Origin of the sequence: Nocardia sp. NPDC059236, assembly GCF_042754085.1 — a bacterium.
Classification (GTDB): domain Bacteria; phylum Actinomycetota; class Actinomycetes; order Mycobacteriales; family Mycobacteriaceae; genus Nocardia.
This window is the reverse complement of the sequence record NZ_JBHZAF010000002.1, coordinates 437,083-549,107: the sequence shown is the minus strand read 5'-3', so window position 1 is coordinate 549,107 and position 112,025 is coordinate 437,083. Positions and strand designations below refer to the sequence as shown.

At 68.0% G+C, this 112,025-nt stretch carries 108 protein-coding genes, 2 tRNA genes, 2 pseudogenes and 1 riboswitch (1 of these 113 running past the window's edge); of the genes and pseudogenes, 70 read left to right on the top strand and 42 right to left on the bottom strand.

Features of this window, described 5'->3' with window-relative positions:
- Positions 1–66: 66 nt before the first annotated feature.
- Positions 67–1,599, top strand: a complete 1,533-nt coding sequence (locus tag ACFXIV_RS07690) for an MFS transporter (RefSeq protein WP_379393350.1) — start codon at positions 67–69, stop codon at positions 1,597–1,599.
- 101 nt (positions 1,600–1,700) lie between these two features.
- Here the strand turns inward: ACFXIV_RS07690 and ACFXIV_RS07685 are convergent, their stop codons facing one another.
- Both ACFXIV_RS07685 and ACFXIV_RS07680 read right to left on the bottom strand, forming a co-directional pair.
- Entirely contained in the window at positions 1,701–2,726 is a 1,026-nt protein-coding gene (locus tag ACFXIV_RS07685; RefSeq protein WP_379393352.1) for a phosphotransferase family protein, read from the bottom strand.
- A 2-nt stretch (positions 2,727–2,728) separates the two neighbouring features.
- Positions 2,729–3,844, bottom strand: a complete 1,116-nt coding sequence (locus tag ACFXIV_RS07680; RefSeq protein WP_379393354.1) for a hypothetical protein — start codon at positions 3,842–3,844, stop codon at positions 2,729–2,731.
- 103 nt (positions 3,845–3,947) lie between these two features.
- On the opposite strand from ACFXIV_RS07680, the gene ACFXIV_RS07675 reads away from it, so the two are divergent.
- The gene (locus ACFXIV_RS07675; RefSeq protein WP_379393356.1) at positions 3,948–4,556 is read left to right on the top strand and encodes a TetR/AcrR family transcriptional regulator; all 609 of its coding nucleotides are present in this window, start codon (positions 3,948–3,950) and stop codon (positions 4,554–4,556) included.
- Positions 4,557–5,021: 465 nt separating this feature from the next.
- Here the strand turns inward: ACFXIV_RS07675 and ACFXIV_RS07670 are convergent, their stop codons facing one another.
- Both ACFXIV_RS07670 and ACFXIV_RS07665 read right to left on the bottom strand, forming a co-directional pair.
- Positions 5,022–6,017 carry a TIGR03617 family F420-dependent LLM class oxidoreductase gene (locus ACFXIV_RS07670; RefSeq protein ID WP_379393624.1) on the bottom strand — a complete coding sequence of 332 codons (996 nt, stop codon included), beginning with the start codon at positions 6,015–6,017 and terminating at the stop codon, positions 5,022–5,024.
- 153 nt (positions 6,018–6,170) lie between these two features.
- Positions 6,171–7,796: a GMC family oxidoreductase gene (locus ACFXIV_RS07665; protein ID WP_379393358.1), complete on the bottom strand. Its 1,626-nt coding sequence runs from the start codon at positions 7,794–7,796 to the stop codon at positions 6,171–6,173.
- A 307-nt stretch (positions 7,797–8,103) separates the two neighbouring features.
- Here ACFXIV_RS07665 and ACFXIV_RS07660 point away from each other — a divergent pair, with 307 nt between their 5' ends.
- Both ACFXIV_RS07660 and ACFXIV_RS07655 read left to right on the top strand, forming a co-directional pair.
- On the top strand, positions 8,104–9,336 hold the full coding sequence (locus ACFXIV_RS07660; protein WP_379393360.1) for a cytochrome P450: 1,233 nt from the start codon (positions 8,104–8,106) through the stop codon (positions 9,334–9,336).
- A 63-nt stretch (positions 9,337–9,399) separates the two neighbouring features.
- Positions 9,400–9,864 carry a glutathione peroxidase gene (locus ACFXIV_RS07655; protein WP_379393626.1) on the top strand — a complete coding sequence of 155 codons (465 nt, stop codon included), beginning with the start codon at positions 9,400–9,402 and terminating at the stop codon, positions 9,862–9,864.
- A 20-nt stretch (positions 9,865–9,884) separates the two neighbouring features.
- Here the strand turns inward: ACFXIV_RS07655 and ACFXIV_RS07650 are convergent.
- Positions 9,885–10,637, bottom strand: a pseudogene (locus tag ACFXIV_RS07650) (cytochrome P450); the annotation flags it as partial.
- Positions 10,607–11,170, bottom strand: coding sequence for a helix-turn-helix domain-containing protein (locus ACFXIV_RS07645; RefSeq protein ID WP_364621588.1), 564 nt, complete (start codon positions 11,168–11,170; stop codon positions 10,607–10,609). The pseudogene ACFXIV_RS07650 and the gene ACFXIV_RS07645, both read right to left, overlap by 31 nt.
- A gap of 119 nt (positions 11,171–11,289) precedes the next feature.
- Here ACFXIV_RS07645 and ACFXIV_RS07640 point away from each other — a divergent pair, with 119 nt between their 5' ends.
- On the top strand, positions 11,290–11,733 hold the full coding sequence (locus ACFXIV_RS07640; protein ID WP_379393362.1) for a hypothetical protein: 444 nt from the start codon (positions 11,290–11,292) through the stop codon (positions 11,731–11,733).
- 100 nt (positions 11,734–11,833) lie between these two features.
- Positions 11,834–13,291: a DUF222 domain-containing protein gene (locus ACFXIV_RS07635; RefSeq protein ID WP_379393364.1), complete on the top strand. Its 1,458-nt coding sequence runs from the start codon at positions 11,834–11,836 to the stop codon at positions 13,289–13,291.
- Positions 13,292–13,595: 304 nt separating this feature from the next.
- Here ACFXIV_RS07635 and ACFXIV_RS07630 read toward each other — a convergent pair whose 3' ends face one another.
- The 6 genes from ACFXIV_RS07630 to ACFXIV_RS07605 are packed head-to-tail and all read right to left on the bottom strand — an operon-like array spanning position 13,596 to position 19,472.
- On the bottom strand, positions 13,596–14,462 hold the full coding sequence (locus ACFXIV_RS07630; protein WP_379393366.1) for an LLM class F420-dependent oxidoreductase: 867 nt from the start codon (positions 14,460–14,462) through the stop codon (positions 13,596–13,598).
- Positions 14,463–14,477: 15 nt separating this feature from the next.
- Positions 14,478–15,950: an FAD-dependent oxidoreductase gene (locus ACFXIV_RS07625; RefSeq protein WP_379393368.1), complete on the bottom strand. Its 1,473-nt coding sequence runs from the start codon at positions 15,948–15,950 to the stop codon at positions 14,478–14,480.
- 30 nt (positions 15,951–15,980) lie between these two features.
- A complete protein-coding gene (locus ACFXIV_RS07620) occupies positions 15,981–16,358 on the bottom strand; it encodes a carboxymuconolactone decarboxylase family protein (RefSeq protein WP_379393370.1) in 378 nt (125 codons plus the stop codon).
- Complete coding sequence (locus ACFXIV_RS07615) at positions 16,355–17,239, bottom strand: NAD(P)-dependent oxidoreductase (RefSeq protein ID WP_379393372.1); 885 nt, start codon at positions 17,237–17,239, stop codon at positions 16,355–16,357. The genes ACFXIV_RS07620 and ACFXIV_RS07615 overlap by 4 nt, the downstream gene beginning before the upstream one ends.
- Positions 17,236–17,988, bottom strand: coding sequence for an SDR family oxidoreductase (locus ACFXIV_RS07610; protein ID WP_379393374.1), 753 nt, complete (start codon positions 17,986–17,988; stop codon positions 17,236–17,238). Before ACFXIV_RS07610 ends, ACFXIV_RS07615 begins: the two co-directional genes overlap by 4 nt.
- An 11-nt stretch (positions 17,989–17,999) precedes the next feature.
- On the bottom strand, positions 18,000–19,472 hold the full coding sequence (locus tag ACFXIV_RS07605) for an aldehyde dehydrogenase (protein WP_379393376.1): 1,473 nt from the start codon (positions 19,470–19,472) through the stop codon (positions 18,000–18,002).
- Between the two features lie 233 nt (positions 19,473–19,705).
- On the opposite strand from ACFXIV_RS07605, the gene ACFXIV_RS07600 reads away from it, so the two are divergent.
- The 9 genes from ACFXIV_RS07600 (at position 19,706) to ACFXIV_RS07560 (ending at position 28,890) form a co-directional block, all read left to right on the top strand.
- Positions 19,706–20,914, top strand: coding sequence for a cytochrome P450 (locus tag ACFXIV_RS07600; protein WP_379393378.1), 1,209 nt, complete (start codon positions 19,706–19,708; stop codon positions 20,912–20,914).
- Positions 20,911–21,702: an SDR family oxidoreductase gene (locus ACFXIV_RS07595; protein WP_379393380.1), complete on the top strand. Its 792-nt coding sequence runs from the start codon at positions 20,911–20,913 to the stop codon at positions 21,700–21,702. Before ACFXIV_RS07600 ends, ACFXIV_RS07595 begins: the two co-directional genes overlap by 4 nt.
- Positions 21,702–21,905 (top strand): ferredoxin, encoded by a 204-nt coding sequence (locus ACFXIV_RS07590; protein ID WP_379393382.1) that lies wholly within the window; start codon positions 21,702–21,704, stop codon positions 21,903–21,905. Before ACFXIV_RS07595 ends, ACFXIV_RS07590 begins: the two co-directional genes overlap by 1 nt.
- A gap of 56 nt (positions 21,906–21,961) precedes the next feature.
- Complete coding sequence (locus ACFXIV_RS07585; RefSeq protein WP_379393628.1) at positions 21,962–22,480, top strand: nuclear transport factor 2 family protein; 519 nt, start codon at positions 21,962–21,964, stop codon at positions 22,478–22,480.
- The gene (locus ACFXIV_RS07580; RefSeq protein ID WP_379393384.1) at positions 22,477–23,730 is read left to right on the top strand and encodes a hypothetical protein; all 1,254 of its coding nucleotides are present in this window, start codon (positions 22,477–22,479) and stop codon (positions 23,728–23,730) included. Before ACFXIV_RS07585 ends, ACFXIV_RS07580 begins: the two co-directional genes overlap by 4 nt.
- A 25-nt stretch (positions 23,731–23,755) precedes the next feature.
- Complete coding sequence (locus ACFXIV_RS07575; protein WP_379393386.1) at positions 23,756–25,366, top strand: acyl-CoA synthetase; 1,611 nt, start codon at positions 23,756–23,758, stop codon at positions 25,364–25,366.
- Positions 25,367–25,420: 54 nt separating this feature from the next.
- Positions 25,421–26,131 carry an acetoacetate decarboxylase family protein gene (locus ACFXIV_RS07570; protein WP_379393388.1) on the top strand — a complete coding sequence of 237 codons (711 nt, stop codon included), beginning with the start codon at positions 25,421–25,423 and terminating at the stop codon, positions 26,129–26,131.
- Entirely contained in the window at positions 26,128–26,898 is a 771-nt protein-coding gene (locus ACFXIV_RS07565; protein WP_379393390.1) for an SDR family NAD(P)-dependent oxidoreductase, read from the top strand. The genes ACFXIV_RS07570 and ACFXIV_RS07565 overlap by 4 nt, the downstream gene beginning before the upstream one ends.
- A 210-nt stretch (positions 26,899–27,108) precedes the next feature.
- A complete protein-coding gene (locus ACFXIV_RS07560; protein WP_379393392.1) occupies positions 27,109–28,890 on the top strand; it encodes an ABC transporter ATP-binding protein in 1,782 nt (593 codons plus the stop codon).
- Positions 28,891–28,954: 64 nt separating this feature from the next.
- On the opposite strand, the gene ACFXIV_RS07555 is transcribed toward ACFXIV_RS07560, so the two are convergent.
- Positions 28,955–29,776, bottom strand: a complete 822-nt coding sequence (locus tag ACFXIV_RS07555) for a crotonase/enoyl-CoA hydratase family protein (RefSeq protein WP_379387676.1) — start codon at positions 29,774–29,776, stop codon at positions 28,955–28,957.
- A gap of 137 nt (positions 29,777–29,913) precedes the next feature.
- Here ACFXIV_RS07555 and ACFXIV_RS07550 point away from each other — a divergent pair, with 137 nt between their 5' ends.
- Positions 29,914–31,503, top strand: coding sequence for a succinic semialdehyde dehydrogenase (locus ACFXIV_RS07550; RefSeq protein ID WP_379393394.1), 1,590 nt, complete (start codon positions 29,914–29,916; stop codon positions 31,501–31,503).
- Positions 31,504–31,561: 58 nt separating this feature from the next.
- Here the strand turns inward: ACFXIV_RS07550 and ACFXIV_RS07545 are convergent, their stop codons facing one another.
- On the bottom strand, positions 31,562–32,182 hold the full coding sequence (locus tag ACFXIV_RS07545) for a YbhB/YbcL family Raf kinase inhibitor-like protein (RefSeq protein WP_379393396.1): 621 nt from the start codon (positions 32,180–32,182) through the stop codon (positions 31,562–31,564).
- A 164-nt stretch (positions 32,183–32,346) separates the two neighbouring features.
- Between ACFXIV_RS07545 and ACFXIV_RS07540 the strand changes: the two genes are divergently transcribed.
- The gene (locus tag ACFXIV_RS07540) at positions 32,347–33,207 is read left to right on the top strand and encodes a helix-turn-helix transcriptional regulator (RefSeq protein WP_379393397.1); all 861 of its coding nucleotides are present in this window, start codon (positions 32,347–32,349) and stop codon (positions 33,205–33,207) included.
- A 115-nt stretch (positions 33,208–33,322) separates the two neighbouring features.
- Here ACFXIV_RS07540 and ACFXIV_RS07535 read toward each other — a convergent pair.
- The 4 genes from ACFXIV_RS07535 to ACFXIV_RS07520 form a co-directional block, all read right to left on the bottom strand.
- Positions 33,323–33,396, bottom strand: a tRNA-Pro gene (locus ACFXIV_RS07535).
- A 65-nt stretch (positions 33,397–33,461) separates the two neighbouring features.
- Positions 33,462–34,526 carry a hypothetical protein gene (locus ACFXIV_RS07530; RefSeq protein ID WP_379393399.1) on the bottom strand — a complete coding sequence of 355 codons (1,065 nt, stop codon included), beginning with the start codon at positions 34,524–34,526 and terminating at the stop codon, positions 33,462–33,464.
- A gap of 30 nt (positions 34,527–34,556) precedes the next feature.
- A complete protein-coding gene (locus tag ACFXIV_RS07525) occupies positions 34,557–35,648 on the bottom strand; it encodes a hypothetical protein (RefSeq protein WP_379393401.1) in 1,092 nt (363 codons plus the stop codon).
- Between the two features lie 52 nt (positions 35,649–35,700).
- On the bottom strand, positions 35,701–36,666 hold the full coding sequence (locus ACFXIV_RS07520; RefSeq protein WP_364621542.1) for a metallophosphoesterase: 966 nt from the start codon (positions 36,664–36,666) through the stop codon (positions 35,701–35,703).
- A gap of 83 nt (positions 36,667–36,749) precedes the next feature.
- Here ACFXIV_RS07520 and ACFXIV_RS07515 point away from each other — a divergent pair, with 83 nt between their 5' ends.
- Positions 36,750–37,214, top strand: coding sequence for a GatB/YqeY domain-containing protein (locus ACFXIV_RS07515; RefSeq protein WP_379393403.1), 465 nt, complete (start codon positions 36,750–36,752; stop codon positions 37,212–37,214).
- 75 nt (positions 37,215–37,289) lie between these two features.
- Here ACFXIV_RS07515 and ACFXIV_RS07510 read toward each other — a convergent pair whose 3' ends face one another.
- The gene (locus ACFXIV_RS07510; RefSeq protein ID WP_379393405.1) at positions 37,290–39,653 is read right to left on the bottom strand and encodes a penicillin-binding protein; all 2,364 of its coding nucleotides are present in this window, start codon (positions 39,651–39,653) and stop codon (positions 37,290–37,292) included.
- 300 nt (positions 39,654–39,953) lie between these two features.
- On the opposite strand from ACFXIV_RS07510, the gene ACFXIV_RS07505 reads away from it, so the two are divergent.
- Positions 39,954–40,277 (top strand): WhiB family transcriptional regulator, encoded by a 324-nt coding sequence (locus tag ACFXIV_RS07505; protein WP_033089817.1) that lies wholly within the window; start codon positions 39,954–39,956, stop codon positions 40,275–40,277.
- A gap of 124 nt (positions 40,278–40,401) precedes the next feature.
- Here the strand turns inward: ACFXIV_RS07505 and ACFXIV_RS07500 are convergent, their stop codons facing one another.
- Entirely contained in the window at positions 40,402–41,580 is a 1,179-nt protein-coding gene (locus tag ACFXIV_RS07500; RefSeq protein ID WP_379393407.1) for an ArsA family ATPase, read from the bottom strand.
- Positions 41,581–41,582: 2 nt separating this feature from the next.
- Entirely contained in the window at positions 41,583–42,602 is a 1,020-nt protein-coding gene (locus ACFXIV_RS07495) for an ArsA-related P-loop ATPase (RefSeq protein ID WP_379387685.1), read from the bottom strand.
- 169 nt (positions 42,603–42,771) lie between these two features.
- On the opposite strand from ACFXIV_RS07495, the gene ACFXIV_RS07490 reads away from it, so the two are divergent.
- The 3 genes from ACFXIV_RS07490 (at position 42,772) to ACFXIV_RS07480 (ending at position 44,279) form a co-directional block, all read left to right on the top strand.
- Positions 42,772–42,936: a DUF4177 domain-containing protein gene (locus ACFXIV_RS07490; protein ID WP_085996654.1), complete on the top strand. Its 165-nt coding sequence runs from the start codon at positions 42,772–42,774 to the stop codon at positions 42,934–42,936.
- Positions 42,936–43,391: a RidA family protein gene (locus ACFXIV_RS07485; protein ID WP_379393409.1), complete on the top strand. Its 456-nt coding sequence runs from the start codon at positions 42,936–42,938 to the stop codon at positions 43,389–43,391. The genes ACFXIV_RS07490 and ACFXIV_RS07485 overlap by 1 nt, the downstream gene beginning before the upstream one ends.
- Before the next feature lie 81 nt (positions 43,392–43,472).
- Positions 43,473–44,279, top strand: a complete 807-nt coding sequence (locus ACFXIV_RS07480; RefSeq protein WP_379393410.1) for an MBL fold metallo-hydrolase — start codon at positions 43,473–43,475, stop codon at positions 44,277–44,279.
- Positions 44,280–44,393: 114 nt separating this feature from the next.
- Here the strand turns inward: ACFXIV_RS07480 and ACFXIV_RS07475 are convergent, their stop codons facing one another.
- Both ACFXIV_RS07475 and ACFXIV_RS07470 read right to left on the bottom strand, forming a co-directional pair.
- The gene (locus tag ACFXIV_RS07475; RefSeq protein WP_019044571.1) at positions 44,394–45,068 is read right to left on the bottom strand and encodes a Crp/Fnr family transcriptional regulator; all 675 of its coding nucleotides are present in this window, start codon (positions 45,066–45,068) and stop codon (positions 44,394–44,396) included.
- A 273-nt stretch (positions 45,069–45,341) separates the two neighbouring features.
- A complete protein-coding gene (locus ACFXIV_RS07470) occupies positions 45,342–45,569 on the bottom strand; it encodes a hypothetical protein (RefSeq protein WP_081986109.1) in 228 nt (75 codons plus the stop codon).
- A 286-nt stretch (positions 45,570–45,855) separates the two neighbouring features.
- On the opposite strand from ACFXIV_RS07470, the gene nth reads away from it, so the two are divergent.
- From nth to ACFXIV_RS07450, 4 genes are read left to right on the top strand one after another with little or no spacing between them, the layout of a single operon-like run.
- Positions 45,856–46,536 carry an endonuclease III gene (nth, locus tag ACFXIV_RS07465; RefSeq protein WP_379393630.1) on the top strand — a complete coding sequence of 227 codons (681 nt, stop codon included), beginning with the start codon at positions 45,856–45,858 and terminating at the stop codon, positions 46,534–46,536.
- Complete coding sequence (locus ACFXIV_RS07460) at positions 46,533–47,195, top strand: TlpA family protein disulfide reductase (RefSeq protein WP_379393412.1); 663 nt, start codon at positions 46,533–46,535, stop codon at positions 47,193–47,195. The genes nth and ACFXIV_RS07460 overlap by 4 nt, the downstream gene beginning before the upstream one ends.
- 37 nt (positions 47,196–47,232) lie before the next feature.
- Positions 47,233–47,961, top strand: a complete 729-nt coding sequence (locus tag ACFXIV_RS07455; RefSeq protein ID WP_379393414.1) for an NUDIX hydrolase — start codon at positions 47,233–47,235, stop codon at positions 47,959–47,961.
- Positions 47,958–49,151, top strand: coding sequence for a MarP family serine protease (locus tag ACFXIV_RS07450; RefSeq protein ID WP_379393416.1), 1,194 nt, complete (start codon positions 47,958–47,960; stop codon positions 49,149–49,151). Before ACFXIV_RS07455 ends, ACFXIV_RS07450 begins: the two co-directional genes overlap by 4 nt.
- Positions 49,152–49,222: 71 nt before the next feature.
- Here the strand turns inward: ACFXIV_RS07450 and ACFXIV_RS07445 are convergent, their stop codons facing one another.
- From ACFXIV_RS07445 to acs, 4 genes are all read right to left on the bottom strand, one after another.
- Positions 49,223–50,173 carry an alpha/beta fold hydrolase gene (locus ACFXIV_RS07445; protein ID WP_379393418.1) on the bottom strand — a complete coding sequence of 317 codons (951 nt, stop codon included), beginning with the start codon at positions 50,171–50,173 and terminating at the stop codon, positions 49,223–49,225.
- 23 nt (positions 50,174–50,196) lie between these two features.
- Complete coding sequence (locus ACFXIV_RS07440; RefSeq protein WP_379393420.1) at positions 50,197–50,712, bottom strand: phage holin family protein; 516 nt, start codon at positions 50,710–50,712, stop codon at positions 50,197–50,199.
- Positions 50,709–51,977, bottom strand: a complete 1,269-nt coding sequence (gene nhaA / locus ACFXIV_RS07435; RefSeq protein ID WP_379393632.1) for a Na+/H+ antiporter NhaA — start codon at positions 51,975–51,977, stop codon at positions 50,709–50,711. Before nhaA ends, ACFXIV_RS07440 begins: the two co-directional genes overlap by 4 nt.
- A 202-nt stretch (positions 51,978–52,179) precedes the next feature.
- Positions 52,180–54,126: an acetate--CoA ligase gene (gene acs, locus ACFXIV_RS07430; protein ID WP_379393422.1), complete on the bottom strand. Its 1,947-nt coding sequence runs from the start codon at positions 54,124–54,126 to the stop codon at positions 52,180–52,182.
- A gap of 327 nt (positions 54,127–54,453) precedes the next feature.
- Between acs and ACFXIV_RS07425 the strand changes: the two genes are divergently transcribed.
- Genes ACFXIV_RS07425 through ACFXIV_RS07405 form a run of 5 tightly spaced genes read left to right on the top strand, consistent with a single transcriptional unit; the run spans position 54,454 to position 60,453 of the window.
- Positions 54,454–56,058 (top strand): ABC transporter substrate-binding protein, encoded by a 1,605-nt coding sequence (locus ACFXIV_RS07425; protein WP_379393424.1) that lies wholly within the window; start codon positions 54,454–54,456, stop codon positions 56,056–56,058.
- A gap of 6 nt (positions 56,059–56,064) precedes the next feature.
- A complete protein-coding gene (locus ACFXIV_RS07420) occupies positions 56,065–56,991 on the top strand; it encodes an ABC transporter permease (protein WP_379393425.1) in 927 nt (308 codons plus the stop codon).
- A complete protein-coding gene (locus tag ACFXIV_RS07415; RefSeq protein WP_379393427.1) occupies positions 56,984–57,961 on the top strand; it encodes an ABC transporter permease in 978 nt (325 codons plus the stop codon). Before ACFXIV_RS07420 ends, ACFXIV_RS07415 begins: the two co-directional genes overlap by 8 nt.
- 5 nt (positions 57,962–57,966) lie before the next feature.
- A complete protein-coding gene (locus ACFXIV_RS07410) occupies positions 57,967–59,655 on the top strand; it encodes a dipeptide ABC transporter ATP-binding protein (RefSeq protein ID WP_379393429.1) in 1,689 nt (562 codons plus the stop codon).
- 51 nt (positions 59,656–59,706) lie between these two features.
- Complete coding sequence (locus ACFXIV_RS07405; protein WP_379393431.1) at positions 59,707–60,453, top strand: oxidoreductase; 747 nt, start codon at positions 59,707–59,709, stop codon at positions 60,451–60,453.
- 466 nt (positions 60,454–60,919) lie between these two features.
- Here ACFXIV_RS07405 and ACFXIV_RS07400 read toward each other — a convergent pair whose 3' ends face one another.
- Entirely contained in the window at positions 60,920–61,720 is an 801-nt protein-coding gene (locus ACFXIV_RS07400) for an HAD family hydrolase (protein WP_379391106.1), read from the bottom strand.
- 391 nt (positions 61,721–62,111) lie between these two features.
- On the opposite strand from ACFXIV_RS07400, the gene ssd reads away from it, so the two are divergent.
- From ssd to ACFXIV_RS07365, 7 genes and pseudogenes are all read left to right on the top strand, one after another.
- Positions 62,112–63,560: a septum site-determining protein Ssd gene (ssd, locus tag ACFXIV_RS07395; protein ID WP_379393433.1), complete on the top strand. Its 1,449-nt coding sequence runs from the start codon at positions 62,112–62,114 to the stop codon at positions 63,558–63,560.
- Positions 63,557–64,754, top strand: a pseudogene (locus ACFXIV_RS07390) (TadA family conjugal transfer-associated ATPase). The gene ssd and the pseudogene ACFXIV_RS07390 overlap by 4 nt, the downstream one beginning before the upstream one ends.
- Before the next feature lie 234 nt (positions 64,755–64,988).
- Positions 64,989–65,795: a type II secretion system F family protein gene (locus tag ACFXIV_RS07385; protein ID WP_379393435.1), complete on the top strand. Its 807-nt coding sequence runs from the start codon at positions 64,989–64,991 to the stop codon at positions 65,793–65,795.
- Positions 65,792–66,391 (top strand): type II secretion system F family protein, encoded by a 600-nt coding sequence (locus ACFXIV_RS07380; RefSeq protein ID WP_379393437.1) that lies wholly within the window; start codon positions 65,792–65,794, stop codon positions 66,389–66,391. The genes ACFXIV_RS07385 and ACFXIV_RS07380 overlap by 4 nt, the downstream gene beginning before the upstream one ends.
- A 72-nt stretch (positions 66,392–66,463) precedes the next feature.
- Positions 66,464–66,679, top strand: coding sequence for a DUF4244 domain-containing protein (locus tag ACFXIV_RS07375; protein WP_379393439.1), 216 nt, complete (start codon positions 66,464–66,466; stop codon positions 66,677–66,679).
- Positions 66,680–66,714: 35 nt separating this feature from the next.
- Positions 66,715–67,029: a TadE family type IV pilus minor pilin gene (locus tag ACFXIV_RS07370; protein ID WP_379393634.1), complete on the top strand. Its 315-nt coding sequence runs from the start codon at positions 66,715–66,717 to the stop codon at positions 67,027–67,029.
- A complete protein-coding gene (locus ACFXIV_RS07365; RefSeq protein WP_379393441.1) occupies positions 67,026–67,403 on the top strand; it encodes an Rv3654c family TadE-like protein in 378 nt (125 codons plus the stop codon). Before ACFXIV_RS07370 ends, ACFXIV_RS07365 begins: the two co-directional genes overlap by 4 nt.
- Before the next feature lie 353 nt (positions 67,404–67,756).
- On the opposite strand, the gene ACFXIV_RS07360 is transcribed toward ACFXIV_RS07365, so the two are convergent.
- The gene (locus ACFXIV_RS07360) at positions 67,757–70,153 is read right to left on the bottom strand and encodes a DEAD/DEAH box helicase (RefSeq protein WP_379393443.1); all 2,397 of its coding nucleotides are present in this window, start codon (positions 70,151–70,153) and stop codon (positions 67,757–67,759) included.
- A 435-nt stretch (positions 70,154–70,588) separates the two neighbouring features.
- Between ACFXIV_RS07360 and ACFXIV_RS07355 the strand changes: the two genes are divergently transcribed.
- The 5 genes from ACFXIV_RS07355 to ACFXIV_RS07335 all read left to right on the top strand — a co-directional run bounded on the left by ACFXIV_RS07355 (position 70,589) and on the right by ACFXIV_RS07335 (position 76,024).
- Entirely contained in the window at positions 70,589–70,795 is a 207-nt protein-coding gene (locus ACFXIV_RS07355) for a cold-shock protein (RefSeq protein WP_011206895.1), read from the top strand.
- Positions 70,796–71,110: 315 nt separating this feature from the next.
- Complete coding sequence (topA, locus tag ACFXIV_RS07350; protein WP_379393636.1) at positions 71,111–73,993, top strand: type I DNA topoisomerase; 2,883 nt, start codon at positions 71,111–71,113, stop codon at positions 73,991–73,993.
- 112 nt (positions 73,994–74,105) lie between these two features.
- The gene (locus tag ACFXIV_RS07345) at positions 74,106–74,612 is read left to right on the top strand and encodes a DinB family protein (RefSeq protein ID WP_379393445.1); all 507 of its coding nucleotides are present in this window, start codon (positions 74,106–74,108) and stop codon (positions 74,610–74,612) included.
- A 42-nt stretch (positions 74,613–74,654) separates the two neighbouring features.
- Positions 74,655–75,869, top strand: a complete 1,215-nt coding sequence (locus tag ACFXIV_RS07340) for a DNA polymerase III subunit delta' (protein ID WP_379393447.1) — start codon at positions 74,655–74,657, stop codon at positions 75,867–75,869.
- Between the two features lie 82 nt (positions 75,870–75,951).
- A tRNA-Thr gene (locus ACFXIV_RS07335) sits at positions 75,952–76,024 on the top strand.
- Between the two features lie 114 nt (positions 76,025–76,138).
- Here the strand turns inward: ACFXIV_RS07335 and ACFXIV_RS07330 are convergent.
- Positions 76,139–77,413: a tyrosine-type recombinase/integrase gene (locus tag ACFXIV_RS07330; protein WP_379393449.1), complete on the bottom strand. Its 1,275-nt coding sequence runs from the start codon at positions 77,411–77,413 to the stop codon at positions 76,139–76,141.
- Between the two features lie 314 nt (positions 77,414–77,727).
- On the opposite strand from ACFXIV_RS07330, the gene ACFXIV_RS07325 reads away from it, so the two are divergent.
- The 11 genes from ACFXIV_RS07325 (at position 77,728) to ACFXIV_RS07275 (ending at position 84,725) form a co-directional block, all read left to right on the top strand.
- Positions 77,728–77,922: a helix-turn-helix transcriptional regulator gene (locus ACFXIV_RS07325; RefSeq protein ID WP_379393451.1), complete on the top strand. Its 195-nt coding sequence runs from the start codon at positions 77,728–77,730 to the stop codon at positions 77,920–77,922.
- A 396-nt stretch (positions 77,923–78,318) separates the two neighbouring features.
- The gene (locus tag ACFXIV_RS07320) at positions 78,319–79,722 is read left to right on the top strand and encodes a hypothetical protein (RefSeq protein ID WP_379393453.1); all 1,404 of its coding nucleotides are present in this window, start codon (positions 78,319–78,321) and stop codon (positions 79,720–79,722) included.
- Positions 79,723–80,051: 329 nt separating this feature from the next.
- On the top strand, positions 80,052–80,285 hold the full coding sequence (locus ACFXIV_RS07315) for a hypothetical protein (RefSeq protein WP_379393455.1): 234 nt from the start codon (positions 80,052–80,054) through the stop codon (positions 80,283–80,285).
- Between the two features lie 131 nt (positions 80,286–80,416).
- Positions 80,417–80,749 (top strand): hypothetical protein, encoded by a 333-nt coding sequence (locus ACFXIV_RS07310; protein WP_379393457.1) that lies wholly within the window; start codon positions 80,417–80,419, stop codon positions 80,747–80,749.
- Between the two features lie 156 nt (positions 80,750–80,905).
- Entirely contained in the window at positions 80,906–81,121 is a 216-nt protein-coding gene (locus ACFXIV_RS07305; RefSeq protein WP_379393459.1) for a hypothetical protein, read from the top strand.
- Positions 81,118–81,303, top strand: a complete 186-nt coding sequence (locus ACFXIV_RS07300; protein WP_379393461.1) for a hypothetical protein — start codon at positions 81,118–81,120, stop codon at positions 81,301–81,303. The genes ACFXIV_RS07305 and ACFXIV_RS07300 overlap by 4 nt, the downstream gene beginning before the upstream one ends.
- Positions 81,300–81,752, top strand: a complete 453-nt coding sequence (locus ACFXIV_RS07295) for a hypothetical protein (RefSeq protein ID WP_379393463.1) — start codon at positions 81,300–81,302, stop codon at positions 81,750–81,752. Before ACFXIV_RS07300 ends, ACFXIV_RS07295 begins: the two co-directional genes overlap by 4 nt.
- A 44-nt stretch (positions 81,753–81,796) precedes the next feature.
- Positions 81,797–82,282, top strand: a complete 486-nt coding sequence (locus ACFXIV_RS07290; RefSeq protein ID WP_379393465.1) for a hypothetical protein — start codon at positions 81,797–81,799, stop codon at positions 82,280–82,282.
- A gap of 111 nt (positions 82,283–82,393) precedes the next feature.
- Entirely contained in the window at positions 82,394–84,040 is a 1,647-nt protein-coding gene (locus ACFXIV_RS07285) for a phage tail protein (RefSeq protein WP_379393467.1), read from the top strand.
- Positions 84,041–84,157: 117 nt separating this feature from the next.
- Positions 84,158–84,334 carry a hypothetical protein gene (locus tag ACFXIV_RS07280; RefSeq protein WP_379393469.1) on the top strand — a complete coding sequence of 59 codons (177 nt, stop codon included), beginning with the start codon at positions 84,158–84,160 and terminating at the stop codon, positions 84,332–84,334.
- Between the two features lie 97 nt (positions 84,335–84,431).
- Complete coding sequence (locus ACFXIV_RS07275) at positions 84,432–84,725, top strand: hypothetical protein (protein WP_379393471.1); 294 nt, start codon at positions 84,432–84,434, stop codon at positions 84,723–84,725.
- 146 nt (positions 84,726–84,871) lie between these two features.
- On the opposite strand, the gene ACFXIV_RS07270 is transcribed toward ACFXIV_RS07275, so the two are convergent.
- From ACFXIV_RS07270 to ACFXIV_RS07255, 4 genes are all read right to left on the bottom strand, one after another.
- Complete coding sequence (locus ACFXIV_RS07270) at positions 84,872–85,078, bottom strand: hypothetical protein (protein WP_379393473.1); 207 nt, start codon at positions 85,076–85,078, stop codon at positions 84,872–84,874.
- Positions 85,079–85,323: 245 nt separating this feature from the next.
- Positions 85,324–85,524, bottom strand: coding sequence for a hypothetical protein (locus ACFXIV_RS07265; RefSeq protein ID WP_379393475.1), 201 nt, complete (start codon positions 85,522–85,524; stop codon positions 85,324–85,326).
- A gap of 15 nt (positions 85,525–85,539) precedes the next feature.
- The gene (locus ACFXIV_RS07260; RefSeq protein WP_379393477.1) at positions 85,540–85,992 is read right to left on the bottom strand and encodes a hypothetical protein; all 453 of its coding nucleotides are present in this window, start codon (positions 85,990–85,992) and stop codon (positions 85,540–85,542) included.
- A 227-nt stretch (positions 85,993–86,219) separates the two neighbouring features.
- Entirely contained in the window at positions 86,220–86,456 is a 237-nt protein-coding gene (locus ACFXIV_RS07255; RefSeq protein WP_379393479.1) for a hypothetical protein, read from the bottom strand.
- Between the two features lie 181 nt (positions 86,457–86,637).
- On the opposite strand from ACFXIV_RS07255, the gene ACFXIV_RS07250 reads away from it, so the two are divergent.
- The 7 genes from ACFXIV_RS07250 (at position 86,638) to ACFXIV_RS07220 (ending at position 97,032) form a co-directional block, all read left to right on the top strand.
- The gene (locus tag ACFXIV_RS07250) at positions 86,638–87,855 is read left to right on the top strand and encodes a helix-turn-helix domain-containing protein (RefSeq protein ID WP_379393481.1); all 1,218 of its coding nucleotides are present in this window, start codon (positions 86,638–86,640) and stop codon (positions 87,853–87,855) included.
- 827 nt (positions 87,856–88,682) lie between these two features.
- Positions 88,683–89,639 carry an AraC family transcriptional regulator gene (locus ACFXIV_RS07245; protein ID WP_379393483.1) on the top strand — a complete coding sequence of 319 codons (957 nt, stop codon included), beginning with the start codon at positions 88,683–88,685 and terminating at the stop codon, positions 89,637–89,639.
- 1,249 nt (positions 89,640–90,888) lie between these two features.
- Positions 90,889–91,710, top strand: a complete 822-nt coding sequence (locus ACFXIV_RS07240; RefSeq protein ID WP_379393485.1) for an FAD binding domain-containing protein — start codon at positions 90,889–90,891, stop codon at positions 91,708–91,710.
- Positions 91,711–91,726: 16 nt separating this feature from the next.
- Positions 91,727–94,444, top strand: coding sequence for a molybdopterin-dependent oxidoreductase (locus tag ACFXIV_RS07235; RefSeq protein WP_379393487.1), 2,718 nt, complete (start codon positions 91,727–91,729; stop codon positions 94,442–94,444).
- Between the two features lie 15 nt (positions 94,445–94,459).
- Positions 94,460–95,431: an antibiotic biosynthesis monooxygenase gene (locus ACFXIV_RS07230; protein WP_379393489.1), complete on the top strand. Its 972-nt coding sequence runs from the start codon at positions 94,460–94,462 to the stop codon at positions 95,429–95,431.
- Between the two features lie 18 nt (positions 95,432–95,449).
- Positions 95,450–96,535 carry a hypothetical protein gene (locus tag ACFXIV_RS07225; protein ID WP_379393491.1) on the top strand — a complete coding sequence of 362 codons (1,086 nt, stop codon included), beginning with the start codon at positions 95,450–95,452 and terminating at the stop codon, positions 96,533–96,535.
- Positions 96,535–97,032: a nucleoside deaminase gene (locus ACFXIV_RS07220; protein ID WP_379393493.1), complete on the top strand. Its 498-nt coding sequence runs from the start codon at positions 96,535–96,537 to the stop codon at positions 97,030–97,032. The genes ACFXIV_RS07225 and ACFXIV_RS07220 overlap by 1 nt, the downstream gene beginning before the upstream one ends.
- A gap of 72 nt (positions 97,033–97,104) precedes the next feature.
- Here ACFXIV_RS07220 and ACFXIV_RS07215 read toward each other — a convergent pair whose 3' ends face one another.
- Positions 97,105–98,169, bottom strand: coding sequence for a diacylglycerol kinase (locus tag ACFXIV_RS07215; RefSeq protein WP_379393495.1), 1,065 nt, complete (start codon positions 98,167–98,169; stop codon positions 97,105–97,107).
- Positions 98,170–98,193: 24 nt separating this feature from the next.
- Positions 98,194–98,982: an SDR family oxidoreductase gene (locus tag ACFXIV_RS07210; protein WP_379383355.1), complete on the bottom strand. Its 789-nt coding sequence runs from the start codon at positions 98,980–98,982 to the stop codon at positions 98,194–98,196.
- A 149-nt stretch (positions 98,983–99,131) separates the two neighbouring features.
- Between ACFXIV_RS07210 and ACFXIV_RS07205 the strand changes: the two genes are divergently transcribed.
- Positions 99,132–99,761 (top strand): TetR family transcriptional regulator, encoded by a 630-nt coding sequence (locus ACFXIV_RS07205; RefSeq protein WP_379393497.1) that lies wholly within the window; start codon positions 99,132–99,134, stop codon positions 99,759–99,761.
- A gap of 69 nt (positions 99,762–99,830) precedes the next feature.
- Here the strand turns inward: ACFXIV_RS07205 and ACFXIV_RS07200 are convergent, their stop codons facing one another.
- On the bottom strand, positions 99,831–100,406 hold the full coding sequence (locus tag ACFXIV_RS07200) for a hypothetical protein (protein WP_379393499.1): 576 nt from the start codon (positions 100,404–100,406) through the stop codon (positions 99,831–99,833).
- Positions 100,407–100,533: 127 nt separating this feature from the next.
- Between ACFXIV_RS07200 and ACFXIV_RS07195 the strand changes: the two genes are divergently transcribed.
- Positions 100,534–100,986: a DUF2752 domain-containing protein gene (locus ACFXIV_RS07195; protein ID WP_379421222.1), complete on the top strand. Its 453-nt coding sequence runs from the start codon at positions 100,534–100,536 to the stop codon at positions 100,984–100,986.
- An 18-nt stretch (positions 100,987–101,004) separates the two neighbouring features.
- Positions 101,005–101,193 carry a hypothetical protein gene (locus ACFXIV_RS07190; protein ID WP_379383349.1) on the top strand — a complete coding sequence of 63 codons (189 nt, stop codon included), beginning with the start codon at positions 101,005–101,007 and terminating at the stop codon, positions 101,191–101,193.
- Positions 101,194–101,209: 16 nt separating this feature from the next.
- On the opposite strand, the gene ACFXIV_RS07185 is transcribed toward ACFXIV_RS07190, so the two are convergent.
- Complete coding sequence (locus ACFXIV_RS07185; RefSeq protein WP_379393501.1) at positions 101,210–102,523, bottom strand: aminotransferase class V-fold PLP-dependent enzyme; 1,314 nt, start codon at positions 102,521–102,523, stop codon at positions 101,210–101,212.
- Between the two features lie 56 nt (positions 102,524–102,579).
- A riboswitch (SAM riboswitch) is annotated at positions 102,580–102,693 on the bottom strand.
- Between the two features lie 489 nt (positions 102,694–103,182).
- On the opposite strand from ACFXIV_RS07185, the gene ACFXIV_RS07180 reads away from it, so the two are divergent.
- Together ACFXIV_RS07180 and ACFXIV_RS07175 are read left to right on the top strand one after the other, a co-directional pair.
- Positions 103,183–103,842, top strand: a complete 660-nt coding sequence (locus ACFXIV_RS07180) for a heme oxygenase (biliverdin-producing) (RefSeq protein WP_379393503.1) — start codon at positions 103,183–103,185, stop codon at positions 103,840–103,842.
- 153 nt (positions 103,843–103,995) lie between these two features.
- Entirely contained in the window at positions 103,996–104,634 is a 639-nt protein-coding gene (locus ACFXIV_RS07175) for a LysE family translocator (protein ID WP_379393505.1), read from the top strand.
- A gap of 1 nt (position 104,635) precedes the next feature.
- Here ACFXIV_RS07175 and ACFXIV_RS07170 read toward each other — a convergent pair whose 3' ends face one another.
- The 3 genes from ACFXIV_RS07170 to ACFXIV_RS07160 all read right to left on the bottom strand — a co-directional run bounded on the left by ACFXIV_RS07170 (position 104,636) and on the right by ACFXIV_RS07160 (position 106,090).
- The gene (locus ACFXIV_RS07170) at positions 104,636–105,184 is read right to left on the bottom strand and encodes a flavin reductase family protein (protein WP_379393507.1); all 549 of its coding nucleotides are present in this window, start codon (positions 105,182–105,184) and stop codon (positions 104,636–104,638) included.
- 77 nt (positions 105,185–105,261) lie between these two features.
- A complete protein-coding gene (locus ACFXIV_RS07165; protein WP_354831494.1) occupies positions 105,262–105,735 on the bottom strand; it encodes a YbaK/EbsC family protein in 474 nt (157 codons plus the stop codon).
- A 40-nt stretch (positions 105,736–105,775) separates the two neighbouring features.
- Complete coding sequence (locus ACFXIV_RS07160; protein ID WP_379393509.1) at positions 105,776–106,090, bottom strand: 2-oxo-4-hydroxy-4-carboxy-5-ureidoimidazoline decarboxylase; 315 nt, start codon at positions 106,088–106,090, stop codon at positions 105,776–105,778.
- Between the two features lie 152 nt (positions 106,091–106,242).
- Between ACFXIV_RS07160 and ACFXIV_RS07155 the strand changes: the two genes are divergently transcribed.
- On the top strand, positions 106,243–107,064 hold the full coding sequence (locus tag ACFXIV_RS07155) for a crotonase/enoyl-CoA hydratase family protein (RefSeq protein ID WP_354831490.1): 822 nt from the start codon (positions 106,243–106,245) through the stop codon (positions 107,062–107,064).
- Between the two features lie 85 nt (positions 107,065–107,149).
- Positions 107,150–108,805, top strand: a complete 1,656-nt coding sequence (locus tag ACFXIV_RS07150) for an MDR family MFS transporter (RefSeq protein WP_379393511.1) — start codon at positions 107,150–107,152, stop codon at positions 108,803–108,805.
- Between the two features lie 65 nt (positions 108,806–108,870).
- Here ACFXIV_RS07150 and ppa read toward each other — a convergent pair whose 3' ends face one another.
- Positions 108,871–109,362 (bottom strand): inorganic diphosphatase, encoded by a 492-nt coding sequence (gene ppa / locus ACFXIV_RS07145; protein WP_379383333.1) that lies wholly within the window; start codon positions 109,360–109,362, stop codon positions 108,871–108,873.
- A gap of 133 nt (positions 109,363–109,495) precedes the next feature.
- Here ppa and dacB point away from each other — a divergent pair, with 133 nt between their 5' ends.
- Both dacB and ACFXIV_RS07135 read left to right on the top strand, forming a co-directional pair.
- Positions 109,496–110,956 (top strand): D-alanyl-D-alanine carboxypeptidase/D-alanyl-D-alanine-endopeptidase, encoded by a 1,461-nt coding sequence (gene dacB, locus ACFXIV_RS07140; RefSeq protein WP_379393513.1) that lies wholly within the window; start codon positions 109,496–109,498, stop codon positions 110,954–110,956.
- Between the two features lie 13 nt (positions 110,957–110,969).
- On the top strand, positions 110,970–112,025 hold the 5' portion of the coding sequence (locus tag ACFXIV_RS07135) for a zinc-dependent metalloprotease (RefSeq protein WP_379393515.1). Its footprint extends 18 nt past the window's final position; the window shows 1,056 of its 1,074 coding nt (coding positions 1–1,056); it begins with the start codon at positions 110,970–110,972; its stop codon lies off the right edge, out of view.

Here is a 112,025-nt window from a genome sequence, read left to right as displayed (position 1 = left end):
CGTAGACCGTACAGTGTTCGACAACGCCGCACAGTGTGCGGAAGAGCTTCTCGAAGGGGAACCGAAATGACTGCGAACGAACCGACAGAGGCGCTGACATCGCCTGCGGCCCAGCGCAATCCGAAGCGCTGGCTGATCCTGGTCGTGCTCTGCCTGGCCACGCTCGTGCTGGTGATCGACAATATGGTCCTCACCGTGGCGCTGCCGGAGATCGCGATCGACCTGCACGCCGGGTCCCAGGCCCTGCAGTGGGTGATCGACTCCTACATCCTGGTCTTCGCGGGCCTGCTGCTCACCACCGGCAGCCTGTCGGACCGCTTCGGCCGCAGGCTGGTCATGGTGCTCGGGCTGGCACTCTTCGGCGCGGCCTCCCTCATCGCGGCCTACGCGACCAGCGCGGGGATGCTCATCTCCGGCCGCGTGATCATGGCGGTCGGCGGCGCGCTCATCATGCCGAGCACGCTGTCCATCCTGATCACCGTGTTCGACGAGGACGAGCGGCCCAGGGCGATCGCCGCCTGGACCGGTGTGTCCGTGCTCGGCATGGTCGGCGGCCCGGTGCTGGGCGGCGTGCTGCTGAACCACTTCTGGTGGGGTTCGGTCTTCCTGCTGAACGTGCCGATCGCGGCACTGGCCATCACGGCCGCCTTCGCCCTGATGCCGGAATCCAAGGGCCCCGCCCGTCCGATCGATCTGCCGGGCATGGTGCTCTCGATCGTCGGCATGGTGTCGCTGGTGTGGTCCATCATCGAGTTCCCGGCCAAGGGCCTGCACGGCACCTGGGCGACGCTGGTGCTGGCGGTTGTCGTGCTGGTGGCCTTCGTGATTCGTGAACTGACGGCTGAGCACCCGATGGTTCCGCTGCAGCTGTTCCGCAACCGGGTCTTCACCGGTTCCAGCTTCTCGCTGGTGCTGGCCACCTTCGCCAATGCCGGCCTGACCCTGGTGCTGACCCAGTACCTGCAGTTCGTGCTCGGCTACTCGCCCATCAAGACGGCCCTCGCCTTCACGCCGTTCGCGCTGACCGCGCTGGTGTTCAACGGCCTGGGCGCCGCGCTGGTGCAGAAGCTGGGTGTGCGTCCCGTCGCCCTGGTCGGCATGCTGGTGCTGGCGGGCGGCTTCGGCGCCCTGGCCGCGCTGACCTCCGACTCCGGCTTCTGGCTGCCGGCCCTGGCGATGTCGCTGGTCGGCGCCGGTGCGGGCCTGGCCATGCCGGCCGCCGTCGGTGCGCTGATGGGTGCGATTCCGCCGGAGCAGGCGGGCGTGGGTTCGGCGCTGAACGACACCATTCAGCAGACCGGTGGTGCGCTCGGTGTCGCGGTGCTCGGCGCGGTGCTGGCCGGTACCTACACCGACGCCATGCCCGCCGACGCTCCGGCGGCGGCCCGGGAGGGCATCGCCGGAGCCTTCGCCACTGGTGACGGCAGCCTGGTGTCCGCGGCCCGCGATGCCTTCACCGACGCTATGTCGAACACCTTCCTGGCCGGTGGTGCGGCGGTGCTGGCTGCCACCGTGGTCGCATTCTTCCTGATGAAGGGCGCGAAGCCGGCTGCGCCGGAAGGGGTTCCGGCCGAGGCCGACCTGGTCGAAGCCCGCTAGGCCCGACACCCGCGAACGACTCCGCCCCCGGCAGCACGCCGGGGGCGGAGTCGTTGCCGCGGCAGGAAGTCATTGCTGCGACAGCGCGGCGCCGGCCGGTGTCAGTCGAGTAATTGCTCGATGCGGGCCGTGCAGAAGCCGGTGATGTTCATCTCCGGCGGGAGCTGTACGCGGTGGGTCATGCGCAACAGGGGAATCGACAACAGGGCGGCCGAGAAGACCTCGTGGTACTCGAGGTTGCGGACCTCGTGACCGGTCCGCTTCTCGTAGTAGGCGATGGTCTCGGCGCGGGTCGGTGTGCCCGGCAGCGGGCGACGGCCCTCGTACTCGCTGCACGCCCAGTCCAGGAACAGCAGCCAGGCCAGATCCGACTCCGGGACACCGAGATGGGCGATCTCCCAGTCGAGCACACCGCGGACCCGGAAGTCGTTGTCGTACAGGATGTTCGACATCCGGGCGTCACCCCAGCAGAGGCACGGCTGCTCGGGTTCGCAGAGGTTGTCGCGCAGATACGCCACCGCCCGCCGGTAGGTCTCCGGCGGCGTTCCCTCGCAAGCCCACTGCAGCGCGGCGTCCAGATAGTTCACGCCCTGCTCGACGACCCCGGCGCCGTGCTCGGGAAATGCGAGGAAGTCCAATCGCAGTGCCCGCCAATCCAACTGGTTGACCTCGGCGATGGTGTCCACGCATCCCCACCACATGCGAGCCCGCTGCTCGGGCGTGGCCTCGAAGTAGTTCCCGGCGGCGTGATACGACGGATAGTCGCTCGGCGCCCGGCCTTCCAGCCGGTTCATCACGAAATACGCGCTGCCGAGCGGATTGTCGCCCCGCTCCAGCCAGACCACGGCCGGTACCGGCAGCCCGGTGTCCGCCAGCCGGCGCATCACCAGCACCTGCCGCAGCAGGTCGTAGTCCGGGAACAGCGACAGGTCCGGCGGTCGTCGCAGGACCAGGGAAGTGCGGCCGGAATCGTCCTCGACCTCGAAAAGATAGGTCTCGGTGGCGAATCCGCGTTCGGTGCGCGCGAGCTCGACCACGCGCGCGTTCCCGGCGGGCGAAAGATGCTCGCGTACGGCCGGTTCCAGTGCCGTCGCCAGCTGCTCGGCCGGAATTCGGGTGGTGCTCACGGTCAGTACCCCTCGTACCCGTACCGCGCATTGCGGCCCACGAACACCATTTCGACCAGCCCGTATCCGACCTTGCCGGCGGTCTCGATGCGGCAGAAGGTCTCGCTGAGCATGCTGACCTGCCGCAGATCCGCGGTGTCGGTGAGGTCGGCGGTGAAGCCGTCGCTCCAGTCCGCGCCCTTCCACAGTCCGGAGGCGTAGCCGCGGTAGTGGTCGTATCCCGCGAGGCCGGGCCAGAATCCGGAGACCGGCGTGATGGTGAATTCACGGTCGCGGCCGTCGGCGCCGCGCGCGGTGAAACTGCCGCCGCTGACGATGCGGAAGTCGTCGCGGAAGGTCAGCGCGTGGTCGGTGGTGACGATCGGGACCGGCTGCCCGGCGGAGCCGATCGGGGCCAGCACGGTGCCCTCGAAGTGCCAGCGCTGCCCGTCGGCGGTCTCGCGCTGCGCGAAATGCACCAGCTCGTCCTCGAATTGGAAGATGCCCATGTAGTAGAGGACGCCGTCGGGGATGTCGCCCGGCTGCAGGCCCTCGCCCTCGCCGAGGCTGCCGCCGCCCCCGCCGTGGCGGGTGCCCCAGGAGTGGTCGCGCCCGAACCACCAGGTCTCCGGATCGATCTCGAAGCGGGTGCCGGCCACCTCGATCCACCCGGAGATGCGCCCGTTCTGGTAGTAGCGGCGGGCGTCCTCGCGCACCCGGCCGCGGCTGCGGAAGAAGGCGGGTTCCTGTTCGTAGGCCGGGAACTGCCCCTCGAAGTCGAGTTGCAGCCGCACCCCGTGCTCGTTGTCGCCGAGGGTGGCGCGCACCTTGCGCAGCGGCTCGACGATCTCGTACCTGTACGGGCCGACCTGCCAGTCGGCGAGGCCGTCGTAGCGGTCGCCGATCTCGCGCGAGAGCCGGACCACGTGGGCGGACTTGTCGCCGATCGTGATCATGGCGTAGGCATCGAGCACATTGCGGTTGGGGTAGCGCGCCATGCCGGTCATCACGCTGATCTCGCCGGTGGTGTCGAAGCCGTACAGGACGACACGTTCGGTCCAGCGCAGATCGCTCTGCTGGACGTGGTCGAAGGTGGTGGGGAGCTGGTGGGCGAGCAGTTCGTCCTGGGGCGTCAGCATGGGTGCCTCCTGAATTAGAATACGGGCCATACCGTATTTCAAATAGGACAACGATGTAACCTGTTTCAGAATTTGCCACCGACCCGAGCGAGAGGGGAGCCCCGTGACCGCAGCCACCGGGACCGCCCGCCCCGGCCCCGGCCGACCCCGTGACCCGCAACTGGATGCCCTGGTGCTCACGGCGACCCAGGAACTCCTGGTCCGCGACGGCTACCAGGCCACCACCATCGCGGCCGTGGCCCGGCGTGCCGGAGTCGTCACGACCTCGATCTACCGCCGCTGGCCCGGCAAGCGCGCCCTGGTGGAGGATGCGATCTTCGCCCTGGACACCGAGAATCACCCGGTTCCCAGCGGCGACCTGCGCGCCGACCTACTGGCCTGGACGCGCCTGTTCCTGAATGCCGCCGCGCACCCGGCGGCGCGCTCGGCCATCCCCGGCCTGCTCTCGGAGTATCACGACGATCGGGAGAGCTACCGCCGCCTGCTCGACGGCGGTGAGCGGCCGACGATTCAGGCACTGCGCGAGCTGCTCGTGGCCGCTGCCGAATCGGGTCAGGCGGCCGGCGCCTGCGATGTCGAGGCGATCTTCGAATTCCTGCGGGGTGCGACCCTGATGCGCGCGCTCACGCACGGCACCGAGGATGCCGACAACTTCAGCCGCCGCATCGCGGACGCGCTGCACGCGGTCGCGCAAACTCCCACGTCAGAGTAGGCCCCACCAGTAGATCAGGCAGGCCAGCACGAAGACGACCACGGTTTCCATCGGCAATCCCAATCTTCTTGGCGCACTTACCTACATGATGCCGTCTTCCGGGCGGACAAGGCCACAAATCGGACGAACAAGATCGCTAATCGTTAGCCTGCCACACAAAGAACCCGCCCAGTCCGACACCCCTCGTGGTCGGACTCGGCGGGTTCTGCGCTGGCCTACCACCCCCTTCGCGGTAGGCCATGTTCCCAATTGAGTACCGGTTGGTTGGTTTGCTGTGGCCGACCCGCCACCCCTCGTAGACGGGTCGGCCCCAGCGTTCCCGCCCCCGGATGGTGGCTCGTTGGGTCCGCCGGTGCGTTCCGGCGTTGACACAAACGATGCCGAGCCGCGCTTGGCACGGCCTTAACAAGATCTTGTAATTGCGAAAATGCCTGCTGATGGGCAGTTTTCGTGGACTGCGGAAGTTCAGGAGTGCAGCGCGGTCACCAGGTCGGCGATGGCGGCATCGGTGACCTGGTAGCCCGGGAAATAGCAGCAGACGCGAGTGGCGCTGTCGCCGAAGCGGGTACGGATCAGCTCCGCGCATTCGACCGGTGTGCCGCTGACGGTGAGCGCGTCCACCATCGGGTCCTCGATGAGCCCGGCCATCTCCCGCCACCGCCCCTGCTTCGAGAGCAGGTTCAGCTCGGGTTGCAGCTCCGCCCAGCCTTCCACCTCCAGGACCGGACGGTAGGCGGGCGTGGAACCGTAGAACGCCAGCAGGTTTCGCACCGCCCGGCGCGCCTCGAGCAGTTCTCGCTCCGAATCGCCCATGGCCACAATGGCTTCCACGATGATCTCGAAGGGCCGCGGTGAGTCTCCGAGCCCTGTCGCGACGGCCGCCAGTGTCCGCTCCCGGAAGTGCCGCTCGGTATTGAACGGCATCACCAGCAGTCCGTCGGCCACCTCCGCCGCCATGGTCGTCATGCGCGGCCCCAGTGCGCCGACCAGAACCGGCGGCGCCCCATGGGGATTCGGTCCCGGATCGAACTGCGGTGTCATGAGCGTGTGCTGCCAGAACCGGCCGCGGTAGTCCAGCCGCTCCCCGTCCTGCCAGGCCCGCAGGATCGCCTGCACCGCCAGCACGGTGTCGCGCATTCGCTCCACCGGCTCCGACCAGGTGCTGCCGTAGCGCCGCTCGATATGGGTCCGGATCTGACTGCCGAGCCCGAGCCGGAACCGCCCGCCCGACAATGACTGCAGATCCCACGCGGTGTGCGCCAGATGCATCGGGCTGCGCGGGAACGCCATGGCCACATTGGTCATGATGTCGACGCCGGATGTGGCGGCCAGTGTCAAGGGCAGGAACACGTCGTGCGCGCCTTCGAAGGTGAACACCCCGTCCACCCCGAGCTCGCGCAATCGCGCTGCGCGGGAAGCCGATTCGGCGAGCGGCGCGTTCAGCCAGATATCGACGGGCAGGGACACCGTGACTCCTCCTGATACGAGAAAACAACAGCCCCGGGCCGAGAGGTAGTAGGCCCGGGGCTGTTTCGGGTCAGCGGTGGTCGTGATCCGCTGACCCGCGCGGGGGAGCTACCAGGGAAGTAGCAGCACTCCTCCGCGGGCTTGTGGTCAGCCGATGAATTCGGCCGCCTTCTCGCCGATCATGTAGCTCGGCGCGTTGGTATTGCCGCCGGTGATGCTCGGCATGATCGAGGCGTCGGCCACGCGCAGGCCCTCGATGCCGTGCACCTTGAGCGTCGGGTCGACGACCGCGCGCTCGTCCACACCCATGCGGCAGGTGCCGACCGGGTGGTAGATGGAGTGCACGCGGTTGGGCAGCTCGCGGCGCAGCGCCGTCTCGTCCGCCCACTCCTGGCCCGGGAAGAAGTTCTCGGTGATGTCGCCCGCGATGCTCTTGTGCGACATGACCTCCCGGATCATCTTGATGCCCTCGATCAGGAACTCGGTGTCCCACGGGTCGGTCAGGTAGCCCGGGTCGATGAGCGGCGAGGCGAACGGGTCGGCGGAGGCCAGCTTCAGTTCGCCGCGGCTCTTCGGGTAGATGAGGCTGGGCATGACGGTGAGCGCCGGGCGGCGGTCCACCAGGTGCAGCTTGTCGGCGTCCTGGTTGGGCGTCGGGTAGCTCCACGGCAGGGTGTGGATCTGCATGTCCGGGTGGTCGCCCTCGGCGAACTTGGTCTTGACGAAGCCGGCGGCCTCGAAGACCGTGCGGCCCATGAAGGAGCTGCCCGGGTTGCGCATCTCCTTGAGGATGCCGCGCGCGAAGTAGGTGGGGATGCCGCGGTGGATGGCCTTCTTGGACACGAAGGTCATCGGCACGAACAGGTGGTCGTGCAGGTTCTGGCCGACGGGCAGGTCGGCGACCACCTCGATGCCGAGGTCGCGCAGGTGTCCGGCCGGGCCGATGCCCGAGAGCATGAGCAGCTGCGGCGATCCGATGACACCGCCGGAGACGATGACTTCCTTGGCGGCGCGCACGATGCGGCGCGTGCCGTTCTTCTCGGCGATCTCGACGCCGGTGGCGCGGCCGTTCTCGATCACCACGCGGGTGGCCTGCACGTGGGTGAGCACGGTCAGGTTCGAGTTCGGCATGTTGGTGATGAAGCCGCGCGAAGAGCTGTAGCGCACACCGTCTTTCACGCTCTGCTGGAAGACCGAGATGCCTTCCTGCGACGCTCCGTTGTAGTCCTTGATGATCGGCGCGCCGAGGGTCTCGGACGCGGCGGTCATGAACTCCTCGGAGATCGGGGTGAGCTCGCGGGGGCGGGTGACCTCGATCGGGCCGCCGGTGGCGCGGTAGTCGTCCGCGCCGTCGACCCAGTTCTCGAGGCGCTTGTAGGCGGGCAGGACCTCGTCGTAGCTCCAGCCGGTGTTGCCCTCGGCGGCCCAGGAGTCGAAGTTGGCGCGGTTGCCGCGCACGTAGAGCATGCCGTTGATGGAGCTGGAGCCGCCCAGCACCTTGCCGCGGGTCATCGGGATCAGCCGGTCGTTGGCGTGCTTCTGCGGGACCGAGTACTGCTTCCACGCCACCAGCTTCTTCAGCTGCGGAACCGTGTGGACCATCGAGATCATGCCGGGGCGGGTGACCAGCTGGGTGTTGTCCTTGCGCCCGGCCTCCAACAGGATCACGCTCGCGCCACGCTGAGCGAGCCGTCCGGCCAATACTGCACCGGCGCTGCCCGCGCCAACGACGACGTAATCGGCTTCGGACGTGGAGCCCGGGGAAGCGGTCATATCAGTTACCTCATCTTCGAGTGTGCCTGGCATCACTGTAGAACAAGTTCTAGTCTGCCGACACACTGGACATGATGTCCAGTCACAAGATCGACTTCAGGGCGGGTTGAGCGATCTTGTGGGCGCGGCGGGTCCTCGTTGAACATGTTGCAGATCCACTGTTGCGGGATAACTGCTCCGCGGGGCGTGCGGGAACCGGGGGATCGGAGGCCGGAAACGCTGCCCAGCCGCGGGTCGGCATGGTTCAATTTCTGTGAAACACGTTCCAATTTCGTGATCATAGCGGCACCTTGCCCGAGGAGGAACAGTGTCTGTTCCGTCATTACCGGCCGGCTTCGATTTCACCGATCCCGCGCTCTGGGCCGACCACAGCCCCGCCGAGGAGTTCGCACTGCTGCGCCGCACCGCGCCGGTCTGGTGGAATGCCCAGACTCCCGAGCAGGCCGCACCCATGGAGGACGACGGGTACTGGGTGATCACCCGCCACGAGGATGTCAAGGAGATCTCCCGAAGACCGGAACTCTGGTCCTCGAATCGCAAGGGCTCCATCATCAAAATGCCCGCCGACTCCGAACCCGAACAGCTCGAACTCGGGCGCGAGGCGCTGCTGGTGAATATGGATCCGCCCAAGCACACGAAGATCCGGCGCATCGTCTCCAAGGGATTCACCCCGCGCGCCATCGAGGGATTGCGGGCCGCGCTCACCGAACGCGCGGCAAAGATCGTGCGGGAGGCGAAGGCGAGCGGCGGCGGCGATTTCGTCCAGCAGGTCGCGTGCGAGCTGCCGCTGCAGGCCATCGCGGAACTGCTCGGCGTGCCGCAGGACGACCGCCACAAGCTGTTCACCTGGTCCAATCAGCTGCTCAACTACGACGATCCGGAATTCGCGGGCAACAATATGACCGCCAATGCCGAACTGCTCGGCTACGCCTACAACATGGCCGAACAGCGCCGGGCCCGCCCGGTCGGCGATATCGTCTCCCAGCTGGTGACCGCCGATGTGGACGGTGAGGCCCTGGGTTCGGACGAGTTCGGATTCTTCGTCATCCTGCTGTCGGTGGCGGGCAACGAAACCACCCGCAATGCCATCGCGCACGGCATGAAAGCCTTTGTGGACCACCCCGATCAGTGGGCGCTGTACAAGGAGCGCCGGCCGCGCACCGCACCCGATGAAATCGTGCGCTGGGCGACGCCGGTCTCGGCCTTCCAGCGGACCGCGGTGCGCGACACCGAAATCGGCGGGCAGAAAGTTCTGGAGGGGCAGCGGGTGGGGCTGTTCTACAGCTCCGCCAACTTCGACGAGGAGGTCTTCGACCATCCCTTCGAATTCGATGTGGAGCGCGATCCCAATCCGCACGTCGGATTCGGCGGGACCGGAAACCACTTCTGCGTGGGCGCGAATCTGGCACGGCTGGAGATCGACCTGATGTTCAATGCCATTGCCGACGCCATGCCGGAAATCACCGAGGTCGCGCCGCCGCAGCGGCTGCGGTCGGGCTGGATCAATGGGATCAAACACTGGCAGGTGAGCTACTCCTGAACCGGTGACCTCATCGAACTCGTTCTACCATTCGTGTTTGTGACCAATCTTCGCGAAATTCCGCTGCGCACGCTGACCGACAAGCCCACCACACTGGCCGAACTGGCCGGCGACAAGGTCGTGCTGCTGGTCAATGTCGCCTCCGAGTGCGGGCTCACCCCGCAGTACACGGGCCTGGTCGAACTGCAGCAGACCTACGGGCCGCAGGGCTTCACCGTGGTCGGTGTGCCGTGCAACCAGTTCATGGGCCAGGAGCCCGGCACCGCCGAGGAGATCGCGGAATTCTGTTCCGCCACTTACGGGGTGGACTTCCCGCTGCTGGAGAAGAGCGAGGTCAACGGCGAGGGCCGGATTCCGCTGTACCAGGAGCTGACCCAGGTCGCGGACGCCGTCGGCGAGGCCGGGGACATCCAGTGGAACTTCGAGAAGTTCCTGATCGGCCGCGATGGCGCGGTGCTGGGGCGGTTCCGTCCGCGCACCGAGCCGAAGGATCCGGCCGTGGTCTCCGCCCTCGAGGGCGCGCTGTAACTCAGAGGGCTCCCTGTAGCTCAGCTCAACGACGGCCGTGCCCGGCGGCGGTACCGCACCGCGCACGGCTGTTGCAGCTGCACCACCATCTTGGAATGGTCGTTGCGGTAGCTGTCCGATGGCTGCGCGAGCTCGAATTCCCAGTTCCGCAGCAGGATCGAGAAGATGGCCTCGAGCTGCATGAGCGCGAACGCAGCGCCTACGCAGCGGTGGCGGCCCGCGCCGAAGGGGATCCAGGTCCAGCGGTTGGCCAGATCCGCCTGGTTCGGGTCGAGGTAGCGGCCCGGGTCGAAGCGCTCGGGATCCGGGAAGTCCTCCGGGATCCGGTTGGAGACAGCGGGACTCGCGGCCACCAGGTCGCCGGGATCGATACGGTGGCCGCACACCTCGAACTCCGCGCGCGCCACCCGCATGAGAATGATGAGCGGCGGGTGCAGGCGCAGGACCTCCTCGAGGACCGCCTCCAGATTCGGAATCCGGCGCAGCGCATGGAAACTCACGTCCGCGCCGTCGGCGTAGAGGGTATCCAGTTCGGCCACGACCTGCGCCAGCACCGGTGGGTGCCTGAGCAATTCGATGATCGTCCAGGCGGCCGTCCCCGACGTGGTGTGGTGCCCGGCGAACATCATCGAGATGAAGATGCCGGTGACCTCGCTGGGCGAGAACCGCGGCCGGCCCTGCTCGTCGGGGACCGACACCAGCACGTCGAGCAGGTCCCGATCGTCGGTGCCGGCAAGCGGTTTCAGCTCCGCAGCACGCGCAGCGCGAATTTCTCCATGCGATCGGCGATCTCGGCGTAGGACACATAGCCCATGCCCGCGCGCACCAGTGCGCCCGCGTAGATCATTTCGAGTGTTTCCACGAGTTCGGGATCGGCGTCCGCGCCCAGTGCGTCGATCAATCGCCGCCGGATCTCGCCACCGATCCGCAGCCGCAGATGTGCCACATCCGGATCGGTCCCCAGCAGCGCGGCGGTCACCGCGCCCGCGAGGGTCGGCTCGTCGGCCAGCAGCAGCGCGATCTGCCGCAGTACCGCCAGCACCCGTGCGGTCGAATCGGCGCCCTCCGCGGCGGGCGGCTCGGTGGCGGCCAGCCGACGCCAGAACATCTCCGCGACGAGGTGTTCCTTCGATGAAAAATACGTGTATGCGGTGGCCGTGCCCACACCGGCCTGTGCCGCCACCATGCGCACGGTGAGCCCGGCGAACCCCTCCCGCGACAGCACATCCATGGCCGCCCGGGTCAGACGGTCCACGGTATCGGCCTGCTTCTCGGTGAGCCGCCGGCGAGTGGCCTCCATGCTCACCGCAGGGCGGGCGGAAAGGGGATCAGACACGTGTCCGGATGCTACTATGGCCGAGCCCGCCGAGCAACTCGCGGTATGCGCGAACCGTATGAATGAGGGCGCATCGGAAAGGCTTTCGAATGAACCGCATCGCGCTCCAGGTCACCGCGCGCGAGATGTCGGCACTGATCGAGCGGATCAACAGAACGTGGCCGGTCGACGAGGCTCGCGCATTGTCAGAGGCCGCGCACGCATATGCGGGCAAGGGCGTCATTCTGGAAGTCGCCGCTCGCGCCGGCGAGGCTGCGCCGGGCAATCACGACGAGGCCGCGCCGGGTGATTACGACAGCGAGGTTCGTGGGTGGCGTACGCCGCTGCGTCTGCTCCTGATCGCCGAACCGGGCTCCGATGCCGCCGCCCAGCTCGCTTACGACGACTGGGCTCATTGGATCGCGGGTGGCGGGCTCCTCGTGCTCAGCGACGCCGATGCCCTCTATCGCCGAGTCGCGGCCGGAGGGAAGTTCCGCGAGCTCGCTGCGGTCGGAGCGCTGCGAATCCTGCAACGGACCGCCGCCTGTAATTAGACCGCGCGCGGCGCGAATCCTATTGTTTGCCAGAGATTTTCAAGGCGTGTCTCGGTTATCCTGATTCCGTGTCTTTTGATTCGAAACGATGATCGAATCTATGAGTGAATCAACTGGTGAGGGCTTCGCTGCCATGCAGGTGGTGGAGCGACTCCGTGTGGTGCACTCGATGATTGCTGCGGCCCAGGCCGAAGAGGTCGAGTTGATGACGCAGCTGTATCGGCTGCGGCGCGAGCAGCAGTTGGAGCTGGGGGTCGGTGCGTTGTATGCGGGGGAGGATGCGGCCACCGAGATCGGGATCGCGCTGAAGGTGTCGCAGCGGTCGGCGGACGGGCTGATCGCGCTCGGTCTGGGCTTGGACAACCGATACGGCGGTACTCGCGAGGCTTTCGCCGATGGGCGGATCGACCTGCCACGGGTGCGGGCGATCAGTGAGACGCTGGCCAATGCTTCCGAGGATCTGGTCGCGGAGTTGGAGTCGCGGATCGTTGCGTATGCGGAAAATGCTGAGCCGCAGCGGGTTCGGCGGACCCTGCGGCGGTGGCTGCTGGAGGCGGATCCGGCGGGTCAGGCTGCGCGGCGCAAGTCCGCCGAGGCGGACCGGTATGTGAAGGTCACCGCGGCCGATGACGGCACCGCGCTGCTCGATGGGGTGCTGCCCGCCGCTGGTGGGCAGGCGCTCTATGAACGGTTGCGGGAAATGGCGACCACCCAGTGCTGCGGGAACGACCCGCGCACCACCAATCAGCGCCGGGCTGACGCGCTGGTAGCGCTGGCAGACGGCCGCGGTCGGCTCACCTGCGAATGCGGGCGCGCCGACTGCCCCCGCACCGATGCGGGTGAGCCGCCCCCTGCGGCGCGCAAAGCCCTTGTGCAGGTCTGGGTTTCGGCGGAGACACTGGCCGGTCTGCAGGACAACCCGGCGCTGCTCGCGGGTCTCGGCGCGATCGATGCCGACCTGGCCCGCCAGATCGCACGGCATGCCCGCTTCGACATCATCACCGGCCCGGCCGCTCGGCCACCCGCACCCGCGGCACGGCCCACTGATTCCGAGTTGCGATACCGCCCTGCGGCCCGAGCGGCCAGGCGAGTTCGCGCTCTCGACGGTGGTTGCCGCGCACCGGGCTGCGGGGTTCCCCCTGCCGGAACCGATCTCGACCATCAGGATCGATTCGATCACGCGGACCCCGAAAATGGCGGCCGCACAATCGAGTCCAATCTCGGCTGCCGGTGTCGTCGCCACCATCGACTGAAGACACTCGCCGACAATGGAGCCAATGGCTGGCAGGTCGTTCATCATCCGGACCGGAGGGTCGAATGGCGCACGCCCTCAGGTGGTTCGGTGATCACTTCCCCGGAAGGTGCGAAGTTCCTGTTCCCGGCGCTGGCGGTGCCGCCGGTCACCGCTCCCGGAGTTCCGGATGCCGAACCGATTCGGCCCCTGATCGATCCGGGCCCGGTGGTCAACGCCATGACCGAAATCGTCCACGTGTATTGCACGCCGGAACAGCGGCGGGCGGTACGTTCACACGCTGGGACCTCCCGCATCACTATGTGATTCAGATGCATGAGGCCAGGTAACTCCGGGGAAGACAACCAGGGTGGATGACTGGCAACTGGATTCCTCGCGCGGTGATGCACCGGGAAGTGTGGTTGCGTCGCCTGCCCTACCGGACTTTCGCTGACGCGGCTTGGGAGCCGTGACCTCGGTTCCGGCCCACGGACTGCACGGATCACCTTTTAGGACAAAAGAAAACAAAACAATGCCGTTGCGTCCCTCTCCCACAGAGACCGACCTCCGCGCCCGGCGGTTTGTTGCGGGCGGGGAGGTCGGTGTTGCTCTGGGCTGCGAGTGGGATGGGTCAGGGGGTGGGGGTGGTCAGGCCCAGTGGGGCGAGTTTGCCTGCCAGGCGGTCGAGGTAGGCGAGGACGTCGGGTTCGGGTTTGTCGGGGAGGCCGTAGAGGACGTCGGTGACGCCGGCTTCGGCCCAGGCCGAGAGCTTTTCGGGGTCGGGTTTGTGGGCGAGGGCCACCACGCGGGGGGTGCCTTCGCGGCCTGCTTCCTGCCAGTGCTTCATCAGCAGGGTGGTGGCGGCGGAGACGTCGGATTCGTAGGGGGTGGTGATCCAGCCGTCGGCGGAGCGGGCGATCCACTTGAAGGTCTTCTCGGTGCCGCCGGCGCCGATGAGGACGGGGATGTGGGATTGGATCGGCTTGGGCCAGGCCCAGCTGGGGCCGAAGGAGACGAAATCGCCGGAGTAGGAGGCTTCGTCCTCGGTCCAGAGGGCGCGCATGGCTTCGATGTATTCGCGCAGCACGGTGCGGCGCTTGTTGCCGGGTACGCCGTGGTCGGTGAGTTCGTCGGTGTTCCAGCCGAATCCGGCGCCGAGGGTGACGCGGCCGCCGGAGAGGTGGTCCAGGGTGGCGATGGTCTTGGCGAGGGTGATGGGGTCGCTCTCGGTGGGCAGCGCTACCGCGGTGGACAATTCGATGCGGGAGGTGACCGCGGCGGCCGTGCCGAGCGCCACCCATGGGTCGAGGGTGCGCATGTAGCGGTCGTCGGGGAGTTCGGCGGTGCCCGTCTGGGGGTGGGCCGCGTCGCGTTTGACGGGGATGTGGGTGTGCTCGGGGACGAAGAAGGAGTCGAAGCCTCGATCTTCGGCGGCCTTGGCGGCGGCCGCGGGGGTGATGCCGCGGTCGCTGGTGAACAGGACGATGCCGAATCGCATGGGGGACGGCTCCTTTCAGAGCTGCTTGGCGGCGGAGACGCCGGCGCGGCGGCCGTAGAAGCTGCCGTCGCCGAGGGAACAACCGGAGGCGTAGCCGCCGGCGCAGATGCCGGAGGTGACGCGGCCTGCGGCGTACAGGCCGGGGATGGGTTCGCCGGAGACGTGGAGGACTCGGGAGTCCAGGTCGGTGCGCAGGCCGCCCAGGGTGAAGCCGCCGGTGTAGCCGCGCAGGTCGTAGGCGCCGAGCGGGGTGCGGATGGGTTTGACCCACTCGGTCTTCTTGTGCAGCAGCGGATCCTCGCCCTGCTCCGCGTGGTGGTTGTAGAGGTCGACGGTGGCCTGCAGGGTGTGCTCCGGCAGGCCCATCTCGCTCTCCAGTTCGGCGACCGTCTCGGCCACCCAGGTCGGCGCGGTGCGCAGGAACGACAGCGAGGACTTGCTCTCCATCGCCTCCTCCAGCGCGAGTTCGTCGATCACCAGGTACGCCTGATTGCCCTGCTCCTGCAGCACGGCCTGACCCATGCGCCCGGCGTAGGTGTCCTCGGTGATGAAGCGCTGCCCGCGCCCGTTCACCAGGATCCCGCGCGCCACCACCTGCGGGTCCACCACCAGCGCGACCTCGGTGGCGTCCATGTGCGCGAGATCCGCGCCCAGCGCCTGGGCGACCCGGATGCCGATGCCGTCGTGCTCCTCGACGGTGGCGGTGGGCCGGCCGGAGATCTTGGGTGCGTAGCGCTGCACCATTTCATGGTTGTAGGCGAAGCTGCCGGTGGCCAGCACCACGCCGCGCTCGGCGCGCACGTGTACCGGCTTGCCGTAGCGGGTGGCGGCCACGCCCACCACGCGCCCGGTCTCGTCGACGATGAGCCGGCGCAGGCGCACGTCGTATTCGTGTCGTACGCCGAGTTCGTCGGCCTTGTGGGCGAGGGGCTCCATCAGCATGTAGCCGCCGCCCTTCTCGCCCAGTTTCTTGTCCTTGGTCCAGGCCAGGTGACCGCGCGGCGCGGGCGGGATCGAGTCCTTGAAGGGTGCGGCGTTCTCGCCGCCGGAGTACATCAGGCCCTGGTCGCCGGGCGGCTCGTAGCCGGGCTCGCCCCAGAATTCCTCCTTGAACGGAACGCCCTGGGCGACCAGCCAATCGAAGTGCTCGATACTGCCCTGGCAGTAGTCGTGGATCTTGGCCTTGTCGACGCCCGGGCCCAGGGCCGCAGTGAGGAATGCCTCCATGTTCTCGGCGGTGTCCTCGAAGCCCAGTTTCTGCTGCAGCGCGGTACCGCCGCCGAGATAGATGAAGCCGCCGGACATGGCGGCCGCACCGCCCCAGCCGCCGGTGCGTTCCAGCACCAGGACGTCGGCCCCCGAGCGGGCGGCCTCGATGGCCGCGCACACCCCGGCGATGCCGAAGCCGACGACCACGACATCGGCCTGGTCATCCCAGGTCTCGACCTCGCCGGCCAGAAGCGGTCGGACGCTTGCGGTTTCCGCCATTGTCTCTGTATTCCTCACTGCGGGTTGGGATTACTTCTTCTTGTCCTTGGCGAGCGTCTTGCGAATGACGCCGTCCAGCTTGGTGGCCGCGGGCCAGCCCACGTAGTGGGCCAGGAACACCGCGATCTCACGCAGCTGATCGGCGTCGAGCTCGCCATTGCGCAGGGCCGCGCCGACCTGGATCTCGGCGATCTCCGAATGTCCCTGCGCCGTAATGGCGCCGAGCAGCAGCAGCCGCCGGTCGCGCAGCGACAGGCCGGGCCGATTCCAGATATCGGCGAACAGGTGATCGACGGTGACCTCGAAGAACGGATCACCGGCCAGGTTCGGCAGATCGAACCCGTACACCTCCGACATCTTCTTCAGGCCCTGCTGCCGCTGCTCGGAGGGACTCTGCTCCGCTGTCATGACTGCTCCTTCGCGATCGTTCCGGGCCCCACACCGAGCCCGTCACCCAGGTCGTGCAATGCGCGCCGCGCCAGCGGCAGGTCGACATCCAGCCGCCCGGCCAGATCCAGCGCCAGCGCCAGATCCTTCTCGCCGAGGTCGCGGACGTGGCCGAGAATCGGGAACCAGAAGTCGTCCGCGGCGACCGGCGCGGTGGTCTTGCGCAGCATGATCGCGCCGGGCCCGCCGGTGTGCGAGTCGGAATGCCGGACCACCTTGCCGAGCGCGGCGATGTCCAGCCCGCCCGCCTCGGCCAGTCGCTGCGCCTCCGACGCGGCGGTGAAGGCGACGAAGTGCAGCAGGTTGCGCGCCAGCTTCATTCGCGTGCCCGCACCGACCTCGCCGGCGTGGATGACCAGGGATCCGAAGCGCCCGAACGGTTCCCGCACCGTTTCGAAGGCGGCGGCACTGCCGCCCACCATGACCGCGAGCTCCCCGCGCTGCGCGGCCGGCGCCCCGCCGCTGATCGGCGCGTCCACGAATTCCACGCCGTGCGAGGCGCATTCGGCGCCGAGCTCGACGGCGGTGCGGTCGGAGATGGTGGAGTGCACGGCGATGACCGTGCCCGGTTTCGCGGTCTGCAACACCCCGTCGGGGCCGGTCACGACCGAGCGCACCTGGTCGTCGTCGAGGACCACGACCGAGACGACGCCGCAGCGCTGCGCCACCTCGGCGGCGGTGGCGGCGGCCGTCGCGCCCGCGTCGGTGAACGGCTGCACCGCGTCCGGCCGCATATCGCACACCACCAGCCCGCCCGGCCAGTCGACCAGGCGCTGCGCCATCGGCGCGCCCATATTGCCGAGTCCGATGAACCCGACCGAGATTTCCTGATTCGCACTCATGGCCGGAAGACCTGCCCCCCATCGACATTGAGCACCTGACCGGTCACCCACGCGGCATCGTCGGACAGCAGGTACAGGCACGCCCCGACCATGTCCTCGGTGGTGCCGAGCCGCTTGAGCGCCATCTGCTGCACCAGCTGATCCACGAACTGGTCCGGCACGATGCTGCGGGTGGCCTCGGTGTCGGTGGGCCCGGGCGCGATGGCGTTGACCCGAATCTTGGAGTGCCCCAGCTCGTGTGCCAGCTGCTGGGTCAGGCTGTTGATGCCCGCCTTGGCCAGTCCGTAGAACCCGGAGTAGGTCCAGGCCGCGGTGGACGACTGATTGACGATCGACCCGCCGCCCTCGGCCGCGATGTGCCGGTACACCGCGCGCGTCATGTTCAGCGCCCCATCGAGATTCACGGCCATGAACTTCTTGTAGTAGTCCCACGGCACGGTCAGCAGGATGTCCAGCTTCATATCGCCGTAGATGGCGGCATTGTTGACCAGGTGATCGATGCCGCCGAACTCGGCGACGGTGAAGTCGGCGACCGCCTTGGCGGAGGCCGGATCGGCCACGTCGACCTGCGCGAAGACCGCGACGCCGCCGCCGGCGGTGATCTCCTTGGCGACGGCCTCGCCCAGTTCGCTGTTGAGGTCGGCGACAACCACTTTCGCGCCCTCGGCGGCCAGCGCCCGTGCGTAGGCGGCGCCGATGCCGCGCGCGGCGCCGGTGACGATGATCGACTTATCGGTGAATCGGTTCATGTCAGTTCTCCTCAGACACCGGTCGCGATGAGTTTGGTTTCGGTGTATTCCTCGAAGCCGAGGACGCCCATTTCCCGGCCGATGCCGGACTGCTTGTAGCCGCCGAAGGGCGCGTCGGCCGAATACCAGATGCCGCCGTTGACGCTGAGCGTCCCGGTGCGCACGCCCTCCACTACCGCGCGCAGCCGCTCGGGATCGCGTCCCCAGACAGAGCCGGACAGGCCGTAGGGGGAGTCGTTGGCGATGCGGACGGCATCCGCGTCGCCGTCGTGCGGGATGACGGTGAGGACGGGCCCGAAGATCTCCTCCTGGGCCACGGTGGAACTGTTGGGCAGCCCCGTGATCAGGGTCGGCTCGATGAACCAGCCGCCGGCGCGCTCGGGGCGCCCGCCGCCGGTGACGATGGTGCCGCCCTCGGCGCGCGCGATCTCGAGATAGCGTTCGACGCGCGCCAGCTGCCGTTCGGAAATGAGGGGGCCGCAGACGGTTCCGGGTTTCGACGGATCCCCGGGCTTGATCCCGGCCAGGGTGCGCGCGGCCGCTTCGACCGCCTGATCGTGCAGTTCACGCGGCACCAGCAGCCGGGTGCTGATTGCACAGCCCTGCCCGGCGTGCACGCACACCCCGAACGCCGCGTAGCTGACCGCCGCCGCGATGTCCGCGTCGTCCAGCACGATGAACGCCGATTTCCCGCCCAGCTCCAGGAACACCTTCTTCAACGATGTTGCCGCAGCGGCCATGACGGCCCGGCCGGTCCGGGTCGACCCGGTGAACGAGATCATGTCCACTCGCGGATCGGTGACCAGCTGGGCGCCCAGCCCGTGGTCGTCGGAGGTGACGATATTGACCACCCCGGCCGGAATATCGGTCTCCTCGGCGATGATTCGTCCCACGGCCGCCGCGCACCACGGCGTATCGGGCGCGGGCTTGAGCACCACGGTGGTTCCCGCCGCGAGCGCCGGGCCCAGTTTGGCGAAGTTGATCTGGTGCGGGAAATTCCAGGGCGTGATCGCCCCGACCACGCCGATGGGTTCGCGGCGCACCCGCCGCGCGCTCTTGATCCCCATGGGTGAGGCGATGCCGAGATCGGTTTCCCACGCGTAGTTCTCGGCGAGGTCGGCGAAGTACCCGAGATCGCCGACCGGGCCCTCCAGCTGCGGCCCGCTGGTCAGCATGCGGGGTGCGCCGGCCTCGGCGATGGTGATCTCGCGTAGTTCCTCGAGGTGCCCGCGCAGCGCGTCCCGCAGCTGCCGCAGGCAGGCCGCGCGAAATCCCGGATCGCGCGACCAATCGGTGGTGTCGAAGGCGGTACGGGCGGCGGCGATGGCCGCGTCCATATCGGCGGCGTCGGCATTGGCGGCGTAGCCGAGGGTTTCCCCGGTGGCGGGGTTGGCGGTGGTGAACACACCGCCGCCGCCGGGCGTCAGCTTGCCGCCGATCAGCAGGTGCGAACCGCCGTCGGGGACGAGATCGCTCGGGCTCATAGGTAGCTCCCATGCTGTCCGGACACGTGTACGGACTATAGGTTCGTGGCTCGGATACGCGCAAGAACCTGTTTCAGTTTGCGCGGACTTTGCCGATTCGGTTCGCGGGATTCCGTTGTCAGGCGATCCCGTCGCTAGTACCGTACAGACACATGTCCAGCTACGTGTCTCCGTTGCTGGAAAACGTTCATCGGCTCCGATGAACGCGTTATCGAAGACGAGGTGCAGACACCATGACCGCAGCCTCCCTAGAGCCGCTGCTGTTCGACCCCTACGACTACCGCATCCACGAGGACCCCTACCCCGTGTACCAGCGGTTGCGCACCGAGGCGCCGGTGTACCACCACCCCGACCTGGACTTCTGGGCACTGTCCCGGCACGCCGACGTGACCGCCGGGTTCCGCGACAACATCCGGCTCTCCAGCGCCAACGGCGTCTCCCTGGACCCCGCCGCCTGGGGTCCGCACGCGTGGCGGACCATGTCCTTCCTGGCCATGGACGATCCGCGGCACCTGCGCCTGCGCAAGCTGGTCTACCAGGGCTTCACGCCGCGCCGGGTCACCGAGATGAGCGATCGCATCCGCGACATCACCCGGCGCTACCTCGAACCCGCACTGGCCGGAGGCGATTTCGACTGGATCGACGCGGTGGCGGGACGGGTCCCCATGGACGTCATCTCCGAACTGCTGGGCGTCCCCGAATCCGATCGCACCGAACTGCGCAGGCTCGCGGACCTGCTGGTGCATCGCGAGGAGGGCGTGCTGGATGTGCCGGTCGCGGCCATGGAGGCCGCCCTGCAGCTGGCGGGCTACTACAACGAGATGCTGGTGGCCCGGAAGCGGCAGCGCACCGACGATCTGACCTCGGCCCTGCTCGACGCCGAGGCCGACGGGGACCGGCTCACCGACGAGGAGATCCTCGGATTCATGTTCCTCATGGTGGTCGCCGGGAACGAGACCACCACGAAACTGCTGGGCAATGCGCTGTATTGGGCGGGCCGCAATCCCGGCGAGTACGCCAAGGTCGCCGCCCATCCGGAACTCGTGGCGGACTGGGTGGACGAGACGCTGCGTTACGACGCGTCGAGCCAGATTCTGGCCCGCACCGCCGCCGACGACCTCGAGTACTACGGGCAGACGATTCCGCAGGGCGCCAAGGTGCTGCTGCTCGTCGGTTCCGCCAATCGTGACGCCGCCGTCTTCCACGACCCGGACCGCTACGACATCGAACGCGCCGACAAGGGCGGACTGATCAGCTTCGGCCGCGGCGTGCACTTCTGCCTGGGTGCGCACCTGGCCCGGCTGGAGGCCTCGATCGTGCTGGGGGAGTTCGCGGCTCGCGTGCCCGCCTTCGGCATCGGTGAATCCGGTTGCCAGCGCGTGCATTCGGTGAATGTGCGCGGTTTCGCCCACCTGCCCGTCTCCGTGGAGGTCCGCCGATGACCCGTTTCCCCGCACATCCCGGCCGCCGTCCCGCCATTGTCGCGGGCGCGTCCTCCGGCATCGGCGCCGCCACGGCGGAAGCCCTTGCCGCCCTGGGGCATCCGGTCGCGCTCGGCGCACGCCGGGTGGAGATCTGCGAGACCCTCGCCGAGAAGATCCGCGCGGCCGGCGGTGAGGCGTTCGCCGGACGGCTGGACGTCTCCGACACCGACTCGGTGCACGAATTCGTGACCGCCGCCGAAGCAGCGCTGGGCCCCACCGAGATCCTGGTCTCCGGTGCGGGCGACCTCGAATTCGGGCAGGCCTGGGAAATGGATCCCGACGTCTTCGAATCCCAGGTCCGCGTGCATCTGGTCGGCGCGCAGCGCCTCGCGCACCGGGTGCTGCCGGGCATGATCGAACGGCAGCGTGGCGACTTCGTCGTCATCGGCTCCGACTGCGCGGTCCGGGTGCGTCCCGGCGCGGGCGCGTACAACGCGGCCAAGACCGGGGTGGAGGCCTTCGCCGCCCAGCTGCGCATGGAGCTGGAGGGCACCGGGGTGCGCTCGTCCATCGTCCGCCCGGGGCAGACCCTCACCGGCATGGGCATGCAGGCCACCCCGGAAGTTGTCGGCCCGCTGCTGGAGAACTGGGTGAAATGGGGCTTCGCCCGGCACCCGCAGTTCCTGCGGCCCGCCGATCTCGCGGCGGCCGTGACCGCGGTCGTCTCCACCCCGCGCGGCGCGCACCTGGTGCTGGTGGAGGTGCAGCCGGAAGCGCCGATCCAGGACAGGAAGGACGCCTCCTGATGCGACTGATCGTCGATCTCGATCTCTGCCAGGGCCACGCCGTCTGCCAGGACGAGGCCCCCGAACTCTTCCAGGTGCCCAAACAGGGCCAGGTCCGGATCCTGCGCCCCGATCCGGGCGCCGACCTGGAGGCGGCCCGCGCCGCCGTCCGCTACTGCCCGACCCAGGCGTTGTCGCTGGTCGACGACAGCGCCACCGAATAGCGCAACCCGAACAGAAGGAGGCCGCGGTGAGCTGGTCCCGCGACGAACTCGACGAGATGATCCGCCGCTGGGTGGACGAGAACAAACAGTGTGAGGCCCAGGGCGATTGGAGGCCGCTCGAGCACTTCTACACCGAGGACGCCACCTACGGCTGGAACTACGGCCCGCAGCAGGAGTTCATGGCCGTCGGCCGCGACGAGATCCGTGACATCGCGCTCGGCCAGGAGATGTTCGGCCTGGAGGGCTGGACCTATCCGTATCAGGAATTCGTGGTCGACGAGCGCAGCGGCAGCGTCATCGGCTTCTGGAAGCAGGTCAACGAGGGCCGGCGGGCGGATGGCCGGCCCTACAGTCCGGAAGGCATCGGCGGCAGCTGGTTCCGCTACGCGGGCGACTTCCAGTGGTCCTGGCAGCGCGACTTCTTCGACTTCGGCAATGTGACCGCGCTTTTCGTCGAGATGATCTCGAACGACGCGCTGTCGTCCGGGATGCGCAAGCGCATGGAGCGGGCCATGACGGGCGAACCGCTGCCCGGCTGGTACCCCGTCGGAAAGGGGCCGGTGCCCCTGTGGTGAGCAGCAGATTCGAAGCCCTGACCAGATCCGAACTGGCCCTGCTGGTTCCGGAGCTGCTGCTGTGCGGCCACCTCATCGACCGCTCCGGCATGGCGCACGTGCTGGGCGCGCTCGGCCGGGAGGGCATGACGGCGGTGGCCATCGAGGAATGGCAGCTGGCCAGCCCGGTCTACACCCGGCGCATGCGGCGGGCGCTCGACATCACCGGCGACGGCGTGGACGCCATCTTCAAGGGCTTCCAGCTGGATATCGGCGCGCCACCGCAATTCATGGACTTCCGCTTCCGGGTGATCGACCACGACCACGGCGAATTCCACCTGGACCACTGCGGCGCGCTCGCCGACGTGGAACCGATGGGCACCGAGTTCGTGGTCGCCATGTGCCATGACATCGAAGACCCCACCTTCGACGCGACCGCACTGGCCACCAATCCCTACGCGCAGGTCCGCCCGGTGCACCGCCCACCCCGCGAGCCTGCCGACCGGAAGCCCGTGTGTGCGTGGACGGTCACCATCGATCCCGCCCACGAGCCGCCGGTTCCGCCCGACGACGCGCAGGTGGTGGCCGGATCCGAGGCCGCCGCCACGGTATTGGCGCCCATCGACCCGGAAGATCCGGGACAGCACGACTATTCGGGCCCGCTGCTGAGCGATCTGCCCTTCGCGGACTTCTCCCGCTCCGCGCTCATCCGGATCGCCGACGAGGTGTGCCTGCAGCACCACCTGCTCACCCTCGGCTACAAGACCGCCGTCGAAGCCCGGACGAAACCCGAAGTGGCGCTGGATATCCTGCGCAAGCAGTGGACGGGAATCGCCGGCCTCACCTCCGAACGCATCCGCACGGCGCTCGGGCTCGGCGACGATGCCGCGGCGCTGGCCAAGGTGCTGCGGCTGCATCCGGCCTTCAATCCGGCCGCCTACGTCGACATCGAGGTCGCCACCGAGACCACCGGCGGCGAACAACTGGTGGAACTGCGGATCGGCCGGGGCTGCGGCGCGATCGACGACGGCGCGTGGCCCGCCCTGCTCGACCCCGAGCACCTGGCCCCGCTCGACGCTCTGGTGCGCGGGGTCGACCCGCGCTTCCACACTCGCGTCCGCTCCGTCGACGAGTGCGGCCTCACCCTCGAAATCGGTTGTGCGGACCTGCCGTACCGCGAGGCCGACGAGGTCGCCATCACCCGGTTCAGCTCCGGGGCCGCCTTCACCTTCACCGACCGGGGCATCCCGCTGCCGCTCACCGTCCTGTAGCCGGAACACACCAGGAGATACGGCCATGGCGTGCACTTTCGCCGACCTCTACGAACACTCGGCCGACGCCGTGCCGGACCGGACCGCCGTCATCGAGGGCCCGCGCCGGCGTACCTTCGCCGAACTCGACGCCCGCGCCAACCGGCTGGCCCACCACCTAGCCGCCGCCGGCGCGGGACCGGGGACCCACGTCGGCTTCCACATGCACAACAGCATCGAGGGTCTCGAAACCCTGCTGGGCTGCTACAAGATTCGCGCGGTGCCGGTCAATATCAACTACCGGTACCGCGCGGAGGAACTGCGCTACGTCTACGACAACGCCGACCTCGAGATGGCGGTGCACCACCGCTGCTACGCGCCGCTGATCGAGGAGATCCGGCCGCAATTGCCGAAGCTGCGGCACACCCTGGTGGTGGAGGACGATCAGGGCGGCGCGGGGCTGCCGACCGCCTCCATCCCGTACGAGCAGGCGCTCGAATCCGGTTCGCCCGACCGGGATTTCGGGCCGCGCAGCGCCGACGACCACTTCATCATGTACACCGGCGGCACCACCGGCCTGCCCAAGGGCGTCATCTGGCGGCAGGAGGACATGTGGCGGGTGCTCGGCGGCGGCATCGACTTCTACACCGGTGAACCCGTCGCCGACGAGTACCAGCAATCCCGCGCGGGGGCCGAGAACCCTTCGCCCATGACCTGGTTCGTGCTGCCGCCGCTCATTCACGCCGCCGCCATGATGCCCACCTTCACCGCGCTGTGGTCCGGCAACGCGGTGCTGTTCCAGCCGCGCTTCGACGCCGACGAGGTGTGGCAGGTGGTGGCGCGGGAGCGGCCCCAGGTCCTGGTGGTCACCGGCGACGCCATCGCCCGGCCGCTGGTGGACTCCTACCGGGCCGCGCCGGTGGACGCGTCCTCGCTGATCTCCATCGGCTCCGGCGCGGCCCAGCTCACCCAGCCGGTGAAGAACGCACTGCTGGAACTGTTCCCGAACACACTGGTCACCGAATCCATCGGCTCCTCCGAAACCGGTTTCGGCGGTATCGGATTCGCGCAGAAGGACGACGACCCGGCCCGCGCGCCGCGGGTGCACACCGGGCGCGGGGCGCTGGTGGTGGACGACGCCGGGCGGCCCGTCGCGCCGGGCGGCGAGGGCTGGGTGGCCAAGACCGGCAATGTGCCGATCGGCTACTACAAGGATCCGGTCAAGACCGACAAGCTCTTCCGCACCGTGGACGGGGTGCGCATGGTCATCACCGACGATCGCGCGCGTGTGGAGTCCGACGGGTCGGTCACCCTGATCGGCCGCGGCAACATGGTCATCAATACCGGCGGGGAGAAGGTCTTCCCGGAAGAGGTCGAGGCCACCGTCAAGGCCCATCCCGCGGTCTACGACGCGGTCGTCATCGGGGTGCCGCACGAGCGCTGGGGGCAGCTGGTGGCGGCCGTGGTGTCGCCGGCCGCGGGCGCGATCGACTTCGCCGCGCTGGCGGAGCACGTGCGCGCGCGTCTCGCGGGATACAAACTGCCGCGGCGGATCTGGGTGGCCGAGACCGTCGCACGCACGCCGAGCGGCAAGCCCGACTACCGCTGGGCCAAGGGTTATGTGGCCGAGCGGGGACCCGACTACGAGGCGAGGTGAAGAAACTCGGTGAAACGACCGGCGTCCGTCACTGAAACCTGTTCTAATTCTGGCATGGAGGCGCATACCGTACTCGGCGAACAGGTCCGCATGCCGGTGCAGATCCGGCACGCGGACGCCTGCTCGGCGCTGTTCCTCGTCGACGCGGCCGCGGCCCGCGACCTGCTCACCGGCACCGGGCTGGAGCCGATCACGACGCTGCCCGGAAGGGCCGTGCTCTCCCTGGCCTTCGTCCGCTACATCGACGGGGACCTCGGGCCGTACCACGAATTCGCCTTCTCGCTCATGGCCAGACAGCCGGGCCGCAAGAACAGCACCGGCGCGTACATCCACTGGCTGCCGGTCAACCAGAGCTTCACCTGTGAAGCGGGACGGTCCATCTGGGGCTTTCCGAAGCTCATGGCCGATATCGACATCACGCCGGACGGGCGCGGCCACCGCTGCGAGGTCCACGTCGACGGGCAGTTCGTGCTCGCGCTGCGGGTCGCCGACGGCTTCCGCATGCCCGGCGGCGCCGGCGGGGCATCCATCGACGCGTACACCGCCCGCAATGGAATCCTGCGGCGCACACCGTGGGTCATGAATCCGGCCCAGGTCCGGGGACGGCCGGGCGGTGCGCGGATCGAACTCGGAAACCATCCGGTCTCCGAGCAATTGCGGGCGCTGGGACTCCCCGCGCGCGCACTGTTCTCCAGCCGGATCGGCACACTCCGCATGACCTTCGAGGACGCCGCGACGGTATTGCAGACCCGGGAGGTCCGATGAGCCGGACAGCACTCGTCACCGGAGCGGCCAGCGGCATGGGCCGCATCGTCGCGCAGCGACTCGCCGCCGCGGGCTGGCAGGTGGCCGCGGTCGACCTGAACGCCGACGGCCTGGCCACCATGGCCGCGCGCTCGCCCAACACCCACACCTACGCGTGTGACGTGTCGGATTCCGCGCAGGTTCGCGCCGTCGTCGACAAGGTGCGCGCAGAACTGGGCACCATCGACCGCCTGGTGCACGCGGCCGGCATGGCCCACGTGCACGCCTCCGTGCTGGACCACGACGTGGCCCAGATCCGGAAGATGATGGACATCAACTACATCGGCACCGTCAACCTCTGCCAGGCCGTCACCCCCGCCATGAAGCAGGCCGGCGCGGGCACCGTGGTGCTGTTCGCCTCGCTCGCAGGCTGGCTGCCCTCACCCGGCATGGCCGGATACACGGCCTCCAAGCACGCGGTGGTCGGCTTCGCCGACAGCCTCTCCTACGAACTGCACGACACCGGCGTGCGGCTGCTCGTGCTCTGCCCGCCCATGGTGGAGACCCCGTTCCTGGACGCGGTCCGCAAGGAGAACGCCAGCGTGCTCGGCAATGCCGGCGGCGCCACGCCCGAGAGCATTGTCGACGCGCTGGAAAAGGCACTGGCCAAACCGAAGTCGCCGCTGTTCGTCTTCCCCGGACAGGCGCGGCCGGCGTATCTCATGCGGAGGCTGCTGCCCGGCCTGGCGCGTGCCATCGTCCGGCGCACGGTGCACCCCACCGAGTAATCCCCCCCGAACGTGGATGCCGGCACGTGCTCCGATCGGCATCCGCTCCCGGCGCTGGGCAGCCGGCCCTGCGGCTGCCCAGCGCCGAAAACCGTTCGGCCGGCGCCGGAAACCAGCTACCGCGCAGCAATAATTCGGTGGCGCACCCTCTCCCCACCAGGCACTCTGGGCTGTCTGCACTGCTCGAAGCACCTATTCGAGAGGGGATGGATGAGTTCGCGCACATCCGCTGTCAGGCTGGTTCTGCGCTACTACGGCCGGGAAATGGCCCGGCGCAAGGCAATCACGATTCCGGCCATGCTGGGGCCCGCCCTCGGCAATATCTGCCAGCTCTACATCGCGCCGCTGCTGGTCGCGGTGGTCGTGGGCAAGGTGGCCGCCACCGGTGACTCCTCGTTCGGCACGCTCGCGCCGTACGTGATCGGGTTCGGCGCGCTGCTGTTCATCGCGGAAATCTGCTGGCGGGTGGGCATCCACTGCCTCAACCGCCTCGACGCCTATGGCATCGAGAGCCTCTACAACACCGCCATGGACGAATTGCTGGCCAAGGATTCGGCGTTCTTCCACAACAACTTCGCGGGCTCGCTGACCAAGCGCGCCCTGAGCTTCGCGACCCGGTTCGAGGAGTTCGCCGACACCTTCGCCTTCGAGATCGTCGCCGCCCTGGTGCCGCTGAGCTTCGCCTCGGTGGTGCTGTGGCGCTACGACCCGATGCTGGTCGTCGTGCTGCTCGGTCTGATCGCGGTGAGCGGCGCCGTGGTCGCCCCGCTGATCCGGCGGCGCCAGCACCTGGTCGACGACCGCGAGGCCGCCATCGCGCGGGTGTCGGGCCACGTTTCCGACACCCTGTCGAACATGCAGGCGGTGCGAGCCTTCGCGGCAGAACCGCAGGAGATCGACGAGCATCGGCGGCGGGTGGCGGTGCAGCGGCGAAAGTCGTTGCGGTCCTGGGACTACAACAACCTCTACATCGACACCGCGGTCACGCCGCTGATGGTGATCGTGAACGTCTCCGGATTGCTGATCGCGCTGGGCATCGGCGGCGGGCACGCCTCGGTCGAGGTGATCATGGTGGCCTTCACCTACTACTGGAACGCCACCGGCATCATGTTCCGGTTCAACCAGATCTACCGGCGGCTGGAGAGCTCCACCACCGAGGCCGCGCAGTTCACCGAACTGCTGCTGGAATCGCCGACGGTGCTCGACACGAGTGAGCCGGAACCGCTGTGCCCCAAGGGCTCCGGCATCCGGTTCGAGCGGGTGGACTTCGCTCACGCGGGTGCGCCGCCCCTGTTCCGCGGGCTGGATCTGGATGTCGCCAGTGGCGCGCGCATCGGCCTGGTCGGCCGGTCGGGCGGCGGCAAGAGCACGCTCACCCAGCTGCTGCTGCGCATGATGGACGTCGACGGCGGTGTCATCCGTATTGGCGGACAGGATATTTCGCGCCTGCGTCAGCGGGATCTGCGCAGCCTGCTGTCCTACGTGCCGCAGGACCCGGCCATGTTCCACCGGTCGCTGAGCGACAACATTCGCTTCGCCCGGCCCGAGGCCACCGACGAGGAGGTGCGGCGCGCCGCCAAGGCCGCGCACGTCACCGAATTCGCGGACGGGCTGCCCGAGGGCATGGAGACGCTCATCGGCGAGCGCGGCGTGAAACTCTCCGGCGGGCAACGCCAGCGGGTCGCGCTCGCGCGGGCCATCCTGCGCGACGCCCCGATCCTGCTGCTGGACGAGGCCACCAGCGCCCTCGACTCCGAGAGCGAAATCCTTGTGCAGCAAGCGCTCTGGGAGTTGATGGAAGGGCGTACGGCGCTGGTGGTCGCGCACCGGCTGAGCACGGTGGCCGGAATGGACCGGCTGATCGTGCTCGATCGCGGGCGGATCGTCGAACAGGGCAGCCACGAGGAGCTGCTGCGCGGCGAGGGTACGTACGCGCAGCTGTGGCGGCACCAGTCCGGCGGCTTCCTCGGCGAGGAGCTGGCCGCTCGCTGACGGTGAGGTGGCGATGTGAGAGGTCCGTCGCCACCTCAGCTCCGGGGGACAGTCCCCGGAATTCCTAGTTGCCCTGGAAATTCGGCTTGCGCTTCTCGGCGAAGGCGCGCGGGCCCTCCTTCGCGTCGTTGCTGCGGAAGACCGGCAGGCCGACCTTGGCGTCGATCTTGAACGCCTCTTCCTCGTGCATGCCCTCGGTGTCGCGGATGACCTTCAGGATCGCCTGCACGGCCAGCGGGCCGTTGTTGTTGATCAGCTCGGCGATCTCCAGCGCCTTGTCCAGCGCGGTCCCGTCCGGCACCACGTGGCCGATGAGGCCGAAGTTCAGCGCCTCGGCCGCGGTGATGTGGCGACCGGTCAGCAGCAGTTCCGCGGCGACGGTGTAGGGGATCTGGCGCGGCAACCGCACCGCCGAGCCGCCCATCGGGAACAGGCTCCACTTCGCCTCGGAGACACCGAACTTGGCGCTCTCGCCGGCGATGCGGATATCGGTGCCCTGCAGGATCTCGGTGCCGCCCGCGATGGCCGCGCCCTCCACCGCCGCGATCAGCGGCTTGGTCAGGCGACGGCCCTTGAGCAGACCCGGCATGCGGGACGGGTCGAACGCGCTGCCCTCCTTCATGCCGTCGTCCGGGCTGCGCTTGTTCATGTTCTTCAGGTCCGCGCCCGCGCAGAACGCGCCGCCGGCACCGGTGAGGATGCAGGAGCGGATCTCCGGATCGTTGTCGACGGTGTCCCACGCCTCGGTCATGATCGCCAGCATCTCGCCGGTGAGGGCGTTTTTGGACTTGGGGCGGTTCATGGTGACGATCAGCGTCGCGCCGCGCTTCTCGACCAGAGCGTGCGGTTCGGTGTTGCTAGGTGTTTCAGCAGTCGCTGCGGTCATCGCCGACCCTTCTTTCCACATGGGCGAACCAAGATTCCGGCACGAAACTACCCCGCGCCGTTGTCCTGAACAATAACGTGTTCTAGTTTGGATCATGGTGACCGCCGTCACGGGCGGCAAGTAGTGGAGAGAGTCCCATGAGCACAACGAGCAAGGCGAAGCTTCCGCCGCGCGTCACGGAATCCCTCATCAACCGGCTGACCGCGATGGTGACGGCGGGCCAGGCCGGCGAGGCCCGCGAGCCCTTCGAGATGGTCGAGGTCTACACCGGCGACGTCGTCGGCTACCTGCCGCAGTCCTCGCCCGAGGACGTCGAGGCCGCCGTCGAGATCTCTCGCGCCGCCCAGAAGGAATGGGCCGCCCGGCCGCTCAAGGACCGCCTCGCCGTATTCGAGCGCGCGCACGAGCTGATTCTCTCCGAGATCGAGACCATCGCGGACCTGATCCAGATCGGCTGCGGCAAGGCGCGGCGGATGGCCATCGAGGAGGCGTGCGATACGCCGATGGTCATCGCCCACTACCTGAAGACCGCCGAGAAGACCCTCAAGCCCAAGAAGCGCAGCGGCCCGATGCCGGTCATCACCTCCTCCACCGAGGAGCACCGGCCCAAGGGCGTGGTCGCGGTCATCGCGCCGTGGAACTTCCCGTTCGCCATCTCCATGTCCGACTCCACCCCGGCGCTCATGGCCGGCAACGGCGTGATCATGAAGCCGGACAACAAGACCGCGCTGTGCACCCTCTACGGCATCGAACTGCTGCAGCAGGCGGGCCTGCCGCGCGGGCTCATCCAGGTGGTCTGCGGCGGCGGCCCCGACGTCGGCCCCACCCTCATCGACAATGTCGAGTTCGTCATGTTCACCGGCTCCACCGCCACCGGCCGGACCATCGGTGAGCAGGCCGGGCGCAACCTCATCGGCTGCAGCCTGGAACTCGGCGGCAAGAACCCGATGATCGTGCTCGACGACGTCAACCTCGACGAGGCCATCCCCTCGGCCGTGTTCGCCGTCTTCGGCAACACCGGCCAGGCGTGCATGCACATCGAGCGCATCTACGTCCACGAGCGCATCTACGACGAGTACCTGCGCCGCTTCGTGGCCGCCGCCGAGGACCTCGCCGGCAAGATGGGCGCCGGCTACGACTTCGATCCCGAGATGGGCTCGCTGGTCTCGGTGGACCACATGAAGCGCGTCGCCTCCCACGTCGACGAGGCCCGGGAGAAGGGCGCGACCGTCGTCACCGGCGGCAACCCCCGCCCCGACATCGGCCCGGCCTTCTTCGAGCCGACCGTCCTCACCGGCGTCACCAAGGACATGGCCCACGCCACCATGGAGACCTTCGGCCCCGTGGTCAGCATCTACAAGTACAGCACCGAGGACGAGGCCGTCGCGCTCGCGAACGACACCGCGTACGGCCTCAACGCCAGCATCTGGACCGGAAACATCGACCGCGCAACGAAACTCGCCGAGCGCGTCGAAGCCGGCGCCATCAATATCAACGACGGCTTCGTCACCAGCTACGCCGCCAAGGGCACCCCGTCGGGCGGCGTGAAGCAGTCCGGCGTCGGCACCCGCCACGGCGCGGCCGGCATTCTCAAGTACACCGACACCATCAATGTCGGCGTGCAGAAGAAGCAGATCATGGCGGCCCGCGCCAACATGCCGTACGAGAAGCAGCTCAAGTCCACCCTGGTCACGCTGCGCCTCATGCGGCGCCTGCACCTGGGCTGAAAGCCGTTCCACCGCACAGGGTCCCGGCCGGGTGGCCGGGACCCTGCGTGCGTTCGGGTCAGGGTCGCTGCGCGGTCAGCGACAGCCGCGCCACCCCGATGATGTGCGAACCCATCGAGAACGACGCGACCGTCGGGGTGGTCGCCGCGGGCAGGTCCAGCGTCGGGGTGTCCAGGGCCAGCACGGAGATCTGGTAGGTGTGCGGCCGGTCGCCGGCGGGCGGGCACGGACCCAGGTAGCCGGGGACACCGGCGTCGTTGGCGCCCGCCACACCCGTGGTGCCCGCGGTGAAATCGGTTGCGGCGGCCGGGATGTCCCAGTTCATCCAATGCCAGAAGCCCGCGCCGGTCGGCGCGTCCGGGTCGAACATGGTGACCGCGAAGCTCTTCGCTCCGGCCGGAGCGCCGGACCAGTGCAGGCGCGGGGCGTGATTGGCGGCCGTGCAGCCGAAGGCGCCCGCGTAGAAGTCGGCCGGGAAGGCTCGGTCGGCCGTGGCGTCACCGGTGGTGACGGTGAACGGGGCGGCCGACGCGGGGACCACGGCCCGAACCTGAACGGACGGAGCCGGATTCGGGCTCGGAGTCGCGGCGGACGAAGCCCGGTCGCTGCCGCAGGCGGCGGCGGACAGCAGGGCCGCCACGGCGAAGGTCGCGGAAACGATGCGTGCGGTGCGATTCATGGCGGTTCTCCTCGTCGTTCGACTGACGAGAAGAGACTCTCGGAATCCGGTACCGCCAGGGAGATCGTCCGCACCCTGGTATCCCGCATGCCACCCGGCCGCACCCTAGGCTGAGGGCCGGGAGCCCGGGCGGTGCCGGGGCTCCGGCGAGAAGGAGTGCGAGCGTGGACACTACGACATCGGGAAGGGAGCTGGGCGCCTTCCTGCGGGCCATGCGGGAACGGCTGGCCCCCGAACAGGCGGGACTGCCGAACGTCGGGCAGCGGCGCACTCCGGGCCTGCGACGGCAGGAGGTGGCGCAGCTCGCGGCGGTCAGCGTCGACTGGTACATCCGCCTCGAACAGGGCCGCGTCGGCACCCCCGGCGCCGCCATCCTCGACGCCCTCGCCGACGCCCTGCGGCTCACCGACGCCGAGCGCGCGCACCTGCACCTCATCGCCCGCGGCGCCCAGCCGCCCACCCGCCGCCGACCGGCCGACCCGCCGGAGTCGCTGCGCGCCATCCTCGACGGCCTGCCCGCGCTCCCGGCCTACCTGTCCGACTTCCGCCTCGACGTGCTGGCCCGCAACACCGCCGCGTCGGCCCTGTTCGGCCCGGGCTTCGAACCCGGCATCAATGTCGCCCGCCTGACCCTGCTCGATCCCGCCACCCGCGCCACCCAGCTGGACTGGGACCGGGTGGCCCGCGAGACCGTCGGCAACCTGCGCCGCAACCTGGCCCGCCACCCCGACGACCCGCGCCTGCGCGAGGTGATCGGCGAATTGCGCACGGACAGCCCCGAATTCGCCACCTGGTGGGACGACCATGCGGTTCAGGACCGCAGCCACGGCACCAAACGCATCCGGCATCCCGCCGCGGGCGACCTGACGGTCTGCTACGACAACCTCACCAGCCCGGACGGGGCCGACCACAGCATCACGGTCCTCACGCCCGTGGACGCGACGTCCGCCGCCGCCCTGCGCGCCATCCTCACCGACCACGCGGACCGCCTGGGCGGCACCCGCCTTCGTCCGGTCGCGGGCTGAGGACCGAAAACCAACCCCGAAACACGCTCCCTGAAAAACACGCGGGGTCCCTGAAAAACACAAAACCCCCGGCTCTCGAAAGAGCCGGGGGCCGAGTTGTGTCTCAACCACACAGTCGGGGTGACAGGATTTGAACCTGCGACCTCTTCGTCCCGAACGAAGCGCGCTACCAAGCTGCGCCACACCCCGTGAAGCGAACGTGCAGTAGCTTAGCGCACCCGTCGTCCAGACGTTAAATCGGCTGGTCAGGTGCTCTAAAGCAGGCGAAAAGTGGCGAACAGCTTACGCGCGAAATCGGCCGTGACCGAGCGATCCACGCCCGTGTCGGCGAGGATCACCAGCACCAGCGAACCCTTGCCGGCGCCCACGCTGAGGGCGAAGGTGTAGACCGAATAGCCGGTGGCGCATCCCGCGGGAGCGGTGAAGCCGCCGCTGGTCTCCAGGAAGGTGCCGTGCAGCTGGCCGTCGCTGGTGTCGAGGGGTTGCGCGGTGCCCGCGGTGAGCGAGGTCTTGGTGGTGTAGCCGATGCGGGCGGCGTGCGCACCCACATCGGTGGCCGCCGCGGTCGCGTCGGAGATATCCGAGGTGGACAGGAACATGGTGGTCCGCACATTGCTCGGGCAGTAGTCCGAGCCCTCCTCCGCGAAGCCCGCCGCGGGAATGCTGTCGGTGCCGTTCCCGTAGGTGGTGGCGGTCAGATCGGTCTTCCAGTCGCTGGGGATGTCCCACGCGGCCTTCAGGTCCTTGGGCACGTCGACCTGATAGCCGGGAATCTGGGGAGTCAGGGTGGACGCCGGGGCCGTGGTGCGCGGCGTGGTGGCGGGCGCGCTGGTGATCGAGGTGGGCTTCGCGGCGGTCGGGGTGGGGCCTTTGCCGGAATCGTGCATCACGATCACGATCGCCACGACGGCCACGATCGCCACTACGAGCGCGCCCACGCCCGCCAGCAGCCACGCCCGCCCGCGATTGCCGCCCGGCGGGGGCCCGAAGCCGCCCGGTTGCGCGGCGAAGGGGGACGCGCCCGTGCCGTACGAATTCGCGCTCGGCGGAACGGGATTCGGCCCGGACCGATAGGGCGAGGACTGGTAGGGGTTGGGTCCCGACTGGTACGGGCTCGGGCCCGGCCGCGGTCCATTGCCCGAGGCCGGACCAGGTCCCGGGATCGGATTCGGCCCGGAGGCATTGGGATTCGGGCTCGGATGGGGATATGGGGACGGTGGGCCGGGCTGGGGCCGTTCGTGCACCGGCCCCTGCCACCAGTCCCCGCTGGACGTCGTCTTCTCCGGATCGATGTCCTGGCCGTCGGTTTCACCGCTCATCGTCGGACCCCCTGTGACGAGTCGTGCCGCCTACTGGATCGGGCGGATACTGGCGAGAATCTTCTTCGCCAGCGTCGCGTCCACGGACTGGTCCACCCCGGTGTCCGCGGCGATGGTGAACACGAAAGCGCCGCTGTCGCCGGGGAAGGCGAAGGTGTAGACCGAATACGTCGAGGCACAGCCCGCCGCCGGAGCCGGGGCAGCGCCCTTGGTCTCCATGTAGATGCCCTGCAGCTGCCCGTCCGAGGACTGGAACGACTCCGCCGCGCCGGGCGTCGCACCCGTCGACGTGGACCAGCCGATGCGGCCCATCCGGGTGCCGATGTCGGCCGCCGCCCGCGCCGGATCCGTCTCGTCGGACTGGGTGAGAAAGATGTTGGTGCGCACGTACTTCGGGCAGTACTCGATGCCGTCCTGCGCCAGCCCGGCCACCGGAATGCTGTCCGTGCCGCTGCCGAAGGTGCTCTGCCCGGTGCCGTCCACCTTCCAGCTCTGCGGAATGTCGTATGCCGCACCGTTGTCCGGGATCGTGACCACCTGATACCCGGGGATCACCGCGGCGGGCGTGCTGGTCGCCTTCGGGGCGGTGGTCCTGGCGGTCGTCGGCCGGCCCGACTGGGTGGGCTTGGCCGCGGTCGAGGTGAGCGCGCTGATCAGCGACGGCGTGGTGTTCGACTTCGCCGAGGCGTCGTTCGAGTTCCGGTGCACCAGCGCCACGACCACCACCGCGGCGATGATTGCCAGCACCAGCACGCCGACACCGGCGAACAGCCATACCCGGCGATTGCCGCCACCGGGCGGCGGGGGATAGGGCGGCTGCTGGCCATAGCCGGGCTGCTGGCCGTAGCCCTGCGGTGCGCCGAACGCCTGGGTCGGCGGGTACTGGGTGGGACCGGGCGGATAGGGCTGGCCGTACGGACCACCGGTGAGGGGGGCCGTCGGCTGCGGCTGCCCGTAGCCCGGCTGCTGCCAGCCCGGATTGGGTTGCGGCGCACCATAACCCGGCTGCGGCGATTGTTGCGGCTGCTGCCAGGTCTGATCCTGTCCGGGCACACCCTGCCACCAGTCCGGATCGGCTTCCGGACGGCCGGGCTCGTTGCTGTGGTCGTTTCCACTGGTCACGGTTGCCCCCTGACTGACGACTACATACCGCGCTGTATATCGCGGCGGGCGCTCACCGCGCGACAGCCTCCGACGACGCGGTGCGACCCCGGCCCGACTCGGCGACCGGCTTCTTCGGCGGCGCGCCGACCAGCGTCAGCAGCGTCGCCTCCGGGCGGCAGCAGAACCGGTACGGAGCCCAGGGCGAGGTCCCCAGACCCGCCGACACATGCAGCCGGGTGTGCGCGCCCCAGCGCGAGGCGCCCTTCACCCGGGCTCGGTCGATCCCGCAGTTGGTCACCAGGGCGCCGAAGCCCGGCAGGCACAGCTGCCCACCGTGGGTGTGGCCCGCCATCACCAGGTCGTAGCCGTCGGCCGCGAATCGGTCCAGTACCCGCGGCTCCGGCGAGTGGGTGAGCCCGATGCTCAAGTCCGCCAGCGGATTCGGCGCACCCGCCACGGTGTCGTAGCGGTCCCGCTGCAGATGCGGATCGTCCACGCCCGCCGTCGAGATCCGCACCCCGGCGACCTCGATATCGCGGCGCACATGCGTCAGATCCAGCCAGCCCCGCTCGGTGAACGCGGCCCGCAGATCCTGCCAGGGCAGCGGATCACCGTAGACCCGCTTGTGGTCCTTGTTGAAGTACTTGAACGGGTTCTTCGGCACCGGCGCGAAGTAATCGTTCGAGCCGAACACGAAAATGCCGGGACGCGCGAGCAATCCGCCCAGCGACTGCACTACGGCGGGCACCGACTTCTGGTGCGAGAGGTTGTCCCCGGTGTTCACCACCAGATCCGGCTCCAGCCGGTCCAGCTCCCGCAGCCAGGCCTGCTTCAACTGCTGCCCGGGCATCATGTGCAGGTCGCTGATGTGCAGCACCCGTAGGGAGGGCTTGCCCGGTTCCAGCACCGGTAGTGTCGCCTCACGCAGCGTGAAGGCATTGCGCTCGATGAGCGTCGCGTATCCGATTCCGGCGACCGCGGCCCCGGCGGCTCCGAGTGCGGCACGGCTGAGGGCGGAGGTCGAGAAGACGGGCATTTGCCCAGAATAGGCGACCCGGCGGAGAAACATCGAGTCAAATGAGCTGGACCACGATAGAAGTCCCTCGTACCGTGTCGCTCATGTCGGAACTCAAATCCAAGCTGCGGTCGGACATGACCACCGCGATGAAGAGCAAGGACACGCTGCGGCTGGCCACCCTGCGGATGCTGCTGTCCGCCGTTCAGAACGCGGAAGTCGCCGGACCCCAGGCCCGTGAGCTCTCCGACGCGGAGATCATCGCCGTCCTGCAGAAGGAGGCGAAGAAGCGCAATGAGGCCGCCGTCGTCTACGAGCAGGCCGGGCGTGGCGAACTGGCAGCCAACGAGCGCGCCGAGGAATCGATCATCGACGAGTACCTGCCCACCCAGCTCACCGATGCCGAGGTGGGCAACATCGCCGACACCGCCATCGCCGACGTCGCCGAGCAGCTGGGGGAGCGGCCGGGGATGAAGCAGATGGGTCAGGTCATGAAGGCCGCGACGGCGCTCGCCGCGGGGCGCGCGGACGGGTCGCGGATCTCCGCCGCCGTGAAGGCGCGACTCTGACACTGTCTTATTGATACGAAAGGCCCGGAGTGAGTGAATCACTCCGGGCCTTTCCTTTGCCTACCGCGGGATTGCCTACCGCGGGATCGGGATGGGAATCGGGATCGGCGGCAGTTGCGGGAGTGGGATGCTCGGCAAGCCCGGCACCGTGGGCGGCGCGTTCGGCGCGGGCGCCGGGATCTGACTGCCGTCGCTCACGTAGAGCGTGATCACCGAGCCCGGGATGGCCGACCCGTTCGGCGAGACGTTCATGACCGTCCCCTTGTTCGCGCCCGGCTGCGTCGTCACCGACACCTGGAAGCCCGCCCCGACCAGGGTGGAGGTGGCCTCCGCCTGGGACATGCCGATCACATCCGGGATCTGCGAATTGTTCGATCCGCGAACGTACTTGTCGTCCAGCGGCGGCAGCGCCGCCGGCGGGAAGCGGTCGAGCACGTTCTTCATCGCGCCCAGATAGGTTTTGGCGGGTTCATTACCGCCGTACAGGTTTCCGCTGCCACAGCTGCGCAGCGGGAACGAGCAGATCTCACCCGGCGTCGGGCTGTCGCCGTAGATGTAGCTGGCCCCCGCGAAGGAGTTGGTGAAGGCCAGGAAGGCCGAGGACCGGTGGGTCTCGGTGGTGCCCGTCTTGGCCGAGGTCGGGACGTTCCAGCCCACCGAGTGTGCCGAACCGGCACCGGTACCGCTCACCACGTCCTGGCTCAGGGCATTGGCGAGGGTGTTGGCCAGGCCCGGATCCACCACCTGCTCACACGCCTGCTGGGTCAGCGGCACCTGCTTGCCGTTGCGGTCCACCACCTCCTTGATCGGGTTGGGCGGGCACCACTTGCCGCTGGAGGCCAGCGTGGCGGCCACATTCGACAGTTCGAGGGGGTTGATCGCCACCGGGCCCAGGGTGAACGAGCCCAGGTTCTGGTCCTTGATCATGTCGGCCAGGCTCTGGTTGCCGTGGCCGGAGGTGCCGGGCTGGGTGTAGGAACGCATGCCCAGGCGCACCGCCATATCGACGGTCGGCTGCACCCCGACGGCCTGGATCAGCTTGACGAAGGCCGTGTTCGGCGAGGTCGCCAGCGCCTGCGTCACCGACATCGAGCCCGCGTAGTTGCCCGCGTTCTTCACGCAGTAGGTCTCCGGCGGGCAGCCCGGGGTCCCGGAATTACCCATGCCCTTGGCCGAGAAGAACGACGGGACATCCAGCGTGGCATTGATGCCCAGGCCCTTCTCCATGGCCGCGGCCGTGGTGAAGATCTTGAAGATCGAGCCCGCGCCGTCACCGACCATCGAGTACGGCTGCGGCTGCACGGTCTGATGCGCGTTGGCGTCCAGGCCGTAGACGCGGCTCGAGCCCATGGCCAGCACCGGATGCGAATCCTGGCCGGGCGCCACGATATTCATGACCTCGGCGATGTCGTCCAGATTCGGGTTGGTGTTGGCGGCCAGCGAGTCGCGCACCTGGTCCTGGACCGCCGGGTCCAGCGTGGTGCGGATCAGGTAGCCGCCCTTCTCGAGCTGATCGCGGCTGATGCCGGCGTTGTTCAGGTACTGCATCGCGTAGTCGCAGAAGAAGCCGCGGTCATTGGCCGCGATGCAGCCGCGCGGCAGGCCCTTGGGCTCGGGCAGCACGCCGAGGGGCAATTCCTTGGCCTTGCGATACTCGTCGGCGCGGTTGGGCACGTTCTGGATCAGCGTGTCCAGCACGGTGTTCCGGCGCTCCAGCACGCCCGTGGGGTTGGTGTACGGGTTCAGCTTGGAGCTGGACTGCACCATGCCGGCGAGCATGGCCGACTGCACGACGTTCAGATCCTTGGCGTCCACACCGAAGTAGGTCTGCGCGGCGTCCTGGATGCCGTAGGAGCCGTTGCCGAACGGCACCAGGTTGAGATACCGGGTGAGGATCTCGTCCTTGGTGAGCCGCTTGTCCAGGGTCAGCGCCATCCGGATCTCGCGGATCTTGCGGGCGGGGGTGGTCTCGATGGCGGCCCGGCGTTCGGCGTCGGTCTTGGCCACGACGAGCAGCAGGTAGTTCTTCACATACTGCTGGTCGATGGTGGAGCCACCCTGGGAGACCTGGCCGCCCGACGTGTTGGTCAGGAAGGCGCGGAAGGTGCCCTGCCAGTCCACACCGTGGTGGTCGGCGAAGCGCTTGTCCTCCACCGAGACCAGGGACAGTTTCATGTCATTGGAGATCTTCTCGCTGGGGACCTCGAAGCGGCGCTGCTCGTACAGCCAGGCGAACGGTGTTCCATTCGCATCCACCATGGTCGAGACGGCGGGCACACTGCCCTCGACGAGTTCGGCGGAGACATTGTCGACGGCGTCCGCGGCTCGGTTGGAGATGAACCCGAAGCCACCGGCGAGCGGGAACAGCAGACCGGCGAGCAACACGGCGGCCAAGACGCACGCGCCTGCCAGTCTCCAGAGCGTTCGTGTGATCGGCACGGGCCCTAGCCTAATTGGCCTTGCGGACACTCGGTGTTCGCCCGGCGGGGTGTTCATTCGTCCTAAAAGAGACGGACTGCCCGGTTCCATGCAACGAATGCGTGGACGGACGTACCAGAAAATCTCGGGACGGTCTTGCGCAGGCCGCACACCTTTACCTAGATTGAGAACCCAGTGTGATAGAGCTAACACTCAAAGTGGAATGTGGTGCAGAACGCAGTGGGGTTGGGTAACTGCGCGCTGCACTCGCGATTCTGGAGCGCCGTGACCCGGTGTTCGGACTGCAAAGGGGCACACCAAATGCACATGACTACCCCGATCGCTCGATTGGACGTGGAGCAGGCCGAAGCGAGAATCGCCTGGGTTTCCCAGGCCCGATGCAAGGAAGTGGATCCCGACCAGCTGTTCGTGCGTGGCGCAGCGCAGCGCAAAGCGGCAACCATCTGCCGGCACTGCCCGGTGCTGATGGAGTGCGGGGCGGATGCCCTGGACAACCGTGTCGAGTTCGGAGTGTGGGGCGGCATGACCGAGCGGCAGCGCCGCGCGCTGCTCAAGCAGCATCCGGAGGTGACGAGTTGGGCGGACTTCTTCCGCGTCCAGCGATCACAGAAGGTAGCGATGTAACCGAGTATCCCTTACCCAGATCCCCCCTATAAGCAGAACGGATCGAGCCCGCGGAAGCGGGCTCGATCCGTGTCCGGGGTCGGATCGGGCATTTCAAACCAAAGGGCCGAACTGCCTGACTCGGTCAGGCGGACTTCACGCCCGCTTCGACCAGCTGATCACCCACCGCACGCAGTGCTTCCAGGTCGGCGACCTCGAACGGCAGCGCGGTGACGGCCACGATCGGGACGCTCGGGTGCGCGCCCGTGAAGCGGTGCAGCAGATGCTGTTCCCGCTTGGCGGTGGCGGCCCGGTGGGCGTGAATGCGCAGTACCGCGGCGGCCAGGGCCTCCGGGGTATCCGCCTCGGGTTCCGGCGTCGCGCCGTTGGTCGCGGTCTCCGGTGCGAGCCGGTCCGCGGCGACCTGCGCCTCCTCCCCGGACAGGCCGCTCAGTACGGGGTGGGTCCGGTTCAGTACCAGGCCGGCCAGCGGCATCCGGTCGGTCGAGAGCCGATCGACGAAGAAGCTCGCCTCGCGCAGCGCGTCCGGCTCGGCCGCGGCCACCACCAGGAAGTGGGTGCCCGGCCGCGACAGCATGGCGTAGGTACGGTCCGCGCGATCCTGGAAGCCGCCGAACATGGACTCCAGTGACTGCAAGAAGACACTGGCGTCTTTGAGCAATTGACCGCCGACGATGGTCGAGACGCCGCGCAGCGCCAGGCTCATGGCACCCGCCACGAACCTCCCGACCCCGCGGCCCGGGGCCATGATGACCCGGATCATCTTGCCGTTGAGGAAGTTGCCCAGCCGCTTCGGCGCGTCCAGGAAGTCCAGGGCATTGCGGGAGGGCGGGGTGTCGACCACGATCAGGTCCCACTCGCGCTTGGACGCCAGCTGCCCGAGCTTCTCCATCGCCATGTACTCCTGGGTGCCACCGAAGGAGGACGCGACGGTCTGGTAGATCGGGTTGGCGAAGATCTGCTCGGCCTTGTCCGGGCTGGTGTGCTCGAGCACCATGTCGTCGAAGGTGCGGCGCATGTTCAGCATCATGGCGAACAGCTCGCCCTTGGCCTCGGGCCCGAGTTCGACCTTCTGCGGGGCGTTTCCGAGATCGCTCACGCCCAGCGACTGGGCCAGCCGGCGCGCCGGGTCGATGGTGAGCACCACGACCTTGCGGCCCGACTCGGCGGCGCGCAGCGCGATGGCCGCGGCCGTGGTGGTCTTGCCGACGCCGCCGGAGCCGCAGCACACCACGATGCGGGCCGACGGATCCGCGAGGATCTTCGAAATGTCCAGGGGCACAGTACCTGCCGGAACGACCATGACTAGCGAACCCCCTGCGCGCTCAAGACTTCGGCCAGCTCGTAGAGCCCGCCCAGATCCATGCCGTCGGTCAGCGACGGCAGGTACAGCCGCGAGATGTCGAGCTGGGCCAGTTCGGCGGCGCTCTCGTCCTGGGCGGCCAGCCGCGCGGAATGCTCCACGGTCTCGGCGACCAGGCCCTCGAAATCGGTCTCGGACAGGCTGATCCCGGCCTCGGTCAGTCCGGCCCGCAGGGCGTCGATGTCGACCGTGCCCTGCGCGGCCTGTTCGCGCACCGAGCGCGGCAGGTAGCCCTCGCTCGCCCGATTCACGATGACCGTCCCGATATTCAGGTCGTTGGCGGTGAGTTCGGCGACGGCGTCGGCGGTTTCCTGCACCGGCAGCGCCTCCAGCAGCGTGACCAGGTGGATCATGGTCTGCTCGGAGTGCAGCAGCTTGGACACGCCCTCGGCCTGCGCGGCGATGGGACCGCCGCCGGCGATCTCGACCATGGCCTGGGTGACGTCCAGGAAGCTGGCGATGCGGCCGGTCGGGGGCGCGTCGATGACGATCTCGTCGTAGGCGGGCTTGCCGGACTTGTCGGCGCGCACCGCGCATTCCTTGATCTTGCCGGTGAGGATCACGTCGCGCAGACCCGGCGCGATGGTGGTGACGAACTCGATGGCGCCCACCCGGCGCATGGCGCGACCGGCGAAGCCCAGGTTGTAGAACATGTCGAGGTACTCGAGGAAGGCGTGCTCGACATCGAGGGCCAACGCCATCACCTCGCCACCGCCGTCCGCGGTGGCGATGCGAGTCTCGGTGGGCGGCAAGGGCGGGAGATCGAACAGCTGGGCAATGGACTGTCTGCCCTCAACCTCGACCAGCAGCACCCGGCGCCCCCCGGCGGCCAGTGCCAGTGCCAGTGCCCCGGCGACGGTCGACTTCCCGGTGCCCCCCTTCCCGGAAACGTAGTGCAGGCGGGCCTTGTCCGCCCGCTCCGGCCAACCTGCTTCGACCCCCGGCTCAACCGAAACGGGCACTGCTATCGGTACTCCCACGCTCGCGAGCCTATAACTCGTTCCGAATTCCTGCCCACAGGACTCGGCAACTGTCTGATACACCACTCTGGAAACTCGTATTTCCTGATCCCGCAGCGTAGTCGGCGGGCCTGGGGAACTGCGGGAACCTGGCCGGGGTTAGTCTCAGCGCATGAGTGATGTGACCGTGTGGGAGTACGCGACGGTGCCCCTGTTGACCCATGCCACCAAGGCCATTCTCGACCAGTGGGGTTCCGACGGCTGGGAACTCGTCACGGTGCTGCCCGGACCGACCGGTGAACAGCACGTCGCCTATCTGAAGCGGGCGAAGAGCTGATGTCCTGGGCCGAGAACCTGAAGGAGCTCGGGCTCGAACTGCCGCCGGCCCCGAAACCGGTCGCGGTGTACGTGCCCGGCGTCCGGTCCGGCAACTACGTCTACACCTCCGGTCAGTTGCCGTTCGTGAACGGCGAGCTGCCGCTGACCGGCAAGCTCGGCGCCGAGGTCACCGTCGAGCAGGGCGCGGAGATGGCCAAGCTGGCCGCCCTCAACGCCCTTGCGGTCGTGCACGATCTGGTCGGCCTCGACAATGTCGTGCGCATCCTCAAGGTCGTCGGTTTCGTGGCCTCCGCGTCCGGCTTCAACAGCCAGCCGCTGGTCATCAACGGCGCGTCCGAGCTGCTCGGCGCGGTGCTCGGCGAGGCCGGGGTGCACGCCCGTTCCGCGGTCGGCGTCAACGAGCTGCCCCTGAACACCCCGGTCGAGGTGGAACTCATCGCCGAGGTGCGGTAACCCCGAAATGCTTGGGGCACAGTCGGAAGCGTGATGCGTTCAACCCTGGACGCATCACGCTCGGTGCATTAGGACGAAACAATGACGCTCACTCACCCCGCGTACGAGCAACTGCGGCAAGTGACTCCGTCCGCCGCCGTCGTGCTGGCCGACAATCCCAGCGGAATGACATTGCAGGGCACCAACACCTGGCTGCTGCGCGCTCCCGGCGCCACGGAATACGTTGTGGTGGACCCGGGTCCGAAGGATCGCGCGCACACCGAGGCGCTGGTGCGCGAGACCGGTGGGAACATCGCCCTCACCCTCATCACCCACAAGCACCACGACCACACCGGCGGCATCGACCACCTGGTCAAGGCCACCGGAACCGCGGTGCGCGCCAAGGATTCCGAGTTCCTGCGCGGCGCGGGCGCCCACCTGGCCGACGGTGAGGTCATCGAGGTCGCCGGGCTGCGCATCACGGTGCTCGCCACCGCGGGGCACACCGAGGACTCACTCAGCTTCCTGCTCGACGGCCCGGACGGCGAGCAAGCGCTGCTCACCGGTGACACCGTTCTCGGAAGTGGTACGACCGTCCTGGAATCCTGGGACGGCGCGCTGGCGGCCTATCTGGACTCGCTGAATCGGCTCGTGGCGGTCGCTCCCGGCCGCACCCTGCTCCCGGCCCACGGTCCCGACCACGCCGACGCCGAACCGGTCATCCGCTACTACATCGCCCACCGCGAGGAGCGCTTGAACCAGGTCCGCGCCGCCCTGGAGAAGCTCGGCCCCAAGGCCAAAGCACTGCAGATCGTCGCCGAGGTCTACGCCGATGTGGACAAGCGCCTCTGGCCGGCCGCCCACAGCTCGGTGAAAGCGCAGCTGGCGTACCTGCGTTCACAGGAATAGGGGTTTCAGGGGCGAAGCCCCTGAGAATCCGAAGAGTTTGGTCCTTTTACACGTCGAGGCACGTCGCCACCGCTACGGGGGTGGCGACGCGCCTCGACGTATACCTGTCGCCGCTCAGCGAGCGCGGCGGGCCAGTCTCTCCGAGTCGGAGATCAGCACGCTCTTGCCCTCGAGCCGCAGCCAGCCGCGGTGCGCGAAGTCGGCGAGCGCCTTGTTCACGGTCTCGCGGGAGGCGCCGACCAGCTGGGCGATCTCCTCCTGGGTGAGGTCGTGGGTCACGCGCAGCGCGCCCGCCTCCTGGGTGCCGAAGCGCTGGGCGAGCTGCAGCAGCGCCTTGGCGACACGACCCGGAACATCGGTGAAGATCAGGTCGGCCAGGTTGTTGTTGGTGCGGCGCAGGCGGCGGGCGAGCACCCGCAGCAGCTGCTCGGCGATCTCGGGCCGCTGATCGATCCACGCCTTGAGGGCGTCCCGGTCCATGGTGACCGCGCGGACCTCGGTGACGGTGGTGGCCGTCGAGGTGCGCGGGCCCGGGTCGAAGATCGAGAGCTCGCCGAACATGTCCGACGGGCCCATGATCGTCAGCAGGTTCTCACGACCGTCGGGGGAGCGGCGGCCGATCTTCACCTTGCCCGAGGTGATGATGTACAACCGGTCACCGGGTTCGCCCTCGTTGAAGATGACGTGGCCGCGCGGGAAGTCAACGGGCTGCAGCTGTTTGGCGAGAGCGGCCACCGCGGTGGGCTCGACGCCTTGGAAGATGCCTGCTCTGGCGAGGGCCTCGTCCACGAATGTGCTCCTTATGGGAAATGGCTCTGTCCTGGACCGAAACGACTCGGCCGACAGTGCAGTCTACTTTGCAATACCGCCGGGTAGTGATAGACACCACGCGCCGAGCTCATTCTCAGACACGCGGAGCCGCAGTACGCGACACACAACGACGGTTTCGCGACACGCTTCACAAGTAATCTACGACACGCCGTGAGACCGGCGTCATGAAGATCGTAAAAAGTGGTCCGGAGCTGAAAGCCACCGGACCACTCGACCACCGACCCGCGCGGATCAGCTGGCCTGTGCGACGTCCATTCCCTTGGCCGCGGGCCGGGCGCGCCGCGGACGCGCCGCCGCGGCCGGCAAACCCAGCTTGGTCAGATCGCTGACCTCGGCATTCGTGGCTCGATCGAGATACTGCTGGACCTCTGGGTCTGGTTCGAGAAGCTTGCGAAGTCGATTCTCGACCCGTTCCATCACCAACGCGAACAGCATCAGCGCTATCGGAAACAGCACCACAGCGAGTCCTTGCATAGGCAGCAGTAAACACGCCGAAGGTCTCAGATGGAACACGGCGGGTACTCAGCCCGGTTGTGGGGCAGGGGTGGTTCCGTAAGGTGGGGGCGTGCGTGTCTCTGAATCCAACGCGGCCGTGAGCGGGGCAGACCCGGATAATTCGGGCGTTCGAGCGACCCCCGACGTGGCTCCGGTCGATGTCTCGGATGCGCCACGGTTTTCGCGTCCGGCCAAAGCGCGCAAGCGCGACAAAGAGACTCGGATCGGCCTGGTCCGGCGGGCCCGGCGTATGTACCGGGAAATGACCGTCGAGTTCCCCGACGCGCACTGTGAGCTGGATTTCACCACGCCCCTCGAATTGGCGGTCGCCACAATTCTTTCCGCGCAGTGCACCGACGTGCGGGTGAACCTCACCACGCCCGCGCTGTTCGCGAAGTACCGCGGCGCACGCGATTACGCCGAAGCCAATCGGGCCGAGCTGGAGGAGTACATCCGGCCCACCGGCTTCTACCGCAACAAGGCCAATTCCCTCATCGGGCTGGGCCAGGAACTGGTCGAACGTTTCGACGGCGAACTGCCGGGCACCCTCGCCGAACTGGTCACCCTGCCCGGCATCGGGCGCAAGACCGCGAACGTCATCCTCGGCAACGCCTTCGATGTCCCGGGCATCACCGTCGACACCCATTTCGGGCGGCTGGTGCGGCGCTGGGGCTGGACCGCGGAGGAGGATCCGGTCAAGATCGAGCACGCCGTCGGCGAGCTGATCGAGCGCCGCGACTGGACCATGCTCTCGCACCGGGTGATCTTCCACGGCCGCCGCGTCTGCCATGCGCGCAAGCCCGCGTGCGGCGCGTGCCTGCTGGCCAACGACTGCCCGTCCTTCGGGGAGGGACCGACCGACCCGACCGAGGCGGCCAAGCTGGTGAAGGGCCCGGAGACCGAGCATCTTCTCGAACTGGTCGGCCTGTGAGCGCCGAGACGGCGCGGGGCAACACCGGGTGGCGGTGGGCGCTGGCGGCGGTGATCGTCGCCGTGGCGGCGGCGGTCGCCCTGTGGCCGCAGTTCACCCACTCCGACGACAAGAGCGCCGCGACCGGCTCGACCACGGTCACCGGGCCCGCCGAACCGGCTGTCGCCGACTCGGATCGGGCCGCGGCGGCGCTGGCCGCCTGTCCCGTGCCCACCGGCGCGCCCGTCGGCGACGGCCCGCTGCGCGGCATCACGCTGGACTGCCTGGCCGACGGCCGGCCGGTGGATCTGGTTGCGGCGCTGGCCGGCAAGCCCGCGCTGCTCAATCTGTGGGCCTACTGGTGCGGTCCGTGTGCGGAGGAACTGCCGCTGCTGCAACAGTTCTCGCAGCAGGCCGGGAACGCGCTCACGGTGCTCACCGTGCACAGCGATGCGGGGACCGCCAAGGCGCTGTCGCGGCTGAGCGGGCTCGGCATCCACCTGCCCGGGGTCGAGGATTCGAATTCCAGGGTCCGCACCGCCGTCGGCGCGCCCGCCGTACTGCCGATCTCGGTGCTGTTGCGCGCCGACGGCACCGTTGCGAAAGTCGTGGTGCGCCCGTTCACCAGCGTCGAGGACATTTCCGCCACCGTCGCGGCCGAATTGGGGGTCAGGGCGTGAGGGCTGGACGAGTGGATCTTTCGACAAGGGTGTGGTGATGAGACTCGAGGCGTCTGCCAATGGCATTCCGGAGTGGCTGCGCGGGGTGGCCGAGCACGACCCGGCCGATCCCACCGGCGTGAACCCGGTGCTGCGCCGCAGCAGCATGCGGCGCTTCGCCGCCGCGGCGACCCGGGCCCGGGAGGCGTCGGTGCTGGTGCTCTTCGGCGGCTCCCCCGAGCCGGATTCGAGTGCGCCGGGCGGGCTTCCGGCCGATGCCGACGTGCTGCTCACCCAGCGTGCCGCCACCCTGCGCCAGCACAGCGGCCAGGTGGCGTTCCCGGGCGGCGGGGTGGAGCCGCAGGACGACGGCCCGATCGGCACCGCGCTGCGCGAGGCGCGCGAGGAGACGGGGCTCGACCCCGCCGGCGTGGAGCCGATCGCGGTGCTGCCCAAGATCTTCGTGCCGCCGTCGCGGTTCGATGTGACGCCGGTGGTCGCCTATTGGCGCACCCCCGGCGAGGTGGGGGTGGTGAGCGAGACGGAGGCCGCCCGCGTGGCGCGGGTGCCGCTGTCCGAGCTCATCGATCCGGCCAACCGTTTCGTGGTGCGCCATCCACTGGGCTATGTGGGCCCGGCGTTCACCGTGGACGGAATGCTGGTGTGGGGGTTCACCGCCGGGGTGCTCGCCGGATTGCTGGCGGTGTCCGGGTGGGAACGCGAATGGGACCATCACGATGTACGTGATCTGCAGGCCGCATTGGCCGCGGTAGGGATGACATTATGAGCGCCTCGGGCTGGCTCGACCTCGGCATCATCATTCTGGCGCTGCTGGCCGCCACCTCCGGGTGGCGGCAGGGCGCGGTCGCTTCGGCGCTCGCCTTCCTGGGCGTCATTCTCGGTGCGGTCGCGGGCATTCTGATCGCGCCGCACATCCTGAAGCACCTGAACGAGGGCCGCACCCGGGTGCTGGTGGGCGTCCTGCTCATCGTGGCGCTGGTGATCATCGGCGAGGTCGCGGGCATGGTGCTCGGGCGGGCCGCGCGCGGCGGCATGCGGGATCCGTTCACCCGCAGCGTGGACAGCGTGGTGGGCGCGGGCCTGCAGGCGGTGGCGGTGCTGGCCACCGCGTGGCTGCTGGCGCTGCCGCTGACCAACTCCTCGCAGCCCGGAATCGCGGCCGCGGTCACCAACTCGCAGGTGCTGCGCAATGTCGACCATGTCGCGCCGGACTGGCTGCGGCGGGTGCCGACCGACTTCTCCAACCTGCTCAACACCTCCGGGCTGCCGGATGTCATCGGCCCGTTCGGGCACGTCCCGATCACCGCCGTGGAACCGCCCGATCCCAGCGTGCTGCAGCTGCCGGTGGCCCAGCAGCTGCAGGGCAGCGTGCTGCGCATCCGCGGCATCGCGCCCAGTTGCCAACGGCAGCTGGAGGGTTCGGGCTTCGTGGTGGCCCCGGAGCGCATCATGACCAACGCGCACGTGGTCGCGGGCACGAACACTGTCAGCGTGGACACCGCGCGCGGGTCGCTGCCCGCCACCGTGGTGCTGTTCGACTCGTCCAAGGACGTGGCGATCCTGGCGGTGCCGGGCCTGAACGCGCAGCCGCTGGACCTGGCTCCGGCCGACGCCGGCTCGGGGGAGAGCTCCATCGTGCTCGGTTACCCGGGCGGCGGGCGCTACACCGCCAGCGCGGCCCGCGTGCGCGAGACCCTGAACCTGAAGGGTCCCAACATCTACCGCGACGCCGACGTCAAGCGTGAGGTCTACACCATTCGCGGCCAGGTCCGGGCCGGTAACTCCGGCGGCCCCTTGGTGGACACCGACGGCCGGATCCTGGGCGTGGTGTTCGGCGCGGCGGTCACCGACGACGACACCGGGTACGTGCTCACCCTCGACGAGGTGCGGCCCGAACTGAGCTCGGCGGCAGGTCAATCGACGGCGGTCGGCACCGGCAGCTGTGTGCTGAGCTGAGCCTGGAAGAACGGAAAACGGCCCCGGCGAAACATGATTCGCCGGGGCGCTTTACGTGTCGGAGAGCCTCGTCAGGCCAGCAGTTTGGCGATCTCCGCGGTCACCGGCTCCGGATTCTCCTGGTGCGCATAGTGACCCGCGTCCGGGATGGCCACCACCCGGCGCTGCGGTGAGAGCTGCTGACCGCGGCGGATGGTGCCCGGCAGGATGTACCGGTCGCGGTCGCCGTACAGGGCCAGCGTGGGCACCAGCACCGGTTCGCTCATGGCCGCCATGAAACGCCGGCCGTCGGGCCGCCACTGGCTACGGAAGGCCCAGCGCTGATATTCCAGCGCACAGTGCGCCGCGCCGGGGATCCGGATGGCGGTGCGCATGCGGCGGGCGGTGTCGGTGAATTCGTCGGTGGCCGACCAGCGTTCGCCCACCCGGTCGCGGAGCAGGAGTTCGATCTCGATGCCGTCGTCGCGGGTGAGCCGGGCCTCGGGCACCCGCGGCACCTGATAGCGCAGGAAGTCCGGCAGCCAGGCCGAGCGCTGTGGCTTGTCGCGCAGCACCGCCCGCTTCAGCGCCACCGGATGCGGGGAGCTGATCAGCGCGATGGATCGCACCACCCGCGGGTGCAGTACGGCGGTGGCCCAGCACACCAGGCCGCCCTCGGCATGCCCGACCAGGGTCGCCTCGGTGTGGCCCAGCGCGCGGATCAGGCCGGCGACATCACCGGCGAGGGTCCAGCCGTCGTAACCGCGTGGTGGCTTGTCGGTGTCGCCGTAGCCGCGCAGGTCCACCGCCACCGTGCGGAAGCCGCGCGCGGCCAGCCCGGTCAGCTGGTGGCGCCAGGACCACCAGAAGTCGCCGAAGCCGTGCAGCAGCACGACCAGCGGCATGTCCGGGTCCGCGTAGGCCGTCCCGGCGGGCACGGCCTCGACCACGTGGAAGCGAATGCCGTTGGCATGCACGTCCCGGTGGGTCCACGGCCCGTCATAGCGGACTGCGGACGGATCCGGATGCGAATTCGACGACACGCCGATGGAGCGTAATCGAAGGTCTAGGTCCGGGGCTTGCCGAGTTCGACGGAGACCTCGGCCGTCTCCGCGTCGGTGTGGCCGAAACCGCTGGGCAGCACGCTCTTCGCCTCCTTGAGGGACTCGATGGTCTTCTCCGGTGCGCGCAGCTTGCGCACCTTCAGATAGCCCAGCAGCGCGAAGGCCGCGACCGCCGCGATCATCAGCAGGAACACCACCAGGAACGCGGCCCAGCGGTACAGCCAGAGGTCGAGCAGTTCGGCGAGGAAGAAGAAAAAGAAGAAGGAGCTGAACAGCAGGATGGTCAGCGCCAGGATGAAGAAGACGCTGCCCTGCAGGCCCTTCTTGATCTCACCGGTCACCTCGGCCTTGGCGAGCTCCACCTCGGCGCGCACCAGGGTCGACATCTGCTCGGTCGCGTCGCGGACCAAGGTGCCGAAGGTCGCCGACTGATGGGCGTCGACATCGGACAGCGGAATCGAAGTGACGGTGCGGGTGCGGTTCCCGTCGTAGCCGTTACCGCCCTGTGTGAAGCTCAATTGCTCGACCCTTCTCCATGTCCCGGTAGTACTGTCCGGTGTCGCTCTTGATTTTGCAGTGCCCGCTCGTCACGTCGTGCCTGGTGAGCACGGCCCCGACGCAACAGTAGCGCCGAACCCGCCAGGGAAGCCGCCAAAGACGTGAGCAACACCGCCGCTTTCGCGAGCTCTGCGGCCGACCCGTCGCCGACGTCTTCCAAGGCCAGTTCTGCCACCAAGAGGCTAACGGTGAAGCCGATCGCGCCCAGTACCGACAGGGCGAACATGTCCCGATAACCGAGATCATCGGGTCGTTCCGCGATTCCCAACCGTACGGCGAGCCAACTGGATCCGAAGATGCCGACGGTCTTGCCGACCAGCAGGCCCAGGACGATGGCCAGCGCCAGCCGGTCGGTGAACAGCTTCGACAGCACGCTCGCATCCAGCGGAACGCCCGAGGCGAACAGCGCGAACAACGGTACGCACAGCGCGGCGGAGATGGGCTGGAAGAAATGCTCGAGCCGGGCCGCGGGTACGCAGTGCTCGTCCTCGCCGGGATCCGGGCGCACCCGGGTGAGCAGGCCGCAGGCCACGCCCGCCAGGGTGGCGTGAATTCCGGCCTCGTGCAGGGAATACCAGGCGATCAGGCCCAGCGGGACGTAGATGAACGGGCTGCCGAGGCGGAAGCGCTGGGCCAGCGCCCAGCCGGCCAGGCACAGCACGGCCGCCAGCAGCCACAGCATTTTCAGGGTGGTGGTGAACAGGACCGCGATCAGGATGATGGCGATCAGGTCGTCCACCACGGCCAGGCTGAGCAGGAACACCCGGGCGCCGGCCGGAATCCGCGATCCGGTCATGGCGAGCACGGCCAGCGCGAACGCGATATCGGTGGCGACCGGGATGGCCCAGCCGCGGTCCATGCCCGGCGCGCCCCAGCCGACGGCGGTGGCGATCAGCGCGGGCAACACCACACCACCGACGGCGGCCACGATGGGCAGGGTGGCGCGTTTGCGGTCGGCGAGTTCACCGACCACCAGCTCCCGTTTGAGCTCCAGCCCGGCCACGAAGAAGAAGATGGCCAGCAGGCCGTCCTTGGTCCAGTCGGCCAGTGTGAGGTCGAGGTGGAGGGCGGGAATGGCGAGCCTGGTGTCGACCATGGTCGTGTAGCTCGCGCCCCACGGTGAGTTGACCCAGATGAGCGCCGCGGCCGCGGCGATGAGAAGCAGTGCGCCGCCGAAGGTTTCGGTTCTCAGATAGCGGGCCAGCTCGGAACGGACCTGAGTGATCACGGTGCAGCCTTTCGGTCGGTCGACGAGAAAGCGGCGTGCTACACCACTCCAGGGACCGACGGCACAACCGCATGCCGACCAGACTTCCCGGCACACCTTTTGCGCAATTCTAACGGTGTGCCCGGAACTTCTTGACTACCCCATACCCGAAGCGGCCCCCTGATCGCCGATCAGGGGGCCGCTCGCGGAGTCTGCCCGTTTACGCCTTGCCGGCGCGGATGGATTCGAACACGTTGGGGTCCACCAGGGTTGAGGTGTCGCCCAGTTCGCGGCCCTCGGCCACGTCGCGCAGCAGGCGGCGCATGATCTTGCCCGAGCGCGTCTTCGGCAGCTCCGGCACCACGTGGATCTCGCGCGGGCGGGCGATGGGGGAGATCTCGCGGGAGACCTCGGCCTTGAGTTCGGTGATCAGATCGGCCCCGGTGTCGGTGGCCTCGGCGGTGAGGATCACGAACGCCACGATGCCCTGGCCGGTGGTCTCGTCGGACGCGCCGACCACGGCCGCCTCCGCGACGCCGGAGTGGCCCACCAGCGCGGACTCCACCTCGGCGGTCGAGATGCGGTGGCCGGACACGTTCATGACGTCGTCGACGCGACCGAGCACCCACAGGTCCCCGTCGGTGTCGAGCTTGGCGCCGTCACCCGCGAAGTACCAGCCCTTCTCGGCGTAGCGGGACCAGTAGGTGTCCTTGTACCGCTCGTTGTCGCCCCAGATGCCACGCAGCATGGCCGGCCACGGCTCGTCGAGCACCAGGTACCCGTTGGCCTCGGTCTCGCCCAGGGAGACCGGATTGCCTTCCTCGTCAACGACTTTCGCGGAGATGCCCGGCAGCGGGGTCATGGCCGCACCCGGCTTGGCCGCGGCGACGCCCGGCAGCGGCGAGATCATGATGGCACCGGTCTCGGTCTGCCACCAGGTGTCCACGATGGGAGTCCGGTTGCCGCCCACCACATCCCGGTACCAGCGCCAGGCCTCGGGGTTGATCGGCTCGCCCACCGAACCCAGCAGCCGCAGGCTCGACAGGTCGTGCGAATCCGGGATCTCACGGCCCCACTTCATGAACGTGCGCACCAGCGTCGGCGCCGTGTAATAGATGGTGACGCCGTACTTTTCGATGATCTGCCAGTGCCGGTGCTCGTCGGGGAAGTTCGGGGTGCCCTCGTAGACGACCTCGGTGGCGCCGTTGGCCAGCGGGCCGTACACGATGTAGCTGTGCCCGGTCACCCAGCCGATGTCGGCGGTGCACCAGTACACATCCTGACCGGGCTTGTGGTCGAACACGTGGTGGTGGGTGTAGGCGGCCTGGGTCAGGTAGCCGCCGGAGGTGTGCAGGATGCCCTTGGGCTTTCCGGTGGTGCCGGAGGTGTAGAGGATGAACAGCGGGTGCTCGGCGTCGAAGGCCTGCGCCTCGTGCTCGGGAGAGCCGAGCGCGACGGTCTCGTCCCACCACAGGTCGCGGCCCTCGGTCATCGCGGTCTCGATGCCGGTGCGGCGCACCACGAGTACGTGCTCGACGGTCGAATCACCCTCGGCGAGAGCCTCGTCCACGGCCGCCTTCAGCGGGGCCGGCTTGCCGCGCCGCCACTGGCCGTCGGTGGTGACGACCAGCTTGGCCGCGGCGTCGTCGACGCGCTGGCGCAGGGCGCTGGGGGAGAAGCCGGCGAATACCACCGAATGGGTCAGGCCCAGACGGGCGCAGGCCAGCATGGCCACGATGGCCTCGGGGACCATCGGCATGTAGATCGCGACCCGGTCACCCGCGGCCAGCCCCAGGCCGGTGAAGTAGTTGGCGGCACGCGATACCTCGGCCAGCAGCTCGGCATAGGTGATGTCGCGGGAGTCGCCGGGCTCGCCCTCCCAGTGGATGGCGACCCGGTCGCCGTGCCCGTCGAGCACGTGCCGGTCCACGCAGTTGTAGGCGACATTGAGCCTGCCGTCGGCGAACCACTTGGCGAAGGGCGCATCGTCCCAGTCCAGCACCTGGGTGAAGGGCTGATGCCAGTGCAAGCGCCGAGCCTGCTCGGCCCAGAACCCGTCGCGGTCCGCTTGGGCTCGAGCATAAAGAGAGGCGTCGCCGTTGGCGGCGGCCGCGAACTCAGCGCTGGGCGGATAGGCATCCAGGTGGTCGGCGGTGGTTTCGGTCATCTCGTCTCTTCTTCTCTCGCGTGCAGGCCGCGTGGGGGTGACGGCGGCCACGTTCGACCCTAACCGACTGTGACCTGCGTCGTGTTTGGCCGTCTCGATCGGTGGGCGGTCGTGACGAGGCTCCCATCGGCGGCATGACCGAACCGTGAACGCGAGGTCCCAACTGCTGTGCACTGTGTCACGTAGGGTCTCCCATTCGGATGCCCCATGTTGCCGGATTGCTAACAAGCCGAACATTCCCGTTTCGATCGGCTGACAACATCGACCGCGATCGTTAATGTCCGATTCACCCCGAAGCCGACCGTTTCCTGGGATGGGAGAAACGCGTTGCGAATCAAGACGATCACCGCGCTCGCCGTGGCGGCACTGGCCACAAGCCTCAGCCTGACCGCATGCTCCTCCGGTGAGGACAACAATTCCGACTACGTCACCGTGAACGGCGCCGAACCACAGAATCCGTTGGTGCCCACCAATACCAACGAGAACATGGGCGGCCGCGTGGTCGACCGGCTCTGGGCGGGGCTGAAGTACTACGACGCCAACGGCACTCCGCACGACGAGATGGCGCAGTCCATCGTCACGCCGGACCGCCAGCACTACACCATCACCATCAAGCCGGACTGGACGTTCACCGACGGCACCGCGGTGACCTCGAAATCCTTTGTGGACGCGTGGAATTACGGCGCCCTGGGCACCAACGCTCAGCTGCAGAACTGGGTCTTCACCCCCATCGTCGGCTACGACGACGTCGCAGCGAATCCGCCCAAGGCGCAGACCATGTCGGGCCTGAAGGTGGTCGACGACCACACCTTCACGGTCGACCTCAAACAGCCGTCCATCGACTTCGAGCTGGAACTCGGCTTCGCGCCGTTCTATCCGCTGCCCGCCGTGGCCTACAAGGACATGAAGGCCTTCGGCGAGAACCCGATCGGCAACGGCCCCTACAAGTTCGCCGGTGCCGGTGCCTGGCAGCACAATGTGCAGATCGACGTGGTGCCCAACCCGGACTACAAGGGCGGGCGGCCCGCCAAGAACAAGGGCCTGCGTTTCAAGATGTACGCGAACATGGACACCGCGTACGCCGACCTGCTCCAGGGCAATCTGGACGGCCTGGACGTGATCCCGGATACCGCGCTGGCCACCTACGAGAAGGACCTGGGCGACCGGGCCATCCACAAGCCCATCGCCTACAGCCAGCACATCGGCATCCAGCCCAATGTCGCCCACTTCTCCGGACCGGAAGGAGTGTTGCGGCGCAAGGCGATTTCGATGGCCATCAACCGGGAACAGATCGCCGCCAACATCTTCCACAACACCCGCGTCCCCTGCCAGGACTTCACCGCCTTCACCCTGCCCGGGTTCCGCGCCGGCCTGCCGGGTTCCGAAGTGCTGAAGTTCAATCCGGACGAGGCCAAGAAGCTGTGGGCGCAGGCCGACGCCATCTCGCCGTGGTCGGGCACCTTCCAGATCGCCTACAACTCCGACGGCGGTCATCAGGCCTGGATCGAGGCCACCGCGAACAGCATCAAGAACACCCTCGGCATCGACGCGGTCGGCGCGCCCTACCCGACGTTCAAGAACATTCGCGACGAGATCGTGCACGAGAACGTGGGCAAGGCGTTCCGCTACGGCTGGCAGGGCGACTACCCGTCCATGTTCGAATACCTGACCGCGCTGTTCCTGAGCACCTCGGAAACCAATGACGTGCACTACAAGAGCCCGGAATTCGACCGGCTGCTCAACACCGCCCTCGCCGCCGCCACACCCGAACAGGCGTATGACGGCATCGCGCAGGCGCAGACCGTGCTGTTCCGGGACATGGCCGATATCCCGATCTTCGACTACAACGTCGCGGCCGGGCGCTCGGACAAGGTGAAGCAGGCGCCCGTGTCCTGGTCGGGGCTGTTCGACTTCGAGAACATCGAGAAGTAGCCCGGCATGGTGTGGTACGTCGTGCGGCGGCTGCTCCAGATGATCCCGGTCTTCTTCGGGGCGACGCTGCTCATCTACGCGATGGTCTTCCTGATCCCCGGCGACCCCATCCAGGCGCTCGCCGGGGACCGGCAGATGACCCCGGCGGTGGAGGCGTCCCTGCGCGCCCGCTACCACCTGGATCAGCCGTTCTTCATCCAATACCTGGAGTACCTGAAAGGCATTGTCACGCTGGACTTCGGGACGTCCTTCTCGGGGCGGCCGGTGCGCGAGGAGCTCGCCCGCGCGTTCCCGATCACCTTCCGGCTGTCCGTCATGGCGGTCTGCATCGAAGCGGTCTTCGGCGTGACGTTCGGGCTGATCGCGGGGCTGCGCAAGGGCAAGCTCTTCGACTCCACCATGCTGGTGCTCAGCCTGGTGATCATCGCGGTGCCGATCTTCGTGGTGGGCTTCCTCGCGCAGTTCCTGCTCGGCGTGAAGTGGGGCATCGCACCGGTGACCGTCGGGGCGAAGGCGAGCTTCACGGATCTGCTGGTACCGGCGTTCGTGCTCGCGTCGCTGTCGTTCGCCTACGTGTTGCGGCTGACCCGGAACGCGGTGGCGGAGAACATGACCGCCGACTTCGTGCGCACCGCCTCCGCCAAGGGACTGAGCCGCAGGCGGGTGATCGTGGTGCACATCCTGCGCAACTCGATGATCCCGGTGGTCACCTTCCTCGGCACCGATCTGGGCTTCCTGCTCGGCGGCGCGGTGGTCACCGAGGGCATCTTCAATATCCCGGGCGTCGGCGGCACGCTCTACCAGGCCATTACGCGCGGGGAACCGCCCACGGTGGTGGCCTTCGTGACGGTGCTGATCGTGATCCTGTTGCTGTCCAACCTGATCGTCGACCTGCTCTACGCCGCCCTCGACCCGAGGATTCGCTATGCCTGAACCCGAGGTCCGCGAAAGCCGGCAACCCGCGGTCCGCGAAATGCGCCGTGGCCAGGAGCATTTCGTGGCGCCGCCGGACGAGGTCCAGGTCCTGGCCACCGACACCCTGGACGAGACCACCGCCCCCACCAGCGTGTGGCGGGACGCCTGGCGGCAGCTGCGGCGCAATCCCATCTTCCTCGCGGCGGCGGTGCTGATCGTGCTGGTGGTGCTGGTCGCCGTGTGGCCGCAGCTGTTCACCAGCCAGGATCCGCGCTACTGCAACGGCGATTTCAGCATGCAGAAGCCGTCCGGGGCGCACTGGTTCGGTTTCGACAAGCAGGGCTGCGACATCTACGCCCGCACCATCTACGGCGCCCGCGCCTCGGTGGTGACCGGTGTCGGCGCGACGCTGATGTACGTACTCATCGGCGGCGCCCTGGGTGCGATCGCCGGATACTATGGCGGGCTGCTGGATTCGGTGGTATCGCGGATCTCGGAGGTGTTCTACGCGCTGCCGCTCATGCTGGCCTCCATCGTGCTCATGCAGCTGCTCGCCTCGCGCACGGTGTGGACGGTCATGCTCACGCTGGCCTCCTTCAGCTGGCCGCAGGCCGCGCGCATCGTGCGCGGCGCGGTGATCGAGTCGAAGAACAGCGAGTACGTCACGGCGGCAAAGGCCCTGGGCGTCTCCAGATTCCGGACGCTGGTGCGGCACGTGCTGCCCAACTCGGCCGGGCCGCTCATCGTGGTGAGCACCATCGCGCTGGGCGTCTTCATCGTCACCGAGGCGACGTTGTCATATCTGGGCGTCGGGCTCACCCGGCAGACCGTGTCGTGGGGATCGGATATCGCCGTGGACCAGAAGGAGATTCGCACCTCGGCCATCCTGTTCTACCCGGCCACCGCGCTCGCGCTGACCGTGCTCAGCTTCATCATGCTCGGCGACGCCGTGCGCGACGCCTTCGACCCCAAGGCCCGCAAGAGGTGAGCGCCATGACCGAACCATTGCTCGAGGTCCGCGATCTGAACGTGGCCTTCACCGCCGACCGGCGCGAGATCCCGGCGGTGCGCGGGGTGAGCCTGACGGTGTATCCGGGGCAGACGGTCGCCATCGTCGGCGAATCGGGATCCGGCAAATCGACCACCGCGCACGCCATCATCGACCTGCTGCCCGGCACCGGCCGGATCACCTCCGGCTCGGTGCTCTTCGACGGCAAGGACCTGTCGAAGGCCACCGGCCGCGAGATCGTCGGAGTGCGCGGGCGCGGTATCGGCTTCGTACCGCAGGACCCCATGTCCAACCTGAACCCGGTGTGGAAGGTCGGATTCCAGATCCGGGAAACCCTGGAGGCCAATGGCGTTGCCAAGGGCCGGGCCACCCGGCAGCGGGCCGTCGAACTGCTCGCCGAGGCCGGCATGCCCGATGCCGAACGCCGGGTCAACCAGTACCCCCACGAATTCTCCGGCGGCATGCGCCAGCGCGCGCTCATCGCCATCGGCCTGTCCTGCCGGCCGAAACTGCTCATCGCCGACGAACCCACCTCGGCGCTCGACGTCACCGTGCAGCGCCAGATCCTCGACCACCTCGACGGCCTGACCACCGAACTCGGCACCGCGGTCCTGCTCATCACCCACGACCTGGGCCTGGCCGCCGAACGGGCCGAGCACCTGGTCGTCATGTACCGCGGCCGCGTGGTGGAATCTGGTCCGGCCCTGCAGATCCTGCGCGAACCACAGCACCTGTACACCAAGAAACTGGTGAACTCCGCGCCCTCACTGGCCTCGCAGCGGCTGTCCTCGGTGCGCAAGCGGGCCGAGGTCCGGGAGCAGGCCGTCCAGGTCGCCGGGCAGCTGGCCGAGAAGGACGCCGAATTCGCCAGTGCCCCCGACGATCTGCTCGTCGCGGACCACCTCACGCGGGTGTTCCGCATTCGCGGCAACGCGCCGTGGCGATCCTCCGAACTCGTCGCGGTGGACGATGTCTCGTTCACCCTGCGGCGCGGCACCACCACCGCGATCGTCGGCGAATCCGGTTCGGGCAAATCCACGGTGGCACAGATGGTGCTGGGCCTGCTGCCGCCCACCGCCGGCCGCGTCACCTTCGACGGTCGCGAGGTGGCGACCCTGGATGCCAAGGCCGCCTTCGCTTTCCGCCGCCGCGTGCAACCCGTGTTCCAGGACCCGTACGGGTCCCTCGACCCGATGTACTCCATCTACCGGACCATCGAGGAGCCGCTGCGCACCCATCGCCTCGGCACCCCGGCCGAGCGCGAGGCCACCGTGCGCGACCTGCTCGACAAGGTCTCGCTCCCGGCCTCGGTCATGCGCCGCTACCCGAACGAGCTCTCCGGCGGCCAGCGCCAGCGGGTGGCCATCGCCCGGGCCCTGGCGCTCTCCCCGGAGCTGGTGGTCTGCGACGAGGCCGTCTCGGCCCTCGACGTGCTGGTGCAGGCTCAGATCCTGCAGCTGCTCAACGAACTACAGGCCGATCTCGGCCTCACCTACCTGTTCATCACCCACGACCTGGCCGTGGTCCGCCAGATCGCCGACGACGTCCTGGTCATGCAGCAGGGCAGGGTGGTCGAGGCCGCATCCACCACCGAGGTGTTCGACAATCCGCAGTCCGAATACACCCGCCGCCTCCTCGACGCCATCCCCGGTCGCGACCTGCTCGCGGGATGACCGACCGGGTGTCGGCGGCTGATCCGATACCCGGCAGTAGCCTCGTACCTCGTGACCGACCCGCTGCAGCCCCTCGTCGACCTGCCCGGCGTGCGCGATGCCGCCGACAAGGCCCGTGACGCCCTCGCCGAGGTGCATCGCCACCGGGCGAACCGCCGCGGCTGGCCCACCACCGCCGCCGAGGCCGCCGTCCGTGCGGCCCGCTCCTCCGCCGCCATCGACGGCGGCACCATCGATCTCCCCGCCGACGGCCGCGTCGACGACCCGATCCTGGCCGGCTCGCTGCGCGTGGGCCAGGCCCTCGACGCCGAGGCCCTCACCAACCTGGTCGGCGTCTGGCAGCGCGCCCCGCTCCAGGCTCTCGCCCGCCTGCACCTGCTCGCCGCCGCCGACATGGTCGACGACGACCAGCAGCTGGGCCGCCCCCGCAATGTCCCCGGCGTCGCCGAACGCCTGGACCTGCTGGTCCAGACCATTACCAGTACGAAGGCCCCCGCCCCGGTGATCGCGGCCGTCGTCCACGGCGAACTGCTCTCCCTGCGGCCCTTCGGCACCGCCGACGGCATCGTCGCCCGGGCCGCCTCCCGCCTGGTCGCCGTGTCCAGTGGCCTGGACCCGCACAGCCTCGGCGTCCCCGAAGTCTTCTGGCTCCGCCGCCGCCAGGCCTACCTCGACGCCGCGGCCGCCTTCGGCATGGGAACCGCGGAGGGCGTCGGCGGCTGGGTGATCTTCACCTGTGGCGCCCTCGAAGACGGCGCCCGCGAGGCCCGCTCGATCGCGGACGCCGCCTCGGGGTAAGCCCCCTGATCACGAAACTGCCTGTACGCCAAGGGTTCCCGGGGTTCATACACGTCAAAGCGGGCGGCGTTGTCGCGAATTGCGACCTCACCGCCCGCTAGCACGGACTACCCGGTTACCAAGCGTGCTTTTCTGGTTGTGTTTTCTTCGGCCTCGGCGAGCTCTCCAGGATCCAGCGGTTCATCCCCGCATTGATTGCGAGGCCCTTGCCGTCGATATCCTGGATAACGCAGGCCCACAACTACTGTTGCCCTTGTCGCGGCGTGCTCCGCGTGGGTGCCTGGTGTCCGTGCTGGGAAGGGTGGGATGGGAGGTCGAATCTTCTCTTCCGATCCGATCTTGGCCTTCCGTCCTTCCGTGCCTCCATTGTTACCCCGTGAGCGCCATCACATCAAGACCTGGGGAAACTTTCGAAAACTCGGCGTGTCCCGCCATTTTTCATCCGGGCGTTTCCGGCGGGTCGGCGTCAGCGGCGGCGCCGCAGCAGCCGGTAGGTGAGCGCTCCGGCCGCCAGCGCGCTGAGCCCGACCGCGGCGGTCGCGGCCACCGTGGTGGTGGTCGGAGCCGGGATCCGCGCCCACAGCGACACCGGATTGGAGAAGGCGAGAATCGGCCAGCCACGGGTGGTGGCCTCGCGCCGCAGGCCCCGATCCGGATTCACCGCCGTGGGGTGACCCACCACCTCGAGCATGGGCAGATCGGTGACCGAGTCGGAGTAGGCGTAACAGCGCGACAGGTCGTAATCATATTGTGCCGCAAGCTTTTCGATGGCCTCGACCTTGCCCGGGCCGTAGCAGTAGAACTCGACTTCGCCCGCGTACCTGCCGTTTTCGATGACCATGCGGGTGGCGGCGAAGTGGTCCGCACCCAGCGCCGCGGCGATCGGGGCCACCATCTCCTCGCCGGAGGCGGAGACGATCACCACGTCGTGGCCTCGAATCCGGTGGTCCGCAATGAGATCCGCGGCCTCGGCGTAGATGAGCGGGTCCACGATGTCGTGCAGGGTCTCGGCGACGATCGAGCGCACCTGGTCCACATCCCAGCCCGCGCACATCTTGGTCAGATGCTCGCGCATGCGCTCCATCTGATCGTGATCGGCGCCGGACAGCAGGAACAGGAAGTGGGCGTAGCTGCTCTCCAGCACGGCCCGCCGGCTGAGCAGTCCCTGGTCCAGGAACGGCTTGCTGAACACGAAGGCGCTCGACCTGGCGATCACCGTCTTGTCGAGATCGAAGAAGGCGGCGACTCGTCCGCGTTCGGCTGTCACGTCGTCCAGGATATGGTTCTGCACCGCGCCATTTCATTCGCCTCCGCCGCAGGCGTGGCGAGAGTCACCGCGAGACCCGGTTCATCCGGGTTAGCCAGGGGGAAGCCGGGCCGTCGGGGCGGGAAAAAGACTCGCCGGGCGGACTTGCAATCCGGTCGGGGCTTGGGTGTAGTATCGCAGATACCTGGACATGGTCCAGGCGCGTTCAGCCCGACCCCCCGGGGCTGAACCCGACGGCCCCAGCCTCCTCCCCCCCCGGCTGGGGCCGTCCTCTATTTACGGACAGTTCCGGATCCGTTCCCGCTCCCTGAGTTCTGCACAGGCCGCGTGTTATCCACACTCGCCGTGGAGGCGCTTTCGCCGCTGCTCCGATCGGGCGACGCTGACCTGCATGAACTCCGATGCCACCACCCCACCGGCCCTGTCGCTGGTCGCCGATCCCCGCCTGCGCGACGAGATTCGCCGCATCGCCGCCGCGGCCGACCGCCCGCTCGACGAGCGCGTGCCGCCGCCGGGCCGCCACGCCTGGACCAATGCGTCCGTGATCATCGTCGATACCGCTGCCGCACATAGCTGTGCGTCCGCCGCCCACCCGCGCCGCCAGGGAATTCTCCTGGTGACCGATGGCGAGCCCGGTTTGCTCGATTGGCAGGCCGCCACCGCGGCCGGTGCCGAACAGGTGCTGCCCCTGCCCGCCGCCGCGGACGCCCTGATCGCCGCCTTCGCCGCACACGACGGCCGGCGCCCCGGTGACGGCGCGGTCCTCGCGGTGGCCGGCGCGGGCGCGGGATCCGGCGCCTCCGTCCTGGCCGCCGCCGTAGCCCTCACGGCCGCAGGCCGTTTCCGCGACCGCACCCTGCTGGTCGACTGCGCTCCCTACGGCGGCGGCCTCGACCTTCTCCTCGGCCTGGAGCGGGCGCCGGGGCTGCGCTGGCCCGACCTCACCATCGAACACGGCCGCGTTTCCGCCCCCGCTCTGCACGAGGCGCTGCCAGCCACTGCGGGGTTGGCCGTGCTCTCTTGCGGAAGAGGCGCTCCCGCAACCGAACTCGGCGCGCTCTCGCCAAGCGCGGACCCGATTGCCCCTGGGCGCAGCTCCGTCGGCGGTGCCGCTTCCCACGCGCAGCCCGTACCGATGCTTCATCCCGCCCCGCATTGTTCGGACGGAACCTCCTCGCTCGCAACGGACCTCGACCGGCCTTCGTCTTGCGTGGTCGATCGCGGCGTCGCTGTCTTCAGTCCGCAGGCGCTCTCCGGTGCAACCGGTGATCATGCGGTCGAGTTGAGCCGTGCCGACGGATCGGTGGCGGCGGCACTCGCGCCCGCGGCGGTGCGAGCCGTCCTCGAGGGCGGCCGGGCGGCCGGTGATCTCGTGGTCGCGGACCTGTCCAGCGACCACGGACCGCACACCGACCAGGTTCTCGATGTGGCCGATCTGGTGGTGCTGGTGACCCAGGCACGCCTGCGCTCGATCGCCGCGGCCGAATCCGCCGCGGCCTACCTGACCGCGCGAAATCCGAATGTGCGCTTGATCGTCCGGGGCCCCGCGCCCGGTGGCCTCGCCCCGTCCGATATCGCCGAGGCGCTCGCTCTGCCGCTGCTCACCGCGGTCCCGTCGCAGCCGGGCCTGACCGAGCGCCTGGAACGCGGGGGCCTGACCGTCCGGCGGCGCGGTCCGCTTCGCACTGCCGCCGAAACCGCTTTGACCGCACTGTTTTCCGAGAGTCCCCGCTACGGCCGGCCTCCCGGCGGCCCGGGTCCCTCGTGGTGGCGCATCGCCCGCGCGCACGGTTCGACCTGCGGTTCTCCACTGCCGGAACCTGCCGGAGTCCGGAAATGAGTGAGCTGGTGACGACCGAGCTGCTGGAGCGGGTGCGGGAGCGGCTGGCGGAAGGGGCGGCGGATCCGGATCCGGCGCGGGTGGCGGCGGCCATTCGGGCCGAGGCGGGCGGGGTGCTCGCGGACACGGATCTGTTGCGGGCCTTGCGATTGCTGCAGACCGAGATGACCGGCGCGGGCGTGCTGGAGCCGCTGCTGCACGACCCCGAGGTGGCCGATGTACTGGTCACCGGGCCGGATTCGGTGTGGGTCGATCGGGGGCGGGGCCTGCGGCGTACCTCGGTGCGGTTTCCGGACGAGGCGGCGGTGCGGAGGCTGGCGCAGCGATTGGCCCTGGCGGCCGGGCGGCGGCTGGATGATGCGCAGCCGTGGGTGGACGGACGGCTGGCGGGAACCGAAGCGGCATCGGGGGATTCCTTCGGGGTGCGGTTGCATGCGGTGCTGTCGCCGATCGCACACGGCGGCACCTGCCTGTCGCTGCGCGTGCTGCGCCCCGCCACCCAGGGTCTGGACGCGCTGGCCGCGGCCGGTGCGGTGCCACCGGACGCGAAGCTCCTGCTGGAGCACATCATTCGTGCCCGGCTCGCCTTCCTGGTGGTCGGTGGCACCGGCGCGGGGAAGACCACACTGCTGTCGGGCCTGCTGGCCAAGGTGGCCCCCGCCGAGCGGATCGTCTGCGTCGAGGACGCGGCCGAGCTCGCGCCACCGCATCCGCATGTGGTCCGCCTGGTCGCCCGCCCCGCCAATGTCGAGGGCGCGGGCCAGGTCACCGTGCGCGATCTGGTGCGCCAGGCGCTCCGTATGCGCCCTGATCGCATTGTGGTGGGGGAGGTTCGGGGCGCCGAGGTCGTCGATCTGCTGACCGCGCTCAATACCGGCCACGACGGTGGGGCAGGGGACCGTACACGCCAACTCGCCCGGCGAGGTACCGGCCCGGCTGGAGGCACTCGCGGCCCTGGGCGGTATGCCCGCGCCCGCCCTGCACAGCCAGCTGGCCGCCGCGATCCAGGTGATCCTGCACGTCCACCGCCGGCCCGACGGCCGTCGCGCGCTCCGCGAAATCGGCGTGGTCACCCCGGTCGACGGCCGGGTGCGGATCGCACCCGCATGGACCGCCGGCACCCGTTCGACCCCGGGCGCTGTGCTCCTCAGGAAACTCCTCGACGAAAGGACTCCAGATGATACCCGCGAGTGAAGACTGCCCCGGCTCATGCGGTTGCCCTCGGCCCCGGTCGAATTCGCCGTTCCACAGTTCGATTCCGCCCTCCACTGCCGACTCGGATCGGTTGTGCTGCAATCCTTTCGGGCTGCGTAGCTCGCGGTTCGCGGGATTGCGGCTGGCGTGGCGCGATGGTGGTTGCCGGCCGAGTATCACCGATTCGGTTGGCGCCGAAGATGATCCGGGCTCAAAGCAGTCCGGAGATGACTGATGGGATCCGGCCCGCACGCGCTCGCATCGGTCTGCCTCGCGCTGGCGCTGCTCGTGGTGCCTCCGCCGATGGCTCGGCGGCGCATGTCTCGGCTGTTCAAGTTTCGTGAGTGCGTGCGAAAGACCAGGCGCAGCTGGATGATTCGCATTGCGCCGTTGTCGGCGGTGCCCCTGATGCTCTTCATCGGCCCCGGTCCGGTGGTGGCCGCGGTACTGCTGGCGGCCACCGTCCTGATTCGGTGCCGCCGCATGAGGCGAGAACGGCAGCGGGGCATCGAGATCGCACAGCTGCTCGAGGGGCTGGAGGCGGTAATCGGGGAGCTGCGGATCGGCGCACATCCGAGCGCCGCGGCCCAGGTGGCGGCCTGTGAGACCGCGGGCGACGTGGCACGGGCCTTCGCGGTCAGCGCCGCGCGGAGCCGGTTGGGCGGGTCCGGCGCGGAGGGCCTGCGGCGTCACGGCTCGGTGGTGGCGCGGGAACTGTCCCGAGTGGCCGGGGCCTGGCGGGTGGCCGAGCGGCACGGGCTCGCCCTGGCCGAGCTGCTGGCCGCCGCGCGTTCGGATCTGCTGGGCCGCAAGCGCTTCCGCGACCGCACGTCCGCGGCGCTGGCCGGGGCCCGGGCGACCGCCGTGGTGCTGGCCCTGCTGCCCCTGCTCGGCCTCGGCCTGGGCGAGCTGATGGGTGCGTCCCCGCTGCGTGTGCTGTTGCTGTCCCCGGCGGGCACGCTGCTGCTGCCCCTGGGGTCCGCCCTGACCTGCGCCGGTCTGCTGTGGGCCGATGCCATCACCGACAAGGTGCTGCGATGACTCCGTCCGTGGCCGCGGTGCTGGCCGCTATCGCGGTGCTCATGCTGCCGGGCCGGACCGGTGCGGTCCGCAGGCTGCGCCGACTGCGGGACCCGGTGCACGGTAATCCACTGCCGCAACCGGAGTTCCGGGCCGAGCCGGATCCGCTCGGGGTCGCCTCCGCCCTCGATCTGCTGGCGGCGTGCCTGCGCGCCGGGCTGCCCACCGCCGCCGCTGCCGCGGCGGTCGCATCCGAGGCTCCCGATCCACTGGCTTCTGCTCTGCGCCGGGTTGCCGACCTGCTGGCGCTGGGCGCGGATCCGGCCACCGCGTGGGAGCAGGCCACGGCCGGCTCCGCCGAGGAGACGGTGACGGCGCTGGCGCGGCTGGCCCGCCGCTCGGCGCGCTCGGGAACCGGATTGGCCACGGCCGTGGCCGAATTGGCGGAGCGCCGCCGGGGCGAGCTCGAGGATGTGGCCGCGGCCCGGGCCGAGCGGGCCGGGGTGCTGATCGGCGGCCCGCTCGGCCTCTGCTTCCTGCCCGCCTTCCTGTGCCTGGGAATCATCCCGGTGGTGATCGGCCTGGCAGGCCGGGTGCTGGAAGGCGGTCTGCTGTGACCGCTGGGAGCCGCGAGGTTCACGACTGTGCCGGTGCGGATCCGCCGTGCCGGGGTGAGGGAAGGAGCGAGCATGGGAACGACCGTCCGAAACCTGCTCTGGGGACTGCGGACCCGGCTGCTGCACGCCGTGACCGCGGACCACGGGATGAGCACCGCCGAATACGCGATCGGGACGATCGCGGCCGCCGCCTTCGGGGCGGTGCTGTACACCGTCGTCACCGGAGACAGCATTGTGAGCGCCCTGACCAACATCATCGACAAGGCGCTGAAGACTCCCGTCAAGTGACGTATGCCACACCACCTCACCATGCCGAGGCGGGCATGGCGACCGTGGAGGCGGCCATAGCGCTGGCCGCCCTCGTCGCGGTCCTGGTCCTGGGCGTCGGCGCCCTGCTGGCGGTATCGGCGCAGGTGCGTTGTGTCGATGCCGCCCGCGAGGCGGCCCGTCTCGCGGCTCGCGGTGACCACGACGTCGCAGTCGCCACCGCCCGCCGGGTCGCACCGCCCGGTGCCCGGGTCGTCGTCCGCACCGAGGGTGACCTGGTCGTGGCCGAGGTGAATGCCCGCGCCACCCTTGTTCCGGTCACCCTGCACGCGGCGGCGGTGGCGGCGCGGGAACCCGGAGCATCCCGATGAGGCGCACGACCGTGGATCGGTCCGGGAGCGAGGCGGGTGGCGTGACCGTCACCGCGTGCCTGGCCCTGGTCGGCCTGCTGGCGGTCGCGGTCCTGATTGCCCAGGTCGGAGTGGCGGTGGCGGCCCGGCACCGGGTGCAGGCCGCCGCGGATCTGAGTGCGCTGGCCGCGGCCGGTGCGCTGGATGGCGGCGTCTCCGCCGCGTGCGGCCGGGCCGCGGACGTCGCCGGCCGGATGGGCGTGCGACCGGCCGGATGCGTGGTGCTGGGCTGGGACGTGACGGTGACGGTTGCCGGGCGGGTATCGCTGGGCCCACTGGGGGAGCGGGATGTGCGCGCGGCCGCGCGGGCGGGCCCGGCGGATGAGCCGAGGTAGCGAGGCAATATCTCGTACCGATCGGTTGGTTATAAATGTGATGGCGCGGGCCACATCGGTGGTCGATCAATGTCGAAATTCGATGAATGCGAGAGGCGAATAGATTGGGTATCGATTGCTTTCCAATTCGTTCCCGGAGACTCATTCGAATGAATGCACAGGTAAATCCGGGAGCGACATTATCGAACGGAGCAATCCCGTAGTTAACAGGATGGCATCCCTTTTTAATCGACTTGGGTGTCCGGCGTGTCGCGGCCACCCCTCAGCATCCGGATTCCGCCCGATATCAGCCAGCTGACAAGGCCGACCGGTTGGTCGTGTGGCGCTCCGGTCTCACGGCGGAGACGGCCGTGTCACGATTCGGGAGAGCGGTCGTCATCTTCCCCTAGTTCGGCCAGTACGGCCCGCAGTAGCCGGGCCGCACCGGCCTTGTCCAGCGGGTTGTTGCCGTTGCCGCACTTGGGTGACTGCACGCAGGACGGGCACCCGTGCGCGCACGCGCAGGACTCGATGGCGCCCAGCGTGGCCGTCAGCCAGTGCCGCAGCCGGACGAAGCCACGCTCGGCGAAGCCCGCCCCGCCCGGATGCCCGTCGTAGACGAAGACCGTGGGCAGCCCGGTATCAGCGTGTTCGGCGGTCGACACGCCGCCGATATCCCACCGATCGCAGGTCGCCACCAGCGGCAGCATGCCGATCGCGGCGTGTTCGGCCGCGTGCAGCGCGCCCGCGGCGTGTCGGGCGTCGATCCCGGCCCGGGCCAGCAGGTCCGGCGTGACCGTGTAGAACACGGCCCGGGTGGGCAGCGTCTGCGCCGGCAGGTCCAGCGGCACCAGGTCCAGCACCTCGCCGCTGGGCAGCCGGCGCAGGTACGCGACTACCTGCCGGGTCACCAGCACCTGCGCCAAAGCCGTTGTGACCGAGCCGCATCGGCGCTCCTCGGTCACCGCCTCGATCTCCAGCGAGGTGACCACCCGCGCACTGGTGCTCCACCCCGGTGTGTCGGCGTGCACCAGGGCGACGCCCTCCTCGAGGTCCAGCTCGTCGACCACGTAGCTCTCGCCCTGATGCAGGTGCACCGCGCCCGGATGCAGGGTGGCCGGAGCGCGCCCGGCGTCGGTGGTGCCCAGCATGCGGCCCGACTCGCCGTCCACCACCGCCACCGCCGTGCCGATGCCGCCGCGCACGTCCACCGCGTCGTGCGGATGTGCGTCGGCGGTCACGAACCAGCGCGCCGACCCGTCCCGCGCCACGCCCGCGCGCCGCCGGATCAAACCCTGTTCGGCCAGGTCGGACAGCAGTTCCCAGGCCTGGAAGGCATGCACTTCCGCATCGCTGAGCGGCTGTTCCATGGCCGCGCACAGCAGATGCGGCCCGAGCACGTACGGGTTGTGCGGGTCGGTGATGGTGGCTTCCAGGGGCCGCCCGAGCAGCGCCTGCGGGTGATGCACGAGGTAGGTGTCCAGCGGGTCGTCCCGCGCGATGAGCAGCACCAGCGACCCCTGGGTGCGCCGCCCGGCGCGCCCGGCCTGCTGCCAGAACGAGGCGACCGTCCCCGGATATCCCGCCACCACAACGGCATCCAGCCCGGCGATGTCCACGCCCAGTTCCAGGGCATTCGTGGTGGCCGCACCCAGCAGCGAGCCGTCCGAGAGCGCCGCCTCCAGCGCCCGCCGGTCCTCGGCAAGGTACCCGGCCCGATAGGCCGCGACACGCCCGGGGAGCTCGGCATCCACCTCCGCCAGCAGCCGCCGCGTGTCCATGGCGACCAGTTCGGCGCTGCGCCGTGACCGCACGAAGGTCAGCGTGCGTGCCCCCTCGACCACCAGATCCGCCATCACGGTGGCGGCCTCGGCCCCGGCCGAACGCCGCACCGCCGCACCGTTTTCCCCGGTCACGCCACTGCCGAGCAACGGCGGCTCCCACAGCGCCACGGTCCGCGCGCCCTGCGGCGACCCGTCGTCGGTGACCGCGACACACGGTGCGCCGATCAGCTTTTCGGCGGTGGCCGCCGGATCGGCCGTGGTCGCCGAGCACAGCACGAAAACCGGATCCGCTCCGTAGCGCTCGGCGAGTCGCCGTAACCGGCGCAGCACCAGCGCCACGTGCGAGCCGAAAACCCCGCGATAGATATGACATTCGTCGACCACGATGTATTTGAGCTGACGCAACAATCGCGCCCACCGCTGATGAGACCGCAGCATTCCGACGTGCAGCATGTCGGGATTGGTGAACACCCATCGCGCGTGCGCCCGCACCCACTGCCGGATTTCCGCCGGCGTATCGCCGTCATACGGCGCGGGATGAATGGTGCGCAGCGGATCTTCGCTGGTCAGCTCGTTGACCATGCGCAGCTGATCGGCCCCCAGCGCTTTGGTCGGCGACAGATAGAGCGCCGTGGCCAGCGGATCCTGTTGCAGCGCGGTCAAAACCGGCAGCTGATACGCCAGCGATTTCCCGGACGCCGTCCCGGTCGACACCACCACGTGCCGCCCCGCCGCGGCCAATTCCGCGGCCCGGCTCTGGTGGCTCCACGGCTCCGCGACTCCGGCCGCCTGAACTGCGGCGATGACATCCGGAGATGTCCATTCGGGCCATTTCGTGATCTGCGCCGCGCGCGGCGGTAGCTCGCTGACATGGGTGAGTCGGGGGTCACCCGAAAGAGCGCTATTAAGGACACGATTCAGCAACGATCTCCCGTAGCTGATGTCGCTGTTGTCTCCGGATCGACGCATCGGATCCCCGCCATTCATCGAAGCGTCACCGCGACACGCCCAATGGGTGCGAAACGTGTGTGCGCCCGCGGCCTCACCTGCCATTTCACTGCAGAGTAGCGACCTGCCTCACACCCCGTTTGCCAGATGCTCGCTCTGTTATCTGGAAGCAAACCAACTTCAAGTACGGATTTGGGCATTATGCCCCTCACCTGCGCATTCGCAAGATCAACTTTTTTGCAAATTGTGGGTAACTCCGCTGTTGAATTCCCGGAAGACATGGTTCACTGGTTCCTGGTCGCAAGCTTCTGTGTTCGAGGGAACGGATCGAAAGTCCAAACCATCAGCAGGATCGATGTTGCGAACGGTGTACTAGGTGCTTTCCTGCAGGGGGAACAGAGTACAGCGGTCTCAACGGACCCGGTGGATGAACCCAGTTGTCCGCCGTTCCGGTATGGAAAGAGAAGGAACAGAATGGCACAGGGAACTGTGAAGTGGTTCAACGCGGAGAAGGGGTTCGGCTTCATCGCGCCCGAGGACGGCTCCGCTGACGTCTTCGTCCACTACTCCGAGATCCAGGGGTCGGGCTTCCGCACCCTCGAGGAGAACCAGAAGGTCGAGTTCGAGGTTGGCCAGGGCACCAAGGGCCCGCAGGCCACTGGTGTTCGCGCGCTCTCCTGAGCGAGCCAACCCCTCAGGTTCCGTCCCCCATCGCCCCCGGCGGTGGGGGACGACCCATATCTGGACCCATTACACTCGATCACGATCAGGGGCTACATCGTCGCCGTGCACCAGCCACGGCCTTCGAACACGGTATAAACGTTGCTGGCAGCGATATCGGACATCGCGGCCGTTTGCCCCAGCCGCGTAGAGCGCGTACACCAGCGCCGACGCGGATCGAGATGAAAGGTGTGTTCGCCGGTGGCAACACGAGACCGCGGTGCAGCGCCGAACCCCCAGGCAGCGCCCGACCAGGGCCGTTCCCTGCGTCGTCTCGTGATTGTCGAGTCGCCGACGAAGGCCAAGAAGATCGCCCCCTACCTGGGCCGCGGCTATGTCGTGGAGGCCTCGGTCGGTCATATTCGGGACCTGCCGCGGGGTGCGGCGGATGTGCCCGCCAAATACAAAGGACAGCAGTGGGCTCGGCTCGGCGTGGATGTCGATCACGATTTCGAGCCGATTTATGTGGTCAGCCCCGATAAGAAGGGGAAGGTCAGTGAGCTGAAGAGCCTGCTGGCCGATGCCGACGAGCTCTACCTCGCCACCGACCCCGACCGCGAGGGCGAGGCCATCGCCTGGCACCTGCTGGAGACGCTCAAGCCCAAGGTGCCGGTTCGGCGCATGGTGTTCCACGAGATCACCGAGCCCGCCATTCAGGCCGCTGCGGCCGATACCCGTGAGCTGGACAAGGATCTGGTCGACGCGCAGGAGACGCGGCGCATCCTGGACCGGCTCTACGGCTACGAGGTCTCGCCGGTGCTGTGGAAGAAGGTCATGCCGCGGCTGTCGGCGGGCCGGGTGCAGTCGGTGGCGACGCGCGTCATCGTGCAGCGCGAGCGGGAGCGCATGGCGTTCCGGTCCGCGGAGTACTGGGATATCGCGGCCAAGCTGGACGCCGGCGGGCGCGGGCAGGAGGACCGCGGGAATCCGCGGGTCTTCGGTGCGCGGCTGGTCAGTGTCGAGGGCGCTCGCGTGGCGACCGGTCGCGATTTCGGATCCGACGGACAGCTGAAATCGCAGGGTGTCGTCGTACTCGACGCCGGCTATGCGCAGCGGCTTGCGGAATCGCTGCACGGCGTGGATTTCACGGTTTCCTCGGTGGAATCCAAGCCGTACACGCGAAAGCCGTACGCGCCGTTCATGACCTCGACGCTGCAGCAGGAGGCCGCGCGCAAGCTGCGTTTCACCTCCGAGCGCACCATGCGGGTGGCGCAGCGGTTGTACGAGAACGGTTACATCACTTATATGCGTACCGACTCGACGACTTTGTCGGAGTCGGCGATTCAGGCGGCCCGGGCACAGGCCACGCAGTTGTACGGCGCGGAATACGTGAGTCCCACGCCGCGGCAGTACACCCGCAAGGTCAAGAATGCGCAGGAGGCGCACGAGGCCATTCGTCCCGCCGGCGACACCTTCGCCACGCCGGGACAGTTGCACGCCAAGCTCGACGGCGACGAATTCCGTTTGTACGAGCTGATCTGGCAGCGCACGGTGGCCTCGCAGATGCAGGACGCGCGCGGCACCACGCTGACGGTGCGCATTACCGGCATCGCGAATAGCGGTGAGGAGTGCGTGTTTTCGGCGTCCGGCCGGACGATCACCTTCCCGGGATTCCTCAAGGCGTATGTGGAGAGTGTCGACGAGGAGGCGGGCGGCCAGTCCGACGACGCCGAATCGCGGCTGCCGGCGCTGACCGAGGGCCAGGGCGTGACGGCCGTCGAGCTCGAGCCGGACGGGCACACCACCAATCCGCCCGCACGCTTCACCGAAGCTTCGCTGATCAAGGCGCTGGAAGATCTCGGCATCGGCCGTCCTTCCACCTACTCCTCGATCATCAAGACGATTCTCGACCGCGGCTACGTGTACAAGCGCGGCAGCGCGCTGGTGCCATCGTGGGTGGCGTTCGCGGTGATCGGGCTGCTGGAGGAGCACTTCGGGCGGCTGGTGGACTTCGACTTCACCGCCGCCATGGAGGACGATCTCGACGCCATCGCCGGTGGCCGCGAGCAGCGCGGAAACTGGTTGTCCTCCTTCTATTTCGGTGGCGATCACGGTGCCGAGGGTTCGGTGGCGCGGTCGGGCGGCCTGAAAAGGATGGTGGGCGAACGACTCGACGGCATCGACGCGCGAGAAGTCAACTCCATCAAGCTCTTCAGCGATGACGAGGGCCGCGATGTGGTGGTCCGGGTCGGCAAGTTCGGGCCGTACCTGGAGCGCATGGTCGTCAATCCCGATGACCCGGACGGGAATCCGGTGTCGCAACGGGCCAACCTGCCCGACGATCTGCCGCCGGACGAGCTGTCGCCCGAGGTCGCGGAGAAGCTGTTCGCGACTCCGCAGGAAGGTCGCTCGCTGGGTACCGATCCGGCGACCGGGCACGAAATCGTCGCCAAGGAAGGACGTTTCGGCCCCTACGTCACCGAGATCCTGCCGGAGCCTGCGGAGGATCTGGACACCACCGCGAAGAAGACCGCCAAGAAGGCGGCCGACAAGCCGAAGCCGCGCACCGGGTCGCTGTTCAAGTCCATGAGCGTGGAGTCGGTGACCCTGGACGACGCGCTCAAGCTGCTGTCGCTGCCGCGCGTGGTGGGTGTGGACCCGGCCTCCGGGGACGAGATCACCGCGCAGAACGGGCGATACGGGCCGTATCTGAAGAAGGGCACGGACTCACGCTCGCTCACCGGTGAGGATCAGATCTTCACGGTGACGCTGGAGGACGCGCTCAAGATCTACGCCGAGCCCAAGCGGCGCGGCGGGCAGTCGGCCAGTGCGCCGCCGCTGCGCGAGCTGGGTGTGGACCCGGTGTCGGAGAAGCCGATGGTGATCAAGGACGGGCGGTTCGGCCCGTATGTCACCGACGGTGAGACCAACGCCAGCCTGCGCAAGGGCGACGAGGTCGAATCCATCACCGACGCACGGGCTTCGGAGCTGCTGGCGGACCGGCGGGCGCGCGGGCCGGTGAAGAAGGCCGCGAAGAAGACCGCCAAGAAGGCGGCCGCGAAGAAGACCGCGGTGGCCAAGACCGTGGTCAAGAAGGCGGCGGCGAAGAAGGCGGCGGCCAAGACGGCCGACGGCGTCACCACCAAGAAGGCAGCGGCGGCCAAGAAGACCCCGGCCAAGAAGGCGCCGGCGAAGAAGACCGCGGCCTCGCAGTCCTGACCTGATCGAAGCGCCCCCTCACGACGGGGGCGCTTTGCTTTTCGGCCGGTGTGTCTGTCGGTGGCCTGCCGTAGCGTGTAATCCGGAACACGCACCAGCGGAAGGACATTCGATGACCGTCGACCACGAGCGTGAAGAACTGATCAAGATCCTGGACAGCCAGCGCGAGCTGTTCCGGATCACCGTCCGCGGCATCGACGACGAGCAGGCGCGCCAGCGCACCACGGTCAGTGAACTCACCCTCGGCGGTCTGCTCAGCCATGCGGTGAATATCGAGCGGCACTGGACCACCATCCTCGTCGAGCGCGACCCGAACTCCGAATTCGATGTCTCCCGAATGGATTCCGAGTATCGGCTGGATCCGGAGCAGACGGTCGCCGGCCTGCTGGCCGAGTGGGAGGTGGTGGCCGAGCACACCGGCAAGCTGATCCGCGAGCTACCCAACCTCGAGGATTCGGTGCCGACGCCGACCGCGCCCTGGGCGCCGGAGCGGAAATGGCTCACCGTGCGCTACATCCTGCTGCACATCTTCCGGGAGATCGCGCACCACTCCGGGCACGCGGACATCATCCGCGAGGCCCTGGACGGCGCGAACACGACATATCAGCGCGCGAACTGACTCCCGGCCGGGCTGTCGGGGGCGGCGGCTAAGGTGGTCGGCGTGGCGGGTGTCTTCGATCGGCTGGTCGGCCAGGGTGCGGTCGAGTCCGAGTTGACGGCTGCGGCGGTGGCGGCGCGGGGTGGGGCCGGATCGTCGTCGGCCATGACGCATTCGTGGTTGTTCACCGGGCCGCCCGGATCGGGGCGGTCTGTCGCGGCGCTGTGCTTCGCGGCGGCGCTGCAGTGCACGGACGAGGGGACGCCCGGATGCGGGCGGTGTCACGCGTGCACGACCACCATGGCCGGGACACACGGCGACGTGCGGCGGGTGGTGCCGGAGGGTTTGAGCATCGGCACCAAGGAGATGCGCGAGATCGTGCAGGTGGCGTCGCGGCGGCCCAGCACCGGGCGCTGGCAGGTGGTGGTGGTCGAGGACGCCGACCGGTTGACCGAGGCGGCGGGCAATGTGCTGCTCAAGGTGGTGGAGGAGCCGCCGGAGCGCACGGTGTTCCTGCTGTGCGCGCCGTCGGTGGATCCCGAGGACATTTCGGTGACGCTGCGATCCCGGTGCAGGCACGTGCATTTGGCGACGCCGTCGGTGGATTCGATCGCGCGGGTGCTGCACGAGCGGGACGGGCTGGACCAGAAGACCGCCGGCTGGGCGGCCTCGATCAGCGGTGGACACGTCGGGCGCGCCCGGCGGCTGGCCACCGACGACCAGGCCCGGGCCCGGCGCAAACGAGCCCTCGCGCTGGTCACGGCGACCGCCCGGCCCGCAGCGGCGTATGCGGCCGCCGACGAACTGGTGAAGTCGGCCGATGACGAGGCCAAGCAGGTCAGTGCCGAGCGCGACGGGAAGGAACGCGAGGAACTGGCCACCGCGCTGGGCGCGGGCGGCACCGGTAAGGGCACCGCCTCGGCCACCCGCGGTTCCGCCGGTGCGCTGAAAGACCTGGAGAAACGCCAGAAGTCGCGCGCCACCCGCACCGGGCGCGATGCCCTGGACCGGGCCCTGATCGATGTCGCGGGCCTGTACCGGGACGCGCTCGCGGTCCGATTCGGCGCGGCCACCGCGGATTCCTCCTCCGGCGTGACCCTCACCCACCCGGACATGGCCGACCAGATCCGCGAACTCGCGACCGATGTCCGCCCCGAGGGCCTGCTGCTCTCCATCCAGGCGGTGCTCGACTGCCGCGAGGCCCTCGAAACCAATGTGAAGCCGCGCTTCGCCCTCGCCGCCATGGCCGCGGCCCTGATCGCGGCCCGTTCCGCCTGACCCGGGCGTGTCCCCGATCACCGCGAGCTCCCGTTTTCGCGATTCGGGCGCGAGACGATAGACTCGCACCGCCGGAAGGCACGCCGCCTTAGCTCAGTCGGTAGAGCGCTTCACTCGTAATGAAAAGGTCGGGGGTTCGATTCCCCCAGGCGGCTCAGAGTGAACTAGCAGGTAGAAGGCCCTAACCGGGAACATCCGGGTAGGGCCTTCACTCGTTTCTGCACCTGCCAGTTCGCATCCAGTTCGCACGAGCGCGGGCGGGTGCGAACTCAGCCCTTGATTGCCGCGTCCAACAGGTCCGCCGCCGCCGACAGATCGGTCTCGAAAAGGCCGACGTAGCGGCGCAGCGTGAACGCCACATCCGCGTGCCCGGCGAACTGGGACACGATCTCCGGTCGCTTCACGGCCGCCGCGCTCAACGACACGTAGGTGTGCCGCAGATCGTGCGGGGTGACATGGTCACCGATCGCGGCGAGGTTCGCGGCCGGCGTCAATACCCGCTTGGCCCAGTTGTTGCGGCGCAGCGGCGCGCCAGTGCTGCCAGGGAACGCCACGGCGTCACGGGGGCGGCCTTCGAGGTATGCGGTGAGTTCGGAGCGCATCGACGGCAGGATCGGCACACGCCGCGACTTCCCGGACTTGGTGGGGCCGTAGCTGTGGATCTCGTCGTAGGACCGGGACACGGTCACCCAGCCGGTGGTTAGGTCGATGTCCGCCACTCGCAGCGCCGCGAATTCACCAAACCGCAAGCCGTGGTAGGCCAGAAACCGAACAGCGAGCCCGTCCGGCGATGGCGTCGTGTCCGGGATCACGGGCAGCCCGTTGTCGTCGGTGGGCAATTCGAGTTCGGCCCCGCGGTCGCGGCCCTTGCGTTTCGGGTTGTTGCGCAACGCGTTCAGGTAGTCTGCGGCACGCGCCAACCGTGACACCTGTTCGGCTGTCATGAAGCACGCTTCGGGTTCGGTGAGCTTGGGTAGCTTCACGCCGATCGTGGGGTCGTTGCGGATGCTGTGGCCGACCTGTAGCGCGAGAACGCCTTTCAGGGCGATGAAGCATCGGCGTACGGTCGCGGGGCTCAGTCCCTTGTCGGTGAGGCTGCCGACCCACTCGACAACCTCGTTGCGGCCGATGCCTGCCACTTCGCGCCCTGCGAATGTCGGGGTGACGTGGTTGCGCAGCACGGATTCATGGGTGACGCGCGTGTTCTTCGCCTTGCTGGACAGTGAGGCTGTCCAGGTCGCGACGGCTTGCTCCCAGGTGACGCCGATCTCGTGCGGGTCGTGGTAGATGCCTTGTTGGAGTTCACTAGTCAGCCTGTCGGCGTAGGTGTCCGCGTCGCCGCGCTTGTCGAAGCTGGCCGACTTCTCTCGGAGCTGTGGGTCAATCCACTGCACAGCCCAGCGCTTACCGATCGGGACGAGTTTGCCCTTGTCGTCGGTGCGCCACCGAGAGGTTCGAACACGGCTCCGGTAGTCGGTCCAGTGACGGTCTACGACGCGGACGTTGCCGACGCGGCGGCGCGGCTTGCGTGGGGTGCTGGTCATGGCTCAAGCGTATCCCAACGACCCTTTCACTTAGTGCGAACTGTCAATGTTGGATGTTCACGCTTGTGTGAACTCGCCCACACGGCTGGGGCTGGATTCCAGCCGCCGCGGTCGCGCGGGCATGTAACCGACGGTAACCAATGACAAACAACGGGAACTAATGGGAACCAACGGGAACCGAGAGCAACTCGCATTGCTGCGTAATACCGTGCGCTGCAACGCTATTCACGCAGCTGATGTCAAAGAGCCGAACAACATTTCTGGTAGACCTTGATTTCGGCAACGCCCGTTCAATCTGAAAGGACACCCCTGCAATGTCATCCGCAGTCTGCCCCGATGTCGTCCGCATGCTCACCACCGAACAGGTGGCCGACCGCTACCAGCTCCCGAAACAGACCGTTGTCCGCTGGCGGCACGTGGGTAAGGGGCCAGCCTGGGTACGGCTCGGTGATCGGCTGATCCGTTACCGGCTCGAAGACCTCGAAGCCTTCGAGCAGCAGGCAGCTTGACCGCCAACGCATCTCACCAAACATTGAAGGCCGACCCGATGGCAGTCGGATCGGCCTTGCAAACCACCTGAAAACCGCTGTGCCACAGCCGAAGTTTGAAACCTCCCCTGAATTCGACTGGACCCGCGACGATGTGCGGGCCCTCTGCTGCTGCGGCGAGCCCGGCGACTAGACTCGCATCCGAGATCTACACACAGAAAGCGGAAAAGCCCCCGGGAGCCTAACCCCGAGGGCTTTTCAAAAGTCGAGATGTGCTGCACACCCAGCAGCTCCAAATCCTCAACCACCAACGAGGATTAGCGTACGGCATGGGGCGACGCCACACCAACTCAGGTGTGGGCGTGTCGCCCGGTTGGAGCTGAGGGGTTGGTGCAGCCATCGGAAAGGCATACCCCCGTGGCTGAGTCCACCGACACCACCCTGTGGTTCGTCAAAATCCCCCTGACCGTCCTCCACTCCGGAGTGTCCTCGCAGGCCCTCCATGTCTACGCCGTGATGCGTGAGCGCGCCAACTACAAGACGGGCTTGTGCTTTATCGGGCGCGAGAAGATCGCCGAGTACCTCGGCATGGCCAAGGTCGCAAGCGTCGACCGCTACATTGCCGAGCTGGTCGACGCCGAGCTGATCGCGTCGCGGCCACGCTGGTGCTCGAAGCACGACAGCCGCGATTGGTCGTTCGTGAAGGACGCCGCGCACACCAAGCAGACGTCGAACCTGTACACCATCCTCGACATCGCCGCAGGTCGCGAGGGGTCCCCAGAAAAGGACCCCGTGGGTCCCCAGAAAAGGACCCCGTGGGTCCCCGGAAAGGGACACGAACGAGATCCCTTTATCCAGAACCCAGTGAACAAGACAAAAGATCAAGGGATCTCGGTCGGCGCGAGCGCCAACCGCGCGCAGTCTGTAGGTAAGTGGGATCGGGAGTGGATGAACGGCGAGGAGACGCCCGAGCCGCGGTTGCTGCACCCTGAGTGGACGCCGAACAACTCGTCACGGTCGGCCGCATACGAACGCGGACTGCCCGTCGACGTCCTCGCGGCCGTGTTCGTGGATTCCGCGCACGCAGCGGGTGAGAAGCGCAGCGTGTGGGGGAAGGCGTTCCGTACGTTCGTGGTTGACTTCGCCGAGGACCGCGCTCGCGAGACGTTCCCCTGGATCGACAGTGACGCTTTGTGGGACCGCATCGACGGTGCCGGGATCGAGCCTTTCAAGGCCGCCCAGGCATCGACCACCGCCGCACCAGTCGCCAGCGACACCGCCGCGGATCGCGACGCTTGCCTGGCTCGCAGCGCCGGGCTGTTGGACACGGCGTTCGGGGACATCCCGGCACTGGCCGCTCACCCCTGGCTCGCCGCTGTCGCCGAGCCGGTCCCGGTTGTCGCCCCTGTCCAGGCCGTTGTTCCGGTCGCCATCGCCAAGCCGGTTGCCGAGCGTGCCGCCGAGCTGATCGCCGAGATCGTTGACGCCGAGCAGGACCCGGACGCCGACCTGATCTGGGCCGTCCCGGTCGTTGACGCCGAGCCGGTCGAACCGGTCGCCGAGCCGGTCATCGTGGATCTCGCGGCCCATAGCGCCGTCGCCTCGCTGCGCTGGCTGGACCAGACCCTGCCTCGCGCGCTGTCCGCCAAGGAACGCACCGGGGCCGGAGCGATGTTGCAGGCCGGTTGGGATCGCACGGCCGTGCTGGCGCATGTCGTGGCCGAACGGGAGGCGCGCCAGGCGTACCGCGCGCAGGCGGAAGCTGAGCTGGCTCAGGTTCGGGGGCGGGCTCACGTCGCAAGTCTCGCTATGTCCGCCTGAGAGCCACGGAGAGCCACGAACACCGCGCGTCGGGTACTTGGCCTAGGTCTGGCGTCTGGTCGCGTCTAGAGAGGCATTGAGGAGGAGACGGTCACGGGGCCCGGTGAGTTGGGCCCCGTCCTGTCGCACATCGGGCAACTGAGGGCACCTGCCCGGCCGGCCACTTATGGACCGCACGGCCACGGCCGCAGTTTCGGCAAATGTCGGCTACAAAAGTGCCTCTGACCAGTGCTGTTGGATGCTTTTGACATCCCGCGAAATCCATGGTATATACTGCTGTGCAGGGGTGTGGGATCCTACCACCCTCTGCACTGAAAGGCAATAACGACGTGTCCATCACTCCGGACCGCGTTCGGGAACTCGATCGCCGCGCGGCGATCGCAACGGGACGGCTCGGCCGCGCTCGGCGACTCACCCCGGACAACACCACCCTGATCACGGCATGCCGCCACGAAGCGGCCGCCGCCCGTATCTCGGCGTACGCGGGCAAGCTCTTGAAGGACCTGCCGCCACTGCCCCGGACGCAAATCCACGAAATCGTCGAAGTCCTCCGGGCCGCATAGCCCGCCGACGAAAAAGGCCGACCCGACTGCCATCGGATCGGCCCGGCAAGCTCGCGCAGGCCGTATCACGCGCTGCGACGCAGGTCTTGCGGCTGTCTGTCTGCTACGCGCTGCTCGACGGGTCCTCAACCGTGATCAACGACAAGCATGTGACTGCCGCGCTCGCGTTCTGGCAGTACTGCGAAGCGTCGGCGACGTGGCTGTTCTCCACCGCCGCAGACGATGAGAACACCGCCCCGGCAGGCGAAGACGGGCTGGTCGATTTCATTCGCGAACGCGGGGCCGATGGTGCGACCCGCACGGAGATCTCGCGGGACTTCTTCGGCAAGAACAAGAAGTCCCACGAGCTTGACGAAGAGTTGCAGTCGCGTTTGGCCGCGAAGAAGATCCGGCTCGACACGAAGAAGAACCCTAGCGGTCGCGGTCGGCCCGTGACTCGCTACTACGCCATCACCCCGGATTAAAGGGATTAAAGAACTAAGTCTCTGACCTGCGGTTATGTGAGGGCATTAAATCGGCCCGTACGAACCAAGGAATTTAATCGCCCAGCAAACCGCAGGTCAGAGCGGTTAGTTCGTAAATCAGTTTAATCCGTCCCAACTGAATAGAGAGGGGTCATCGTGACCTACCCCCGCCGCCTGCAACCCGATGCGGCGACCTGCCCGACCTGCCGCGCCACGTACCCGCTGACCGGGTTCACCGTCAGGCAAGACGGGACCCGCCGCGCCGAGTGCCGCCCGTGTTTCTCGCGCCACTTTCAGAAGCTCCACGGCCGCCGCACCAGCCAGTGGGCCGCCCACTTCCAGCCGCGCCGCATCGCGGGAGACGCCGCATGAGCGCCGCACACGACTTCGCCGACTCGCTCGCCACTCTCGAAGACGTCGCAGGCGAGGCCAACGCCTACATCGGTGTCATCCTTGCCACCGACGGCACCGCATCCCCGGCGTGGGTTGACCGCCTCGAAGCTATCGCCCGGTGCCTCGAAGACATCGCTAACGAACTCGCTGCCGCAGGATGAGCGGCCGCAAGCCCAGCGCGGCCGAGCGTGTCCGCGACGACGTGGCCCGGCTCGCCCGGGAAGGCTTGAGCCGCAACAGGATTGCGCGACAGCTCGGATGCGCCCCGGCCACGGTCACTGACGCCGCACGTTTGGTCGGCGTCGAGTTCGACCGCAGGCCTACCGCCGCCGCTGTCCAGGTGACCGTCCTCGACGCGCAGCACCGCCGCGCCCGGCTCGCCGACCGCTGGTTTGACGTCGCCGAGGGCGCGCTGGGCCGGTTGAAAGAAGCGGTCGACGACGACGACCCGCAGGCCGCGCGAGCATGGGCGACCGCCTCCGCGATCAGCACCGACAAACTCCTAGCGCTCGCCCCGCCGCAATCGGACGACGGCGACCAGGACGCCCGGCTCGCGCTGACCGCGCTGATGTCCGCAATCCGGGCGGGCGCGCCCACCGACAACTACTGACCAACACACAGATCGGATCCACCATGACCCCCACCTCGTTTGAAATGTCCGGCTTCAATGCGCCCGCCGGCGGAGCCAACTCCTACCCGCCGCGGCTCGCCGACCTCACCCCTCTGGGATCCGGCGCCGCGTTCACCGACGTGGCCGCTGTCGCCGACGCCGAGCAGGACGCCAGCGACAGCGACGGCCGTGGAGTGGCCGACCTGTTGGCGCGGCGCCGGGAACGCCAGAGCCTGCCGCGTGACGAGCGGGACGCGGTGCAGCGCAACGCCGCTGAGACCGAATGGGCCGCCCGGCAGAACGAAACGGCAATGCGGGCTCACCAGACCTTCCAGTCGTCGGGCGGCGAGTGGCAGGCGCAGGCGGCCCCGAACGCTGGCCACGCGGAACAGGCCAACGTGCCGGAATCGTCCGTCGCCGAACTGCGCGAGCAGCGGGCCGAACGTCGACGCCACGGCTTCCACGGCTACAGCGTGCACGGCGAGTCCACTCCCATGCCCGCCTCGTGGGCCGGTTTCGACCCGCAGTAACACCCGGATCACCCCCAGGGCGCGGCCCCACGCCGACACCAGCGCGTAGGGCCGCGCCCGGCACCGACAACTGAACAAACAACTGAATAACAACTCAATAGGGGATAACCAGTGGACCTGGTTTCGCTCTACGCGAACGCGCAGGCAGAGAAAGCAAAACGGAAGGCGCAACGGTATTCACGACCGCTGGTGCGCCTGTGGGACGGCAACTGGCAGCTACGCGGTATCTGCGGTTCCGAGATCAGCGGCGATTTCAAATGGCTGATGAACGAGTCCGGCACCGGAACACTCGTCCTGCCTTATGACCACTACCTCGCCAAGTGGGTAATGGACGTCGACAGCCGCACCACCGAAACCGTGCACGTCACCGTCGACAAGGACGGGGCCCGGTGGGACGGGGCGCTGGAATTAGCGTCCATCAAGACCAGCGAAGACGGTTACACCGTCGTCGAAATGCAATTCATGCACTCGTATGAGCACCTGAAACGGATCTACGTCTGGAGCAACCCACTCACCCCGGCCATCCTGCAATTTCCGCGCGATTTCGTGCTCCCGGGCCCGTCCCGCTGGGTATTGAAAACGGCCCTTTTCCTGCAAATTCTTCGCCTCGCCGGATCGCTGTGGGCGTTGCCGGACGACCCGCTCGACGCATCCCAATGGTTCGACCTCGACATGTCGACGTGGCCGATCGTCGTCGCCCCATCGGATTTCGCTTCCGACGACTCGATGTGGACCATTTTCATCTCCCGGTGGAAGAGCTTCCACGTCGCGGCCGCGCCGACGCTGGAACTCGCGGAACTGGTGGTCACTACCCGCCGGTGGCTGACCGGCGACCCGCCGCCCTGGCCGGGCGCGAGCCTGCGCCACGGCGCGCTCGTCATCGACATCGTGGACAAGTCCGGATTCTCTTCCGGAACATCCAAGGGCGGCAACCTGTTCGATGGCCTGGTCCACACGGTCGAAGTGCTGGCGAACGATTTCCTGGACAACACGGACACGGTCCTGCCCGACCCGAACGACCCGGCCGAATACCGCAATCCCGGCTGGCTGGGGACCCTGCCAGCGAACCCGTGGGTGGTGTACCGGCACGGCGATCACTCGACCATTCAGGACAGCGAATTCACGATCTCCCCGACCAAGGCCGTACAGATCCTGTGCGGAGGGCACTCGGCCTACGGCGTGAACGAGGCCATGAGCATTGCTGTGCAGCTCGCCGGGGACGTCGCGGCCGCCGCTCTGGCCGGTGAAGTCTACGGCGCGGGAGCGGCAGGCCAAATCATTGATACCGCCCTGTATCCGCTGTACGAAGACACCGTCGCCGCGTGGCAGTCGTACAAGGATGCGCCGCGCGCGGCAGAGGCGGGCTGGTCCCACTACTACGAATACTTCAAGGACGGCGCAGACAAGGCGTACAGCCTTTCCTCGCTGATCGCTTTGCGGGCGGGAATGTGGAATACGCGCCGGTTCTTCGCCCACAAGATCACGATCGCCAACGGCCAGCCCTATTTGATCGGCGACCAGGGTTACGGGCACTTTTTCCTCGGCGACCGCATCGGTTCCACCGTCAAGGGGATGCCTGCCGGCCAAATCTATGTCGACCGGGTGACCGCCCTTGAGCTGGGCTGGTCGCGCGGTAATGCCCCGGCCTGGCAGATCACGATCGGTCCGTTCGGGGCGATCGATGAGCCCATGGGGAAGGCTATGCGGATGATCGCGAACGCGTTCTCAGGGCTGCACGAGTTGGGTGTCGCGGCGTAGCCTGTGCCGCACCTGCCGCACCTGCCGCACCTGTGCCGCACAGGCTGCGGCAGGTGCGGCATCCACTACGCAAGGTGCGGCCCGCGCTGCCGCAGTCTGCCGCGCAGGTCACGGGCAGTGCCGCAGGCCACCGCCGCACCCGAGGCCGCACAGTGGATCACCCGGGCGCAGCACCCCGCTGTCCGGCCGCCGCACCTGCCGCACCCCTGCCGCACCCGCCGCACACACCATCGCGGCGCAGCCGCACCCCGCCGCACCGTGCTCGGCCACTGCCCGAAAAGGCCGCAGCGCTAGTTACGCAGTGCCCCAACACGTTCCGTTTGCCGGTACACCACGGGAGATGTAATCTGTCAGGGAACCCTGGCAACAACCGAGGAGAACCGGCACCACGATGTCAACGACCATGACCGCACCCCTGCTGTTCAACCCTGACGCGAGTAGCAAGATGCTCATTACCTGCGCTGCCATAGCTGCGTATACAGCCGAGCAGCCGGAGTACGCCGAAGTGTCCGACGATGCGATCGACCAAATCACCGCCGAGTTGCGCTCCCGCGCCGCTCTCGGCGACACCGCCGCTCGTGACTGGATCTCGACACCCCTGAAGCCGCGAGTCAGTGTGGACCTTGCCAACTGGTTGGACAACGAGCGGGACGCCGGAGACTGGGACCGCGACATGATCGCCTAACCGTTCCTCAGGCAACGACAAGGGCCCCGGCGGAAGCTACCCGCCGGGGCCCTTGTCGTCTGTAGACGCTACCAAACGAACTGACGTCCGACCACGCCGTGCCCGCTCACGGTGTCAAGTGCACACGGGCGGGCACACTCGGGAACTCAGTCCATGATCTTGGCCCATCGCTCATGGGCCGACTGGCGCGAGATTCCTGCGGCCCGGCCGATCACCTCCCAGGACGCACCATCGGCGCGAGCCGCGCGAACAGTGTCGTTGACGCGGCGCTGCGCCTTGTCCAGCTCGGCGACCGCCAACGTGATCTGTTCGACGGCTCCCTCGTGGCGGCCGTCGTTGGTCTGCCTGCCCATGGTCGATCCCCCTCAGTGGCTGTCAGGCTTCCCTGGCAGGCTACCCCGTCGCCGAACTGGTCGCCAGCACGTCCGGGCCGCACCCCTGCCGCGCCAACCGATGCAGCGCCGACGCGACCCCCTGTCCCAACCCACTGCCGTGCTCGGTCACGTGACAAAAAGGTCACGGCACCCGCCGCCGAAACGAAACCGCCCCAGCCGTTTCGTGGCTGGAGCGGTTTCGTTCTGTGCGGGTCGCGTCGAGGTCACACACGCTCTGGTGTGTAGTCGGCGTAGGTGCGGCGTGGATTGTTGCGTATCCCGGTCAACTCGATTTCATCGCGGGCTTGCTCAAGCAACGCGATCGCTGGGTGTCCTCCGGTCAATCGGCCAAGCTCCCTACGCACCCCCTCCAGGGTGCCTATCAGTTCGTTCGCCTTGTCGTGGTCCAGCAACGGTTCTGGCATGCTCGCGTGCCCCTTTCATCGGCTCGGGCATTCATCGGGTGTGACCGAAGTTTCGCCCGAGTATTTGCTGTACGCGAACGGGTTGCCCTCCAGGTACCCGGTCACCGACACGCTCATACGGTAGGTGCCGACGTAGCAGGGCACGACCAGTTCGTAGTACTTGGGATTGTAGGCGTCGCCGGGGATATCGCGGTTGTGTCCGGCGTCCTGGTAGGGCTGCCAGGACCCGTTGATGTCCTTCAACTCGAGGCCGAGTACCAGGTCATGTTCGGAGGGCGGTACGTCGCAGTAGGCGGCCCCGCGGGCATGGATGAGTTTCACCTCCGGCCGGACGCTGGGGATGTTGTTGTAGCTGAAGTCGAAGTTGCAGGATTTGGCGGCGTGCGCGGGCGGTGCCGCGGCTACTGCTGTCAGGGCACCCCCAATCACAGCGGCAGCGACAGCAGCGGTAATCGTGTTGCTACGCAAGGCAATTCACCTCATCTAGTTGTTATTCTCTTATTCCGGCGCGCCCGGCATCTCCCGGGCGGCAGGTCATCGCGGCCAGCGTTGTTCCTCTGCCTCATCCAGGTCCATCGGCCACCCGTCCGCGCCGACCACCGACCACGAACCATCGGCGCGCTGGAGATAGCCCACAGGTTCGGACCAGAGGCAGTGCGGCTCGGATTGCCTTGCGGGCCTAGGCATTCGGCGAGTCATTGCGCGTACCTGCGGAACTTGGTTACCCAGGCTGCGCGCCCTCTGGGGGTGATCGACCAGCGGGAGGCGTACGGCGAGGCCATGACCAGGCCACGCGACTCCAGTTGCCCTATCGCCCGGCGGGCCGACCACCCGGTGATCTGGGCCTGTTCGCTGATCTGCGCGGCCGTCAGCATTCCGCCGGGCGCGAGCAAGCCCAACACCGCCGCCTCCGCCGTGGACCCGGTTGCCATCGGTACCCCCTTGGGTCGGGTATGCGTCTGTGGTCGGGGTACCGAGCGCCAGCAGGCCGGCGGCGGATACCCCGGTAGCTGACCTTGACAGCCTGGTCAGGTGACTTTGTCCCGCTGCGGGACAAGGGCTTGGCAGCACACGTAATCTGTGCTTTATCAGGCGCATCGGAGGGAGCGGCACATGACCGGCGAAGATCTGTTCATCGGGCAGCGGGTTCGCGAGATCCGGAAGCGGCGCGGCATCACGCAACAGGTGCTGGCCGACCGGACCGGGCTCTCACGCGGTGCGATCGCCAAGTACGAATCCGGTGAGCGCCCCGTGGATTCGCGGCGCACCCTGCTGGCCCTGGCCGAGGCGCTGGGCGTGACCATGGGTGATCTGACCGGGCACGAACAGGACAAGCTGGACCCGTCCACCGCCGGATTCCACACCGCCGTACCGGATCTGGAGACGGTCCTGTGGGCTCAGGGCAACGTCACCGACGCCCGGCCGCCGCGCACCCTGGACCAGCTCGCCGCCGACGCGCGCCGCGCTACCAAGCTGCGGCACGACTGCGATTACGCCACCCTTGGGCCGCTGCTTGTCCCGATGCTGACCGACGCCTACCGGCACGTCCGCGACGCCGAGGCTGAGCACGCCGAGCGAGCCTGGGACGTGTTGGGCATGGTGGCCTACGGCGTCGCGTCGGCGCTGCGGGCACGCGGCTATCACGCGCTGGCCTGGAGCGCTGCGCAGGAAGCGGAGCGGGCGGCGAACCATGTTGGTGCACCAGCGCCGATCGCCGCCGCGGCATTCATCCGGGGCCAGATCTTGTTGTCCCGCCCCGGCGCGCTACCGGCCGCGCTCGCCACCACCACGGGGACGGCGGAGCGGATCGCCGCGCAGGTGCGCACGGTGGGCGAGATCGAGACGTACGGGATGCTGCACCTTCAGGGGTCGATCGTCGCGGCCACCATGGGCGCCGACCCGGAACCGCATCTGGCCGAGGCGGCGGAACAGGCGGGCCGTCTGGCCGAGGCCGCGGCCGCCACCTCCATGGCGCGCAACGAATCGTTCGGCCCGGCGAATGTGGCGCTGTGGCGGATGAGCGCGGCTATGGAGCGCCGGGAGCCGGGCGAAGTGCTCGCGCTCGCGCCGACGCTGCGGCCTGTCGACTTGCCCAACGAAGGGCGCAAGGCTCAGTACTTCGTGGAGATCGGTCGGGCGCACGCCATGCGAAAGGACTACCGCGACTCCCTGTACGCCCTGCTGCGGGCCGAACACGCTGCGCCCCAGCACGTACGCACCCTGTCCCCGGTGCGTGAGCTGGTGGGCCACATGATGCGGACAGCGAAACGGGACCTGACGACCGGGGACCTGGGCAAGCTCGCGCAGCGCGTAGGCGTTGTGCCCGCATGAGTCCAACGCACGGCATGCGTCCTCCGGATGACGGTTCGCACACGGTTCGCACGACAGGATCAACGGCATTCAATCTTGCCGAACCTGGACGACTGTGCGTAGGCTCGAAAATGGTTGCCGACCTGCTGATTTGCGAACCACGATCAACCACGTTCAATCCAGAGAAACTCGGGACGTGATAACTCGTAATGAAAAGGTCGGGGGTTCGATTCCCCCAGGCGGCTCCAAACAAGCAGGTGGAGAGCGAATCCCGCTCTCCACCTGCTGTCGTTTCGGGGTCCGAATCCCACATGTTCACTCCGCGCTGACGGCTCGGTGCAGCGCATCGGCCGCTGCCTGATGGACGGCGGCTGGTGGCCGATGCCGGCGTGGGGTCGGTGGTGGTCGTAGTGGTTGAGGAAGTCGACCAGCGCGGCTCGGCGAGCCTGTTCGGAGTCGTATTCGCGGACATAGGCCCGGTGCTCACGGAGCCGGGTGCTCGGCAGGCTCGCGGGTCTGCCGAGGTCGAAGATCACCCGCGTCGAGGTGATCGGATCGCGAGGCGCTGGGCATCGATGCCGGTGAGGTGCGCCTGGCCCGACAGCGCGTGAAGGCGCGGCCGGTGAGTGCGCCCGCGTGAGCGAGCGAAGGTGAGGTGTTGCTGATCTACCCCCTTCGTAGATCAGCAAGATCGACAACGGTGCGGTCGACCCTGTTCGCGTTCGATTTCGTCGAGCAGCGTGGCCAGCGACTCACTTAGTCAAAGGTTAAGTGCGCGTATAGATTCGGGTCGACCGGATTTGCGACGAACCTCTTCCGGAATTGCGACAAGCTGAAGGGGGACGCAGGTGTCTGAGCTGGAATTGGCAATCGACACCACATCCGAGGTGCCGAAGGACGACAGACCGGCGTACTGGCGCGAGCAGGTTTCCATCAATCAGGGCGGAGCGCGGGTCAACTTCAGCGATTGGCCGAACTTCGATGGCGCGCTGCGGGTTCAGCGCCTGGCGGACTATAAGTTGGGCGACTTCCAGAATGTGCAGTTCGAATCCACCGAGATTTCCTACGAACGCACGCTGGCCGAGGTCGAGGCGGACGGCGACCGCAGCGCCCGATTGCTGATCCCGCGCAGCGGAACCCTCGGCATCGAGCAACACGGCACACGAGTGCTGCTGCGGCCTGGTCAGATGGGCGTCGTCGATTGGGGCCAGCGCATGGTGCTCTCCCACGGTGACCATGTGCGGAGCTGGATTCTGAACGTTCCTGCCGACACACTGTGCTTGTCTCCCGATGGGCCGCCGCATCTGGCATTGGACGCCCACGACCCGCTGCTCGGGTCCGTGCTTGCGCTCACCGAACAGCTCGACCGCCACGGCGACACGATGACGGCGACCCAATTCTTGAAGATCAGCACGCACTGGACCGGGCTGCTGGCTGCTGCTCTGGACGAACGCTGGGCCCCGGAGAACACGAAACTGGCCGCGATATCCCGGCATGCGCGCCTGCACATCCGCAGATGCTCCGATGATCCGCGGGTCACTGTGGAAACCGTCGCCGACGATCTCGGCATCACGCGCCGCCGGCTCGAACGTGCCATGCGCCTGGCGGGCACTACACCGCACAGCTACCTGCTCACCGCCCGTCTCGAACGGGCGGTGGCACGCCTCTCCGATCCACAGAATCAACGCCGAACCATCGCCGATATCGCCCACGACAGCGGTTTTTCGACTCTGTCGGTCTTCAACAAGGCCTGCCGGGACAGATACCACGCTTCTCCTGGCCAGCTGCGGCAACGAAGCGTGTAGGTTGATCCCTCCTTTGTGGTAATCCTCGCGATGCGTCGAATGCCAACTCGATCACCGCACTGAGCGCGTTCTGACGTGCGAACACGCCGCCGGAGGCGGCGCACCTCCCAACGTGCGATTCTCGTCATCGACCCGCCGCACGGCCGCTGCAACCTCACGATCACGACGCCAACGGACTACAACCGGGGCCGAGTTCCGGCTGATACACCCGGGTACCGCACCGGCCGCAGGTGTGGACGAGATGACCGTGGAAACATCCCGCGAGGCGGCACGCGGTCCATCCGAGGGTCGACCGACTCGCCCTGAGTAAATGGCGTTCTGGGTCCGAGCAGAAGATCGGAGTCGGGAGAACCCGGCGGTGCGGAGTCTGGACCAGCTCGTCGTTGTCGATGGCGTAGCCGTCCGGGTGCAGATACCAGACACGACACCGGTCATTCGAACCCATGTTCCCTAGGGTCTCCCTGTTAGTGTCCTCGATGTAGTTGTCGTAACGATTTGTCCCACTTCATGTTTGGGTCGTACGGCGTTGTCTCGGGGTGTCCACGACGCGCCGTTGCCGACTGTTTTGTCAGGGGTTGACCGTCGTAGCGTCGCCGTCCAAAAGGTTCTCAGCCGATTGGGTGAGGAATGGGCGTGGTTGCGGGTGCAGCAGGTGTTGTCGCCGGGTGTCGGTCCGGAGTCGTGGACGGTGGTGGATGCCGGGTTCGCGGTTGTCGAGCCGCGTTCGATCTGCGGGACTTCTTCGCGTTCCTATCTGCGCACGATATCGATTGGCGGGCAGTGCGTTTGGAGCACTTGTGGCGTCACGGCGTCGACTGCGGTGAGCTGCTGACCGAGAGGGGTTCGATTCCTCCCGGCGGATCGAAATCGTCTGCCTGGCATGCGAACTCATTGCATGCGTGCGGAGGCTTGCCCTGTGTGATCATGACGCGGGCCGCCCGTGGAACCCGGCGGCCGGTCGCGGAACACCGATCCGAACCCGGTCTGGCCGATGCGTCAGCTCCACGAAAGATCCAGGTCAACCCGCCGTCAGCGCATATCGTTGCGCGGCGGAGGTCGCCTGGTGATCGACCATCCACGGATATTGACAGTATCTCCCGCTCAATGTCAGTCTGGGAAAAACGCGATCATGATTCATTGCGAACAAATCACTCGGTGAACCCGTGTGAGAAAAGTTTCCAGAATCGACCCGGAACTCTACGGTCAGTCTGTTCAGCAGCGCCTGACGGCGTGTCGGCGGAGGGCTCGTATGGATCTGAACACCGTCGTCGACGTCCTGCGCCCGCCTTCCGGCCGACCGGGTGCGGACTGGCACACCGGAGACGCGTGGCTGGCCGGGGGCACGTGGCTGTTCTCCGAGCCGCAGCCGAACGTCCACAGGCTGGTCGACCTCACCGAACTCGGCTGGCCTCACCTGGTGGCCGACGGCGAGGGCCTCGAGATCGGCGCGACGTGCACGATCAGGGAACTGCACGAGTTCGTACCGCCCGCCGGCCGGCCGGCCGGCAGCTTGCTGCGCACCAGCTGTGAAGCCTTCCTGGCGTCGTTCAAGATCTGGAATGCCGCGACGGTGGGCGGCAATATCTGCATGTCCCTGCCGGCCGGACCGATGATCACTCTGACCGTGGCGCTCGAGGCGACCTATCGCGTGTGGGCCGCGGACGGAACCGAGAGAACGATCGCGGCGAAGGATTTCGTCCTCGGCAACCATCGAAATGCGCTGTGGCCCGGGGAAATCCTGCGAAGTGTGCACATTCCCGGTGACGCTCTGCGCAAGCGCCACACGCACCGGCGATTCACCCTGACCAAGCTCGGCCGTTCCACAATATTCATGGTCGCGACCCAGACACCGGGCACCCGTGATCTATTGCTCACCATCACGGCGGGTACCACGCACCCGGTTGTGCTGCGGTTCGACACCGTGCCCGACGCCGACACCCTGCAGGACCACATCGACGCGATACATGCCGATGTCTGGTTCGCCGACCCCAACGGCACGCCGGGTCACCGTAAGCACCTGGCCAAGCACTACGCCGAGGAGATCCGGGTCGAACTTGGCGGCTTGCGGTGAAATCCGGAGGCATGCGATGAGCTATGTCGTCAACGGGAAGACGTTCTCCCAAGAGCCGCGGCCCGGTCAGTGCCTGCGGACTTTCCTGCGTCAGCTGGGCTGGTTCGGGGTGAAGAAGGGGTGCGACGCCGGTGACTGCGGCGCATGCACGGTCTGGCTCGACGGTCGTCCGGTGCACAGTTGCCTCACGCCGGCGTTCCGTGCCGACGGCCATGAGGTCACGACGATCGAGGGGCTCGGTTCACCCGAGGACATGCACCCGATGCAGCGGCAGTTTCTCGAGGCCCCGGGATTCCAGTGCGGCTTCTGCACAGCCGGGATGATCATGACGGCATCCGCCCTTACCGACGAGCAGAAGCAGGACCTGCCGCACGCGTTGAAGGGAAACCTGTGCCGCTGCACCGGCTATCGGGCAATCGAGGACGCGATCAACGGGGTGGTCGGCATCGAAGTCGCCGCACCGGGCCGGGCGATCGGCACCAGTGTCGGCACGCCGGCCGGGGCCGACGTGGTGGCCGGGCGCGCCGAGTACACGATGGACACCGAGCTGCCCGGGATGCTCCATCTGAAGGTGCTGCACTCACCCCATGCCCATGCGCGCATCGTCTCCATCGACAAGTCCGCGGCGCTGGCCGTGCCCGGAGTGCACCGCGTGTACACGTGGGAAGACGTGCCCCGGAGGCTGTTCTCCACCGCGATCCACACCGATCATCTCGTCGACCCCGACGACACCTACATCCTGGACAACGTGGTGCGCTTCGTCGGCCAACGGGTGGTCGCGGTGCTGGCCGAATCGATCGGTGCCGCGGAGGAGGGCTGTCGCAAGGTCGCCGTCGATTACGAGGTGCTGCCCGCGGTATTCGATCCCGAGCAGGCGATGCAATCCGGTGCGCCGCAGCTGCACGAATCCCACGACCCGTTCGTGCAGGACCCCGTGCACAACATCCTCGTCGAGTTACACGGCGAAATCGGCGATGTCGCACAGGGATTCGCCGCAGCCGACGTAATTCACGAAGGCACGTACTTCTCACCCCGGGTGCAGCATGCCCATCTGGAGACGCACGGATCGATCGCCTGGATGGAAGCGGGCCGGCTGCACGTGCGGACCAGTTCGCAATCGCCCTGGATCGCGAAGGGGAAGCTGGCCCACCTGTTCGACCTGCGACCCGATCAGATTCGGGTGTTCTGCAAGCGCGTCGGCGGCGCCTTCGGCGGTAAGCAGGAAGTGATCAGCGAAGATCTGGTGGCGCTGGCGACGCTGGACACCGGCCGGCCGACGTGTCTGGAATACACGCGCGAGGAGGAGTTCACCACTGCCTCACCGCGACATCCGATGAAGATCACGGTGAAGCTGGGGGCGCGGTCCGACGGAACACTGACCGCTTTCGAGTTCCGTAATGTCTCCAATACCGGTGCCTACGGCAACCACGCCGGCGAGACGTTGTTCGCTGGAGGCGGCGCGATCGCGGCGTACCGCTGTCCCAACAAGAAATTCGACGGCTACTCGGTCTACACCAACACCGTGCCCAGTGGCGCACTGCGCGGTTACGGTATGACCCAGCCGGTCTTCGCGGTGGAGTCGGCGATGCACGAGCTGGCCGTCGCCCTCGGCATGGATCCGCTGGAGTTGCGCCGCCGCAATATCGTTCGGCCCGGTGACGCGTTGCTGTCGATCGAGGACGAGGCCAACGACGTAGCGTTCACGGAGGATGGACTGGCCGCGTGCATCGACCGGGTCGACGCCGCGCTGCGTGCCCACCCCGACGGGCAGGCGCTGGGGGAGGACTGGCAGATCGGCACCGGCACAGCCACGTCGATGCACGAAACCGCACCGCCGACCGAACATGTCTCGGTCGGGCTGGCCACCCTCGGCGACGACGGCATCTATGAGATCGCCGTGGGCACTGTGGAATTCGGTGAGGGGACACCGACGGCGCACGTGCAGATCGCCGCGGCCGAGCTGGGCACCACGCCGGCACGGATCCGGCTCGTCCAGGCCGACACCGACCGCACGGGTTTCGACACCGGCGCATTCGCGAGCGCGGGTCTGTTCGTGGCCGGCAATGCGGTGCAGCGGACGTCCGCCGCGTTGCGCGACCGGATTCTGCGCTTCGCCGCCACGCATACCGGGGTCGACTTGGCCGCGTGCGTCATGGATGACGATGCCGTGCGCTGTGGCGACACCCGTATCGGATTGACCGAATTGGCGGCGGCCGCCCGCCGCCGGGGTACGCGGTTGACCGAATCGCGCAAGGCGTACGGGTCGCCGCGCAGCCTCGCCTCCAACACGCAGGCCTTCCGAGTCGCGGTGCATCGCGTGACCGGTGAGGTCCGCATCCTCTACAGCGTGCAGGCCACCGACGCCGGAGTGGTCATCAACCCGGCACAGGTGCGCGGTCAGATCGAAGGCGGTGTGGCACAAGGACTCGGCTTCGTGCTGACCGAAAACTATCTCGTCGACGAAAACGGCGTCATGACCAATCCGACGCTGCGCAACTACCGCATACCGACCTACGCCGACACTCCGCGCACCGAGGTGATCCTGGTCGGCTCGACCGACTCGGTGGGTCCGGCGCGGTCCAAAGGGATTGCCGAGTGCTGCATCAACCCGGTCGCACCGGCACTGGCGAACGCGGTATATGACGCGACCGGCGTCCGATATCGCGAGCTGCCGCTCACTCCCGACCGCATCTTCAGGTCCCGGCAACCGGTCCGGTTGACCTCGACCGGCTGAGTGCCGGAGACATCGATGACCCGCGAGCAGTCGGCCATCAACGCCGCCACCGTCATCATCGGCGAAACGGTCCGGCCCGGCTGCGAAAAAGCTTTCCTCTCCTGGCAGCACGGGCTGAACAGCATGGCGTCCCACTATCCGGGATTCATCGCCGCCGAGGTCAACCCGCCGACAGCCGTGCAGCCGCAATGGTCGGTGATCTACCGCTTCGACTCGATCCCGAATCTGCGCGCGTGGATCAACAGTGCCACGCGTCAGGACCGGCTCGCCGAAGGACGGCGCTACCTGGACGGCGCACCCACGCAGCAGATCGTGACGGGCGGGGCCGCGCCCCCCGACACCCTCGTCACGGCCGTGGTGACCCATCGGGTCCCGCCTGAGCACATCGACGAGTTCCTGGCCTGGCAGGAGCGACTTCGGTTGGCGGAGAACAAGTTTCCGGGTTTCCGCGGTGCCGAGATCTTCCGGCCGATCGAGGGCGTGCAGGACGAGTGGACCATGCTCTACCGCTACGACACCGCCGCTGACCTGGACGGGTGGCTGACCTCGGCCGAGCGCCGGCAGTTGCTCGACGAAGGGAAGCGGTTCAGCGACTTTCGATTACGCACGATCGACAACTCGTTCGGCAGCTGGTTCGCGTTCGACGAACATGGGGGCCGGGCGCGGACGCCGTCGCGGACGAAGACGTCGATCGCGGTGTGGGTCGGCCTGTATCCGACGGTCGTGCTACTCACCTTGGCGCTGGCTTGGGCGCGGCTCCCGCTGTGGCTGGGCATGGCGATCGGAAACCTGTTGTCCAGCTTCGTCATGACCTTCGTGACGATGCCTTTCTATGTGAATCCATTGCTCGAACGGTGGCTGCACCCGGACCCCGAAGCGCCGACCACGGCGACCAATGTGCGGGGCGCTCTGTTGATTGCCGCGGTGATGGTGTTCTGGGCGGTCGTGTTCTGGCTGGTGACCGTCGTGTTCTGGAAATTGCCGTGAGAAGGAGGAGTGATCGTTATGGCCGAATCCAATGGCCACGCAGTCCCGGAATTCATGCGCCCGGTCGTCGCCGACGAGCCGCCCGCGAGTGCGCGCACCGTCGCCGAGCACGCGGTCCTCGCGTTGAACGAGTCGATGTTGCAGCTCTACGAAACATCCCTGGTGAAATTCAAGCAGAACATGCGCGACCAGGTGCCCATCATCCTGGCGCTGTTCACCGGCGAAGGCGGGCAGATGATCCTCTACCAGCCCGGCCGGGAGCCCGAATACGCGCCGCCGGTGCCGATCGTGTACCAGCTGGCCAAGTCGGTGGGCCACAGCACCATGGCCATCTACGAGATCGTCTCACCGTACCTGTTCGATGCGTACGCGAATCAGCTGTGGCGAGCCCCGCTCGAGATGTATCGGGCGCAGCATCGGCCGGCCCTCGAAGGCCTTGACGCCCTGGATATCTCCGAGGACGATCGCTCCCTCCTCCGGGCCATTCTGCAGCGCAATCTGACCTTCATGGACGAGTGCCTCGCGCAGGGTGGTTACAGCTACGACGAAGTCGAGAAGTACATCCGCGGTGTCGTACCGTATTCGGCCAAGTCGATCGGCATCGGCTCGGGCGCCCAGGTGGGCCATTGGATGAACGTCATCGAAGGGTGGAAGGAGCAACTCGGCACGGACTGGGAGCGCACCTACGCGGTCAGCAATTCGCTGTACATCGCACGGCAGAACAACATCCTGTACAGCATTCTCGTCCAGTTCATGGGCACCGAGACGATGGGTGACCGGTTGCTGCTCGTCGAGACACCGGAATTCGAGACCACACCCGAGAAGATGCTCGACGTGCTCGGCCGCATCGTCGCCGACCGTTCGCTCGGCATGGTCTTCTTCCGCGACTACTTCCTCATGGATGTCGAACTGCTCGGCGGTGGCGGCCGGGCGGCCATCGAGCGGGAGATGGCCGAACGGGGCAAGAAGGCATTGCTGCCGACTCTGGCGCCCTTCCATTCCAACGATTGGCCGTGGAAGACGGACCCGGCCAAGGGAACCGGCCCGGCGCGGATGGAAGACGTTGCCGCGGGCGCGGTGATTCGCCCGGAATCGGTCGGCTGATGACGGATTCGACCAGGGATTTCGTGCAGCGCACCATCGAGATCGCGCGTACCAGCGTCGCCGAGGGCGGACTGCCGTTCGGGACCGTCGTCGTCAAGGACGGTGAAATCCTCGCCGAAGGCAGGAATTGCGTCCAGGCTACTCACGACCCGACCGATCACGCGGAGATTCGCGCCATCCGCGAGGCGTGCCGGAAGCTGGGCACGGAGTACCTGACCGGATGCACGGTGTACGCCATCGCCCATCCGTGCCCGATGTGTCTGGCGGCGCTGTATCACTGCGCGCCCGATCAGGTCGTTTTCCTGGCCACCCGCGAGGATTGCGCGCCATATCTGGCCGGCGGAAACGACAAGTACTTCGAACCCAGCACTTTCTACGGTGAGATCGCCAAGCCCTGGGACCAGCGGCGTCTCCCCATGCGCTACCAGCCGCGCGATGACGCCATCGCGGTGTACAAGCTTTTTCGGGAACGCAAGGGCGGTGATCAAACGTCATGAGCGCGACGGCCGGACGATGCCGACGACAAAGGTGAGGACCGTTGTCGGTCCTCACCTTTTCTCGTCGGGGGATCAGGAGACCAGGCCGCGGCCGGTGGTCAGGGGGAGATCCATGGCGGTCAGGAGGCCGGGGCGGGATTGGACCACGGCGGGGATGGCGCTGACCAGGCGGGCCGCGGTGCCGACGACGCCGGCTTCGGCGTGGTCGCCGTTGCTGTAGAGCTGGAGGTCGAGGAGGTAGTCGGGTTCGCCCTTGACTTCGACTCGGTAGCAACCCTTTCCGGCCGGTTGGGGCCAATCGGGGGCGAGGTCGGGGTGCAGGCGGGTGGTGTGTTCCAGGGTGAGGACCTCGCGGCCCTTGCTGATGCCGTGCACCTGGAAGCGGAGGGCGGCGGCGGTGCCGGCGGCGATGGTGCGACTGCCCACCTTCAGCTCTTCGCTCGCGGGCAGGCGCTCGAAATGCTGTGTGACGGCGTCGAGTTCGATGTCGAGGGCGGCGGCCAGCTGGCGGATGACACTGCCCCAGGCGAGGGTGAGGACGCCGGGCTGGAGCAGCAGCGGCAAGTCGTCGAGGGCGCTGCCGAAGCCCATGATGTCGAACAGGACCTTGGGATTGTCGTAGGTGGAGTAGTCCATCACCTCCGAACAGATGATCTTGTCGATGCGCTCGGAGCCGCTGGACAGCAGCAGTGGCAGCCAGTCGTTGGCCCAGCCGGGGTCGATGCCGTTGACCCACAGGGAGGCGCCGCCCTCGTTGGCCGCCTCCACGATCGGGGCGATGGCCTCGTCGGGGAGGGTGCCGTAGGGGAACTGCAGGAAGACGGGGCTGCTGGAGACGACATTGATGCCGGCGCGGAGGAAGGTCTTCAGATCCTCCACCGCCTCCATCAGGCGGTCGTCGGCCATGGCCGTGTGGACGATGCAGTCGGGCTTCAGGGCCAGGAGCGCCTCGGCGTCCTGGGTTGCGGTGACGCCGATCTCGCGGTCGAGACCGGCCAGCTCGCCCGCGTCCTTGCCGGCCTTGGCGGCGCTGGATACCCAGACGCCGACCAGGTCGAGCTCGGGGCGGGCGATGATGGAGCGCAGGGTGCGGCGGCCGACATTGCCGGTGCTCCACTGGACTACGCGGTACTTCATGGGAAACTCCTGCGGCGCGGCGGATTACAGGTCGGGGATGGGAAGGTCCAGGTTGGGTGCGGCGATGCCGCCGTCCACCTCGAGCACCTTGCCGGTGATGTAGCCGCCTGCGCGGGAGCTCAGGTAGACGATCGCGGCGGCGATCTCCCACGGCTCGCCGAGCCGGTGCAGCGGGGTGGCGTCCTCCATCTGCTGCTTGATCTCCGGTTGCTGCGCAACGACTTCCAGCGCGGAGGTGAGCACCGAGCCGACCGCGATGGCGTTCACCCGGATGCGGGGGGACAGGTCGGCGGCGGCCAGCCGGGTCCAGTGCGCGAGGGCGGCCTTGGCGGTGCCGTAGGCGAGGAAGCCGCGTCCGGGGGAGCGGCCCATCATCGAGGAGATATTGACGACCGAGCCGCCGTCGTTCTTCAGCATGTGCGGCACCGCGGCCTGGGTCAGGGCGTGCGCGGTGGAGACATTGAAACGGAATGCCTCCTCGAGGAATTCGGGGGTGGTGGTGAGGAAGGTGTTGGGCATGGTGCCGCCGACATTGTTGACCACGATGTCGATGCGGCCGAGTTCGGCGGCGGCGGTTTCGGCCAGCGCGGTGACGGCGGAAAGATCCGACAGGTCCGCGGGGACCGTGATGGCGCGGCGGCCGAGCGCGTGGATCTTGCCCGCCACCTCGTCGAGCTGAGCGGCGGTGCGGGCCGAGATGGCCACGTCCGCACCGGCTTCGGCGAGGGCGAGCGCGGTGGCGGCGCCGATGCCGCGGCCCGCGCCGGTCACGACGGCGACGCGGCCGTCCAGTCGGAAGGTGTCCAGGATCATCGCGAATTCAGTCCTTCTGGGAGTGACGACAGTCACAAGCAGCCTTAAGCATTTATTCTTAATCGTCAAGGATAAGTTCTTTATCCGCTGGTGAACGGCTATGGTGCAGACTGTGGCAAGGATCGACAGGTGGCAGTGACGGTGTCCGAATGGCAGTGACAGAAGCGCGCGAGCGCATCATTCTCGCGGCGGAGCAGCTGATCGCCGAGCGCGGACAGGCGGTGCCGCTGCGCGATATCGCGGCAGCCGCGGGGCAGCGGAACAACTCGGCGATCCAGTACCACTTCGGCTCTCGCGACGGGCTCATCGAGGCCGTGGTCGAACACCGGCTGGCCACCCTGGAGGTGCGGCGGCTGGAACTACTGGCCGAACAGGCCGGAACGGGCGCGACCGGCGTGCACGACCTGCTGGAGGCACTGGTCATCCCCATGCTCGAGCTGAGCGACCGGCACGGGATCAATCACTACGCGCGGTTCCTCGAACAGATCCACACCCATCCGGCCGTCACCGACGCGGCCAATCTGGAATCCGCGCGGCGCACCTCGGTGCGGGTGATCATGCAGCAGCTGGAGCGGGAACTCACCGACCTGCCGAAACGGTTGCGGCTGCGGCGGTTACGCGCCTTGCCGACCGTGCTGTTCGCATTGCTGGCCGACCACGAGCGGGCCGTGGAGGCCGGGCGGGTGGCCGCGGGGGACGTGACCGCGTGGGGGGAGATCGTGGACATGCTCGCGGGGGTGCTGACCGCGCCCGTGGTGGAGCGCGCGCCGATTCGCTGACGCCGGAACGCGAACGGCCCGCCCCGTATCGAATCCGGTACGGGCCGTTCGGAAACCGAGCGCGGTGGACTAGCGCTGGTGCGGCTGGGGGTAGTTCGGCGGCTGCCGGTAGCCGCCCTGCTGCCGGTGGCCCGGCTGCTGGTAGCCGCCGGACGGCGGCGGGTAGCCCTGCGGCGCATACGGATTCGACGGCTGCGCGGCATAGCCGGGCTGATTCGGCGCGGGGTAGCCGGGCTGGGGTTGCGGAGCCGGGTAGCCCTGCGGCGCGAACCCCTGGGCTCCGCCCGGCGCCGCCGGACCACTGGGCGGCGGCAGGTAGCCCTGATCCGGCGCACCGGTCGGCGGCGGAAAGGAGCCGACCGGGGCGGGGTAGCCGTGGACCGGGGTGTTCGCCTGGTCGTAGGGGCTCGGCGCCGGTGTGTACCCCGCCGGTGTGTACATGGGCGCGGCGGTCTGCTCGTTCTCCCGCTTCTTCTTGAGCGCGAACCAGACGCCGCCGCTGACGAGAATGACGGCCAGCAGGCCGATGAGGCCGAACGCCCGGTCGACGACGTTGACACTGACCCTGATGGCGATGATCATGACGATGGCGCCGACCACGGCGATCGCGCCGCGTGCCCGGCCGCCACCTTGTGGCTGTGACATGAGTGGAATTCCCCCGAACTCGAAAACGATTGCCGGGGCAGCATACCCAAGCACGCTCGACTTCTCCTCGGTGCGAAGTTCGGTGCGACCTGGCAGGGCGGTGGTGGTGCGGCTACCGTTGATGGTCGTGGACACCACGGCAGCAGCAGTCATGGAAACGCCCGCCCGGCCGCGGTGGCTCGGCGTGGGGCTACCGCTGCTGGCCGGCGGGGCGGTGGCCGGCGGGCTGGCGCTGTTGCACTTCCGGGATCCGCACGTGCAGGGGGCCTACGGGGTGTGCCCGTTCTACGAACTGACCGGATACTGGTGCCCCGGCTGCGGTGGGTTGCGCGGGCTGCACAACCTCACCGATGGCCGGATCCTCGACGCCATCCACAGCAATGTGCTGCTGCTCCCGTTGACACTGGGCTTCATCGCCTGGTGGGGCGCCTGGGTGGTGCGCGGGTGGCGGGGCAATCCGGTGCCGCCGCGACTACCGCAGGTGCTGCCCAGGTACGCGGTGTGGGTGGCCCTGGCATTTCTCCTGGTTTTCACGGTTGTGCGGAACACACCGTGGGGTGGTTGGATCGCGCCGGTTTAGGCGGGGCATGCTCTGCGTATGAGCGATTCGCTGAAGGAGCGCGTGCGGCAGAAGCTGATCCGCCAGCTCGAAGAGGATGGGCCGCCGGACCCCGATCAGGAGGACACCCGGCAGCTCTCCGTCCAGGACGACCTCGAAGTGCTCGACGCGGTGGCCGACGACGATCCACTCGTCGAGGTGCTCGCGGCCCGCTACATGGTGCCCTGACCGGTTCAGGGCCGGTTCAGAAACCGCAGGCCGCCCCAGCCTCGGCCGAACTGCCGAAGGGACGGGTCTCGGGGACCGGGTTCCAATGTCCTTCGGTCCGGGCGTAATTCCACGCCGGGCCGCGCGCCACCAGGGTCGCGATGGCCTTGACGAGGCGGTCGACGTCGGCGGCGGTGGTGCCCAGGCCGATGCTGGCGCGCAGGGCGGCATCGACACCGAGGCGGGACAGCAGCGGGTGGGCGCAGAAGCGGCCATCGCGCACCCCGATGCCGTGCTCGGCGGAGAGGTAGGCGGCCACCTGGCCGGGCTCGAAGCCGTCGACGGTGAAGGCGACAATGCCGACCGCGTCGGTGCTATCGCGCCAGATCCGCAGGAAGTTCACGCCCGGAACGGTTTTCAGGCCGTAGCGCAGGCGGTGGGTGAGGTACTGCTCGTGCTCGATCACGGTGGTCTCGTCCAGCTCGGCGAGGGCGTCGCAGGCCGCGGCCAGGGCGGCGACGCCCAGCACGTTCGGGGAACCGGCCTCGTGGCGCTGTGGGGCGGGGGCCCATTCGACGCCCTCGGTGCTCACCGAGCGCACCGCGCCGCCGCCGGCCAGGTAGGGATCGGCCGCGTCCAGCCAGTCCCGGCGGCCGACCAGCACGCCCGCGCCGAACGGGGCGTAGGTCTTGTGGCCGGAGAAGGCCAGGTAGTCGATGCCGGTGGTGCGCAGGTCGATTCGGCGATGCGGGGCCAGTTGGGCGGCGTCCACCAGGATGCGGGTGCCGCACTGGTGGGCGATCCAGGCCAGCCGCTCCAGCGGCAGCAGTTCACCGGTCACATTGGAGGCGCCCGTAACCGCCAGCAGCGCAGCGGGTTTCGAGCACAGCTCGGCGACCAGGCGCTGGATGGTCTCCTCGATGGTGTCCGCGACCGGAACCACCCGGCGGCCGCGCCGGGTCCAGGGCAGCAGGTTGGCGTGGTGCTCGACGTCCAACACCACGGTGTCACCGGGCACGCAGGCGGCGAGCAGGTTCAGTGAGTCGGTGGTGTTGCGGGTGAAGACCACCACCTGGTCGTCGGCCGCGTTCAGGAAGCGGGCGACCGAACCGCGGGCCGACTCGTAGCAGTCGGTGGAGACCCGGGAGGCGTAACCCGCGCCGCGGTGCACGCTGGCGTAGTAGGGCAGCAGGTCCGCGACCCGGTCGGTGACCTGCCGCAATGCGGGTGCGCTGGCGGCGTAGTCGAAGTTGGCGTAGCCGGCCGTCCCGCCCTGCACCAGCGGGACCCGCAGGTCACAGCCGGAGACATCGGCGAGGGCGGCACAGGTCTGGTCGGCGAAAGCAGTCATCACGAAATCCCGTCGGGTTCATGGACACGCGATCGGGAAAACAGGAAACGATCGAGAGTCCGCGCTTGCCGCGCCCGGTCGGGCGTCGGCCCGGTCGTCACCCGGAGCACCCCACCGCGGAGGAGGGTTGCCGACCAGCAAGCCGGGGCTTCGCGCTGGTACTCATGACCTGATCGCAGAGATTGGCAGACGAATCGCGGGCTTGTCAACCCTGACCCGCGCGGCCCGGCGGGGTCAGACCTTCTCGGCCCAGACGCATCGTTCGAGGTCCGGAACCCGTCCGCCGCCCCGGCCGGCGGGTGCGAGAAAGCGCTCGGTGTATTCCGCACCGAAGTCCTGCAGGATGTAGCTGAAGATCAGGCTGCTGCCCGCGGATGCGGATGGCGGAGATGTTCGACGATTACGGGCCGCAGCGGCTCGCGGTGCTGGTCGATTACTTCGCCCGGGCCGCCACTGCACTGCGGGAGACCGCACAGTGGCTGCAGCGGACCTGAGAGGGTGTGGCGAACGGCACATCCGTTTCGGAAAAATCGTCCGAAAGTTGGATCGGGTGGGCCGCAAAGTTCGAATCGCGCGAACGTTGCTGGGGCGTATGGTCGGAGTCTGAGTTAGGGTAGCCAAAGTGGGGTGCCCCCGAGTTGACCACGAGGAGCCCGACCATGCTGGAGACCAGCACCCCGTTCTCGACGCTCATTCGCACCGCGACCGAGCAGCAGCACAACGAGGCGGAACACTCCACGTTCATGCGCGACATGCTCGGCGGGCAGCTCGGGGTGGAGGCCTTCTACCGGTACACCGCCCAGCTCTGGTTCGTCTACGCCGCCCTCGAAAAGCACTCCGCCGCACTGGCTTCCGACCCGGTCGCGGGTCCGTTCGTCAAGCCGGAACTGGCGCGGCTGGCCGCGCTGGAGGCCGACCTGGCCCACCTCGGCGGCGCGAACTGGCGCGATGAACTGACCGCGCTGCCCGCCACCGCCGCCTACGCCGCCCGCATCGAGGAGTGCGCGGGCGACTGGTCGGCCGGCTATGTCGTCCACCACTACACCCGCTACCTGGGCGATCTCTCCGGCGGCCAGGTCATTCGCGGTACCGCCGAGAAGCTGTGGAACCTGCCCAAGAAGGGCGACGGCGTGCGGTTCTACGTCTTCGAGGACATCGCCAACCCGGCCGCGTTCAAGCGCGACTACCGCGAGGCCCTCGACCAGCTCCCCCTCGACGGCCCCGAGGTCGATCGCGTACTCGACGAGGCGCGACTGGCGTTCACGATGAACACTGACCTGTTCCGTGAGCTGGGTGCGGAATTCAGCGCGCGGAACTGAAACTCGCAACCCCGAAGGTCGCCGACCCCCGTTGATCGACAGGGGCGGCGGCCTTCGTCATTTCCGCGGGGCGTCGTTGACCCTGTTCGTCGGGGGCAGGGTCGGCGATCTCACCCTTGCGCCGGGCCGCGGTGATGGGTTGCCATGGAGGGCATGAGTTTTCCGCTGCTACTGAGTTTCGTGGGGTTGTGTGTGCTGCTCGCGCTCACACCGGGGCCGGATACCTTTCTGGTACTGCGATTCTCGATGGCCGGATCGCGACCCGGAATCGCGGCCGCGGTGGGCTCGGCGTTCGGCGGGATCGTGTGGGCCACCGTGGTCGCGGCCGGGGTCGCGGCGCTACTGGAACAGTCGGCGACCGCGTATCGCACGCTCAAGGTGATCGGCGGAATCTACCTGGTGTACCTGGGCGTTCGGGCGCTGCTGGCGCATCGGCGCGGGCCGGGCCCGGCGGCCGGCGGGGCGGATGTCGCGGTGGCGCAGGGCGCGCCGGCGTCGCTGCGCTCGGCGTTCGCTGCTGGATTGCTGTCGTGTGTCTTCAATCCGAAGGTGGGATTGTTCTACCTCGCGGTGCTGCCGCAGTTCCTGACCCGGGTGACATTCCTCAACACGCTCACGCTCGGGGCCATCGAATCCAGTGTCGCGGCAATCGAAATGATCCTGCTGGCGGTGGCTGCCGCACGGGCGGTGGAGTTGCTGCGACGGCCGCGCGTCCGGGTGCGGCTGGAGCAGGCGAGCGCGGCGATCCTGGCGGCGCTGGGCATCGGCACGGCGGCCTCGGCCGCGGCTTGAGTCAGTCGGCGATCTCGGCGCGGTGGTATGCGCCGTTGTAATACACCAGCGGGCCGACCGCCGGGGCGTTCTCGGTGTTGTCGTGCACCTGGGTGACCAGGCCGATGACCAGGGTGTGGTCACCGATCGGGAGGAGCTGATGGACCGTGGCGCGTACCCAGATGGGCGTGCCGTGCAGGACGGGCTCGCCGCTGCCGAGCGTCGTCCAGAGGGACCGGTCGGTAAAACGCTCCTCGGCGGTCCGGCTGAACCGCTGGGCCAGGTGCTTCTGATGCTCGCCCAGGAAATGCACCACCAGCGATTCGGCCCGCAGCATGGCCTCGATGCTGGAGGAGGCCTCGGCGATATTGAACGAGATGAGCGGCGGCTGTGCGGAGAGCGAGGCGAACGAGGTGGCGGTGAAGCCCACCGGACCCTGGTCGGACTCGAGCGTGACGATGGTGACCCCGGCCGGATAGTGCCGCATCGCGGCGCGGTACTGCTGCGCGGTAATGCCGCTCAGATCGTCGGGCACGTGTAGCTCGGTGCCGGGCGTCGGGGAATCGCTCACGTCACGAAACTACGTGGTCGAGCGCCCGGTTATTCCACCCTGTAGGAAATTGCCCGGTCCTCGCCGGTAGGTGGTGCTCAGTCCACGTCGATGGCCAGGCCCGCGGTGATCCGGACCAATTCCCCGAAGGTGGTGCGGAACAGCGTGTTCGGATGCCCGCCCGCGGCCCACAACTCCTGATACTGCGACAACGCCGTGTCGACGAAGGTCGGCAGATTGGTCGGGTGCCCGAGTGGGGCGACACCCCCGATGGGCTGCCCGGTCACCTCGCGGACCATGGCCGCGGGCGCCCGGGAGAGCGTGCCCTCGAGGCGCTCCCCGGTGCGGCTCAGATGCACCTGGTGCGCGCCGGACACCAGCAGCAGCACCGGATCGTCGTCGAGCAGGAAGACCAGGGATTTGGTGATCGCCCCGACGGTCACGCCGAGCGCGTCGGCGGCTTCCTGTGCGGTGTGGGTGGGACTGGGCTGGGTGATGATCACCCCGTGATGGCCGCGCGCGATCAAGGTGTCGGAGACCTTCGAAGCGACCGGTGGCAGGGACCTGCGCATGGCAACCAGGGTAGAGCGATTGCGGTGGATGTGCCGGGGATCAGTAGTCGGGATAGCCCTCCTCCGGGCCCAGCAGCTCGGTGAGGCGGTCGCGCACGATCGGGGCCAGCTCCTCGACGGTGCGCTGCGAAACCCACTGGTGCGCACAGGAATCGAAGACTCGTTCCAGGTCGATCGCGGACAGGGCGTGCAGCTCCGCCGCGGCGGCCGTCTGGAGTGCGGCATGGCCCGGGTACGGGCGGCCGTCGGCGATCTTCTGGGCCCAGGTGACATTGCAGCAGCACTCGTAGAGGGCATGAATCGCGCGGCGGCGGGGCAGCGTATTGAAGCGGTCGAGGCCGATTCCGTGATGCATCAACATCCAGACCTCACACACGGGATGGGCGAGTTGTGCGGACCCGCTAATCGTCCGCCGGAAAGCGGTTCGAAAATACTGGGACGCAGCAGATTTAGCACAGGATTAACACCGGCCCGACACGCCCCCGGCACCCCCGATACGCTGGACCGATGACCGAATGGAAGGCTTTCGAGGTCGAAAGCAAGGACCACATCGCCCAGGTGACGCTCACCGGTCCCGGCAAGGGCAATGCCATGGGCCCCGACTTCTGGCGCGAACTGCCGCTGATCTTCGGCGAACTCGACGCCGACCCGGACATCCGCGCCATCGTGCTCACCGGATCCGGCACGCACTTCTCCTACGGCCTGGACCTGCCGGCGATGAGCCCGCTGTTCGGGCCGCTGCTGGCCGACCGGGCGCTCGCCGGGCCGCGCACCGACTTCCTCAAGCACGTGCGCAGCATGCAGGACTCGGTCACCGCGGTCGCCGATTGCGTCAAGCCGGTCATCGCGGCGATCTCCGGCTGGTGCATCGGCGGCGGACTGGACCTCATCGCCGCCGCGGACGTCCGCCTGGCCAGCGCCGACGCCAAGTTCAGCCTGCGTGAGGCCAAGGTGGCCATCGTCGCCGACATCGGCTCGCTGCACCGGCTGCCGGGCATCATCGGCGAGGGACACGTGCGTGAACTCGCCTACACCGGCAAGGACATCGACGCGGCCCGCGCCGAGAAGATCGGCCTGATCAACGACGTGTACGCCGACCAGCAGGCCGTGCTGGACGCCGCCCACGCCATGGCGCGCGAGATCGCCGCCAACCCGCCGCTGGTGGTGCAGGGCATCAAGGACGTCCTCGACCAGCCCAAGCGCGGCAGGATCGCCGACGGGCTGCGCTACGTGTCGGCCTGGAACTCGGCGTTCCTGCCGTCCGAGGACCTCACCGAGGCCATCCAGGCGGTCTTCGAGAAGCGCCCCCCGGAGTTCAAGGGGAAGTGACCCCAGGGGGTTCCGGCCTCGTAAAAGGACCCCATGCCTCCGGTTCCCGGCCTATCGTTTTGGGCGGGGGACCGGAGGTTTGACCATGGCTACATCCGAGGTGGGCGAGTCGACCGGTGCGGGCGGCTTCACTCATCGCGAAATACTGGTGATCCTCAGCGGGCTACTGCTGGGCATCCTGCTCGCGGCGCTCGATCAGACCATCGTGTCCACCGCGATCCGCACCATCGCCGACGATCTGAACGGGTATTCGCTGCAGGCCTGGGCGACCACCGCGTATCTGATCACCGCGACCCTGGCCACGCCGCTGTACGGCAAGCTCTCGGACATGTACGGGCGCAAGCCCTTCTACCTCGCCTCGATCACCATCTTCGTGACCGGCTCGCTGCTGTGCACCTTCGCACAGTCCATGTACGAGCTGGCCGCCTTCCGGGCGCTGCAGGGGCTGGGCGCGGGCGGGCTCATGTCGCTGGCGCTGACCATCGTGGGCGACATCGTGAGCCCGCGCGAAAGGTCCAGGTACCAAGGGTATTTCCTGGCCGTGTTCGGTACCTCGAGTGTGATCGGGCCGGTGCTGGGCGGGCTGCTCGCGGGACAGCACAGCATTCTCGGGATCGCGGGCTGGCGCTGGGTGTTCCTGGTGAACGTGCCCATCGGCCTGTTCACCCTGGTCGTGGTGACCCGGGTGCTGCGCCTGCCGCCACGCGAGAAATCCCGTGACCGCGTGGACTACTGGGGCGCGCTGGCGCTCATCATCGCCATGAGCCCGCTGCTCATCGTGGCCCAGCAGGGGCGCGAATGGGGCTGGGACAGTGCGCGATCCATCGTCTGCTACCTGATCGGCGCGCTCGGGGTGATCACCTTCATCCTGGTGGAAGCCGCGCTGGGAGAGGCCGCGCTCGTCCCGCTGCGCATCTTCGCCAACCGCACCTTCGCGCTCGGCGTGGTCATCTCGTTCGTGGTGGGCGCGGGCATGTTCGGCGGAATCCTGCTGCTGCCACAGTATTTGCAAGCCGATCGGGGTGCGAGCCCGATGCTGGGCGGGCTGCAGATGATCCCCATGGTGCTGGGCATGATGATCGGCTCGGTGGTGTCGGGGCAATTGATCTCACGCACCGGGCACTACCGCGTCTACACGCTGCTGGGCTCGGCCATGATCACCATCGGGCTGTTCCTGCTGCACTACCTGAAGGCAGATACGGCGTTCTGGATCGTGGTGCTGTTCATGCTGTGCGTGGGCTTCGGGCTGGGCAATCTCATGCAGCCGCTCATCGTGGCGCTGCAGAATGCGTTGCCGCCCAAGGACATGGGCGTATCCACGGCTGCCGCCACCTTCTTCCGGCAGATCGGCGGCACGCTCGGCGCCGCGGTGTTCCTGTCGATCCTGTTCGATCGGCTCGGACCCAATATCCGCGCGCAGCTGCTGGAGGCGGGCAAGGACCGCACGTTCCAGGATGCCGTCGCCGCCGGGGCGCACGACGGGAATCCCGCGGATATGGCGCTGTCGCAAGGATTTCTGAAGCACGACACCTCGGCGGCGCAGGGGGTGTTGAACGACAGTTCGGTGATCCAGAAGCTCGATCCCGTGCTCGCACACCCGTTCAAGGTGGGATTCGCGGAATCGCTGTCGACGGTCTTCCTGACCACGTCCGCCGTCACCCTGCTGGCGTTCGTGCTGGTGGTGTTCTGGAAGGAAGTCCCGCTGCGCACGACCGCCGGGCTCGCGGCCGCTGCCGAGTAGGACGGGGGATTCGGGAAAACGAAAGGGGCGGCGCGGAATCCGCGCCGCCCCTCGTCAGCGGGAGCTCAGTGGCCGCCCTGCTCCTTCAGGCGAGCGTAGGCCTCGTCGACCAGCTTCTCGGCCTTTGCACGGCCCTCCCAGCCCTCGACCTTGACCCACTTGCCGGGCTCCAGGTCCTTGTAGTGCTCGAAGAAGTGCGCGATCTCCTTGCGCTGGAACTCCGGGATGTCCTCGACGTCCTGGATGTGAGCCCAGCGCTTGTCGCCGGCGGGCACCGCCACCAGCTTCTCGTCGATGCCGGCCTCGTCGCTCATGATCAGCACGCCGACGGGACGGGCCTCGACCAGCACACCCGGGAACACCGACTCGGGCAGCAGCACCATGCAATCCAGCGGATCGCCGTCGCCGCCGAGGGTGTTCTCGATGTAGCCGTAGTCGGCCGGGTACATCATCGGCGTGTACAGGTAGCGGTCCAGCCGAACGCGTCCGGTCTCGTGATCGACCTCGTACTTGTTGCGCTGACCCCGGGGGATCTCGATGGTGACGTCGAACTCCACGTCATCTCCTTTTCGGTGGGCGGTATGGCTGCCGACTCGCCAGCTCGTTCAAGGGAACGACTGCGCAACGAGGATAGTGTGGACCGCGGTAGAGCCATCAGCCCCACCACAGGTATCAGGGAGACAGCGGCAGGTGTTTGGTCGGAACAAGCAGAACATCGGTGGTCTGGAGGCCAAGCGGCGGCGCAGAACCTGGATCGTGGTGTCGTTGGTGCTGGTCGTCGTCGTGGCGGCGGCCGGGGCGGTGGCGGTGATCCTGAAGCCGTGGACGGAGGAATTCCGGCACGGGGGGTTGACGATCGCCGATCCGCCCGCGCCCGTGAAGCCGATTCCGCAGGTCGCGCCCGCCCCGGTGACCGCGCCCGCCGCCTCCGCGAACGGGCTGGCCGCCGCGCTCGGACCGGTGGTCGGCAATCCGGACCTCGGGATCTTCGCCGCCTCGGTCTCCGACGGGGACACCGGCAAGGTGCTGTGGACCATGGACCCGGACAAGGGCATGATCCCGTCCTCCACCGCCAAGATCCTCACCACCGCGGCCGGACTGCTCGCCCTGACCGACGATCACCGGATCACCACGAAGGTGGTGACCGGCTCGGCTCCCGGCGAGATCGTGCTGGTCGGCGGCGGCGACCCGACCATCACCGCGCAGCCGGACGGCAAGGGCTACTACCCGGACGCGCCCCGACTGCAGGACCTGGTCGCCCAGATCAAGAACGCCGGGCAGCGGGTGGACTCCATTGTGGTCGACACCTCCGCGTACGCGGGCCCGAACTTCGCGCCCGGCTGGGACAACGCCGATATCGCGGGCGGCTCCATCGCACCGCTCGACCCGGTCATGATCGACGGCGGCCGCCTCGACCCGCTGGTCGAATATTCGCCCCGCACACCCACTCCCGCCCTCGACGCGGGCCGGAAGCTGGCCACCGAACTGGGCGTCGATCCCGCCAAGGTGAAGCTGGGCACCGCCCCGGCGAGCGCGAACCAGCTGGCCGCCGTGCAGTCCGCGCCGCTGCGGGAACGCATGCTGCAGGCCATGGTGCACTCCGACAATGTGCTCGCCGAGGCCATCGGCCGTGAGGTCGCGGTGGCGAGCGGGCAGGAAGCCTCCTTCATGGGCGCGGTGACCGCCATGACGACCGTGCTGCAGGCCGCCGGATTCGATCTGACCGGCCTGAAAATGGCCGACAACAGCGGGCTTTCGACCGACGACCACATTCCCCCGCGCCTGCTCAACCGGGTGCTGACCGTGGCCGCGTTGCCCAACGGTACTGTCCCGCAAGGCAATTCGACCGTCGACCCGGCCGCGACCAGCACCGACGGTTCCCCGCTCGCGCCGCTGCTGGACTTCCTGCCGGTGGCCGGCGGCACCGGCTCCCTGGCGACCCGCTACGTCGACCGGGATCGCGACGGGGCGGGGTGGATCCGGGCCAAAACCGGAACTCTGTCCGTCTCGAGTGCGTTGGTGGGTTATGTGCTGGACCGCGACGGACGGGTCCTGACGTTCGCCTTGATGTCGAACGATCGGCCGCCGGAGGCGAGCCGACCCGCGCTGGATGCCGTCGCCAACGCACTGCGCAACTGTGGCTGCTCCTGACGGGTGGATGAACATGACCGGATCCGAAAACCCTGTGGCCCCGGCTCGCACCCGGACCAACCTGACCGGTGTCGTGGACTGGAACGTGGCCGCCCGCACCGGCGCCGCGCTGGTGCCCGCCGGGCCGCGGACATCCCGGTACTCGGCCGAACACGCGGTCGCCGAACTCGCCGCCGCCTCGGTGCGCGCCGAGGGCCCGGTCCGCGAGGTCAGCGGTCTCGACGACGGGTCGGTGGTACCGGATGCGCTGATCGTGGACCGGCCCGGCTGGATCCACGCCGCCGCCGAATCCATGGCCCAGCTCACCGGCAGCGGCGTGGAACCCGGTGAGAAGGGCAAACTCGTCGGCAAACCGGCCGGACTGCAGGCCGGGGCCATGCTGGCGTTTCTGTCGACGGCCATCCTCGGCCAGTACGACCCGTTCACCGGGCCCGACGGCACGCTGCTGCTGGTCGCGCCCAACATCATGGCGGTGGAACGCGCACTCGGCGTGCCGCCCAGCGACTTCCGGCTCTGGGTGTGCCTGCACGAGGTCACCCACCGGGTCCAATTCTCTTCCGCCCCTTGGATCGCCGGCTACATGCGCCGCAATGTCGAGGTGCTCGGTGAGGCGGGCGACGAACCCCTCGCCGACATGCTGGCCCGGCTCGTCGACGCCGTGAAGGAGCGCCGCCGCGGCGGCGACGACCCGGCCGGCGGCGTCATCGGGCTGCTGCGCGCCACCCAGGCCGCGCCGCAGCGTGAAGCCCTCGACCGCCTGCTCATGCTCGGCACGCTGCTGGAGGGCCACGCGGACCACGTGATGGACGCCGTCGGACCCGCCGTGGTGCCCTCGGTCGCCCGCATCCGTGCCGCCTTCGATCAGCGCCGCAAGCGCCCCGCCAACCCCATCCAGCGGCTGCTGCGGGCACTGCTCGGCATGGACGCCAAGGTCGCCCAGTACGTGCGCGGCAAGGCCTTCGTCGACGAGGTCGTCGACACCGTCGGCATGGCACGGTTCAACACCATCTGGACCGACCCCGAAACCCTGCCCCGCACAGACGAAATCGGCGAACCGCAGCGCTGGGTC

Bases quoted from the DNA above. Each gene is read 5' to 3' on its own strand.
- ACFXIV_RS07680 (WP_379393354.1), bottom strand. From the start codon at position 3,844: ATGCTGACGCCCCAGGACGAACTGCTCGCCCACCAGCTCCCCACCACC.
- ACFXIV_RS07150 (WP_379393511.1), top strand. From the start codon at position 107,150: ATGGCTACATCCGAGGTGGGCGAGTCGACCGGTGCGGGCGGCTTCACT.
- ACFXIV_RS07575 (WP_379393386.1), top strand. From the start codon at position 23,756: ATGGCGTGCACTTTCGCCGACCTCTACGAACACTCGGCCGACGCCGTG.
- ACFXIV_RS07610 (WP_379393374.1), bottom strand. From the start codon at position 17,988: ATGAACCGATTCACCGATAAGTCGATCATCGTCACCGGCGCCGCGCGC.
- ACFXIV_RS07175 (WP_379393505.1), top strand. From the start codon at position 103,996: ATGAGTTTTCCGCTGCTACTGAGTTTCGTGGGGTTGTGTGTGCTGCTC.
- ACFXIV_RS07550 (WP_379393394.1), top strand. From the start codon at position 29,914: ATGAGCACAACGAGCAAGGCGAAGCTTCCGCCGCGCGTCACGGAATCC.
- ACFXIV_RS07230 (WP_379393489.1), top strand. From the start codon at position 94,460: ATGACCCGCGAGCAGTCGGCCATCAACGCCGCCACCGTCATCATCGGC.
- ACFXIV_RS07450 (WP_379393416.1), top strand. From the start codon at position 47,958: ATGAGCGCCTCGGGCTGGCTCGACCTCGGCATCATCATTCTGGCGCTG.
- ACFXIV_RS07555 (WP_379387676.1), bottom strand. From the start codon at position 29,776: ATGACCGCAGCGACTGCTGAAACACCTAGCAACACCGAACCGCACGCT.
- ACFXIV_RS07420 (WP_379393425.1), top strand. From the start codon at position 56,065: ATGGTGTGGTACGTCGTGCGGCGGCTGCTCCAGATGATCCCGGTCTTC.
- ACFXIV_RS07200 (WP_379393499.1), bottom strand. From the start codon at position 100,406: ATGTCACAGCCACAAGGTGGCGGCCGGGCACGCGGCGCGATCGCCGTG.
- ACFXIV_RS07275 (WP_379393471.1), top strand. From the start codon at position 84,432: ATGTCAACGACCATGACCGCACCCCTGCTGTTCAACCCTGACGCGAGT.
- ACFXIV_RS07485 (WP_379393409.1), top strand. From the start codon at position 42,936: ATGTCCTGGGCCGAGAACCTGAAGGAGCTCGGGCTCGAACTGCCGCCG.
- ACFXIV_RS07160 (WP_379393509.1), bottom strand. From the start codon at position 106,090: ATGCATCACGGAATCGGCCTCGACCGCTTCAATACGCTGCCCCGCCGC.
- ACFXIV_RS07290 (WP_379393465.1), top strand. From the start codon at position 81,797: ATGTCCGGCTTCAATGCGCCCGCCGGCGGAGCCAACTCCTACCCGCCG.
- ACFXIV_RS07620 (WP_379393370.1), bottom strand. From the start codon at position 16,358: ATGACAGCGGAGCAGAGTCCCTCCGAGCAGCGGCAGCAGGGCCTGAAG.
- ACFXIV_RS07635 (WP_379393364.1), top strand. From the start codon at position 11,834: ATGAGTGAATCAACTGGTGAGGGCTTCGCTGCCATGCAGGTGGTGGAG.
- ACFXIV_RS07225 (WP_379393491.1), top strand. From the start codon at position 95,450: ATGGCCGAATCCAATGGCCACGCAGTCCCGGAATTCATGCGCCCGGTC.
- ACFXIV_RS07180 (WP_379393503.1), top strand. From the start codon at position 103,183: ATGCTGGAGACCAGCACCCCGTTCTCGACGCTCATTCGCACCGCGACC.
- ACFXIV_RS07625 (WP_379393368.1), bottom strand. From the start codon at position 15,950: ATGGCGGAAACCGCAAGCGTCCGACCGCTTCTGGCCGGCGAGGTCGAG.
- nth (WP_379393630.1), top strand. From the start codon at position 45,856: ATGTACCGGGAAATGACCGTCGAGTTCCCCGACGCGCACTGTGAGCTG.
- ACFXIV_RS07330 (WP_379393449.1), bottom strand. From the start codon at position 77,413: ATGACCAGCACCCCACGCAAGCCGCGCCGCCGCGTCGGCAACGTCCGC.
- ACFXIV_RS07300 (WP_379393461.1), top strand. From the start codon at position 81,118: ATGAGCGCCGCACACGACTTCGCCGACTCGCTCGCCACTCTCGAAGAC.
- ACFXIV_RS07480 (WP_379393410.1), top strand. From the start codon at position 43,473: ATGACGCTCACTCACCCCGCGTACGAGCAACTGCGGCAAGTGACTCCG.
- ssd (WP_379393433.1), top strand. From the start codon at position 62,112: ATGAACTCCGATGCCACCACCCCACCGGCCCTGTCGCTGGTCGCCGAT.
- ACFXIV_RS07665 (WP_379393358.1), bottom strand. From the start codon at position 7,796: ATGACCGCTTCCCCGGGCTCCACGTCCGAAGCCGATTACGTCGTCGTT.
- ACFXIV_RS07265 (WP_379393475.1), bottom strand. From the start codon at position 85,524: ATGCCAGAACCGTTGCTGGACCACGACAAGGCGAACGAACTGATAGGC.
- ACFXIV_RS07600 (WP_379393378.1), top strand. From the start codon at position 19,706: ATGACCGCAGCCTCCCTAGAGCCGCTGCTGTTCGACCCCTACGACTAC.
- ACFXIV_RS07355 (WP_011206895.1), top strand. From the start codon at position 70,589: ATGGCACAGGGAACTGTGAAGTGGTTCAACGCGGAGAAGGGGTTCGGC.
- ACFXIV_RS07155 (WP_354831490.1), top strand. From the start codon at position 106,243: ATGACCGAATGGAAGGCTTTCGAGGTCGAAAGCAAGGACCACATCGCC.
- ACFXIV_RS07565 (WP_379393390.1), top strand. From the start codon at position 26,128: ATGAGCCGGACAGCACTCGTCACCGGAGCGGCCAGCGGCATGGGCCGC.
- ACFXIV_RS07210 (WP_379383355.1), bottom strand. From the start codon at position 98,982: ATGATCCTGGACACCTTCCGACTGGACGGCCGCGTCGCCGTCGTGACC.
- ACFXIV_RS07690 (WP_379393350.1), top strand. From the start codon at position 67: ATGACTGCGAACGAACCGACAGAGGCGCTGACATCGCCTGCGGCCCAG.
- ACFXIV_RS07165 (WP_354831494.1), bottom strand. From the start codon at position 105,735: ATGCGCAGGTCCCTGCCACCGGTCGCTTCGAAGGTCTCCGACACCTTG.
- ACFXIV_RS07500 (WP_379393407.1), bottom strand. From the start codon at position 41,580: ATGGTCGTTCCGGCAGGTACTGTGCCCCTGGACATTTCGAAGATCCTC.
- ACFXIV_RS07365 (WP_379393441.1), top strand. From the start codon at position 67,026: ATGAGGCGCACGACCGTGGATCGGTCCGGGAGCGAGGCGGGTGGCGTG.
- ACFXIV_RS07490 (WP_085996654.1), top strand. From the start codon at position 42,772: ATGAGTGATGTGACCGTGTGGGAGTACGCGACGGTGCCCCTGTTGACC.
- ACFXIV_RS07505 (WP_033089817.1), top strand. From the start codon at position 39,954: ATGCACATGACTACCCCGATCGCTCGATTGGACGTGGAGCAGGCCGAA.
- ACFXIV_RS07615 (WP_379393372.1), bottom strand. From the start codon at position 17,239: ATGAGTGCGAATCAGGAAATCTCGGTCGGGTTCATCGGACTCGGCAAT.
- ACFXIV_RS07295 (WP_379393463.1), top strand. From the start codon at position 81,300: ATGAGCGGCCGCAAGCCCAGCGCGGCCGAGCGTGTCCGCGACGACGTG.
- ACFXIV_RS07455 (WP_379393414.1), top strand. From the start codon at position 47,233: ATGAGACTCGAGGCGTCTGCCAATGGCATTCCGGAGTGGCTGCGCGGG.
- ACFXIV_RS07630 (WP_379393366.1), bottom strand. From the start codon at position 14,462: ATGCGATTCGGCATCGTCCTGTTCACCAGCGACCGCGGCATCACCCCC.
- ACFXIV_RS07375 (WP_379393439.1), top strand. From the start codon at position 66,464: ATGGGAACGACCGTCCGAAACCTGCTCTGGGGACTGCGGACCCGGCTG.
- ACFXIV_RS07590 (WP_379393382.1), top strand. From the start codon at position 21,702: ATGCGACTGATCGTCGATCTCGATCTCTGCCAGGGCCACGCCGTCTGC.
- ACFXIV_RS07270 (WP_379393473.1), bottom strand. From the start codon at position 85,078: ATGGGCAGGCAGACCAACGACGGCCGCCACGAGGGAGCCGTCGAACAG.
- ACFXIV_RS07190 (WP_379383349.1), top strand. From the start codon at position 101,005: ATGAGCGATTCGCTGAAGGAGCGCGTGCGGCAGAAGCTGATCCGCCAG.
- ACFXIV_RS07385 (WP_379393435.1), top strand. From the start codon at position 64,989: ATGGGATCCGGCCCGCACGCGCTCGCATCGGTCTGCCTCGCGCTGGCG.
- ACFXIV_RS07215 (WP_379393495.1), bottom strand. From the start codon at position 98,169: ATGAAGTACCGCGTAGTCCAGTGGAGCACCGGCAATGTCGGCCGCCGC.
- ACFXIV_RS07370 (WP_379393634.1), top strand. From the start codon at position 66,715: ATGGCGACCGTGGAGGCGGCCATAGCGCTGGCCGCCCTCGTCGCGGTC.
- ACFXIV_RS07560 (WP_379393392.1), top strand. From the start codon at position 27,109: ATGAGTTCGCGCACATCCGCTGTCAGGCTGGTTCTGCGCTACTACGGC.
- ACFXIV_RS07605 (WP_379393376.1), bottom strand. From the start codon at position 19,472: ATGAGCCCGAGCGATCTCGTCCCCGACGGCGGTTCGCACCTGCTGATC.
- ACFXIV_RS07545 (WP_379393396.1), bottom strand. From the start codon at position 32,182: ATGAATCGCACCGCACGCATCGTTTCCGCGACCTTCGCCGTGGCGGCC.
- ACFXIV_RS07205 (WP_379393497.1), top strand. From the start codon at position 99,132: ATGGCAGTGACAGAAGCGCGCGAGCGCATCATTCTCGCGGCGGAGCAG.
- ACFXIV_RS07515 (WP_379393403.1), top strand. From the start codon at position 36,750: ATGTCGGAACTCAAATCCAAGCTGCGGTCGGACATGACCACCGCGATG.
- ACFXIV_RS07220 (WP_379393493.1), top strand. From the start codon at position 96,535: ATGACGGATTCGACCAGGGATTTCGTGCAGCGCACCATCGAGATCGCG.
- ACFXIV_RS07520 (WP_364621542.1), bottom strand. From the start codon at position 36,666: ATGCCCGTCTTCTCGACCTCCGCCCTCAGCCGTGCCGCACTCGGAGCC.
- ACFXIV_RS07360 (WP_379393443.1), bottom strand. From the start codon at position 70,153: ATGAATGGCGGGGATCCGATGCGTCGATCCGGAGACAACAGCGACATC.
- ACFXIV_RS07595 (WP_379393380.1), top strand. From the start codon at position 20,911: ATGACCCGTTTCCCCGCACATCCCGGCCGCCGTCCCGCCATTGTCGCG.
- ACFXIV_RS07240 (WP_379393485.1), top strand. From the start codon at position 90,889: ATGGATCTGAACACCGTCGTCGACGTCCTGCGCCCGCCTTCCGGCCGA.
- ACFXIV_RS07530 (WP_379393399.1), bottom strand. From the start codon at position 34,526: ATGAGCGGTGAAACCGACGGCCAGGACATCGATCCGGAGAAGACGACG.
- ACFXIV_RS07570 (WP_379393388.1), top strand. From the start codon at position 25,421: ATGGAGGCGCATACCGTACTCGGCGAACAGGTCCGCATGCCGGTGCAG.
- ACFXIV_RS07185 (WP_379393501.1), bottom strand. From the start codon at position 102,523: ATGACTGCTTTCGCCGACCAGACCTGTGCCGCCCTCGCCGATGTCTCC.
- ACFXIV_RS07325 (WP_379393451.1), top strand. From the start codon at position 77,728: ATGTCATCCGCAGTCTGCCCCGATGTCGTCCGCATGCTCACCACCGAA.
- ACFXIV_RS07255 (WP_379393479.1), bottom strand. From the start codon at position 86,456: ATGGCAACCGGGTCCACGGCGGAGGCGGCGGTGTTGGGCTTGCTCGCG.
- ACFXIV_RS07640 (WP_379393362.1), top strand. From the start codon at position 11,290: ATGAACCGCATCGCGCTCCAGGTCACCGCGCGCGAGATGTCGGCACTG.
- ACFXIV_RS07585 (WP_379393628.1), top strand. From the start codon at position 21,962: ATGATCCGCCGCTGGGTGGACGAGAACAAACAGTGTGAGGCCCAGGGC.
- ACFXIV_RS07380 (WP_379393437.1), top strand. From the start codon at position 65,792: ATGACTCCGTCCGTGGCCGCGGTGCTGGCCGCTATCGCGGTGCTCATG.
- ACFXIV_RS07235 (WP_379393487.1), top strand. From the start codon at position 91,727: ATGAGCTATGTCGTCAACGGGAAGACGTTCTCCCAAGAGCCGCGGCCC.
- ACFXIV_RS07250 (WP_379393481.1), top strand. From the start codon at position 86,638: ATGACCGGCGAAGATCTGTTCATCGGGCAGCGGGTTCGCGAGATCCGG.
- ACFXIV_RS07345 (WP_379393445.1), top strand. From the start codon at position 74,106: ATGACCGTCGACCACGAGCGTGAAGAACTGATCAAGATCCTGGACAGC.
- ACFXIV_RS07410 (WP_379393429.1), top strand. From the start codon at position 57,967: ATGACCGAACCATTGCTCGAGGTCCGCGATCTGAACGTGGCCTTCACC.
- acs (WP_379393422.1), bottom strand. From the start codon at position 54,126: ATGACCGAAACCACCGCCGACCACCTGGATGCCTATCCGCCCAGCGCT.
- ACFXIV_RS07415 (WP_379393427.1), top strand. From the start codon at position 56,984: ATGCCTGAACCCGAGGTCCGCGAAAGCCGGCAACCCGCGGTCCGCGAA.